Raw genomic sequence first — 113240 nt, 5'->3', positions numbered from 1 at the left:
GGTTCCCATGCCCCGAAGACCACGGTGCGCACCCGGGCACCGACCATCGCCCCGGCGCACATGGCGCAGGGTTCGAGGGTCACCACGAGGGCGCAGTCCGTCAGGCGCCAGGCGTCCCCGTGGGCCGCCGCCGCGGCGCGCAGTGCCAGGACCTCGGCATGGGCGGTGGGGTCGGCGTCCGCCTCCCGGCGGTTTGTCGCCGCGGCGAGTTCGGTGCCGTCGGGGGCGTAGACGACCGCGCCGACCGGCACATCACCGTCCGGGGTGGATGCCGCGACCTCCAGTGCCCGGGCCATCCGTGCGCGGTCACGCACCGCGGCCGCGGGTTCCGGCAGTCCGTCGCCGATCAGGGGGCTATTCGTCGCCGACAAGGTCAGCGAGCTCCTCGTCGAAGAGGTCCGCGAGCTCGTCGCCGAAGCCCAGGTCCCCGGCGATGGAGAGCAGTTGGTCGGAGGCGTAGATCTCGGCGTCGTCGAAGAGGACGGAGAGGGACTGTTCGCCGACACCGAGGTCGGTGAGGATGCCGAAATCGCCTTCGGGCCAGGGGGCGTCGGGGTCGTCGGCGTCCTCGATCTCCTCGTCGGTGGGCGCATCGAGGCCGAGTTCGTCGAGAATGTCCGCGGCGAGCCGCACCCCGTCGACCTCGGGATCGTCCTCGTCCTCCAGGGCGACGGTCGAGTCACCGAGCAGCAGACGGGCACCGCCCGGTGCGGGGCGCACCAGGGCCGCCCAGTCGTCGTCGACGGAGACCAGTCCCAGCAGGACGCCCTCCGCCCGCATATCCCGCAGCCGACGGACCAGCGGGGCCAGGCCGTCGGGGACGGACCGTTGCACCACGCGCAGATTCCAGACCCCGTCGGTGAGGTGTGCTGCGACGACGAAACCACTCATGGGCGCTACGGTAGTCGGCTTTGTGCCACACTTGGTAGGTGACTTCTCCGAATGCCGACCTGACCACCGCACATGCCGACGGACAGCCCGCTGTCCACCCCCGTTCCCCCGGCAGGTCCGGTCCGGTGTGCGTGCTCGGACTGGGTCTGATCGGCGGCAGCCTGCTGCGTGATCTGACGGCCGCGGGAACCCCGGCCTTCGGATGGAACCGGTCGACCGCGACGGTGGAGGCGGCGTCCTCCGACGGGTTCGACGTCTCCGGCGACCTCGTCGCCACGCTGTCCCGCGCCGAGCGGGAGGACGCCCTCATCGTGCTCGGCGTGCCGGTCCCCGCCCTGCCCGCGATGCTCGAGGCGGTGGCCACCCATGCCCCGTCCTGCGGGCTCACCGACGTGACCTCGGTGAAGGGTGAGGTGCTGCAGCTGGTCGAAGCCCACGGCCTGTCCGGTCGTTTCGTCGGCGGCCACCCGATGGCCGGCACCGCGGATTCCGGCTGGGACGCGACGCTGGAGGGCCTGTTCCAGGGGGCGGTGTGGGTCGTGACGACCGACGGCGCACCGGAGGACGGCGCTCCCGAGGATGCCGACTGGCTGCAGATCTGGTGCCGGGTCGTGGACATGGCCGTGCAGGTCGGTGCGGTGGTCGTACCGGCGCGTGCCCGGAAGCATGACGGGGCCGTCGCCCGCATCTCCCACCTCACCCACGTCCTCGCCGAAGCCCTCGCGGTGACCGCGGACCAGGGTGGGGCGCTGGCACTGTCCCTGGCCGCATCGAGTTTCCGGGACGCCACCCGCGTCGCAGGTACCGAACCGGGCCTGGTCCGGGCGATGTGCGAGAACAACCGGGAGGCCCTGGTCACCGCGCTCGACGAGACGATGGACCTGCTGGCTGAAGCGCGGGAGAATCTGGCGGACCCGCACCGGGACATCTCCGGGCTCGTCGACGCCGGTCATGGTGCCCGGCTGCGGTACGAGGCGAGGGCCGGGCGGGTCAAGGGTGGGCCGACGAACCGTCCGTACATCCAGCTGCGGCCCGGCACGACCGGTTGGCTGGACCAGCTGCACTACGCCGAGAGCATCGGTGCACAGATCGGACTGCTGGAGGTCTAGAACTGCCGGAGGCCTGACGCTACACCGACGGCGGAACGGAGGCGGGGACCTGGCACTCCGCCACGCCCCCCTCGGCGCCGAGGTCGGTGATCACCGGGGCGAGGGCCTCTGCCAGGGCGGCGGAGGCCTCCCGGGCGGTGCCGTCGGTGGCGTCACCGGGCACGATCGTGAAGGCGACGGGGACCTGGTGGTCGGCCTCACCGACGAGTCCGAACTCGCGGAACAGGTAGGTGCCGTCGTTCTCGTCACCCCACCCGCCCTTGAACCGGGCGCCGGGCAGCTGGCCGAGACCGTCGCGGTGCTCGTCGACGACATGGCCCATCTGGTCGAGGACCTGCTCGGCACCGGGCAGGCAGGCCATGCGGTTGGCGAAGATGACCTGGTTGTCGAGGGTCCAGTGGATGTCACCGAAACCCTCGTAGTCCTCGCGGTTGCGGTCCCCTTCGGCGTCGGTGGGGTCACCGGCCTGCCGGAAGACACCGTCGACTGCGGCCGAGGACTGCTCGTCGGTACCGAGGGATTCCCAGAGCCGCAGGGCGGCGTCATTGTCCGACTTCGTCAGCGCGAAGGTGAGGTCATCGGCGAGAACGGCAGGGTCCTCCCCTGCGTCCAGCATGTTCTGGACGGCGGCATAGGCGATGGGGACCTTGGCCGTGGACCAGGCGTGCAGATCGCCGGACTCGCCGGCGTGGACCACACCGCCTCCGGCCCGCAGACTGATGCCCACCCGGGCATCGAAACGCCCGCTGATGTCGTTGACGACGGCCTCGATACGACGGGTCGCGTCCTCGGCCTGTTCCTGTGCGGTCGGACGGGACGCCTCGGCGGCAGCGCTCTCCAGCGCGGACTGTTCACGGTCCGCCGAGCTCTCGGAGGAGGAACCCGAGTTCAGGGCCGTGACGAAGACAGTGACACTGAGGATCAGCAGCAGAATGGCACCGAGGGTCCACAGACCCCCGGTGCCGCCCCGGCCCTGCCCGTCAGTTCCGTCTGTTCCGTCTTCGTTCCAACTTGCCACCCCACGACCATAGAGCATCAACCTGTGGACGCTCACAGGAGACGGAAAACACTGGTCAGCAGGTGGTTTTCACACCGTGGACGCCACTGAGGGTGCCGCTGAGCTGGTCGACGATCTCACTGAGGGCGGCGGATCCGGACTCGTAACTGCCGTCGGGGGAAGTCACGGCGACAGCGACCGGGACCAGGGTGCCGTCGGCGCCGGGCACCAGTCCGAACTGGCGGACCTGGTAGCTGCCGGAGGTGTCGGGACCCCAGCCACCCTTGTAGCGCGCCTCCGGAATCCGGCCGAGACCGTAGTCCTGCCCGGCGGAGATCTGCCCCATGGCGGTGAGCACGGGCTGTGCCCCGGCGAGGCAGGAGAGTCCGCCGGCGAACCGCACCTGGTCGGCGGTGGACCACAGGGTCTGGCCGAAGGACGTGAATCCGTCACGGACGACCTGGGTCTGCACGGTGGTCGATGCGTCCCCGCCCTCGCGCAGTACGTCCTCGACCTTCGCCCCGGCGGTCGCGGGATCCCCGAGGGAGTCCCACAGGGCCTGGGCCGCACCGTTGTCGGAGGCGGTGATCGCGGAGGTGACGTTGCCCTGGACGGTCGCCGCGTCCGACAGGGAGGTGCCGTCGTCGACGGCGCGCAGGGCGGCGACAGCGACCGGGACCTTGCTTGTCGACCAGGCGACGGTGGTTTCCAGGTCACCGGCGGTGACGACGCTGCCGTTGTCGAGGTAGGCCAGCGCATAGAGGACGTCGACGTTCACCTCCGCACCCTCGGCGGGACCGGCGGCCGGTGCAGCGGAGGTGGATGTGGCAGGACCGGTGGGATCCGGCGCTCCGTCGTCGGTGACGGTGACGACGGCCTGTCCTGCGTCACCGTCGGCGTCGTCATCGTCGACGGTGCCGATGACGCAGCCGCTGAGCGTGACGGCCGTGAGAAGTGCGGTGGCGACCGTGGGGACGAGCCGCGCGAGACGCCGGTCAGGCGATGTAGACATGGGCGTCGTTGCCTCCGGTGCAGTGGATGTAGCTCCCCTGGTCCGAGCAGCTCATCGTGTAGGCCTGGCCGGTGGTCGGGCTCGAGGCGATGACGGTCTGGTCGGTGTTCCGGTCGACGCGGTAGGCCTCGACGTAGGCATTGCGCACGTTCTCGGCGAAGCCCGGCGTGGTCGGGCCGGACAACCATATGGAGTTGAAGTTTCCGGTGGGCTCACCGTTGGACGCCGCGGCGTTCACCGGGGTGACGCCACCGGGCAGGTCGGCGGTGGTGGGCCGCGCCTGGGAGGCGGTGGTGGACGGGGTGGAGTCTTCCGTGTCTCCGCTGCCCCCGGCATCTGGCGGCACGACGACGGTGGTGGTGGCCGGGGAGGACGCGCCGTTGTCGGAGTCATCGGAGCCGAAGAGGTTGTTCCACTGGGTGGCGAGCAGGACGCCGAGGGCGATGACCAGCAGGATCACCACGATGATCAGGGCGATCTTCGTGCCGTTGCCACCGCCGTCACCCTGCTGACGCTGCTGACCCGGCTGCCCCTGCGGGTACCCCTGAGGCTGGTACTGGCCCTGCTGGCCCCACTGCCCGGACTGGAAGGGATTGTGCTGGAAACCGCCGGCACCGGCTGTGCCCGCAGCGCCCGCAGCTCCGGCCTGGCCCGGGGTCACCGGAGGGAAGACGCGGGTGGCGTCATCCTCGCCGGCACCCGAACCGCCCGGCCTGCCGCTCCCGGAACCTTCCGGGGGAGTGTAGCCCCAGCTCTGGGTCATTGTGTTTCCTTCCGCACATTTTCCTGAGTCAGGCTTCAGTGTAAGTCACTGCGCCATGAACTCCTCGACAGACATCGGCTCCTCGTCTGAGGCGTCCGGCACACCCGCCGGAACCTGACATTCAGCGGTGCCACCGTTGTCCGCCGCCGCGTCGAGCACCGGCTCCAGTGCCTCAGCCAGGGCCTGGGCAGCCTCCCGGGCGGCGGAGTCCAGGCCGTCATCGGGGACCACGGCGATCGCCACGGGGACCTGACGGTCCTTCTCCCCCACCAACCCGAATTCACGCAGCACATAGGTTCCGTCATTCTCCGGACCCCACCCGCCCTTGAAACGGGCACCGGGCAGCACGCCGAGCCCCATCCGGTGGACGGGGATGACCTGTCCCATCTCGTCGAGGACGGGCTCCGACCCGTCGAGGCAGGCCATCCGGTCGGCGAAGGTCACCTGGTTGTCGAGGCTCCAGTGGATGTCACCGAAGCCGGTGTAGTCCGGCTCGCTCTCCGCGGCGAGAGCATCCGTGGGGTCACCGCTCTCCTTGAGCACCGCTGTCAGCGCGGCCGACCCCCGCTGCCAGCTGCCGAGGCTGGCGAAAAGGCGCATCGCGGCGTCATTGTCGGACATGGTCATCGCGGCGGCGATGTCGTCGGCGATGTACCGGGTAGTGCCGTTCTTCTCGGCGTGCTGCTGTGCCGCAATCGCCACCGGGACCTTCGTCGTCGACCAGGCGTGGAGCTCCTGCAGGTCACCGGCGTGCAGCACCTCACCGTCGGACTTCAGGCTGACGCCCAGGGATGCGTCGTAGTCCCGGGAGACCTTCCCGACGATCCGGTCGATCTCGGCAGGGATCCGGTCAGGGTCGGGTCCGTCTGCACTGCCCGCCCGGGAGTCCCCGTCCCCCGCTGCCGCGTCACCGTCCCCGCCGGTGACGATGAGAACGGCGACAACCACGGCGAGGATCACGAGCAGCACCGTGCCGACGATCCACCGGCCGAGGCGTCGACGCGTCGGAGCGGGTCGGGTATCGGTCATGGATGTGACTGTAGATCACGGACCGGACGGCCCCGGAGTCAGGGAGTCAGGACCACGGCCAGGTTTCCTTCACCGGCGCACCGTCGTTCTGCCGCCAGCTGTTGGCGGTCACCGCGGCATCGGCGACACCGGCCATCGCCCGGCATCCCACCCCACGCAGCCCGGCCTCCGTGCAGGACCCGGCCATCCGGGACGCCAGCTGCCGGTCCAACGCGGGGCGCACCCCGGTCGGAATGGCCTCACCGGTGGCGTCGGCGACACGCAGCAGGTCATAGCCCAGATCATGGGTGAGGCACGCCGGGGTGAAGGACGCCGGCAGCGGGACCGGGGAGGAGCAGTCTCCCGCCGGATCCGAGGGGACGCCGTCGACGACCACCGGCTGATACCCCAGAGCCCCGGTGATCTCCCCGGGCAGGGACGTGATCCATGCCTCCGCGTCAGACTCCGCGTCCTCATCACCGTCGACGCCCACAGCGGCGAGGTCCCGCGCGGCGGCGACGGCGGCCCCGGGCAGTGCCGGAGCCGCGTCCACAACGTCGGCGGTGTTCTCACCCGGTGCCGCGTCCACCGGCGAGGCCGCCGCGGTCGACCCGCCGAGGGCGAACACCAGCGCGACAGCGACGCGGGAGGTGAGGAGGTAGCGGGGACGGGTCAACAGGGTACGTGCAGAGAGGCGTGTCATGACCGTGAACGCTATGGAGCGCCGACCACCGCCCGGATCCCTCACGGCAGTGATCTTCCCCGTCCTCCGAATCACCCTGGAGAGGGATGTCCTGCCCTGCGGCGCGCTCTAGTGTCGGAGAGCATGAGCCCCACCCTGCGACGTCCCCGCCCCACCCGACAGCGCCCCATCCGACGGCTGTGGGCCCTCCGGACGAACCCGCAGGTGCGGCAGTACGGCGCCCCGGCGCTGGTGGTCCTGTTCGCAGGCATCCTCTTCGCCGTCGCCTGGCCCACCTTCCACCTCACCCATTCCCTGCACGCCGCGATCGTCCCGCTGCTCGCCGCCGCCGGAACTCTGCCCGTGATCACCGCCGTGCGCTGGCCGGTGGTGTCCTGGCTGGTCGTCGCGGCGTCCTGTCTGGTCAGCCTGCCGTTCCACGGCAACCCCGACTACGCCCTCGGCTGGCCGGTGGCCTTCCACCTCGCACTCGCCTTCACCCTCGCGGTGGTCGTGCTTCGCGGCCCGGTCCGTGAGGTCAGCTTCGCCGTCACATCGACCGCCCTGCTCATGGCGCTCAACCCGCCCGAGGTCGTCGTCGGCTGGATCGTCGGTGCCCTCGTCTGGTCGGCGTTCTTCCTGCTGCTGCGCTGGCTGCTGGCCTCGCGCCGCCAGGTGAAGACCGAGACCACGCGTGCGACCGAGCAGTCCCAGCTGCGGGTGATGGCCGAGGAGCGCAACCGGCTGGTCCGTGACCTGCATGACGTGGTCGCCCACCAGATGTCGATGATCGTGGTGCAGTCCCAGTCCGCCCCCTACCGGCTCCAGGGCGTCACCCCCGCCGTCCACGCCGAGTTCGACTCCATCGCCGGCACCGCCCGCGAGGCCCTCAACCAGGTCCGTGAACTGCTCGGTGTGCTGCGCTCGGACGCCGAGTCCGGAGCCACCACCCCGGTCGGCGCCGACCAGATCGAACCGGTGCTCACCACCGCCCGGCGCGCGGGAATGGACCTCACCTGGACCCTGGACAGCTCCGTCAACTCCCTCGACGACACGGTCGGGGTGGTGCTGCAGCGCGTCCTCCAGGAGTCCCTGTCGAACGCCTCGCGCCACGCGCCGGGCGGGAGGGTCCTGGTCAACCTCACGGTCACGGAGAAGGACGGCCGCCGCGACGCCGAGCTGAGCGTCGACAACGGTCCGGCCGCGCCCGGGGAAATCGTTCCCCCGGAGCACAGTGGCGGGGCGGGGATCCCGGGGATGGCCGCCCGGGTGCAGGCCGTCGGCGGGTCCTTCACCGCCCTGCCCGCCGCCGACGGCGGGTTCAGCGTCCGTGCCGTTGTGCCGGTCGCCCGGTAAGTTCACGGGCCATGGGAGATATCACCGTCACCGTCGTCGACGACCAGGCCATGGTCCGGCAGGGCTTCGCCGCCCTGCTCGGCGCACAGCCGGACATCACCGTCGTGGGGGACGCCGCCGACGGCGCCCAGGCGGTCGAACAGGTCACCCGGCTGCACCCGGACGTGGTGTTCATGGATGTCCGGATGCCGGTGATGGACGGCCTGGAGGCCGCCCGCCGCATCCTGTCCGCCGGGCTGGATCCGGCGCCGAAGATCGTCATGCTCACCACCTTCGACCTGGACGACTATGTCTTCGAGGCCCTGCAGATGGGCTGCTCCGGGTTCCTGCTGAAGGACGCCCCGGCCGGGGAACTAGTCCGCGCGGTCCGTCTGGCGGTGACCGGGGAGGCGCTGCTCGCCCCGTCGGTGACGAAGCGCCTCATCGAGGACGCCGTGGCGAAGCGTCCCGCCGGACGAATCCGGGGTGGTGAGAGCGCCGGTGAGCAGGCGGCGCTGAAGGCGCTGAGGTCACTGACGCCCCGCGAGCACGAGATCCTGGAACAGATCGCCACCGGCCGCTCGAACCAGGAGATCGCCGGGACCCTGTTCATCTCCGAGGAGACGGTGAAGACGCACGTGCGCAAGGTGCTGCAGAAGCTGTCCCTGCGTGACCGGGTGCAGGCCGTGGTCTTCGCCTACGAGAACGGTGTGGCCTGAGACCCCTCCGGCGCCTCCCTCTGAAGAGTGAGCCGGGAATCCCCCGTCACGGGGATCCGGGCGGTGACCTGCGCTCCGTACGTTGCGGGTCATGGCCACACCGACAGTCCCCCGCACTACGACAAACACTGCGACAACCCCCGCGACCGGCACCGCATCCGGCACCGCGACGCCCATCTCCCACCCGCCGCGCCTGTCCCGGGCCCACCGCACCGTCGCCGGACTGTCGTTGCTGCTCCTCGTCCTGTTCGCCGGATTACCCCACGGGCTCGCCGGCTCGGCGGTCTGGTGGTCGCTGGACTCCGGCCCGTTCGCCCTGTCCCCGCGCGACGTGCTCTCCGAGGCGTCCCCGGTCGGCGCGGTCCGTGTCTTCGGCGACTACCCCGGAACCGACGCCACCACCGCCGCCCGCGACACCGTCGACGCCCTGGAAGACGCCGGTGGTCTCGACCGGAGTTACGTCAGCATCGACCTGCCGACCGGCTACGGGTGGATCGACCCGGACCAGGTCGAGGCGATGGAGGACTGGGCCGACGGCGACATCGCCTCGGTGTCCGTGCGTTACTCCTCCGCCCCCTCCGCCGCGGTCCTGCTGCTGCAGCGTGACCTCGCCGAGGACTCCGCCGAAGCGCTGATCCGGGAGGTCGCGGACCGGGTCGCCACCTACCCCGACGACGACCGCCCGGAGATCATCGTCCACGGTCAGAGCCTGGGCGCCGCCGTCGGATCCGACATCCTGGACGCCGACCCAGCCCTGGCGGACGCCGTCTCCGTCGCCCTGTGGCAGGGCCTGCCCGGTGGCGACGACGACCCCGCACCGGCCGACCGGTGCACCGTCTCCGAGCTCAACGACGACGACCCGGTGGGGAAGCTGTCCCTGTCACTGCTCGCCGACCCGGTCGAGGCGGTGAAGGTCCTGGCCGACCTCCCCGGCTCTGACCAGTCCCCGGTCGGTTCGGAGCACAGTTACGGTGGCGTCCTCCCACCGGCCGGATGTGTCAGCTGACCATGTCGACGGGCTCCGCGTCCTGCACCCCGGCGATCTCCCGCAGCCCCTCGGTCACCAGCTGCGACCAGGTGCCGACGGTCTGGCAGGCCTCCGGGGTCTGCGGGTAGCGCACCCGCAGCCGCATCCCGTCGTTGTTGAGCACGAACCAGGCCATCACCCCGTCGGTGCGGATCCACGCGGACACGTGCTGGGGCTGTGCCTCCGCCGGAAGCTGCACCGGGAGCCGGCGGTTGTCCAGCCATGACAGGGCGAACATGCCCGGGGTCTGCGGCATACCGCCCCAGGGACGCAGCAGCGGTTCCAGGGGGTACGCGCCCAGACCGATGGCGTCGGAGACCGCGGCGTCACACTCCAGCGGATCGGCCGAATCGCACTCGAGGACCGAGTTGGTGATGAACCAGCCGACCGAATCCGCCCACCTCCGCCGGTCACCGTCCGGACCACGCCGGGAGTGCACCGGGAACACCGCGCGCAGTGCCCCGGCGTCCATCCGGTGGTTCACCCCCACCAGCACACTGACGGCCAGGGGCAGCAGCCGGACGCCGGCGTCCTGTGCTGCCCGCTCGAGGGCTGCGACACCGTCGGTGTCCAGCACGTCGACGACCTCCACCACCTCGTCACGGGGGCTGGAGACGTCACCGAGCGACAGCGGGAAGCGGAGCATCACCCCGTCCCCGTCCGCCATGATCCGGGCCCAGCGGTTGCGGACCTCCGTCGGGGCGGTCGGACGCCGTTCCAGGTCACGGGTGTGGTCGGCGAAGGACGGCACCGACGCCGGCATCTCCGGGACGCCACCGTCGACGAGGTCCACCCCCTCATGCTCCCCGACCCCGAGAACGGCGAGCATGTCACGGGCCAGGACCAGCAGGGACCAGGCGTCCCCGTGGCTGTGGTCGAGACCGATGACCGCGGTGCGGGTGCCGTCCTCGTGCGTGGTGACGGTCAGCCGGTACGACGGGGTACCGAAGGGGTCACAGGCGACGTCGAAGAGCTCCCGCAGGACGCCACGCGGGTCGGCGCTGCCGTCACCGACCCGGCGCCACTGGCCCCCGGTGACGACGATGTCATGTGTCCTGATCAACCGTGGTGACCCGGGTGGGGTTGTCCGGGTGGCGGCGTCCTCCCGGAGGACCGTGCGTAGTGTCCCGTGCCGGTCGATGACCTTGCGCCAGGCGTCCCCGATCCTCCCGAGCCCGACCGGTGGGACGGCGAAGGCCACCGCCAGCCACGAGCCGGGCCGTGAACCGGCGCCGGCGTGCCTCGCCTGGTCGAAGGATGCCGCGTGCCCGTCCGGGTGCGCGCCGGGTGCGGGGGCCACTGTGGTCTCGAACACGTGAACCTGTCCTGCAGAAATGTCCATACGGGCTACAGTTGTGAGTCTCATACCCCGGAATCTAGGCACGGGGGATTACAGCGGTATTTCCGGAAAGGGACAAACCATGAGCGGCACCACGGGCGGTCCGACAGGCTCGACAGGCACAGTCGAGGCGGCCCCCACCGATGCGACAGCGGGATACATCGACGGCCTCGCCTACGACGCCTGGGGGCCCGCCTCCGGCATCCCGGTGGTGCAGCTGCACGGGCTGACCTCCAGCCGCGCCCGCGACGTGGTCCTCCACCTCGACCTCACCGCCGGTCAGGACGACCTGCGGGTACTGCGCTACGACGCCAGGGGCCACGGCCACTCACTCGGCGCCCGGATCCCCGCGCTCTACCACTGGACCTCCCTGGCCCGTGACCTGGGGCGGATGGTGCACTTCTTCGACGAGACCGAGGACGGTGCCACGGTCACCCCGCCGGTCGCGGCTGTGGGGCAGTCGATGGGCGCGGCGACGATCCTCACTGCCGCGGCCTCGGATCCGGCGACCGCCCGTGAGCGGTTCTCGTGCCTGGTGCTCGGTATCCCGCCGACGGCCTGGGAGCTGCGCGGCAACCGGGCGGGGATCTACGAGGCGAATGCGCACTTCGTCGAGGAGCACGGACTGGCCGCCTTCGCCGAGACGACCCGGGCTGAACCGGTGCCGCCGACCCGTGGTGCCGATGTGCCCTTCACCTGGCCGGACATCGACCAGTCACTGCTGCCGTCGGTGTACCGGGGTGCGGCCGGTAATGACCTGCCGCCCCGGGAGAAGATCGCCGAGCTGGGGAAGACCGGGATCCCGGTGTTCATCCTCGGCTGGGTGGAGGACAAGGGGCATCCGTTGGAAGTGCTCCATGAGCTGGCGGAGCTGCTGCCGACCGCGCAGACGACCATCGCGCACACGCCGGAGGACGTGGCGGCGTGGCCGGACCGGATCGGGGAGTTCATCCGCACGCACGTGTGAGGTGCGGATGGCGGTGAGGAGTAACCCGGATAGGAGCTCGTCAGCGACCCGGATCCGACCCGGCCGGGTGGTTCCGATGCTCCTGACCACCCTGTCGGGTCGTTCCCGGAATCTGTGCCTACCCGGGTGGCATCTGACTCAGCTCAGCGGCATCCCTTCCTGTCGCCTCGGCCGTTCATGACGACATAGACAGATGCCGCCACGAAGGAAGAGATGCCACCCTCCCCTTGCCCCCGCCCTGTCCGGAAGTGGTGCCGAGGAATCGGAAAATTTCGAGCCGGACGACCTTCCGACACTGTGTCCGGACATGGAAGGGTCAGGGGTCCGTCGGTCCGATCACCCATGTCACATGGACATACGAAAGAGGCCCCGCGACCGGACTCTGTCCGGCGGCGGGGCCACTGTGGTGCGCCCGGAGGGATTCGAACCCCCAACCTTCTGATCCGTAGTCAGATGCTCTATCCGTTGAGCTACGGGCGCTTACCTTCGCTGCCGATCTCCCGGCAACGAAGAGATAGCCTACACAGCTGCGGAAGATTCCACAAAAGACCAGGCCACAACACATAAACCCAGGATCATACCGACCGTCAGTTGATCTTCCCGACCAGTGTCAACGGAGCGACCCGCAACAGTGCCCCGATGACCCGCCAGGGCCACCCCGGGACGTACGCCTTCCGCTTCCGCTCCTCGATCGCCGTGAGCATGGACTGCACGCCCTTCTCCGTGGAGGTCATCAGCGGGGGACGCTTCGCCTTCCCGTCGTCACCCTCCTTACGCGCGGTCATCTCGGACTCGATGTAGCCGGGCAAAATCACGGTGACGTCGATCGGCGTCTTCGACTGCAGGAGTTCACTCTGCAACCCCTCCCCCAGGTTCGCCACGAAAGCCTTCGTCGCCCCGTAGGTCGCCATCGCCTTCCGGTTGCCGCGGATCGCCGACACCGAGGAGACGAGTACCAGGTGACCGGCGTTGCGCTCACGGAAGATCTCCATCGCCGCCTCGGCCTGTGCCAGCGCGCCGAGGACATTGGTCTGCGCGGTCTCCCGGTTGGCGTCCGGCTGCCCGGAACCGATCTTGCGGCCCTTACCCAGCCCGGCGTTGGCGACGATCCGGTCGAGTCCGCCGGCGTCGGCGTCCGCGGTACGGAACACCTCGCGCACGGTGTCCCCGTCGGTGACGTCCAGGGCGTAGGTGCGCACGGTGACGGAGGGGTTGGACGCGGTGATCTCGGTCGCCAGCTCATCCAGTCGGTCGGTACGTCTGGCACAGAGTGCCAGGTCGTGGCCGAGGGCGGCGGACTGTCGGGCGAGTTCGGCGCCGAGGCCGGAGCTCGCGCCGGTGATCAGGGTGGTGAAGGTAGCAGTGTTAGTCACAGCAGCGAACCTAACAAAAGAATCCCGTCCCGGTGGTCGTTTGCGCGACCCCGGAACGGGATTCAAGAAAAGCGTGCGCCCGGAGGGATTCGAACCCCCAACCTTCTGATCCGTAGTCAGATGCTCTATCCGTTGAGCTACGGGCGCCCGCTGTTTCCAGCGACTTCAGTTTCCCCGACACACCACCAGACGGAGTACGTCACACGGTCCCAGGGTACACCACACACCCCGTATAACGGGACCGAGTCCATGTTGCCCGGAACTCACCACAAGATCCGGACGGCTTCTGACGCATCCTCACGAAAGCCGTGGGAAGCTGAAGTGGCGGAGACGAGAGGATTTGAACCTCCGGTCCTCTGTTAGGAAGACAACTCATTAGCAGTGAGTCCCATTCGGCCGCTCTGGCACGTCTCCACACCGTTGCTCGCGCAACGGCTCCCGTCACAGTACATCAGCCCCCGCGGCACGACAAACCTGCACCGAGACTAGGCTGTTCCCCATGATCAGGCCTGCACTTTCCGCCCTCCCGTCCTATGCTCAGGGTTCCGATGACCCCCAGGGCCTGAAGCTCTCGAGCAATGAGATCACCCAGGGCCCGCTGCCCGGTGTCGTCGAGGCCGCGGCCCACGCCCTCGCGAAGGCCAACCGCTACCCGGACATGGCGGCCACCGGCCTGCGCACCGCCATCGCCCAGTGGCACGGTATCGACTCCTCCCTCCCCATCACCGCCGAGAACGTGGCCGTCGGCGCCGGCTCCTCCGCCCTGATCCAGCAGGCCGTCCTCGCGTGCTGCCGCGGGGGCGACGGGATCGACGGCAGCGCACCCGAAGAGGTCATCTACCCCTGGCGCAGCTTCGAGGCCTACCCGATCTTCGCCCAGGTCGCCGGAGCGACCGCCGTGGAGGTCCCGCTGACCCCCGAGCTGCGCAACGATCTGCCCGCCATCGCCGCGGCGATCACCGAACGCACCCGGCTCATCATCGTCTGCAACCCGAACAACCCGACCGCCACGACCGTGACCCGCAACGAACTCGAGACCTTCCTCGACTCGGTGCCGCAGGACGTCCAGGTGCTGCTCGACGAGGCGTACTTCGAGTACGTCCGCAACGAGAAGTCCCCGGACGGCCTGTCACTGCTGGCCGCGTACCCGAACCTGGCCGTGGCCCGGACGTTCTCCAAGGCCTACGGGCTGGCGGGGCTGCGCGTCGGCTACGTCATCGGACGCCCGGAGTTCATCGACGCCCTGAACAAGGTCTGCATCCCGTTCAGCAACAACGCCGTCGCCCAGGCCGCCGCGATCGCCAGCATCGACGCCCGCCGTGAACTGCTGGCCCGTACCGACGAGACCGTGGTCCAGCGGGGTCGCGTCCTCGACCGGCTGCCGGAGTCGCTGCAGGGCCAGGCGGAGGCGAACTTCGTGTGGCTGCCGCTGGGCGACCGTGCCCGCGAGTTCGCCGACGCGATGGCCGAACGCCACATCGTCGTGCGCTGCTTCGACGGTGACGGGGTACGCATCACGATCACCGACGAGGCGGAGACAGATTCCCTGCTCACCGCCCTCGATGTCGTGGGTATCGACGACTTCGCACAGTAGAAACACCCGCGTAATCCGCGGGGCGAAGACTGCGGACATGAACACGCTGAACTCCTCACCCTTCTCCCCCCTGTTCGCGACCCGCCCCGCCGCCACCCCGGCAGTCCACGATCTCGACGGTTTCAACACCGCCCCCGCCGACCAGCTGACCACGCTGCTGACGTTCATGACCGCCTGTCAGGAACTCGCCCGCACCATCGTGGTGGGACGCCCCTACCTCCGCACCGGTGACGTCTTCACGGCGGCGTCCCGCTCCCTGCGCACGCTGCCGACGCCCCTGATCAAGGGGATCGTCGACGTCCACCGCCCGGTCGACCGCGTCCCGCTGATCGAGGACGCCGCCTCGGCCGGCACGCTCACCGAGGAACAGGTCAGTGACCTGCGTGAGGCCGCGCTGGGTTATGCGGCGGTGCAGGGACACCTCTACATCGCCGACCCGGCGGTGTGGGGCTCGGCGGAGGCTGTGGCGATGATCCCGGAGACCGCTCCGGACGCCGCGCGGCCGGTCACGGAGGTCTACGGGCAGATGCTCGCCGACGTGGAGGCCAGGACGGTGCTGCCACCGGCGAAGGCCTGGGAGATCACCGTGGACCACCTGGAGGAGTCCAACCGACTGAAGCTGGTGACCCTGCTCGGCACGGGGGACTGACCGGAGCCTGTACCCGGTCACCCCGGATCAGTACCCGGCGCCCTCGAGGGTGCCGGGGATGTAGCCTGCCGACGGGTCGGTGACCACGCAGGTCACCGTGCGGTCGCCGGCCGCCCAGCTCTCCTTGGAGGGGGCGTAGGTGATGACGTCGAAGATCGAGAGGTCGAAGGGGTACCCGATGTAATCCTCGAAGGTTTCACCGGTGCACACCGCGGCGGTGAACTGCGACATCCGGGCGCCGGGGAAGAGCACCTGGTTGTCCAGGTCCTGCTGCGCGTAGACCTCGCCGACATGGGGGTCGTCGCAGTCCGCCTTGACCACACCGGCGGTGGACGTCGGTACCGTCCCGTCGATGCCCTCGGGCACGTCGGTGGCCGTCTCGTCAGCGGCCTCAGTGTCTTCGGTGGTCGCCTCTTCGGCGCCCCCGGCGTCCCCGGCGTCCGCGGCGTCCTCAGCGTCCGCGTCGGAGTCCTCAGGAGCCACCTCCCCGGCGGCCGCGCCGAGATCGGCGACGCAGTCGCCCACCGCCAGGCCCAGGGTCGCCGGGTCGACGTCCGTCTCCGGGGCAGGAGCGGAGGTGTCTCCGCCCTCCGGGGTGGAACTGTCGTCGGAGGTGCAGGCAGTCAGCGCCAGGCCGGCCGTCGCCACCACAGCTGTGGCGGACAGCAGCGCCCGGGCGCCTGAGGTGGTCTTTCGCATGAAGGTGATAGTACCGACCCTCAGGGCTTCCACCACTGACGGGTGGGGACGCCGATGTAGCCGCCGTCGTCCGGCTTCACGCCGAGCACCTGGTGCAGCTGGATCTTGTTGTGCTCGAAGTGCCACTCGGAACCGGCCATGTACAGACCGAACAGCCGCGCGGTCTGTTCGCCGACGAGCTCGACGGCGTCCTCCCAGTTCGCGGCGAGCAGCTCGCACCAGTCGTGGAGGGTGCGCTGGTAGTTCGGGCGCAGGTCCTCCTCGTGGACCACGTCGAAGCCGGTGTCCTGCATGATCGTGATGATCTTGCCGGAGCCGGTGAGCTCACCGTCGGGGAAGATGTACCGGTCGATGAATTGGCCGGTCTTCGTCTTCACGTTGTTGGGACGGGTGATGCAGTGGTTGAGCATGCGTCCGCCGGGACGCAGCTTCGAGAAGAGGAACTCGAAGTATGCCTCGTAGTTCGACACGCCGATGTGCTCGAGGATGCCGATGGCGCTGACCGCGTCGAAGTGGGTCTCCTTGACGTCCCGGTAGTCGATGCAGCGCACCTCCGCGAGATCCTGGAGACCCTCCTCCTCGATCTTCGCCTTACCCCACTCGTACTGCTCCTGGGACAGGGTCACGCCGACGGCCTTCACCCCGTGGCGGGCGGCGTAGCGGACCATGCCTCCCCAACCGCAGCCGACGTCGAGCAGCCGCTCGCCGGGCCTGAGGCCCAGCTTGTCGAAGACCAGGCGGTGCTTGTTGTCCTGGGCGGCGGTGAGTGGGGCGTTGGCATCCACTCCCTTGGCCCAGTTCTCCGGGTTCCAGTCACCGGCCGGGCCGGGGATATTGTCCAGTCCCTCGTCCTCGGGGTAGTAGGCGCAGGTGTAGGCCATCGAATCGCCGAGGAAGAGCTCGTAGAAATCGTTGCCGACATCGTAGTGACGGCTGACGACCTCCTTGTCCCGCTCCTTGGAGTGCCGGGACAGGCCCTCGAGCAGGGCGCGCTTCCAGCCCGGCAGCGTCTCCTGGACCGGGGCCGGCTGGAACCGGAAGACCTTGAGATGCTTCAGGGTGCGCAGGATCTCGACCATCTCGGACGCCGAGGGCCTGTGGAACTGGTCGTAGAGATGCTGCAGGTGGTCGAAGACCGCGACCGGGTGACCGGGGTGCTCGCCGGAGATCTTCAGGCCACCGGTGATGTAGGCGCGGGCCAGGCCGAGGTCACCGGGGGCGGTGACGACATAGGCCAGGGCGTCCGGGGAGGTGATCTCCAGGCGCAGCTCGGCGTCCTCCGGCCCGGCGGTGGAACCGTCGAAGGCGGTGACATGGAAAGGCATCGGCGGGGCGATGACCTTCTCGACGATCTGACCCACGGTCAGTGGGGTGAAAGCGGCGCGGCTGCTGCTCATCTACGGCTCCTTGTCTTCCGGTGTTTTCTGGTGTGTCTTCTGTTTTTTCTAGATGCTGGTGACGGTCTTCTCGTACAGCCCGGGGAAGCGTCCGTCCGGGTCGTACACGGCCTTGAGCTTCTGCGGCAGATCCCCGCCGTACAGGGCGGCGAACTCCTCCTGGGAGTAGTACGCCTCGGAGTACAGCGACTTGTGCCCGCCGAGACCGGCGACGACGCGCTCGATCTCCCGGTTGAAGGCACCGGGGGCGGCGTCCGCACCCATGAGGTCGGCGGGGACCGAGGACCAGAAGCCGACGTTGACCCAGGTGTCGCCCGGAGTCAGCGGGTACAGCGGCCAGGGGCTCGTCGCCGCACCGTCGGTGTCGAGCACCTCGGTGCGTCCTGCCAGAGATTCGACGCCGTCGGCCAGCCGGATGGGGCACAGCCACACCGGCTCGATCTCGCAGTGGGTGAAGAACCAGGTGAGGTACTCCGGCAGGTTCGCCGGGGTGACCTCGATGTCCTGGACGACGCGCTCACGCGGCGGGCGGCCGTTGTGTGCCTCGATCCGGTCGGCGAGGTCGTACCTGCGGTCCCAGCCGATGATCTTCCAGTAGAAACTCGAGCGCAGCAGGTCACGGGGCCACAGGGTGCGGATCGTGGGGTTCTGGGTGCCGAAGGCGCGGTTGCACCAGAACCAGTCGATGTCCCAGCGCCAGAGGTAGTCGCGGATCGTCAGGCGGTCGTAGGAGACGCCCGTCGGGTGCTGCAGTGAGCGGTAGTAGATGCCACCGCGGGTGTAGTCGCTCACCGGGCCGGGCTCGTCGGTCTGCCGGCCGAGGGTCAGGTAGGCCTCGTCGAGGGAGAAGACCACGCCGTCGAGGTAGTCGACCTGCTGGCCGTCATACTCCTTGGACTCGCTGATCTCGGCGAGCGCGGCGGAGACGGACTCCACGTCGTCGAAGCGGACGTGGCGCAGTTCGACGTAGGCGGGCACCTTCTCGCAGGTGATCTTCAGCCGGACCGAGTAGCCCAGCGAGCCGTAGGAGTTCGGGAAACCGCGGTAGAGGTCGGCGTTCTGCGTCGGCGAGCAGGTGACGATCTCGCCGGTGCCGGTGAGCACGTCCATCTCCAGGACGGCCTCGTGCGGCAGGCCGTTGCGGAAACTGGTGGACTCCACGCCCATGCCGGTGACCGCCCCGCCGAGGGTGATGGTCTTCAGCTGCGGGACGACGGTGGGCACCAGGCCGAACGGCAGGAGCGTGTCCACCAGATCCTCGTAGGTGCACATGCCCTGGACGTCGGCGGTGTTGTCCACCGGGTCGACGGCGATGACGGAATGCAGGCCGGAGACGTCGAGGCCGGCCATGTCGCCGGAGCGGCCGCGGAAGAGGTTGGAGGTCTTCTTCGCCAGGCGGACGCGCTTATCGGCGGGCACGGCGGCGAAGCTGTCGGTGAGACGCTGGACGGCCTGTCCGTGCTCGAACCATCCGACCGGGGAAAGTTCCCGCTGGTCAAGACCATTTCCGATGTGGATGCGATCGGTCAATCTACCGGCGATGCTGACTGCGGCGTCTTTCAGGCTCATGGAGAACCACTGTAGCCCTCCGGCGGGTGAGCCGTCGGTGAACCCCGCCCTCCGTCGTCTGCCCGGGGAGGACGGAGACAGCAGAGAGATACACGGGAAACAGATTAGAAGTGTTACCTGGACTGACCCTGGCAGATAAGCAGCAGCTATTATTATCTGCGTATACGGGTTATCTGCGCCGACAGTGTCCCCGATCGGACAACCCGTCGACCATCCCCCGGATGCACAAATGACCTCATGTGCACCCTGGGGAGACTCCTCCGGGCGAAAAGGATTACGTGCGCGGACAGCAGCGGACAGCAGTTATCGGAGCGGGCCCCAGTGGTATGGCGGCCCTGCAGGCATTCGACGCGGCGAAGCGTCAGGGGAACGAGGGGGAGATCGTCCCGGAGATCGTCTGTTACGAGAAGCAGGACGACTGGGGCGGTCAGTGGAACTACTCCTGGCGTACCGGCACCGACCACTACGGCGAACCGGTCCCCTCCTCGATGTAGCGGAACCTCTGGTCCAACGGCCCCAAGGAGGCCCTGGAGTTCGCCGAGTACACCTTCGACGGGCACTTCGGCCGACCGATCTCCTCCTACCCGCCCCGTGAGGTGCTGTGGGACTACATCGACGGACGCGCGTCCCAGTCGGGTGTCAAGGATCAGGTGAAGTTCGCCCATGCCGTGCTCTGGGTCGAGTGGAACGAGGAGGACGCCACCTTCACCCTCACCGTCGAGGACATCGGGGTGCAGGCCCACAAGATGGGCGCGACGTCCGTCACCATGAGCTACCGGTCGAAGCCCCAGGGCTTCGGCTGGCCCGAGGGTATGGAGGAGCTCCCCGTCATCGACCGGTTCGAGGGTTCCGTGGTGCACTTCTCCGACGGTTCGGTCCGCGAGTTCGACGCGGTCATCCTCTGCACCGGTTACCTGCACCACTACCCGTTCCTGCCGGACGAGCTGAGCATCGACTCGGGCAACAACCTCTACCCGGCCGGTCTCTACCGCGGCACGGTGTGGCAGAAGAACCCGCAGCTGTTCTACCTCGGCGCCCGGGACCAGTGGTTCACCTTCACCATGTTCGACGCCCAGGACTGGTACGTCCGTGACCTCATCCTCGGCCGTGCCGCACTGCCGGACGCCGCCGCCCGCCAGGAGAGCATCGACACCCGGCTCGGGCGCTTCAACGCCGTCGACGGTGACCCCGCCGCGGTGCAGTTCCAGGCCGACTACATCCGCGACCTCATCGAGGCCACGGACTACGCGATGTTCGACCTGGACGAGGTCGTGCGGATCTTCCTCGCCTGGAAGAAGGACAAGAAGACCGACATCCTCACCTACCGTGACCAGCCGCACCGTTCGGTGATGACCGGCACGATGGCGACCGTCCACCACACCCCCTGGCTGGCGGAGCTCGATGACTCCCGCGAGCGTTACCTCTCCAGCCCGGACGACGCCGCCGGAAAGTCCCGGGCCGAAGACGAGGCACCCGTCAGCGTCCGCGACTGATCCACCTACCCTGGTGGGCATGGTTGACCTCCCCTTCGCCGCCGGACGCCGCGACCTCACCGACGCCCTGGCGTCCCGCGGCTGTGCGGTGGTCCAGGCCCCACCCGGTACCGGTAAGACGACGCTGGCCCCGCAGTATGTGCTGGACCATGTGCGCGGTGCCGGGCTGGACGGGAAGGTCATCGTCACCCAGCCCCGGCGCGTCGCCGCCCGGTCCTCGGCCTCACGCATCGCCGAGCTGCGGGGAACCCGGCTCGGCGACGAGATCGGTTACACCGTCCGCGGCGACCGGAAGGTCTCCGCACATACCGCCATCGAGATGGTGACGCCGGGTGTACTGCTGCGGCGCCTGCTCAATGACCCGGATCTGGACGGGGTCGCCGCCGTGGTCATCGATGAGATCCATGAGCGGCATCTCGAATCCGACCTGGTCTTCGGCATGCTCGCCCAGCTGCGGGAGCTGCATGACGATCTCATTCTCGTGGCCATGTCCGCCACCCTCGACGCCGCCCGCTTCGCCACGCTGCTCGGCGGGGAAGAAGGCCCGGCACCATTGGTGGATGTCCCCTCGCCCATCCATCCACTGGATATCCGGTACGCCTCCTCGTCGGAGTCCATGGTCAACCGCGACCGCCGGAACCGTTCAGCCGTGGAGGACCTGGTCACCGCCACCGTGCGCCGCGCACTGGCGGAGACGGGCTCCGGTGACGTGCTCGCCTTCGTACCGACCATCCGCGGCACCGAGATGGTCGCCGCAGTGCTGTCCAGGGACGGGGTACCTGCCCAGGCCCTGCACGGTCGGCTGAGCACCGCTGAACAGGCGGGGATTGTCACCGGACACAGTGACGCAACCCGCCGCGTCATCGTCGCCACCGACGTCGCCGAGTCCTCTTTGACCGTGCCCGGGGTGCGCGTGGTGGTGGACGCCTGCCTGTCCCGGGTCTCCCGGCGCGACACCACCCGCGGCATGTCCGTGCTGGTCACCGAGACCGCGTCCCAGGCCTCGATGACCCAGCGTGCCGGTCGCGCCGGGCGCGAAGGCCCGGGTACCGTGTACCGCTGCCTCACCGCCGAGCAGTACGCCAAGGCTCCGGCCGCATCCCCGCCGGCGGTGCTGACCAGTGACCTCACCGCCGCGCTGCTCGATGTGGCGTGCTGGGGTTCACCCCGTGGCACCGACCTGCCGCTGCCCGACCCCTTCCCCACCCCTGCCGCCGATGCCGCCGAAGACGCCCTGCGCGGCATCGGTGCGGTGGACGCCTCCGGCGAGGCCACCGGGGAAGGACGCCGCCTCGCACGTATCCCCACCGACCCCCGGCTGGCGCGCGGCGGGCTGGAGGCGACACAACGGGTGGACGCCGCCACGGTCGCCAAAGTCCTCGCCGTCCTCGACGGCGGTGTCGGCTCACCCGACGACCTGCCCCGTAACCTGCCGTCGGCGAAGGATCCGGTGGTGTCCCGCTTCCGGCGGATCCTTCAGGACGCGACCTCATCCACCTCAGGAAAAAGCCACCCCGATCTCCGCGGCTCCGACGCGGTGGCCTACACCCTGGCCTGCGCCTTCCCCGGGCTGATCGCCCACCGGGTCGCGTCCTCCGGCAACCGGTATCTCACGGTCTCCGGGACAGGTGCAGTGTGGCGGGACAGTGCCGCGAGCTCGGAATGGATCGCCGTGGCGGACATCGCCGGGGCATCCACCCGGTCCACCGACGGCACCGGCGCGGTGATCCGTGCTGCGGTGCCCCTGTCCGGGGACCTGGCCTTCGACGCCGCCGCCCCACTGCTACGCGACGGCGTGACCTGCACCTGGACACCAGGTGGCCCGGCCGGGAAGCTCAGTGCGCGCCGGGTGCGGGGTCTCGGCGCGGTGGAGCTGGCGTCCTCCCCGGTATCGGTGAAGGACGTCAGCGCGCCAGATCGTGAGGACGCGGTGCGCGCCGGACTGACGTCCCACGGACTGGGCGTCCTCGAATGGTCGAAGAACGCCGACGAGCTGCGACGACGCATCCAGTACCTGCACGAGCAGGGTGAGGAGGGTTACCCGGATGTCGCTGACGCGGGGCACGCCGACCGGCTGCTGGAGTTCGTCGTGCCTGACCTGGTGGCCGGGAAGCGTCCTGATCTGGCGGGGCTGCTGCGCGGACTTATCCCGTGGAACCACCCGATCGACGATGCCGCGCCGACGTCCCTCGAGCTTCCGGCGGGACGCACCGTGCACCTGCGGTATCCGGAGGTCGGCACCGGCGGTCCGGTGGTGGTGGCGACGAAGCTGCAGGACTGTTTCGGACTGCAGGCGTCCCCCGAGGTCGCCGGGCGACGGATCCAGTTCCAGCTGCTCTCCCCGGCGCAGCGTCCCCTCGCCGTCACCGATGACCTGGCGAGTTTCTGGGCCGGGCCCTACCTGCAGGTCCGCTCGGAGATGCGCGGGCGGTATCCGAAGCACCCCTGGCCGGAGAATCCGTGACCGACCGCCGGTACCGTCACAGCACAGAGAAGCCGGGCGGGAGCTGCCCCCGGCCGATGAGGGCACGGAGCCCCGCGAACCGGTCCGCGGGAGCGGCGATCCGCGTGCACAGGTCGACCGCCGGGCCGAGACAGTCGACGAAGGCTGCCCCGGCACTGTCCCCGGCGGGATCGTCCGGGAGACCGAGGGCCCGGACCAGGCCGTGGACGGTCAGTTCGAAGGCGCGGGTGGGCAGGTAGGCCCGCAGCGTCATACGGCCGACCGGGGTGGAGACCGGGGCATCGGCCGGGGTGACGGTGACCAGCCGCGTCACCCGGTCCGCGATCTCTGCGGCGGTCTGCTGCGGGTGCTGGCCGAGGGCCTGCCCCGCATCCCTGCCGCGCAGCATGACGGCGGTCGGATCGGCGAGTCGGGCACGTGTCGCCCGGAAGTAGTCCTCCGGGGTGGGGAGTTCTCCGGTCGGCGTCGCCGCTGTGGCGGCCGCGAGGTAGTTCTCCACGGTGAGGAATGCCCGGCAGGTGTGCCCCAGCAGGGCCCGGATGTCCCAGTCCCCCCAGGCCGGGTCGGTTGAGGTCAGCGTCCCCGATCAACGGAAGAACCCCGCGGAAGGCTGTCGATGCGGCGACGAACCATTCGCGGGGTTCCATGACCCTCTCCTGACCTGGGTCCGGTCTATTTCCTGCTGCCGGTGAGCTTGCCGACGATCCAGAGGAAGATCACCGCACCGAGCAGGCAGGTGAGGAAGCTGAAGATCCAGCCAGCACCGGCGACGTCCACGCCGAAGAGGGTGAGCAGCCAGCCACCGAGGAAACCGCCGATGACGCCGACGATGATGTTGAGCACCAGGCCCATCTCGCTGTCGCGGCCCATGATCTTGGAACCGATCCAGCCTGCGAGGCCGCCGATGATGACCCAGCCGACGAAGCTGAGGGCGGGGGTGGAGCCGGCGGCGAGGATGATCGTTGAAGTGTCCATGCCCCATTCTTACATCGGTTCTGACCTGTGCGGAAGCCCCTCCCGGAAATGAAAGGGCTGCAGTTGTCGGGCAGGCTACGACCGGACCTGACCGGCACCCTTCCGGTTCTTCCCCACCAGAGTCGACCCTCCCGAGAGGACCGCTGCCCCGATGATGGCGGTGAGCATGCTGAGGTACATCCCGCCACCCACGGCGTCCACCCCGAACAGCGTGGTGATCCAGCCCCCGATGACCGCCCCGACCAGCCCGGCGATCGCCGCGGTCACGTAGGCCCTCCGCGTCTGGTCCTCCGGCGTCTCCCTGCGGGAGCCCGCGACGAGCATCACCACGAGCACTCCGACGGTGAGACCGATGAGAACCCAGGCGACGAAACTGAGGGGTGGGGCAGAACCTAGTGCGAGCACTGTTGTTTCCATGACCTCATTAGTAGTCGAGATCGGCCGTGTCCGCCGTGGGTTTCGTGAGGAACCGGAAGGAACAGTCGGGCACGGATATGAACATGTGCCGAAACCTGCGTGAAACGCGGCGGTGCAATACTCTGACCGGTCAGAGGTGGCCAGTCGGACGCTATACGGCCCGGACGGGACAGACATCCCGCCCGGGCGCCCGGACCCAGGCGTCCGGGCCACCACGAGTCACCAGGAGATCCACCCGTGACTACCGCACACACAACTGCACAGATTTCACCCACAGCACCCACCGCACAGCTGACCGTCAACGGAGTGACTCTCCGGACAGACGTCTCCGGCACAGGCACCACCGGCAGCACCGTCCACACCAGTGCGCTGGACGCCCTGCGCGACCACGGACTCACCGGCTGCAAGGAGGGCTGCGCCGAAGGCGAGTGCGGTGCCTGCGCCATCATGGTCGCCCGGCCCGACGGTCGCCCCGGCTCCCTCACCGGCGAGCGCACGCGCTGGGTACCGGTCAATGCCTGCCTGATCCCCGCCGCCGCCCTCGACGGCCAGGAGATCATCACCGCCGAAGGACTGGGAACCACCACCGACCTGCACCCCGTGCAGGAGGAGATGGCCCGCACCGGCGGTTCCCAGTGCGGCTACTGCACACCCGGTTTCATCTGTTCGATGGCCGCCGAATACTACCGCCCGGAGTCTGACCGGCCATTCGACCTGCATTCCCTGTCCGGCAACCTGTGCCGTTGCACCGGCTACCGCCCGATCCGGGACGCCGCCCTCGCGCTCGGTACCCCGGACGCCGCACCGGACACCACACCGGACATGGACGCCGCGCGCCGCGCCACCGCGGTCCTCGACGGCACGGCTCAGACTGAGGATGCCGCGACCACCGACCCCCTCGCCGCCCGGCGCGACCGACCGGCCCCGGCACCGGTCCACACCGACCTGACCTCGGTCACCCCGACCGGCACCACCGCCCGCTTCCGGCGTCCGACCTCCCTGGACGAGGCGGTCCGGATCCTCCGGGATGAACCGGGTGCGACGGTTGTCGCCGGATCGACCGACCACGGCGTCCTCGTGAACATCCGTGGTGACCGCCCGGAGAACGTGCTGGCCGTGGACCGCATCCCGGAGCTGCGCGGCATCACCTGGGCCGATGACCACGTCGAGATCGGCGCGGCGCAGACCCTCACCGAGATCGAGCGGTCGCTGAGCCGTACTGTTCCACTGCTCGGGCAGCTGCTGCCGCAGTTCGCGTCCCGCCTGATCCGCAACAGCGCCACACTCGGCGGCAATCTCGGCACCGGCTCCCCCATCGGCGACACTCCCCCGGCGTTGCTCGCCCTGGAGGCGTCGCTGGTGCTCGTCTCCGCCGACGGCGAGCGCGAAGTGCCGCTCGAGGACTACTTCACCGGGTACCGGCAGTCGGTGCGCCGTGCCGACGAACTCATCGCCGCAATCCGGATCCCGACGCCCACCTCGGGGCCGGCCCCGCTGACCGCGTTCCACAAGATCGCGAAGCGTCGTTTCGACGACATCTCCTCGGTCGCCGTGGGCTACGCCGTCACCGTCACCGACGGTGTGGTGGTCAAGGCCCGGATCGGGTTGGGCGGTGTCGCCGCGACGCCGCTGCGCGCCTACGCCACCGAGGAGCTGCTGGAAGGCAACCCGTGGACCGCGGAGACCGTCGCCGAAGCCGCCGCCGTGCTGCGCGCCGAGGGCACCCCGATGTCCGATCACCGCGCCAGTTCCGCCTACCGGACGGCGATGCTCGGCACATCGCTGGAACGCTTCTTCGTAGAGACGCAGGAGTCGCAGGAGGCAGTCCGATGAGCCGGCTCTCGCAGCGTCCCGCCGACCCGGTGGTCGGCGAGTCCCACGCCCACGAGTCCGCCGCCGGGCACGTCACCGGTACCGCCCTGTACACCGATGACCTGGTCAACCGCCATCCCGGCATCCTCCACGCCTACCCGGTGCAGTCGCCGCACGCCCATGCCCGCATCCTCGACCTGCAGGTGGACGCCGCCTACGACATCCTCGGTGTGGTCCGCGTCCTCACCTCGGCCGATGTGCCCGGGGTGAATGACGCCGGGACGAAGCACGATGAACCGCTGTTCCCTGACGCGGACGGCGGAGAGGTCATGTTCGTCGGCCATGCCGTGTGCTGGGTCCTCGGCGAGACCCTCGAGGTCGCCCGGCTGGGTGCCGCCGCGGTCGAGGTCGACTACGAGGAACTGCCCGCCGTACTGACCCTCACCGACGCGATCCTGCAGGAGAGTTTCCACGGCGCACAGCCGACCATGCTGCGCGGGGACGCCGCCTCCGCCCTGGCGACCGCGGCGACCGACCCCGGGCAGTACACCATGTCCGGCACCTTCGAGTTCTCCGGCCAGGAGCACTTCTACCTGGAGACCCAGGCGTCGATCGCGCAGATCGACGAGGCCGGGCAGGTGTTCATCCAGTGCTCCACCCAGCACCCGAGTGAGACCCAGGACATCGTCAGCCACGTCCTCGGCGTCCCCGCCCACGAGGTCACCGTGCAGTCGCTGCGGATGGGCGGCGGCTTCGGCGGCAAGGAGATGCAGCCGCACGGGTACGCGGCCGTCGCCGCGATCGGTGCCACGCTCACCGGACGCCCGGTGCGGGTGCGGCTGACCCGCACCCAGGACATGACGATGACCGGTAAGCGTCACGGCTTCCACTCCACCTGGACCGTCGGGTTCACCGACGAAGGCGTCCTCACGGCCCTGGATGTCACGCTCACCGCCGACGGCGGCTGGTCACTGGACCTGTCCGAACCCGTCCTGGCGCGGGCGATGTGCCATGTCGACAACGCCTACCGGATCCCGGACATCGCGGTGCACGGGCGGATCGCCCGGTGCCACCGCACCTCGCAGACCGCCTTCCGGGGCTTCGGCGGACCGCAGGGCATGATCGTCATCGAGGACATCCTCGGACGCATCGCCCAGACTCTGGACATCCCCGCCCGGGAGATCCGGCGACGCAACTTCTATTGTCCCGGCGACCACACCCCCTACGACATGCCGGTGCGTCACCCGGAGCGGTTGGACGCCGCCTGGTCCCAGGTGATCGACCATGCCGCGGTGGAGCGTCGCGAGGCGGAGATCGCCCGGTTCAACGCCACGCACCCGGACCGGCGACGCGCCCTGGCGATGACGCCGGTGAAGTTCGGCATCTCCTTCAACCTCACCGCCTTCAACCAGGGTGGCGCGCTGGTGCTGGTCTACAAGGACGGATCGGTGCTCATCAACCACGGCGGCACCGAGATGGGCCAGGGCCTGCACACCAAGATGCTGCAGGTCGCGGCCACGACCCTCGGCGTACCGCTGTCGACGGTGCGTCTGGCCCCGACCCGGACCGACAAGGTGCCGAACACCTCGGCGACCGCGGCGAGTTCCGGCTCCGACCTCAACGGCGGGGCGGTGAAGGACGCCTGCGAGCAGATCATCGACCGGTTGCGGGTCGTCGCCGCGTCCCGCCTGGGTGTGCCACCTGCGGATGTGCGGTTCTCCCGCGGTCTGGTCACCGCACTCGGCACGGACGGATCGTTGACCTGGGAGGACCTGGTCGGTACGGCGTACATGCAGCGGGTGCAGCTCTCGGCGTCCGGCTTCTACCGCACCGAGGGCCTGCACTGGGACGCGTCGGTGATGCAGGGCGAGCCGTTCAAGTACTTCGCCTACGGTGTCGCCGCCGCAGAGGTCGAGGTCAGCCGGTTCGACGGCTCCTATGAACTGCGCCGGGTGGACATCGTCCACGACGTCGGCGACTCCCTGTCTCCGCTGATCGACCTCGGCCAGATCGAGGGCGGGTTCGTCCAGGGTGCCGGCTGGCTGACCTTGGAAGACCTGCGCTGGGACGACGGCAACCATGACGGCGACCGCGGGTCCGGACGCCTGACCACGGCCGGGGCGTCCACCTACAAGATCCCCTCATTGTCCGAGCTGCCCCCGGAGTTCCACGTGGAGCTGCTGGACAAGGCACACGAGGAGGGTGCGGTGTACGGCTCGAAGGCCGTCGGCGAGCCGCCGTTCATGCTGGCGTTCTCGGTGCGCGAGGCACTGCGGCAGGCCGTGGCGGCGTTCGCGTCCGGTGACGGTCACGCCGTTGTCGATCTGCCGTCGCCTGCCACTCCCGAGGCGGTGTACTGGGCGGTGGAGCGGGTGCGGAGCACCGCACCTGTGGGCTCATGAGCTGGGTCGCGGACGCCGCGGACCTGCGCGCCCGCCGCGTCCCCTCGATCCTGGTGACGCTGGTCGCCCGGCGCGGTCACGCACCCCGGGAGGCCGGGGCGAAGATGCTGGTCACCGCATCTGAGGTCCTCGGGTCCGTCGGCGGCGGCAACCTGGAGGCCGGGGCGGTCGACCGTGCCCGCGAGATCCTCGCCGACGCATCGGCCGGTGAGACGGTGGCGCCGGAGTTCCTCGACTTCGCGCTCAATGACCGCGTGCCCTACGACCACGGCCGCCAGTGCTGCGGCGGACAGGTGACCGTGCTGCTTGAGCATCTGCCGGTGGTGCCGGCCGTCGCCGTGTTCGGTTCCGGCCATGTCGGTCTGGAGCTGGCCCGCATCCTCTCAAGGCAGGACGCCGAGCTCTGGTTCTGTGATTCCCGGCCCGACCAGGTCGCCGCGGTCGCCGCCGAGGTCGCCGACTGCCCGGCGATGGTGCATACGGTGCACTCGATGCTCCCCGAATCCGTGGTCGCGGACCTGCCGGCGGGGACGCATGTGCTGGTGATGACCCACGATCACGGCGAGGATCTGCACCTGTGCGAGGCGCTGCTGACGCGCCTGCGTGAGACCGACGACCTCGGGTCGGTGGGGCTCATCGGGTCCTCGGCGAAATGGGCGCGGTTCCGGACAAAGCTGGCGGACGCCGGGTTCAGCGCGGAGGAGATCGCCCGGATCACCTGCCCGATCGGTCTTCCTGACCTGGGCGGACGCCATCCCGCGACGATCGCGGTGAGTGTCTCGGCCCAGCTGCTCCAGCGGTGGTAGCCGCAGCTGTCAGTGCACTGCGCGTTCTACGCCGTTGTTCCGTGGGACGCCGCCGTACCTCGTGTACACAATCATCACGGATCCGGGGAACCGGTACAACGCCGGGCCCGAAAACGTGATGATCGTGTACGCGCGACCGGGGCTGAAGCCGGCCTGCAGCCGGCTTACAGCTGCTGCTCAAGCCAGCCCTCCAGCACTCTCGCGTGGGTGTGGTCGGTGTCTTTGCCAGCGAAGAGCAGGAGGACGTCGCCCTCAGCCAGAGCATCCTTGAGCTGGGCGACAACGTCGTCCAGTTCCCCGTCCCTGTACCGCTCATCGAGTTCGGCCCGGTAGGCGTCCCCGAACTGTTCCCAGGTCAGGGCGTCGGCATGGAACTCCTTGCGCAGCTCTGCCGAGGGGGTGAGTTCCTTCGGCCAGCCGGTCAACGGCAGGTCGGTCTTCTTCACTCCCCGCGGCCACAGACGGTCGACGAGGAAGGTCGCGGCGTCTCCGGCGCCGTCGTCCCTCACGTCGTAGGCGCGGGCGATACCGAGTTTTCCCTGCTTTTCCTGCGTTCCCATACCTTCTGAGGCTACGCCCTGTTCGGCTCAGTACCCGTCGACCACGGCCAGCGCGTGCAGTTCACCGGAGACCCGGTCGGCCAGGTCACGGTCGGTCCACATCGCGCGGACGACGGTCTCGGCGTCCCCCTCGGGCAGGGAGGGCACCACGCACCGGGAGCGCAGGTGGGTCAGCACCGCGTGCTGACGGCGGGCGAACGGGAGTTCCGGGATGAGACCCCAGGCGCTGCGGTAGACGTCGTAACCGTGGAGGACTTCGCCGGTGAACAGGGTCAACGGGTCCGGGACGTGCTCGCGGGTGTAGTTCGGCACTTCGGTCTCGTCGATGACGGCGAGCTGGTCGTCGTCGAGGAAGCTCACCCACATCGAGGCCTCGGCGCCGGCCCGGCGGACCGGGGCGGCGGCGATGTAGCCGCGCGGGCTGACATGGGCGGTGAACGCCGTCCCGACATCGGGGACGCAGGCCCGGACGAACGGGACCGTCTCGGAGACGCCGTGTTGGCGCAGCTTGATCTGCATCACCCCGGGGGAGGCGTTCGATCCGACGGCGACGACAGGGCGCCGTCCGCCATCGAGGCCGACTTCGGCGAGAGCGAGGTCCCCGGGGAACCAGCCTTCCGAGGTCAGGGTGCCGGACCGGGTGGGCCAGCGTCCCGGATAGAGCCATGGGGTGACCGTGAGGTCGACACCCATGCAGGACTCGCGTGGTGAAGACATGATGTCCCCGACGTTACGCCTCCACCCGGGGGTGAGCCACGGTCACTCTGTGTTCACCCGGAGTTACGCGGACCGGAATCGCCCGAGCAGCCGTGCGGTCTCCTCGGCGATGACACGCACCACGTCACCTGCCGGGGCCTGCTGACGGACCAGGCCGACGGACTGTCCGGCATGCAGTTTCAGCTCCTCGGCGTACTCCCCGCCGGACGCGCGTGCGGCGACCAGTTCCTCGTCGGTGACGCAGGGGTCACTGTTGTACCGGTCGACGAAGGCGTTGCGCACGGTGCGGGTGGGCCACCGGGCGATGTCCCAGTTCTGCTGCTCGGCACGGTCGTAGATCCCGGTGAGCACGGTCGTACCGCTGCCCGCCTTCACGGCGGCGGCCTTGAGTTCCTCGGATCCCTGGGATTCGGGGGACGCCAGCAGCGCGGTGCCGATCCATGCCCCGTCCGCCCCGGCGGCGAGGACGGCGGCGACGCCGCGTCCGGTGGCGATACCGCCGGCGACGACCACGGGGACGCCGGGGGCCTGGACGGCGACGTAGTCGAGAACTTCCTGCATCAGTGGCATGGTGCCGAGGCGTCCGGTGTGCCCGCCCCCGTCGGTGCCCTGGACGCAGAGGACATCGACCTCGGCGGCCAGCGCCTGACGGACCTGCAGCATGTCGTTGACCGGGGCGACGACGCTGATCCCGGCGGCGTGGGCGGCCGGGACCCAGGGGGCGGGGTCACCGAAGGCGAGGGAGAGCACGGTCGGGTTGGTCGCCAGGGCCGTCTCGAACTGGGCGGAGACACCGGGGGTCGTCGTGTTCGCCGCCGCCTCCGCCTCGATGGCCCAGACCATCAGGCCGATGCCGAAGTTCCCGGCCGCCCCGGCGGTCTCCGCTTCAGCGGTGATCCACTCCGGGGTGGCGCGTGCGCCGACGCCGATCATGCCGAGCCCGCCGGCGGCACTGACCGCGGCGGCGAGGCGTCCTCCCGCCCTGCCTGCCATGGGTGCGCCGACCAGGGGGAGGTCGATTCCCCAGATTCTGGTCAGGCGTCCGCCGAGTGCGGCGGTCGTGCTCGCGTTCGTGTGCTGGTCGGGCTGCTGGTAGCCGTCGCGGTAGACCACAGGTGGTCTCCCCTTCCGGAGTTCTCGTTCGGAAACTGTCGTCAGTTTTCGGTCGTGTGTCCCGCAGTCTACAGAGGCCGGTTCACCGCGTACTGTATGTTCCCATGGACATGACCGTGAAGAACGCGAAAGACGTCAGCACCGCTCCCCTCGTGGCTCTGGGCCTCGTCGGCGGCTGGGTGACCGCCCGGGAGACCGGCATCCGCCCGCTGGGCACCGTCCCCATGATCGCCGCGCTGGGTTGGGCGAACCGCACCTGGACCGCCAAGGGTGGCGCCCCGCTGGCCGTCGGCCTGACCGGCATGTTCCTCGGCGCGTTCGGTGTGTCCCACCCGCTGGCCAAGAAGATGGGTGCCTGGCCGTCGGTCATCACCGTCACCGCCGTCGCCGCCGGTGCGGCGCACTTCCTGTCGGACGCCAAGAAGAAGTAGTCCGGCCGATATCAGGCCACCGCGGCGTACCAGGCGCCGACGGTGTTCTCCGCCAGCTCCCGCAGCTCCGTGGTGTGCGGTTCCGGGTCCCCCGTGAAGCACACCGGGTCGACCGCCGTATTCCACCCGTAGCCGGTGGTGATGGCGGTCATCGCCTTTTCTGCGCCGGTGGTGTCATAGCCGCCACGGATCCAGTACCCGGCGAGGACGCTGTGCGCGGTGTAGGTGTCCTCGTTCGTGACCTCCATGAAGGTCGAGTCGAAGTAGTGCTTCAGTGCGCCCGAGATGTACCCGAAATTGGCGGTGGTCCCGAAGAGCAGGGCGGACGCGCCGAGCAGTTCGGCGGTGTCCGGTTCCAGGGCGTTGCGCTCCCGGATCTCCAGGTGGAGCTCCCCGGGCAGGGTGCTGTTGACCTCGGCGGCAGCTCCCTCGGCGGCGTGGAGAATGGTGTCGGTGATGCCGCGGAGCTTGTCGGTGGGGCTGTGGTGGACGACGAGTAGATAGGGCATACCCCCATCATGCCCGTCATCCCGCACGTCGGGCCCGGAATGTCGTTAGCCTGGGAATATGAGTAGATTCCCGTCGCCCCGCACCAACGGTCCCCTGATCCTCCCGTTCAACGGGAAGGCCCCACGCATCCATTCCTCCGCCTATGTCGCACCGAACGCGGTGATCGTCGGCGATGTGGAGATCGCCGAGGACGCCTCCGTCTTCTACGGAGTGGTGATCCGCGCCGATGTCGGGTCGATCCGGATCGGCGCGCGGTCGAATATCCAGGACAACTCCGTCATCCACACCGAGGAGGACAGTCCGACCGTCATCGGTGAGGACGTCACCGTCGGTCACCAGGCCCTCGTCCACGCCTGTACCGTCGGCGACGGCACCCTGGTCGGCATGCAGTCCTCGCTGCTGAGTCGCTCCGTCATCGGCGCCGGCTGCATCATCGGCGGCGGTGCCGTCGTCCTGGAGGGCCAGGAGATCCCGGCGGGTTCTCTGGCCGCCGGGCTGCCGGCCAAGGTGCGCCGGGAGCTGTCCGCCGAGGAGCGGGAGCACCTCATCACCCACGCCGCCGGGTATGTCGATCTGGCGAAGGGCCAGTCCGCACCGGAAGACGCACTGAGCCTGGACGAGGTCCGGTTCGGCTGAGACCTACCGCTTGTCGTCCGGCGGGTCGGCCGGGAGCACGTGCTGACCTGTGGCGTCCAGCGTGAGCGCCAGTGATGACACGTACTGCGTCCCCCCGTTGTCATCGGGGATCGCCGAGGCGACCATGTCCGGTCGCTCGCAGGATTCGCCGGTGATCGCGCAGGTCAGCCGGTCATCGACCGGGTTGCCGTCGGCGTCGAACATCGGCAGGTCGATGCCGTCGTGCGCGCGGCGCAGGTAGTAGCGTCCCTTGGTCACCACCGCGGCCAGCGGGGTGACGACGACCGCGATGACCGCGGCGAACAGCGGCGAGAAGGCGGAGATGCCGTCACCGAAGGCGCCGAAGAACATGGCCACGGAGATGCCGCCGGACAGGATGACCGAGGTGATGCCGACCGGGTTCCAGTCGTAGAGCATGCCACGGCGGAACTCCGGGACCTTCGGCGACAGGCCCAGGATGTACTTGTTGATGACGATGTCCGCGGCGACAGTGAAGATCCAGGCGATAGCGAGGTTGGAGTAGAAGCTCAGCACGAAGCTCAGGACGCTGAACATGTTGAACTCCATCAGCGCCAGCGAGATGCCGACGTTGAAGACCACGAACCAGACCCGACCCGGGTACTTCTTGAACGAACGGGAGTAGATGTTCGTCCAGGCCAGGGAACCGCAGTAGGCGTTGGTGGTGTTGATCTTGATCTGGGAGATGACCACGAGGATCACCGCGAGCGTGACGGCGAGCCAGGAGGGCATCATCTCCTTGTACTCACTCATGAACTGGTTGACCGGCTCGACGGCGATGTCCGTGCCCTGGCCGAGGACCGAGATCATGTAGACGGCGAGAAAGATGCCGATGATCTGCTTGACCGCGCCGAGGACGACCCAGCCCGGGCCACCGCAGATCACCGCGGCCCACCAGGACTTCCGGTTGGCGGCGGTCTTCGGGGGCATGAAGCGCAGGTAGTCGATGTTCTCGGCGATCTGGGCGGTCAGCGAGAGGCAGACGCCGGCGGCGAGCATCATCGCGGCGAAGGAGACGGACTTGTCGTCCTCGCCGGTGTAGTCGAGGAAGGTACCGACCGAGTCCGGCTCCTGGATGATGAGCACGACCAGGGGAACGAACATCATGACCAGCCACAACGGGTTGGTCCAGGAGTGCAGCTTCGACAGCAGCTTCATACCGAAGATGACCAGCGGGATGATCATCAGCGAGCTCACCGCGTAGCCGATCCACAGCGGTATGTTCAGGCCGACCTTCAGGCCCTGGGCCATGATCGCGCCTTCGGTGGCGAAGAGGATGAAGGTGAAAGACACGAAGATGAGGTTCGTGATGATCGAGCCCTTGTAGCCGAAGCCGGAGCCGCGGGTGATGAGGTCGAGATCGACGTTGTAGCGGGCGGCGTAGTACGCCAACGGGAAGCTGGAGACGAAGATGAGGAGTGCGGCGATGAGGACGCCACCGATAGCGTTGACGGTGCCGTGCTCGACACCGATGGTCGCGCCGATGGAGAAGTCGGCGAGGTAGGCGATACCGCCGAGGGCGCTCGCGGCGACAGCGGCGGGCGTCCACTTCCGGTAGTGCCGTGGGGCGAAGCGCAGGGAGAAGTCTTCGGTGCCGACGGGGGCGACGTTGTCGACGGCGGAGGCAGGTGAGGTACCGGACCCCGATGTACCGGCCTGGACGGCCGGTGCCGGGGTGGCGGTCTGCTGGAGCGTGTCCACTGGAGGTGTCATGTCGGGCAACGCTATGGACGCCGTATTACATGCACATGACCGTAGATGTTTCCGTCGTGGGTGTAAGCGACGTTCACCTGACGTCCCAGGTTACGGGCGCGTGAGATGGCGTGGGACGCCGCTGGTCAGGGACCGTCAGAGTCCGTCAGAGCCCGGAGCGTCAAAATATCCGAGTATGAACGAAGGTTCATCTCCGCTTCGGCGGATTCCTGCTCGGATATTTTGATTCAGGCCAGCGCAGCGTCCACCAGTTCCGGTAGGCCGGACGCCGCGGTGGTCCGCAGTGACCAGGTGGACAGCTGCGTGAGGTCGGTCGCCGCCGGACTGATCTCGACCACGGGGACGCCCCGGCGGACCGCCAGTTCCGGCAGGCCAGCGGCCGGGAAGACGACGCCGCTGGTGCCGACGATGACGACGAGGTCGCAGCTGAGCATCGAGGCCTCGGCGTCAGCGAAGTCCTTCTCCGGCAGTGCCTCGCCGAACCACACCACGCCGGGACGCACCGGCCCGCCGCACTCTGCACAGGCCTGCGGAGTCAGCCGTTCCACCGCCTCGGTCAGCAGGTCGGGCTCCGGTGCGGAACGGCCACACTCGGAGCAGCGGAAGGCCAGCAGGCTGCCGTGGAGGTGGGAGACATCCGTCGCGCCGCCGCGTTCATGCAGGTCGTCGATGTTCTGGGTGGTGACGTGGAGGTGTCCGTCGCTGTCGCTGCCACCGGTCAGGGCGTCCTGCCAGCGGGCGATGGCGAGGTGACCGGGGTTGGGGGCTGCGTCCCTGGCGCGGGCGGCGCGCCACAGGTACCAGGCCCACATGGGGTCGGGGTCGCGACGCCAGGAGTCGAGGGTGGCCATGGCCTGGGCGTCGACGTTGCTCCACAGACCGGTGGTGGCGTCCCGGAAAGTGTCGAGGCCGGAGTCCGCGCTCATGCCGGCGCCGGTGAAGACTTCGACGCGGCGGGCGGAGCGCGCGGCGTCCTGCAGGTCGGTGGGGATCGCGACAGAAGTCATGGCCCCGAGGGTAGTGAGATGCGCTCAGTCAGCGGCACCCCGAACGTGTCGGCGTCTTGCCCCTCAGTCCTCCAGCTCGGCGTCCAGGCGCTGTTCATCCGCACCCCGCGCACGCTTCAACCACCAGGCCGCGACCGGAAAACCGATGATCGCACCGACAATCCCACCAGTCACCACACCCCAGGCCATACTGCTGTCACCACCCTGCACACTCAGGAAGACACCGACAATCCAGGCCAGCATCAGGACTCCCACGACGACGCCTTCCACTCGCGTCATGTTCAATGCCCGGGGGCGCGGACTGTACCGCTTCATCCACCGGTCACCGGCCACACCGGAAACAGCCAACGGCAGCAGCACCATAGCGCTCCACAGCGAGAGCTTGCCGGGAAGTGCCCAAGCGAGGACCACCGCCGCGATCAATGTCGCGAAGTAGCTGTACCGCCAGGTGACCGTGTACGCCTGATGGACGATGCGCTCCTGGTATTCGTCGTCGACCGTTTTCCCGACCCGCTCGACGAACGTATCTGCGTAGCTCATGTCACTGTTCCTGTTCCTGCTCGTCACCGAAGATCTGTTCCACGGTGCGGCCCAGCTCGCGGCAGATAGCCAGTGCGAGATGGACCGAGGGCGAGTAGTTGCCTTTCTCGATGTTCGCGATCGTCTGCCGGGACACACCGACCCGTTCCGCCAGCTCCGCCTGCGAGAGTTCCTCCCAGCGTCGCCAGCGACGGACCATGTTGGTCGTCTCGGCCGCATCCTTCGATGTATCGTTCACACGTCACAATGTACAGTATTCTTTACATCATAGCCAGAAAGAGTGACGGGGAGGTCTTCTCAGAAAGAGGGCATGTCGGCATCTTGGGATCGCAGGATGGTTTCGCGGCGGTTTTCCATCCTGCGGTCCCAAGATGCCGACAGCCCCGAATCCCGGGGCAGCTCACATGCGGCGCAGGTCCACGGCGGGCCGGCCCAGCAGGGCTCGACGGGCGTGATCGTGCACGGCATCCACGATCGCGCGCACGGTGACCGGGTCCTCCCCCGCCACCCGCACGGTGATCCCCGCATCGTTGACCATGGTGGACGCTGCGGCGGTCAGGTCTTCGGCGGCGACACCTGCACACCGCTCCACCAGCAGATCACGGACAGACGCCAGCAGTTCCTTCACTGGTGAACCGGCCGGCGGCACGATGAGCACGGTGCCCCACACCGGCCAGCGCGACAGCAGCATCTCGGAGCGCCCCTGGCCGGCACCGACCACGCACATCATGTCCGAGAGCAACGGCCGTCCACCCCGCTCGACCCGCCAGCACTGGCCCAGGGCGTCGAAGAGGTCGCGTTCACCACGGGCCAGACGTCCGGTGAGGATGACGTCCGCAGCGAGCAGCGTCGCCGAGTCGGCCAGATCAACATCCGTGACCTGCAGTAACCGCGAGCCAGCGAAGAGGGTGTTCTGTCCGGGCAGGTACTCGCACACCGCGTCCTCCCCCACCGTCAGACTGATCCACTGCGTGGCGAGCCCGGCATTCATCCGGTGCACCGGCGTGCCCGCCGGGGTGGTGACCGTCGCCCGCGCCCCGTCGCCGAGAGTCACCCGCTGCCGGATCCGGTCGTTCTGTGCCAGCCCGCCACCGGTCGACCGGACATAGACGAAGGCCTCCCCGGGATCGGCCGGATCAATGTACAGCGGCCGGGTGAACTGCATTGGCGCCTTGACGTACCGGGAGGTCACGCCGGTCTTCTGCACTGATGACGCGGCGTCCACACCCAGGGACAGATCGAGGACGCCGACCTTGCCGGGGCGTCCTACCGGCTGCACGCCGTCGGAGGCGGCGTCCTCAGCATCCTCAAGGAAGGACGCGAACTCCCACGGCACCGGCGGCGTCAGCGCCACCGGGTCGAGTCGCGGGGCAGGAGGCCGCCCGACCGGCACGGCTGACGTCACGCCCGGTACTCCTCCAGGGCCGCCGCGAGCTCCGCAATGCCCTTGTTCGCCAGGCAGTCGGTGAGGATCACCGGCTTGCCGTCGCGCACCGCGATGGCATCCGTGTTCATGATGTCAAGGTCACAGCGCACGTACTGGGCGATGTCGGTCTTGTTGATGACGAGGATGTCGGACTCGGTGATGCCCGGCCCGCGCTTCTTCGGCATCTTCTGCCCCTCGGCGGTGTCCAGGACGAAGACGAAGACGTCGACCAGCGCCGGGGAGAACGTGAGGGTGAGGTTGTCGCCGCCGGACTCGAAGAAGACGGTGTCGATCTCGGGGTGCTCGTCGATGAGGTCGGCGGCGGCCATGAGGTTCATCGTCGGGTCATCGCGCACGGCGGTGTGCGGGCAGGACCCGGTCTCCACGCCGACGATGCGCTCCGGGTCGATGATGCCGTCGAGTTCACGGCGGACGTGGAGGGCGTCCTCCTGGGTGTAGATGTCGTTGGTGATGACGCCGACCTGGCGTCCTGCGTCGACGAACAGCGGCACGAGCGCCTCGATAAGGGCGGTCTTGCCGGAGCCGACGGGGCCGCCGATGCCGATGCGCAGCGGGGATCCGGAACCGGTCACGGGATCGGAGGAGGCCAGAGGGGAGGTCTCGGGGGAGGTTGTCATGGTGTCCTTTCTACGACATGAACAGGCGGGCGGGGGCGGTCTCGTGGGAGGCGGAGCCGAGGTCACTGCCGGGGCTGGCGCGGCCGAGCAGCCGCCACTGCCCGGACTGCAGCAGGTCGGACGCTACGGCGACGCACTCCTCGGCGAGTTCGGCGATGACCGGGTGGGCGGCGGTGATGATGACCTGGGCGTCGATGTGGTCGCACTGGCGCAGGCGCAGCGCGGCACCGGCCCAACCGACAGCCAACCCGGTGAGTTCCGTGGCGACCGCCTCGGCCGGGGTGAGGCCGTGGGAGGCGTGGATCAGCCCGGCGACGACAGCCTGGTTGCCGGGGGTCTGCTTCGCTGCCACCGCCGCCGCATACGACGGCAACGGCTCCAGTTGTTCCTGTCCCAACCGGGCCTCGACATCTGTCGTGACCTGCAGCATCTGGCGTCCGACACGGGTGGACGCCCGCCGCAGCTCATGGGTGACCTTCGTCGCCGAGAGCTCGTGGTCGATGGTGACCAGTGTGTCCGGATCCACTGCATCAGCGGTCGCTGCCGCCGCAGTCGCCACCCCGTCGCCGGGTGCCGCGGTGTGCCGCAGATGGTCGAGGAGGACGCGCTGCACCGCGTCCGCCCCGGTCACACGGTGCGCCTGCACCAGGCCCTCGAGCCCGTGGGACAGGGTGTAGCGGCCCGACGGATACGCCGAATCAGCGTAGGTCATGGCCTGCAGGAACGGGAGCATCGGCGACGTCACAGCACTCAGAACAGGAAGAACTTCTGCGCCAGCGGCAGGGACTCCGCCGGGGCGATGGTCGCGTGGACGCCGTCGACGGAGACCTCGTAGGTGTCCGGGTCGACGCGGATGTCGGCGGTACGGTTGTTGCGCACCATGTCCTTCTTGCCGATGGTGCGGGTGTTCTTCACCGGCAGAACGGTCGAGGTCAGGCCCAGCTGCTCCGGGACGCCGGCCTCGATCGCGGCCTGGCTCATGAAGGTCACACGGGTGGCCTGCAGTGCGGTGCCGTAGTTGGCGAACATGTCGCGGTAGTAGACCGGCTGCGGGGTGGCCAGCGAGGCGTTCGGGTCACCCATCTGGGCGTAGGCGATGCGTCCCTGGCGCAGCACCAGCCGGGGCTTCGCGCCGAAGGTCTCCACCGGCCAGAGCACCAGGTCGGCGAGCTTTCCGGGCTCGATACTGCCGACGTGCTCACCGATTCCCTGGGCGATCGCCGGATTGACCGTGATCTTCGCGACGTAGCGTAGGACGCGCTCGTTGTCGTCACCGTGGCCCTTGTCCTCCTCCAGCTCACCGAGCTCCACCTTGCAGTGGTGGGCGGTCTGGAAGGCGCGCTGCCAGGACTCGCCGACGCGTCCCATCGCCTGTGAGTCGGAACTGAAGATGCTGATCAGGCCCAGATCGTGGAAGACCGTCTCCGCCGCGATGGTCTCGGCGCGCACGCGTGAGTCGGCGAAGGCGACGTCCTCGGGGATGTCGTGGGACAGGTGGTGGCAGACCATCACCATGTCCAGCAGTTCCTCCACCGAGTTCACGGTGTACGGCAGCGTCGGGTTGGTGGAGGCGGGCAGCACATTCGGCATGCCGGAGACCCGGAGGATGTCCGGGGCGTGACCACCGCCGGCGCCCTCGGAGTGGAAGGTGTGGACGGTGCGTCCGCCGAAGGCCCGGGCCGTGGACTCGAAGAAGCCGCCCTCGTTGAGGGTGTCGGTGTGGATGGCGAGCTGCACGTCGTACTCGTCGCAGACGTCCATGGCGTTGCGGATGTTCGCCGGGGTCGCACCCCAGTCCTCGTGGATCTTCAGGCCCGCGGCACCGCCGACGATCTGCTCGGCCAGCGCCTCGGGCAGGGCTCCGGAGCCCTTGCCGAGGAAGCCGGTGTTCACCGGCATGCCCTCGGCGGCGCGCAGCATGAACTGCACGCCGTTCGGGCCCGGGGTGCAGGTCGTGCCGAGCGTCCCCTCGGCCGGTCCGGTCCCGCCGCCGAAGAAGGTGGTGATGCCGCCGGCGAGGCCGTGTTCTGCCTGCTGCGGGGTGATGTAGTGGATGTGGGAGTCCACCCCACCCGCGGTGAGGACGCGGTGTTCACCGGCGATGACCTCGGTACCTGGCCCCATGACCAGCTCCGGGTCCACGCCGTCCTGGGTGTTCGGGTTGCCGGCCTTGCCGATCTTCACGATGCGGCCGTCGCGAATGCCGACATCACCCTTGACCACGCCCGCGACGGCGTCGAGCACGATGACGCCGGTGATGACGGTGTCGAGCGCGCCGGTCGCCGCGGTGGCGGTGGGGTCCTGGGCCATGCCGTCGCGCACAGCCTTGCCGCCGCCGTAGACGGACTCGTCGCCGTAGGCGTCCGCCAGGAAGTCACGGGTGATGCGTACGGTGAGGTCGGTGTCCGCCAGCCGGACGGTGTCCCCGGTGGTGGGGCCGTAGATCTCCTGGTAGCGGTGTCGGTCGATCGAGCTCATCAGTTCAGTTCCTCCGGGAGTGTGTCATTGCTGGCCAGGAAGACAGGAAGGTTCTCCAGCGCGGCGGCCTTCACGGCCGGGTCATCGAGGGCTCCTTCGGTCAGCCCCGCGAAACCGAACAGGACGCGGCGTCCACCGAAGTCCACGAGCTCCACCTCACGGGTGTCTCCGGGTTCGAAGCGCACGGCCAGCCCGGAGGGGATGGACAGGTGCATGCCCCAGGCGGCCTCCCGGTCGAAGGAGAGCGCGGGGTTGACCTCGAAGAAGTGGTAGTGCGAACCGACCTGGACGGCGCGGTCACCGGTGTTGGCGACCCGCAGCGTGGTGGTACGACGCCCCGGGTTGAGCTCGATGGTCGGCGCGGCACCCGGTGCGGTGCCGTAGCCGGCGGCGGATCCGGACATGGTGGTTCTCCTGCCTAGTGGTGGTGGCTGTGCGAATGGCCGTGGGAACGGGGGTGCGAAGGCGAATGGTCTTCGTCGCCGTGGGAGTGGGCGAACCCGGCGGCGTGGTCGGCGAGCAGGCCGACGGCGATGCCGTCGTCATGGTGGTCACGGGCCAGGTGGACTGCCGTGTGCGCCGCCCGCTCCACCGCCGTGGCCAGGGCGGACGCCCGGAACAGTGGTTCAGCCGTGCCTGCATCCTCCCTGTCCTCCCCCAGCGCTAGGTCCGCGCGGAACTCGACGACGTCGTGGGCACCCAGCAGACGCAGCCGCTCGCGGGCCTTCTCCAGGGTCGGCCAGGATCCCTCGAAAGCGACCTCGACCTCGAGGTCCTCGGAGAACTGCCGGGCCAGGCGCACCCTGCGCAGCAGCTCGGCGTCCGCGAAAGGATCCACCGTCTTCGCGAGAATCAGGACGGCGTCCTTCCCTTTCGCGGCGCGCAGATGACGACGCATCTCGGCGATGGCGCGGGTGGCGTCCACCAGCGACGGGCCGAGAATGACCTCGGTACCGGAACGCTGTGCCCACTGCAGGGCCTGCGCGGCCTGGGTGACCGAGGTGAGGTCACGGTCGGTCCCGGCGGGGATGACGACCAGCGGTTCCTCCTGCTGACGTGCCTGCTCCAGGTAGGGGGCGAGCGCGCGGGGGCCGGTGACGACGGGGACGCCGGTGGCGTTGGCGAGCGCATCCGGGGTGGACGCCTCGGCGCCGGCGTAGAGGACGGTGATGCTCATGCCGCTCCTCCTACTGCCCGATCGGGTCGTGGACGCTGACCAGCTTCGTCCCGTCGGGGAAGGTCGCCTCGACCTGGATGAGGCTGAGCAGGTCACGCACGCCCTCCTGCACCTGGTCGGGGCCGAGGACCTGTGTGCCGATCTCCATCGCCTCGGCGACGGTGCGCCCGTCCCGGGCGGCCTCGACGACGGCCTCGCTGATCAGCGCGGTCGCCTCCGGGACGTTGAGTGCCAGGCCGCGGGCGAGGCGGCGGCGGGAGACTTCAGCGGCGGTGAACAGGAGGAGTTTCTCCTGCTCCCGGGGAGTGAGATCCATGGCGTCCTTCCGGTCGGTTCTGCCCCTACGGTACTGCCGGGGCGGGACGCCGTGTGCCGCCGATTGTGGGGTTTAACTCCGCGGAAACACTCGGCGGGCGGCGTCCTCCACCGGTTCCCGGGTGTCCCTTTCCCCACATTCGGGCCTGAAAATCACCTCCGTAAAGTTCTACAGTGGAAACAGAGTCGACAACAGAGGAAGAAGACATGTCTGATCAGTCCGGAAACTCCTGGGGCGAACCGAAGAATCCACAGAACCCGTACGGGCAGAACCCTCAGCAGCAGCAGCCGCCACAGGATCCGCAGCAGCTGTGGCAGGCTCAGTCAGACCATCCCGGCCAGGCGTGGCAGCAGGGACAGGGCCTCGACCCCTCCCACTGGGGCCAGCAGCCGCCCGCCGGGCAGTCGCCGACGAAGAAGACGGGCCTGATCATCGGTGGTGTCATCGCCGTGATCGTCGTCATCTCCGCAGCTGTCGCCGCCTATTTCCTCATCGGCGGTGACGATGACAGCGATGAGGACCGCATGCACGACATCGCGGAGTCCTTCACCGAGGTCGAGACCGTCGACGACTACCTCGACTGGGGCAGCGACAACCTGGTGGACGCCGTCTACCAGCAGGAGAAGGACGACCTCGGGTCCTTCAGCGAAGACGGGATCGCCGAGGTCGAGGAGTACTTCGCCCGCGGCGTCGATGTCGGCCGGACCGAGAAGCCCGCCGAGTCCGAGTTCGAGGATCTCGCCGACGAAGACATCGACGGCATGAACGAGATGCTGGAGCGCACCGACATCGACGAGGACACCCTGCGTGCCTCCCGCCTCGTCTACATCACCGACGAGAACGGCGACGACGTCATGAGCCTGCTCTTCTTCAAGCTCGACGGCGAGGTGCAGGTCGCCGGCGTCACCCAGGAAGGCGATCCCCAGGCGTGACCTCGCCTCCACGTCGCCGGATCAGGCGACGGGAGATGTCCCACGCCAGGCTCAGTGCCAGGAACACCAGGCAGGTCGCCCCGAAGACCGGGGCGATGACACCGTAGACCACCAGGGCCGCGCCGAGGACGAGCGTCCCGACGGTGGGGCGTCCCCACCCGGCGTGCCGCGGCGGGGCCGCGAGCACGCTGCGTCCCCTGCGCATCCACCACATGGCGTACCCCCGCACCACCATGGCGATGATCGCCGCGGCGAGCAGGGCGAGCACGATCTGGTTCGGCAGGCCGAACAGGGTGCCCATGTGCAGCTGGATCAGCCACGCGGTGGCCTGTGCCGCCAACGGCCAGTCGGCGGAGTCGAGCCGGTCGGTGACCTTGCCGGTGGCCCAGTCGACGGCGACGGCATCCGTTGTCAGCCGCCAGGAGTCGCGGTTCTCGGCGACGGACCAGGCCGCGCCGTCGGCGGTGGGCGGGGTGAGCGTCATCGGGGTGCGCAGTTCCCGCTGCGCACCGTCGACCACCCGGTCGATGGAGCCGGCGTTGAGTCCGCTGACGGTCGTCGGTGACATCGACGCCATGTCATGACCGGCGTGGCCTGCGTGGCCGGCATGCTCTGCGGATACCGTCGGAGCGGAGCCCTGCATCCCGGGCAGGTCGGTGGAGACCGAGGGGGTGCCCCAGTTCAGGTTCTCCCGGACCTGCGTGATGTTTGTCCCGGCGACAGATGACCAGGTCAGACCGGTGACAGTGAGGAAGACCAGGCCGACCGCGATGATCGTCCCGGTGGCACCGTGACGCCGCATCACGCGGGTGCGGCCCTTCCCGTCGCGGCGCAGCATCCCCCGGGCCCGGGATCCGGTACCGCTGCCCTTCCGCTGACGTCGCCACAGGACGATGACTCCGCCGACGGCGAGGACGCCGAGCCAGCTCGCCGCGAGTTCGGAGTACAGGCGTCCGTTCTCCCCGAGCCAGAGATTCCTGTGCCCGTCCGAGATCCACTGCCGCAGCGGCAGCGACGCGGAACTGCCGTACTGGGTGCTGTCGCCCTTGACATCACCGCTGTAGGGGTCGATGAAGACCGCACGCAGGGTGGATTCCGGCAGTTCCGGGTCAGTGAACAGGACGCGGGTTGTCTCGCCGGCGTCGCCGAGGCGGATACCGGCCAGGGCGAGGTCCGGGTGCTTCTCCCGGGCGGTCTCCACCTGCGCGCTCACCGCTTCGGCGGTGGGGTGTTCGTCCGTCGCTGTGTCGGTGAGCATGTCGTGGTAGACGACCTGCTCGACCGTCGGGGCCACCGCGTACAGCAGTCCGCTGACCGCGGCGACCAGGATGAACGGGCGCAGAGGATTCCTGCGAAGAAGTGCAGGCGGGTCAACAACCGCGAGGTCTGGCGGGAAGGGCGGGGTGGTCCGGAGGCGGTTGACCTGGCGGGGCCGGAGGAACCGGCACCGGATGAGGGGTGCTGTGTTGTCGTCGTCACAGACGAAGTAGTCGGCGATTCTGCGGCGAAAGTTCCGGGGAACTTTCCGGGGTTCCCGCGCGACTACCTGAGTTGGACTGTCGGACTGTCCCGGCAGCGCGTGTACTGATATCCCGTTACTGTGAGGACACCGATGACCCCCTCTTCTTTCCGTCTCCCCCGCCTGCTGACCACCGGAGCATTGGCCACCACCCTGGCCCTGGGTCTCGCCGCCTGCAGCGACGAGGATTCCGAGGACGCGGCACAGAGCACCGCATCGTCGGCCTCGACCGACAGCTCCACCGGTTCCGCGGAAGGCACAGGAGCCGCAGGTGCCTCAGGTGAGGAGGCGGAGCAGGGTGCTGTCACCCTCGAAGACGGCTATGTCGGCGCGAAGGACTCTGACACGGCCATGACCGCGGTCTTCGGAAGCCTCACGAACCACACCGACACGGACATCCACCTCACGAAGGTCGCCGGGTCGATGCCGGGCATCTACCAGTACCACGAGGTCGTCGACGGCGTCATGCGTGAAATGGAGGACGGCATGACGATCCCGGCGAACGGAACGGTGGAGATGGCCCCGGGTGGACACCACATCATGGTGATGGACAACCATGAGGACATCGCCGCAGGTGACGTGCTCACCCTCACCCTCACTGCCGAGGACGGGAGCACCTACGAGCTGACGGACATCCCGGTCCGCGTCCAGCAGTCCGGGCACGAGGACTACGACGGTACGGACATGGGAGACATGGACGGCATGGACGGCATGGACGGCATGGACCACGCCGATCACTGACGCCGGTCAGGCTGACCGGTCAGTGCGCGTGCGTGCCGCCGAGGTGATGGAGCAGCCGGTGGACGCGTTCATCCGTCAGCGCGTAGCGCATCATCCGGCCGTCCCGGGTCGCCGTGACGATACCCGCCGTGGTCAGGAGCCTGAGCGCGGCGGACGCGGTGGCGGTCTTCACTCCTGCACGGTCAGCGAGCTCGGACATGCTCAGCGTCCCCGGGCCCTCGTAGTGCAGCAGGGTGAGCAGTCGCAGGCGGGTGGGGTCGCCGAGCAGTCGGAACGTGTCCGCCCAGTCGTCGGACAGTATGCACAGGTGGGTGAGTTCGTCGCTCTGTGCGTCCTGCGCGTGATTGTGTCCGTCGCCGCCGGTCATGGGTCTGTAGTGTAGCCCGACCTGTGGTCGGGGACAGCGCTGTACACAATCGTGACGGATCCGTGTCCTCCGTACAACGCAACGGCCCGATCCGTCATGATCGTGTACGCGGGCGGTCGGTCACAGCCCCGCCAGTGCTTCGGCGATGAGCGCTCGCGAGCGACTGCGCAGCTCCGGGTCGTTCAGGGCGTCCTGCACCATGATTTCGGTGACGCCAAACTTCTCGGCGAACGGACGCAGCTGGCCACGCAGCGAGTCAGGCGTCCCGGCGAGGCACTGCGGCAGCATCAGGCCCTCGACGTGGGCCGGGATGTCCTTCTGTTCCTGGCTGAGGGAGGACGCCGCATCCGCCAGCAGCGGCACCGGACCCGGCTTCCCGGCGCGCAGGTCCGCCCACATCGCCCGGTTCGGCCAGGTCAGGGTGAGTGCCTCCTCCTCGGTCGGCGCGGCGACGATGTTGAGGGCGAGGATGATCTGCGGCGTCCCCGGACCGAAGGGCGTGGCGGTGAAGCTCTCCCGGTAGGAGCGCAGCGCCGCCTTCGCCGCGCGCGGGTTGATGAAGCCGGCGAAGGCGTAGCCGATGCCGAGCTGACCCGCGAAGCCCGCACTGTTCCCGGAGGACCCGAGGGTGAACACCTCGGGGACGGAGTCGATGCCGTGGGTCAGGTCGAGCGTTGCGAAGGGGTGCTTCTCGCCGAAGGCGCGGTGGTAGTAGGCGAGGATTTCCTGGACCTGGTCGCCGTAGTCGTCGCGCCGCTGCGCACTCCGGTCGCGCTGGAGCGCGGCGTCCACCACCGGCCCACCGGTCGCGCGGCCCAGGCCGAGGTCGACGCGCCCGGGGAAGAGCGCCTCGAGCTGGAGGAACCGCTCGGCGACGGAGTACGGGCTGTAGTGGTTGAGCAGCACCGCGCCGGAGCCGACGCGGATGTGGTCGGTACGTTCGGCGGCTAGGGCGATGAGCTGCTCGGGGACCTGGGACGCGTAACCGGTGGCGTTGTGGTGTTCGGCGAACCAGATACGGTGGTAGCCGAGCTGCTCGGCCTCGACGGCGGCGTCCAGTGCGCGGGTCAGGGCCTCGTGCTTGGTGTGTCCGGGTGTGACGGGTGCGAGTTCGACGAGGGAGTACTTCATGGTCTCCATTGTGGACCGACGGCTGTTCGCTGGTCCAAGCTCCAGCTGGGTGCCGCCTCCGCTCTCACCGAGTTCGGGCATCTGCTGGGATCTTTCGTGGTCCAGGAGATCATCCGGGAGTCAACGTGGATGGATGATGTGGTGACTGCCGGGCACTGGTGCACCCGTGACAACGATGGAGTCGACTTCGTCCTGGAACGGCAGGACGGTGCCGTGGTGTCCTTCGAGATGAAAGGCCAGCGACCATGTCGATCCGAAGCAGTTGTCCGGACTACGGAAGCTCCGTGACCGTCTCGGGGACGCGTTCATCGCGGGCATCGCCTTCCGCCTCGGACGCCGAGGTTATCCGGTCGAGGACAGGTTGCACACGCTTCCCGTCGAACGGCTCCGGGTATGAGCCGAAACCGTATCGCGTCCCCTACGAATTACTCGGACTCGCCACGGGCTGTATCCCCCTCGGGGTCGTAGCCGGGGTCAGCGAAGCCGGGACCAGGATCAGGAGCAGGTGCCGGCGGGTTAACCGGAGAAGGAACTGGGGACGGTACAGGTGCTGCCGGAGTCGTGTCCAGGGGCATCGGCATGGAGCTGCCACCGCAGAGTGCCGCGTACTCGGCCTGCGTGGCCCCGGCCGGCGGGTAGGGTCCGCCGCACACTGCCTCTGCACGGACCGCACGGCGGTGTTGTTCGGTGTCGCACTCAGGCGTATCCCGCCAGGATCCGTCGCTGTAGCGGCCCTTTGCCGTCAGCATGCCGTCATCGCAGGCAACAAAAGTCGGCTCCGCAGCGGGCCCGGCTGCAGGCGCCGCGACCGAGGACTGCCGGTACTCGGTGACGTCGTAGGCGACATCACCGAGGTTGCTGGTGTCCGTCGAGCTGACGAACACGAACTGCGGTAGCTCGCAGTTGGTCCCGAGCATCCAGCCGTCGTGCAGTTCCGCATGCGCCCGAACGCTCTTCGCGGCATCCAGCAGTTGCGCGTCCAGCAGGACGTTCTCGTTGACCGAGCGGAAAGTCACGAGGTACATGACTTCCCCGCAATGGTTCATGGTGTTCCGGAACTGCGAACCGCCCTCCTCCGTCACCGGGGAGGCCTCGGCAAGTTCGAAGACACGCAGCATCCCGGTCCAGGAGCGGTTCTTCACGTAGTCGCCCCAAGCCTCGACCGACTCCGGCACCGGCGCCGGATTCACACTGTCAACCTGGGCGTTCTCCAGCAACGCGACGGAGTCGATCTCCGGCTGCGCCTCGCTCTCCGTTTCCGGCACCGCAGACGAAGACGCAGCTACAGGACCGGTGACCGAATCGTCGTCCCCGCCACGTCCCCAGATCAACCAGGCACCGGCCGTCGCCACGACCACGATGAGTACTACGAGCAGGGCGATGATCAGCCGGGCCTGCCCGGTTGTCGCGCGGCGCCTGGTGCGTCCTCCGGTGAACGGATTACCGGGGCTGATGTTCTGTTCCTGAAACGTCACGAAGGCACAATAGTCAGACGCCTCCACTTCGTTACAGCCAGGTAAAACCTTCATTCAAACGGTCGATTGAATGTGAAACTGAGCGGACGCGGAGGCTAGCGTCAGTGCGGTGACCATCCTCGGCAACCGACGCGACGACAACACAGGAACCGCTGTCACCGGCGCCACGAGCACCGGCACCACCGCCCGCGCGGACGTTCTCGGCGTCCACGCCGCACGCCGGCGCACCGGACTCTGGCTCCTCTCCCTCACTGCAGCACTGCTGGTCACCCTGGTGTTCAGCGTCGGCTTCGGTCCGGTGGGGGTCTCCCCCGCCGACTCCGCCCGCATCCTCGCCCACCACCTTTTCGGCACCGCCCTGGATCTCGGCGACACCGGCGGAACCCCCACAGACCTCGCCCGGCACGACGCCGTCATCTGGACGATCCGCGCACCCCGGGCCGTCCTCGGCGCACTCGTCGGCGCCGGGCTCGCCGTCGCCGGCGTCATCCTCCAGGCCACGGTCCGCAATGTGCTCGCCGACCCCTACGTCCTCGGTGTGAACTCCGGCGCCTCGGTCGGGGCCGCCGCCGCGATCCTCACCGGTGTCGGCGCCGGGTTCGGCGACTACGCCCTGCAGACCAGCGCCTTCCTCGGCGCCACCGTGGCGTCCTTCGTGGTCTTCGGTGTGGCCCGCTCCGGAGGACGCCTCACCCCGAACCGACTGATCATGGCCGGTGTCGCCGTCGGCTACGCCCTGTCCGCGCTGACCAGCTTCATGATCTTCGCCTCGGACTCCGCCGAATCCAGCCGGTCGGTGATGTTCTGGCTGCTCGGGTCCCTGGGCCTGGCGTCCTGGTCCGGGCCGCTCGTCGCGGTCGCCGTCGTGGTCCTGGTGGTCACCGCCGTCCTCCTCATTCTCGGCCCGCGTCTCGACGCGCTCACCGCCGGTGACGAGACCGCACTGACCCTGGGCGTCCACCCGGAGCGCATGCGCATCCTGCTGCTCATCCTGTCCTGCCTGCTCGTCGGCACGGTCGTGGCGATGGCCGGGTCGATCGGCTTCGTCGGCCTGGTCGTCCCACATCTCGCCCGTCGGATGGTCGGCGGGGCACACCGGGCGGTCCTCCCGGTCGCCGCCCTCCTCGGCGCGATCCTGCTGTGCTGGGCGGACATCGGTTCCCGCACCCTGCTCGCCCCGCAGGAGATTCCCATCGGCATCATCACCGCCCTGGTGGGCGCCCCGTTCCTCCTCATCCTCGTCCGTCGTATGCACCAGGGAGCAGACCAGTGAAAATGACCCTCGCACTCACTCTCGCCGCCGGCCTCACCGTGAGCCTCGCCTCCTGCGGCTCCGAGGGCAGCACCTCCGCCATTGAGGTCGACAACTGCGGTGACACCGTCCACCTCGACGGTCCGCCGGAGAATGTGACACTGCTGAAGTCCGCGTCGGTGCCGACGCTGCAGCACCTGGGCGTCCTCGACCGGGTGAAGAACCGGGCCGGGAAGTATCCCACCGCCTACTACGATGACGCCACCAACGACGCCCTGGCGGCGATCCCTTCCCTGACCGACAAGACGGACGCCTCAGGCCATCTCCAGATCTCCCGTGAGGAGGTCGTCGCCACCGGTCCGGACCTCGTCCTCGGCGAGACGGACACCGTCAACCGGCAGACCCTGGCCAGCTCGGACGTGCCGTTGATCGAGGAGCCTGCCCTCTGCGGTTCCCTGGAAAGACCTGTGACCTGGCACGATGCCTGGGACCAGATCCGGTTGTACGGCACCGTCTTCGACCGGGGCGCGGAGGCGGAGGAGTATGTCACGGCCCTGCAGGACCGCCTGGCGTCCATCGAGGACGCCGCCACCCCCACGAAGCCTGACGGCTCCCCCTACCGCATCGCCGTGCTCTACCCGACCGTCGGAGGCGGGGTGACCTACGCCTACGGCACCGGCTCGATGGCCGCCCCTGTGGTGGAGGCCGCGGGTGCGGAGAACGTCTACGCCGACCAGTCGGACCGGGTCTTCGAGGTCACGGCCGAGGACATCGTGGACCGCAACCCGGACGTGGTCCTCGCCCTGTACTCCGACGGTTCCGCCGACGAGATCGTGGGCGCCGTGAAGGGACTGCCGGGCATGGACCGCACCACCGCCGGGCAGCGTGGCCAGGTCCTGCCGTTGCTGCTGAACTACGCCGAACCACCGACCCCGCTGGCCGTCGACGGCCTGGAGCAGGTCGACGCCTATCTGCGCGACCTGCCGGACGCCTCCGGCGCGGCGGCTCCGGACCCGGCATCCGGTGGAACCCGCCGATGATCACCGCGGAGAACGTCCAGATCAACTACGATTCCGCCCGTGCCGTGGCCGGTGTGGACCTGACCGTGCCGGATTCCGGGACGCTCGGTCTCGTCGGCCCGAACGGCTCCGGGAAGACCACTCTGCTGCGTGCCCTGTACGGGTCCGCGTCCCTCACAGCGGGTCGCGTCCTGCTCGACGGGGAGGACCTGACGCAGGTGCGGCGGCGGGAGATTGCGCGCACCGTGGCGGTCGTCGCCCAGGAACGGGACGCGGCGTCCTCCGGCATGCCGATGACAGTCGCCGAACTGGCGATGCTCGGCCGGCTGCCGCACCAGAGCTTCGGATCCCGGTCGGGTGAGCGGGACCGGGAGATCGTCGAAGATTCATTGGACGCGGTTGGGATGACTTCCCTGGCCCGCAGGGACCTGTCGGCACTGTCCGGCGGGGAACGGCAGCGGGCGCTCATCGCCAGGGCACTGGTCCAGCAGGCCCGCCATGTGCTGCTCGACGAGCCGACGAACCACCTGGACATCCGTTACCAGCACGATGTCCTGGAACTCGTCGCCGGCCTGCCCGGCTCGGTGGTGGTGCTCCACGACCTGAACCTCGCCGCCCGGTACTGTGACCGGCTCGTGGTCCTGGACCACGGCATGGTGGTCGCGACCGGGACGCCGGACGAGGTGCTCACCCCGGAGGTGCTGGAACCGGTGTACGGCCTGCCGGTGACACGGCTCGACGTGGACGGAGAGATCACCCTGGTATTCCCGCGACCCGCCCGGACCACGCCGGTTCGCCCGGAGGTCCTGACGAAGGAAGAGGTGTCCTCATGACCACAGCCGCAACCACCGAGACCAGCGCAATTACCGAGACCGCCGCGCTGCAGGACAGGTTGGACTTCTACTGGTCCGGCCGCGCCGCCGAGTACCACGCACACCAGGTCTCCGGGGCGCGTGCCGCGGTCGACCGTGAACTGTGGGCGTCGGTGTTCGCCACCGCGCTGGACGGCTGCGGCAGGGAGGGATCCGGAGCTCTCGACATTCTCGACGTCGGCACCGGGTCCGGCTATCTGGCGTCGCTGCTGGCGGATGCAGGTCACCGCGTCACCGGTGTTGACCACTCCCCCGGTATGGTCTCCGCCGCCCAGGCCGCACACCCTGACCTGCGCGTCCTCATCGGTGACGCCCATGCTCCCGGCATCCTGGCGTCCTCTCTCGATGCCGTCGTCAATCGTTACGTGCTGTGGACGCTCCCCGACCCGGTCGCCGCAGCCCGGGCCTGGCGGACGCTGCTGCGTCCGGGTGGAACGGTCGTCGCGGTGGACGCGACCTGGTTCCCGCACGGTGTGGCCCCCGCGATGAAGGTCCCGTCCGCAGACGGGGAGGACGCCTTCGTCCGTACCTATGACCCGGCGACGCTCGGGGCACTGCCGCTGGGCACCGCAGCGTCCATGGAGGACTTCGCCGAGGTGTTCCTGGTCGCGGGATTCACCGATGTCATTGTGAAGCCATTGCCGCAGGTCGCGGAACTGGACCTGCGTTTCGGGGTGGCGCCGGGGCATGAGTCCAGGCCTCACTTCGTGGTGACGGCGCGATGCCCGTAGAGAGCTACATGTAAATGGTCATGCAGACGACAAGGCCGATGATCATGATCGCGCCGAGGACCAGCGTGACCACGTCGGCGTTGGAGGAGTGCGGGATCTCCGGCTGCTGTGCCTCGCGGTCCTGCTGCTCCTGCAGGGCGGCCTCGTACTCGGTGGCTTCGTCGTTCTTCATCAGGACACGACCTTCACAATCTCGTGGACGATGGTCACGATGCTGATCACGTAGATCAGCGCCATGAACCAGGTGTAGCCCCATTTACCGCGGTGGTCGGTGACCCAGAACCGGCGGACGCCGAGCCAGCCGTTGACCAGTGCGACCACGCACAGGGCGATGGTGATCGGAGCGGCCAGGGACCCCATGACGCTGAGCACCGGGATCAGGATCGGGATGATCACGTAGCTGATCGTGCAGCGTACGGCGGAGACCACGATCGCCCAGCGGAAGGCCCGGTGGGCGCCGGCGATGGCCTCCATGTCGATCTTGTCGATCTGCTCGGGACGGATCCGCAGCATGCGGTACATGAACCGGTCGGCGCGGCTCAGCGACTTCGCCGGCGTGGCCGACGGAGCCTGTGCGGTCGACGCAGCGGTGTCGGGCGACGGGGCAGTGGCTCCCGAAACACCCTGATTCGCGGCGACCTGGCTGGTGGTGGACATGGCATCCAAGTTAGCAGCGTCGGCGGCGCCTGTCCTAACTGTGTGACCAGTGGGAACGGGTGAGGACATCCTTCTGTGCGGTGGGCCGCAGTCCGTACCTTTCCTCCAGGTGCCCGGGGCGCAGGACTGCCGGGGCGTCCCACAGATAGCGTTGCCGTCGCAGCTCCCGCATCATCGGTGAAAACACTCCCGCGACCCGGAGGATCCACCAGGGGATGTGACTGACCCGGGCGCGCCCGTCCGGGGCGACGGCCTCGGCCATCTGCCGCTGGGTCATGGTCAGGGTGGTGGGCGCGAGGAGCACGGCGGTGCCCCGGGGAGCGAGCTCTCCGGCATGCTCCGCCGCCGAGACCATCGCCGCGGTGAGGTCGGGGATCCAGGTGACCGACCGTGGCACGTCCGGGTCACCGAGCACCCACGCCCTCTTCCCCGCCGCGGCGGGTCCGAACACGAGCAGCTGGAAGACCGCGGACGCCGGGTCGGCGGTCGGTCCGATGAGGTCGGCGGCGACGACGGAGAGGGTGCGTGCGGGATGTGCCGCACGGGCCGCGAGCAGTCGTGCCCGGATCTCCCCGAGCGGGGACGCCGGCTCCACCTCTCCTGTGACGGCGCGCTCCGCTGTGCCGCCATCAGGGCCGCCATCAGGGCCGTCATCAAGATCCTGCGCCGCCGTGCCGAAGGCGTAGACGGATTCGGGGAAGACGACGGGGACTCCGTACTCTGCGGCGACGTCCATCACCGCCTGCTCCCGGTCGGGCAGGTCGGCGGCCCAGGCCCGGGCGTCGTAACTGGTGTGGATGCAGTGGAAGACCGCGGCGGCGGGTTCGGCGACCGGCTCACCGCCCGGACCACCGGCGACGACCCGACGGAGCAGGTCACGGTCTCCGGCGTTCCCGCGGACGAGGTCGGCGACGGTGGCGCCGCGGGAGGACGCGGACAGATGAGGGGTACGGGACATGGTGGTCTCCAGAAGTCTTCCGGAGCCGGGCAGCACGAAACCGCCGCCCGGCTCCACGATGGTGATGTGGGCCGGAAGACGGCGGAGAAGAAGTTCGTCTGTTGAAGTGCTCTGGAACGCTCCTCGCCGTCAGCGGCGGGTGCGGAGCTTCAGGGAGGCGGTCCCCGTGTAAGTGCCTGCGTACATGGGCGCCGCCTTAGCAGTCCCACGGAGCAGCACGCCAGAGTCTCCTGCGGCATCCCCTACTGCAGGACGGCATCTGCTCCTGTCGCCTTTCCCTTCCGGGCCGCCAGGACCAGCTGCCACTGTGCAGGTGCAGATGCCAGCTACCCCGGCATCTACCAGCGGCCGGGGGCCGGCGGAATCTGGCCGGGGTTCTGACCGGGGTTCTGACCGGGGTTCTGACCGGGGTTCTGCGGCGGGTACTGCTGACCCTGCTGCGGCTGCTGCGGAGCCTGGCCGTACTGGTTCCACTGCGGCTGGCCCGGCTGGCCCTGCGGCGCCTGGCCGAACTGCTGGCCGAACTGCTGCTGCGGCTTGGTGCCGCCGAGGATGCCGAAGTCGACCAGCAGGTACAGCACCGCCACGACGAGCAGCACCAGGCTGAAGAAGAGGACGAGGAAGACGCCGACGGAGACAGAGGTCGACGGAGTGTAGCCGTCGTAGCCCTCACCGGCCGTGTCACGGAACAGGCCGAAGTCAGAGACCAATCCGACGAACGCGGTGAGCAGGGCAAGTGCGGCGCCCACGGCGATAAGCAGACCGCCGATCTTCTTCCACACCGTCGCGCTGAGGACCAGCGCACCGAAGAGGATGAGAGCGAAGGTGAAAGCCGCTGCGAACAGCGGGAACAGGCTGATGTCGCTGATCGTTCCGGTTTCGCCGTAGATATTGTACTCCGTGCTGCGGTGGCCGAGTCCGTTGACGGACACGTCACCGGTGTCGTCACCGGCAGAACGCCACTCGAGGATGTAACTCAGCACAAGAAGCAGGAACAGGACGACGCCCGCACCGGCGACATAGACCGGTCGAAGCACCGCCGCCAGACCGTTGGCCGGTGCCGTCGGGGCTGCAGTAGAGAGCAGCGGGCCCTGCGCGGACAGGAAGTAGAGGATGCCGAGGGCGAGAGTCACCAGACTGATGACCAGTGCGAAGAAGATGCCGAAGGTCAGTCCCCAGTCAATGGCGTCGTCGTCCGGCCCTGCGGATGAGCCGAAGAAGCTCTTGTCCATGCCGAAGTCAGAGAACAGGCCGATAAACGCGTACAGGAGTCCGATTCCACCGGCGACGGTCAGACACAGTGCGGCGATCTTCTGGTACGCCGTCGTCACCGCCAGCAGCGCTGCAGCGACAAGGAGCAGGACCACCAACAGGCCGAGGAAGAAGGAGCCCGTCACCAGGTTCCGTATCGTCTCCCCGTCTCCGGAGATCTTCTGGATCCCGAAGCCGTTGAAGGTTGCCTTGTTGCCGTCCTCGCTGAAACGCTCCCAGCTCAGCCAGTAGCTCAGCACGGTCAGCAGGAACAACACGCCCGCCCCGATACCCGCGTTCAGCGGAGTGACCAGCGGACGCAGCGCCGCGAGCCCGGCCCCCTTCTGCTGCGGGGCGGCATGCTGGGGTGAGTATCCGCCCTGCGGCTGCCCGTACTGGTTCTGCGCCTGCTGTCCGGGATCCGGCGCCCCGCCCCACGGTTGTTGATCTGCCATCGTGACCTTCTCCTTGAGTGTCTGTGGTGAGCATGGTTAAAACGTCATTCGGTTCGCGACTCTACCTATCTCACCCCGTACTTCTGAGGGCACCCTCCAGACAGGGCGGCCGCACAGTCACCCCTGCCGTGCCGTGGCAGACTGGGCAGGTCCGTTCCGCCTGCCCGGGACGCCGCCCGCCGACAGAAAGGCACCACCACAGTGGGACGCCACGCCGCTCCGGAAGAACACCCCGAGCACGACCACGCGCATGACCACGCGCATGACCACGCGCATCCGCCGAAGGAGCTCCACTCCCACGGCCACAGTCACTCCCATGACATGGGCCCGTGGTTCTCCGACCCGCGGAAGATCACCTGGACTCCGTCGCGCGCCATCCTGTCGTCCTTCCTGTTCCTGGGGGCTATCGCCACGGTCATCGCCGTGGCGCTGCAGTGGCCGCACGGCAAGGCCGTCACCTCCGACGGTTTCCACGAGACCTCGAATCTGGCCCAGGAGGTCGCCGAGGGCACCGTCGCCATGGAGACCACCGGTTCGTGCGCCTCAGCCCAGATCGGCAAGGTCTTCGACTCCGCCCCCACCTCCGAGGCAGTCGGCCCCGACCCCTGTGACCAGCTCATCGTCGACATCACCGACGGCCCCGATGAAGGACGCCGCACGCTGCTGGCGTCCCCGAACAACGACGAGGACGCCGACGTGAATGTCGGCGATCACGTGCTGCTGGCCACCACCACCGACGCGGACGGCAACCGTTCCTACGCTTTCCAGGACTTCCAGCGCGGGACGCCGCTGTGGATCTGGCTGGCCGTCACCGTCCTCGCCATCTGCCTGGTCGGTGCGTGGCGCGGGGTGCGGGCGATCCTCGGCCTGGCGATCACCCTCGGCGTCATCGGGGTGTTCCTGCTGCCGGCGCTGGCCCGCGGCGGCAATCCGGTGATGCTGGCGATCACGGCGTGCGCGGCGGTGCTCTACCTGGTGCTGTTCCTGGTGCACGGGATGAACTGGAAGACGGCGTCCTCGTTGGGCGGCACGCTGGTCGCCATGCTCTTCGGCACAGGTCTGGCAGCACTGGCGATCGACACCTCCGAGCTGCGTGGACTCGCCGACGAGAACAATTTCCAGATCCTGCTGTATCTGCCCGGGGTGCAGGTCACGGGCCTGCTGTTGGCCGGGTTCATCCTCGGCACACTCGGTGTGCTCAACGATGTGACGGTGGCGCAGGCGTCCACGATCAGTGAGCTGCAGACGGCGAACCCGGATGCATCGCGATGGAAGCTGTTCACCACCGCCATGCGCGTGGGACGCGACCACCTGGCCTCGACGGTGTACACCCTGGTGCTGTCCTATGCCGGTGCCGCGCTGCCGCTGCTGGTCCTGCTCAGTGTCTCCGGACGGAGCCTGACCCACATACTCACCTCGGACATCATGGCCACCGAGATCCTGCGTTCGGCGACCGGTTCCCTGGCCCTCGTCGCCGCCGTACCGCTGACCACCGCGATCGCCGCGGTGACGACGAGCGTCCGTCAGAAGGACGCCACGCACGCCTGACCGGTGGTACCAACGGAGGCATGACCAAACTCGGCATCATCGGCGGCACCGGCCCGGAATCGACCCTGCTCTACTACCGGGCGATCTGCGAGGGCGTGCAGGCCAGACTCGGCGACGACGTCCTGCCTCAGCTCACGGTGGAGTCACTGAGCGTCTTCGAGGTCTTCCGGCACTGCGCCGCGCAGGACTTCGACGGGTTGACCGCCTACCTCTCCGCCGGCATCGGCTCCCTGGCCGCCGCCGGGGCACAGGTCGCCAGCCTCACCGCGATCACCCCGCACATCGTCTTCGACCGGCTGGTGGAGGCCTCCCCGGTCCCGCTGGTCTCCGCGGTGGACGCCGTGCGCGACGAGGCTGTCGCCCGCGGGACCGGCAAGGTGCTGCTGCTCGGCACCGGGTTCACCATGTCCCCGGAGACCAACGGTTTCTTCACCCGCCCCTTTACCGATGCCGGGGTCGAGGTGGTCCTGCCGGACGCTGCGGAGATCGAGGAGGTCCAGCACCGGATCGCCACTGAACTGGAACTCGGCGTCGTCACCGACGAGACCCGCGACCGGTTCGTGGGGATCATCGACCGGGTCCACCGCGCTGAGGGCGTCGACCAGGTCGTGCTCGGCTGCACGGAACTGCCGATGGTGCTCAACGATTCCGTCTCGCCGGTCCCCTGCCTCGACACGGTCGCGATCCACACCCGCGCCCTGGTGGACGCCGCCGTCGGCGACACTGAGCCCCGGCCTGGAATCTAGGGAATCAACCCGAGCAGCGTCGCCGTCAGCGCCTCGCGCTGGGCCTTCGTCAGTGTCCGGTGCACGTGGTCGTGGACCCACAGCCCGTCCGCGGCGATCTGCACCAGGTACGCCATCCGGGCGAGTTCCCCGTCCTCCCCGTCCGCGGTGAGCTCCGCGGTCGACGGCATCCAGCGCTTGTCGACCTCGTCCCAGATCTCGGCGAATTCGGGGTCAGACACCACGTCGAGCTGCACCATCAGCTCCGCCCGGGTCGCCGAATGGGACATCGTGGTCACGACCGCCCGCAGACGCGTCGCGGCGTCCACCTCCTCTGCCGGGGCCCCGGCCGCGGCGACCAGGTCCTTCTCCCACTCTGCGGCGAGGTACCGGTGGATCCCGACGAGCAGGTCCCGGCGCGACGGGAAGTGGTAGACGATGCCCGACTTGGAGAAGCCCGCGGCGTCCGCCAGTGATTCGTAGGTCACCGCGTCGAGGCCGGCGTCCCCGATGAGACCGACGGCGGTGTCCAGGATGAGGTCCCTCTTACTGGTGCGCAACGGTGCCCTTCGGGTTCCCGGTGAAACACCGGGCGGTCAGGACCGCGGCGAGCAGGGCCACGCCGCAGATGATGGCCAGGATGTACAGGTAGGCGGAGTCGTAGGCGGCGGCTGCGTCCGCCCCGAACACCGGGTCGTTCACGCCCAGCTCGGCGTCGTGCGAGACCGACTCCGGCGCCATGAGCGTGTAGAACATGGGCATCAGACTACCGAGGATCGAGACGGAGACCAGCGTCCCGAACTCGTAGGAGACCTCCTCGATGGAGGACGCCATGCCCGCCTTCGACGATGGCGCCGACCCGATGATCGCCGTCGAGGAGACGGACATGACCATGCCGGCGCCCGTGCCGATCGCGACGAAACAGAGCACGAAGACCCACAGCGGGGCCTGCTCGAAAGCCCACATGCCGACGCCCAGACCGGCGGCGATGACGAGGAAGCCACCGCTGATCAGTGTCCGGAACCCGACCTTGTGCAGGTACGCCCCACCGAGGACGGACGCCGGGATCGCCGGCAGAGCCGCCGAGGCGACGAGCAGTCCGGCCTCGAGCGGGCTGAATCCGCCGGAGGTCTGGTAGCGCTGGGTGGTCACCATCTCCGCACCGGCCATGACGAACATCGCCAGCACGGCGGCGAGGGTGCCGCCGGTGAACATCCGGTTGCGGAAGATACTGAACTCCAGCAGCGGTTCCCGCCCGTCGGCGACCAGGACGCGCTGGCGGTGACGGAACGCCGCCACACCGATGCAGCCGACCACGATCGCCAGGGCGAAGAGGATCATGTTGCGGTCCGGGTTCGCCAGCTCCTTGATACCCATGACCATGCCGACCATGGCGAACATCGCGTACAGGGAGGACGCGAAGTCCCACTTCCGGTTGCGGTTCGGCATATTCGGCGGGGCGAAGAGGAGGGTGCCGATCAGTGCGATCGCGGCGACCGGGACGTTGATGAGGAAGACGGAGTGCCAGGAGTAGTGCTCCAGCAACAGGCCGCCGAGCACCGGGCCTGAGGCGGAGCCGACGACGGCGACGGACACCCAGATGCCGATGGCGGTGCTGCGTTCACGTTCATCCGGGAAGATCTGGCTGATCAGTGCCAGGGTGGCGGGCATCATCGTCGCGGCGGCGACACCGAGGACGGCGCGGGCACCGATGAGGTACTCGGCGTTCGGGGCGAGGGCGGCGAGCAGGGAGCCGATGCCGAAGGTGGTGACGCCGATGGTGAACATCAGGCGGTGCCCGATCCGGTCACCGAGCGTGCCGGTGCCGAGGAGCAGGCCGCAGAGGACCAGCGGGTAGGCGTTGATGATCCACAGACCCTCGAGGTCGGTGGTGTGCAGCTGGGCGCGCAGCTCCGGCAGTGCGGTGTAGAGGATCGAGTTGTCGGCGCCGACAAGGAAGAGGCCGAGGCTGAGCAGCACGAGGAATCCCCATCGCCTGGCGGGCGACAGGGATGCGGTCGTGGTCACGTGGTCCGGAGTGTGCAGGGTCGTACTCATAACAGTCCGTAACTGTACCGCACGTTCGGTGCAGTTATCAAGGTCAGAGCAGATACCGGAGAAGTAGTCCGCGCCACATCTCCGCACCGCACCACGGCGAAGGCATGAGTTCTTCCGGGCGGTTTACTGAATCGAAACAGAGATGCTTCCCCGGGAAACATTCGCCGGCGTAGAGTCACTCCGGTCAAACAGGCACCGCATCCCCGTCACCCACCACTGGAGCCCTGAATCTTGAGCACTTCCTCACGCACCGGCATCACCCTCGGCATCGTCAACGTCAACACCAGCGCCACCATGACGCAGACCATCGTGGACGCCGCGACCGCCGTCGCGGCACCGGACACGACCATCGTCGGCGTCACCCCGACCATCGGCCCCGAGTCCGTGGAGACCCACGTCGAGGCCGCACTGTCACAGGTCGGCGTCATCACCGCCGTCCACCGCCGCCACACCGCCCCGATCACCCTGGACACCCCGGCGATCGACGCCTGGATCATCGCCGGCTACGGCGACCAAGGCCGCGAAGCACTCCAGGAACTCGTCGACGTGCCGGTCGTGGACATCACCGAGGCCGCGGCCATCGCCGCGATGGCCGTCGGTGACCGGTACGCGGTCGTCACCACCCTCGACCGCACCGTCCCGATGATCCGGGGGCGCCTCGAGCTCGCCGGTGTCCACGACCGTTGTGTCTCTGTCAGGGGCACCGGGCTCGGCGTCCTCGAACTCGAGGAGGACGCCGAACGCACCGATGAACTCATCCTCGACCTCGCCGGCGAGGCCCTGGCGGCAGGTGCCGAGGTTGTCTGCCTCGGCTGCGGCGGCATGGCCGGCCGCGCCCGTGAACTCAGCGTCGAGCTCGGTGCACCGGTCGTGGACGGCGTCACCGCGGCGGTCGGTATCGCCGAGTCACTGGTCCGGCAGGGCCTCACCACCTCCCGGGTCGGCACCTACGCCGCCCGATCCCCCAAGAGGCTGTCCGGCTTCGAGGAACTCGAGATCCCAGAAACGGAGCTTCCATGAGCGGCATGAAAGACGAGGTCGTGTACCCGGAGGGTGCCGATCCTCAGCTGATCAACGACGACATCGCCCCGCTGAAGGAACAGAAGTGGGGCGCCTACAACATCTTCGCCTTCTGGATGTCAGACGTGCACTCCGTCGGCGGGTACACCACCGCCGGCGCCCTGTTCGCCATGGGACTGACCTCCTGGCAGGTCCTCCTCGCCCTCCTGGTCGGCATTTTCATCGTCTACTTCGCCTGTAACCTCGTCTCCCTGCCCTCGCAGCGCTCCGGCACCCCCTTTGCCGTGGTCTGCCGTGCCGCTTTCGGTATCCAGGGCGCGAAGATCCCCGCTCTGATCCGTGGCTGTATCGCGGTGGCCTGGTACGGCATCCAGACCTACCTGGCGTCCCACGCGCTGGTGATCCTCATGGTGAAGCTGCAGCCGGACTGGGCGGAGTGGGCGGACAAGGATCTCCACGGCTTCCTCGGGCTGTCCGTCCTCGGCTACATCGCCTTCGCGATTCTCTGGGTCGTCCAGGCGCTGGTCTTCTGGCGCGGCATGGAGTCCATCCGAAAGTTCATCGACTTCTGTGGTCCCGCCGTCTACATCGTCATGGCGGTCCTGGCGATCTACCTGGTCAGCGAGGCCGGTTGGGACAACGTCAACCTCAACCTCTCCGACCACCGGCTCACCGGCTTCGCCGTCTTCTCCACCTTCTGCGCCGCCGTCGCCACCACAGTGAGCTACTTCTCCGGTCCGATGCTGAACTTCGGCGACATCTCCCGGTACGGGAAGTCGCAGAAGGCGGTGAAGATCGGCAACTTCCTCGGTCTTCCGCTGAACTTCCTGGTCTTTTCGATCATGGTGGTGCTCACCGCCTCCGCGACTGTCCCGGTCTACGGCCGGATGATCACCGACCCGGTGGACACCATCGCCGAGCTGGACAACACCTACGCCATCGCTTTCGGTGCACTGACCCTGCTCATCGCCACCGTCGGTATCAATATCGTGGCGAACTTCATTGCCCCGGCCTTCGACTTCTCGACCGTCGCCCCGAAAATGATCTCCTGGCGCATGGGCGGCATGATCGCCGCGGCCGGCTCGATCTTCCTCACGCCGTGGAACCTCTACAACTCTCCGGACACCATCCACTACACACTGGACACGCTCGCCGCGTTCATCGGACCGGTGTTCGGCGTCCTCATCGCGTATTTCTACGTCATCAACCGTGGCGACCTGAACATCCCCGCCCTGTTCGACTCCTCCCCCTCCGGCGCCTACTGGTACTCGAAGGGCTTCAACGTGAACTCGGTCATCGCCATCTGCGTGGCCGCGGTCGTGGGCATCGTCATCGTGGTCGTCCCTGCCTTCGAGGACGCCGCCACCTACACCTGGTTCATCGGGGCGATCCTCGCCGGTGTGCTCGTCATCCTGCTGGAGAACATCCGACCGTCGGTGATCATGCGTGACGCCACGACCGCCGCGAAGGCCCAGGCAGACACGGCACGCATCCTGGACTGACCATCACCTCCGGTGGCGTTGTCAGGTGTTCACCTCAGCGCCACCGCACCGCCACCGGGAGGCCATCGCAGCGCCAGTCCGCCTCCGTACAGTCCGCCGGTGATCCCGACTGATCACCGACGAATCACCAACTGACTGTGACGGAGAAGAGAACCGTGCCACTCCTGGGCCGAGACCTGCTCGCCAAACTCAATTTCACTTCCAGCCGTTCCCACCGCACCTGCGTCTACAAGTGCGGTGACGCCTGCGCCAAAGCGGTGCCGAACACCTCCGACAACCCCTACTTCCGGGACATCCTGCGCCGCGAGGTCGGCCGTCGGAGCGTCCTGCGTGGTGCAGGTACGGCCGCCGTGGTCCTCGGCGGAGGCAGCCTGCTCGCCGCCTGTGGTGGTGACGACGCCCCCGCATCAGCCAGCGGCACCCCGACCGGTGGTGGAGCCCCGGAGGCACCGGCAGGTCTCCGGTTCGACCCCGTCGCACCGAACACGAAGGACGCCGTGACGGTCCCCCACGGCTACAGCAGCGATGTCGTCATCCGCTGGGGAGACCCGGTCGTCCCCGGCGCCGCCGACTGGTCGGTGGACAACCAGACCCGGACGAATGCCGAGAAGCAGTACGGCTACAACTGCGACTTCGCGGCTCTCCTGCCCGTCCCCGGCCAGGACCGCCGGTTCCTCCTGGTCTCCAACCACGAGTACACCACCCCGCAGCAGATGTTCCCCGGCTACGACGCCGACAACCCCACCGAGGAGCAGGTCCGCATCGAGATCGCCAACCACGGCCTCTCGATCATCGAACTGCAGTCCAATGACACAGACGGTCGGCTGGTCCCGGTCATGGGCCGCTACAACCGCCGGATCCACGGCGAGACGGTGTTCCAGGTCACCGGCCCGGCCGCCGGCCATGACCTGCTAAAGACCTCCGCCGACCGGTCGGGGACCGAGGTCCACGGCACCTTCAACAACTGCGCCGGCAGTGTAACCCCCTGGGGCACGATCCTGTCCGGCGAGGAGAATGTCGACCAGTACTTCGCCGGTGGCGCGGAGGCGAAGGGGAAGGACGCACAGGAGCGCTTCGCCCGCTACGGCATGGAGGACGCCGAGACCGCCCGGAAGTGGGAACGTTTCGACCGTCGCTTCGACATCCGCAAGGAGCCCCACGAGGCCCACCGGTTCAACTGGGTCGTCGAGATCGACCCGTGGGACCCCACCTCGACTCCGGTGAAGCACACCGCCCTGGGCCGGTTCAAGCACGAGGCCGCCGCCGTCCACGTCACCGACGACGGCACGATCGTCTCCTACTCCGGCGACGACTCCCGCTTCGAGTACATCTACAAGTTCGTCTCCTCGAAAAAGCTCGTCGAAGGCGGGGAGGGCACCGCCGCCGACGCCCGGGCGGAGAACATGAAGGCTCTCGACGAGGGCGTCCTGTACGTGGCCGTCTTCGAGGGGAACTCCGACGATTTCACCGCCGACACCCTGCCCGACGACGGAGCCTTCGACGGCTCCGGCCACTGGGTGAAGCTCGCCACCTGTGGCTCCGACGGCGCGGTGGAGTCCCATGTCGACGGGATGAGCGGCGAAGAGGTCCTGATCTTCACCCGCCTCGCCGCGGACAAGGTCGGGGCGACGAAGATGGACCGACCCGAGGACGTCCAGCCCCACCCCACCACGGGCAAGGTCTACGCCGCGCTGACGAACAACGAGTACCGGGGTGCGGCCCGGCCAGGGAAGAACGACGAGGAACCGAGGGAGTACGCCCCGGTCACCGAGAACAAGAACGGATACGTCCTGGAGCTGGACGACCAGCACGCCGGCGAAAAGTTCACCTGGAACCTCCTGCTGGTCTGCGGCGACCCGGCGGCGGCGGAGACCTACTTCGGCGGCTTCGACAAAGACAGCGTCTCTCCGATCTCGTGCCCGGACAATCTCGCCTTCGACTCCTACGGCAACCTGTGGGTCTCCACCGACGGCAACGCCCTGGAATCCAACGACGGTCTGTTCGCCGTCTCCCTCGAGGGTGCGACCCGTGGGCTCACGAAGCAGTTCCTCACCGTGCCCGCGGGGGCGGAGACCTGTGGCCCGGTGGTCACCGAGGACCGGGTGATTGTCAACGTGCAGCACCCGGGTGAAGACGAGGAGGCCACCACCGAGAACACCACCTCGCACTGGCCCGACGGCGGGCACTCCCTCGCCCGGCCGTCCACCGTCGTCGTCTGGCGCGACACGTACGGTGCCGCGCCCATCGGCGGATAGCCTGCCCCGGTGACCGGTCACCACCGCCGCCGAGGTCTCCGTAAACTCGGTCCGCATCCTGGACTAAACTGTCTGCGTGACCTCTGCAAACTCTGCTCCTGATCCCGGCGCCCTGTGCGCCGCACTGGGACGCCACGCCGACGCGCGCCTGACTACCACCGATGACCTGGTGCGCGGCCCGTGGGCGAACCCGGTGACCTGGCGCCAGCCCGTGCACACCGTGTACGTCCCCGCCCACCTCATGACCGGCGCCACCCGCGATCCGCAGATCGCCCGGACCTGGGGCGACGCCGCCCTCGCGGCCCTGGAATCCTACGGTTCCGCCACCGGTCTCGCCCTGGCACTCGGCGTTCCGGAGCAGGACGCCGCCACCGTCGGTGCACTCACCGTCGCCAAGCTGCAGCGCGAACCGGTCGAGGATCTCCGGATCGACTTCGAGGACGGCTTCACCCAGCGTGGCGTCCCGCTCGAGGACAGGGACGCCGACGAGGACGCCCGGGCAGCCGAGGCCGCGGACATCCTCGCCGACTGGCTCGACGCCGATGGCAGTGGCACAACCGGCGAGCGCCCCGGATACGCCCCCGCCTTCGCCGGGATCCGCTTCAAGTCCTTCGACCCGGCCGTCCGCGACCGTGGCCTGCGGACCCTGGTGATCGTCCTGTCAGGGCTGGCCGGACGCGGCGTCCTGACGAAGGTGCTGGCGAACGACCCCCGCGCCCTGCGCCTGACCCTGCCGAAGGTCCAGCACCACAGCCAGGTCGAGACCTTCGTCGAGATCCTGGAGCAGCTGGAGGAATCCTTCGGCGTCCCCGAGTCGACCCGGATCCCCTTCGAGGTGCAGGTGGAGACCCCACAGGCCATCGTCGGCATCAAGGGTGAGGCCGAACCGGCCCGCATCCTCGCCGCCGGTCAGGGCCGCATCCTGTCGCTGCACTACGGCACCTACGACTACTCCGCCTCCCTCGGGGTGGACGCCGCCGAGCAGTCCATGGAGCACCCGGTCGCCGACCACGCCAAGGACGTCCTCCAGGTCGCGACCACCGCGGTGGGCGTGGAACTGTCCGACGGCTCCACCAACCGCATCCCGGTCGGTTCCCCGGAGCAGATCCTCGACGGCTGGCGGATCCATCACCGCCTGGTCACCCGTCACCTACGCCGTGCGGTCCGCCAGGGCTGGGACCTGCACGCCCACCAACTCGTCACCCGCCACCTGGCGACGATCGCCTACTTCCGGGCATCCTGGGAGGTCAGTGCCGAGCGACTGCGCGACTACGTCGCCGGCGACGAGACCCGCTGGATGGACGAACCCGCCACCGCCAAAGCGATGTCCGGTTACCTGCTGCGCGCCCACGCGTGCGGCGCGGTCACCGACGAGGAACTGGCCACCACCGGCGTCTCTTCCGGGGACCTGCGCACCCTGCTGGTCACCGGACGGCTGTAGGCGACCGTAAACACAGTAGAAAGGCATCATGAGCACCCGAATCTTCCGCGCTGAACAGGCCGTCTACCTCCCGGAGGACGCCGAAACCGGCACCCGACCCGTCCTCGGCCCCGTCACGGTCGTCATCGACGGCGAGACCATCGTCTCCGTCACCCCGGGACTGACCTCCGACATCCACGCCGGGCACGACGCCGAGATCATCGACGTCCCCGTCGACCAGGTCCTCATCCCCGGCCTGGTGGACACCCACGTCCACGTCAACGAGCCGGGACGCACCGATTGGGAGGGCTTCACCTCTGTCACCCGCGCCGCGGCGTCCGGCGGTGTCACCACCCTGCTCGACATGCCCCTGAACTCCATCCCCTCCACCGTCACCGTCGCCGCCCTCGACGAGAAGCAGGCTGTGGCGAAGGAGAAGGTGAAGGTCAACGTCGGTTTCTGGGGCGGGGCCGTGCCGGAGAACCTCGGTACCGGTGACCTGAAGGCCCTGTGGGACCGTGGCGTCTTCGGCTTCAAGTGCTTCCTGCTGCACTCCGGTGTCGACGAGTTCGCGCCGCTGTCCACAGAGCAGCTGCACCAGGCCATGACCGAGATCGCCGAGTTCGACGGCCTGCTCATCGTCCACGCCGAGGACGGCGACATCATCGACGAAGCCACCTCACATGTGGATGCGGCCGGTGGGGTCGACGAGACCTTCGACAGCTTCCTGGCGTCCCGCCCCTCGGCCTCGGAGGCGAAGGCCATCGCCACCGTCATCGCCGCCGCCGAGGAGACCGGCTGCCGGACCCACATCCTTCACCTGTCGGACTCCGGCTCGATCGACCAGATCGCCGCCGCCCAGGAACGCGGCGTGCGCATCACCGCGGAGACCTGCCCGCACTACCTCTCCCTGTTCAGCGAGGAGATCCAGAACGGTGCGACGCAGTACAAGTGCTGCCCGCCGATCCGGACGGCCGGCAACCGTGAGCGACTGTGGAAGGGCCTCGTCGACGGCGTCATCGGCACCGTCGTCTCCGACCACTCCCCCTGCACCGCCGAGCTGAAGCGCTTCGCCGAGGTTGCCGAGGCACAGGCGTCCGCCCACGAGAACAACGAGCTCACCGCCTTTGCCGCGCTGGCCGCCAAGGGCAATGACCTCGGTGCCGGTGGCGCCGACCACCGCGGCTCCGGCGGCTCCTTCGGGACCGCCTGGGGCGGCATCGGCGCCGTCGAGCTCGGCCTGCCCGTCGTCTGGTCGCAGGCCCGGCTGCGCGGCCTCGGGATCACCGACGTGGTCCGCTGGATGTGCCAGAACCCCGCCGAGTGGGCCGGCCTGACCGACCGTGGCGCGATCCAGGTCGGACGCCGCGCAGACCTGGCACAGGTCAGCGCGGACGACGCCTTCGTCGTCCTGCCCGAGAACCTCAACCAGCGCAACAAGGTCACCGCCTACGCCCAGCGCGCGCTGGCCGGCGTGGTGACCCGCAGCTACATTGGCGGCGAGACGGTGTACGTCCGCCCTGCCACCCCCCAGACCCCTGCCGCCGCCGGTGAACCCGGCGATCTGGCGGTATTCCCCGCCGACGTCCGGCCCTTCACCCTGCGCCCCTCGTCGGACGCCCAGTAGAACTGAGGAAGACATCATGAGTGCCACCCCCACCGAACAGCCCGGGTTCACCATCTGGCCGGACCTCGCCAGCCGCGCCCTCGCCGGCTCCGTGATCTGGGCCTCCGACGAGGCCTTCGCCGAGCGCGAGAACCTCATCGCCGCCCACGAGCCCGGTTTCGACCCCGACGAGTTCGGCAACAAGGGCAAGGTCTACGACGGCTGGGAGACCCGCCGTCGCCGCCACGACGAGATCGGCGGGTACGACTCCGCCATCGTGCGCCTCGGCGTCCCCGGGCAGATCAAGGGCATTGTCGTGGACACCGCCTGGTTCAAGGGCAACTACCCCACCCAGATCGCCGTCCACGGTCTGACCTGCGACGAATACCTTCCGGCCGAGAAGATCGCCGCCCTGCCGGAGAGCGCCTGGACCACCCTGGTGCCCGCGAGTGACGCGAAGGGCGACCACAAGCACTACTTCGAGGTCTTCCCCGCCGCCGCCGAGCAGCGCTTCACCCACATCCGCCTCGACATGATCCCCGACGGCGGCATCGCCCGCCTTCGCGTCCACGGCCAGCCGGTGCCGGACCCCCGCTTCCTGGGCTGCACCATCGACCTCGCCGCGGTGGAGAACGGTGGCCGCGTCACCGACTGCACGAACATGTTCTACTCCAGCCCGAACAACGTCATCTCCCTCGGTCGGACCCGCAACATGGGTGAGGGCTGGGAGAATGCGCGTCGTCGCACCGAGGGCAACGATTCCGTCACCGTGCAGCTCGCCGGTGAGGGGCGGGTGCGCTGGGTCGAGATCGACACCTCCTACTTCGTCTTCAACTCCCCCGGCGATGTGAGCCTCACCGGTATCACCGACTCCGGAGAGGAGATCGAGCTGGTCACGAAGACTCGCGCGCTGCCGGACACCCGTCACCGCTTCCTCGTCTCCGACCCGGCCGAGGGCGAGACCGGCCCGACCCCGGTCGTCGCGGTGCGCGCCGATGTCTACCCCGACGGTGGCATCGCCCGCCTGCGTGTGTGGGGGGACCTCACCGAGGAGGGACGCGCCACTGTCGAGGCGCGCTGGTAGTCACCCTCACCGAGGGACACATGCCTGTAACCCCTCCGTATCAGGGCGGCCTGACCCTCAGAATATGATGGCCCCCATGACCGTCATCTATGACCCGACCAAGCCGGAGCGCAACCGCCCCGCTCCCCTGCCGGATGCCGAGGCGTCCGCCCGCCTCGCGGCGCTGGCGGACCAGGCCCGCGCCGACATGGCGCTCATCGGCCACAACCACGACTGGGTCCCCGCCCCGGCCGAGGGGGCGTACAACGTCCTCGTCCTCGGTGCCGGCCAGGCCGGTCTGGGCTCCGCCTTCGCCCTGTCGCGCCACCGCATCGGTGCGGTGAAGGTCATCGAGGGTGGCCCGGCCCACGAGGTCGGCTGCTGGACCCGCTACGCCCGCATGCACACGCTGCGCAGCCCGAAGAACATGAAGGGTATCGAGCTCGACATCCCGTCGCTGCACACCGAGCGCTGGTTCGAGGCGAAGTACGGCAAGGAGGCGTGGGATGCCACCGACCTGGTCCCCCGTGAGGACTGGAACGAGTACCTCACCTGGTACCGCGACGTCACCGGTGCGGACGTGGACTTCAACACCACCGTCACCGCCGTCCACAAGCCGGACGCGTCAGGCTACTTCACCGTCGTCGCCACCCGCGACGGTGAGCGGGTCGAGTACCGGGCCCGGCGCGTCATCTTCTCCCTCGGGCTCAAGGGTGGTGGCGGAACCTTCCTGCCGCCGCTGGTCGAGAACCTGCCGGAGCATCTGCGCTTCCACACCGAGGACGACATCGACTTCAATGCCCTGGCCGGTAAGCGCGTCCTCGTGCTCGGCGGCGGTGCCTCCGGCTTCGACAACGCCTCCACGGCGCTGGAGGCCGGTGCCGCGTCGGTGGAGATGCACGTGCGCCGTTCCGACATCCCGCGCCAGAACTCGCTGCGCTGGATGGAATTCCCCGGCATGCAGGAGCACTTCTACGATCTGACCGACGAGCAGAAGTGGGAATTCTCCCTGTTCAACGGTGGTCTGCCGCAGCCGCCGACGCAGGCGTCCGTGTGGCGTGCCTTCTGCCACGGCAACTTCTCCATGCTCACCGACACCCGCTGGGCGGACGCGACCGTGCGCACCACCGACGGTGTCGAGGAGGTCGTCGTCACCGACGACAAGGGTGTCGAGCACGTCGGCGACGTGGTCATCTCCGCCACCGGGTACGCCGTGGACCTGGGTCTGCGTCCGGAGCTGGAGGAGTTCCTCGACGACATCGCCCTGTGGTCCGACGAATTCGGCCCGGCCGAGGGGCACCCGATGGGCGGCTGCCCCTACCTGGGCGACGGTTTCCAGTTCCAGGCGAAGGACGCAGCATCCGCCGAGGCGAAGGAGTACATCCCCCGCCTGGTGCACCTGTCCACCGGTGCCCGTGCCTCCCACGGTGTGGCCGGTAACCAGCTCTCCGGCATCTTCGCCGGTCTGACCCGTGTCGCTCAGCGGATCGCCACCGACATCACCAAGGAGAACTGGCCGACGTTCTTCCGTGAGTTCCGGGCCTTCGAGCACATCGAGATCACAGAGGCCGGCCCGCACCGCGAGGGCGAGGCCTGGTACCCGGACGGCCCGCGTTACTGAACCTCGGTGCCCCCTTTCCCCTCTGTCCGCAGCACGCAGCCTGAGGTCGTTCGCGAGAGGTCTGGAACGACCTCAGCCTGCGTAATGCCGACACTCCCGGACGGCCCGCGGTACTGATCGGGCCTGTCGCACTACCCCTCTGCGCCGACGCGGGCCTCCGCCTCGGCCGGGGCGTCATCTTCGTCGCCGGTGAGAAAGGCGTAACTGATGCCGGCGATCGCCGCACCGACCAGCGGGGCGAGGATGAACACCCACACCTGCGACAGTGCGTCCCCACCGGCGTACCAGGCCACGCCGAGTGAGCGGGCGGGGTTCACCGAGGTGTTGGAGACCGGGATCGAGATGAGGTGGATCAGGGTCAGCGTCAGGCCGATGGCCAGCGGCGCGAACCCGGCGGGGGCCTTCTTCGAGGTCACCCCGAGGATCACCCAGAGGAAGACCGCGGTGAGCACGACCTCGGCGACGATCACCTCAGCCAGGGAGTAGCTGTCCGGGGAGTGCTCGCCGTAGCCGTTGGTGGCGAAACCGGACTCGCTCGCACTGAAGCCGTCCTTGCCGTTGGCGATGACGAAGAGGACGCCACCAGCGACTGCACCGCCGACGACCTGGGCGATCCAGTAGGGGACGACCGCTGCCCACTCGACGCGCTTCGCGACAGCACAGCCGAGTTTGACGGCGGGGTTGAAGTGTCCGCCGGAGATGTGGCCGACCGCGTAGGCGCCGGTGACGACGGTGAGGCCGAAGGCCAGCGCGACACCGACGAAGCCGATGCCCATGTTGATGGTGCCGTCGGAGACGACCTTGGCGGCGAGGACTGCGGAACCGCAGCCGCCGAAGACGAGCCAGAAGGTGCCGAGGAACTCGGCCCAGAGGCGGTGGGTCATGGGAACGGGGGACATGGCGTCACTCCTGTGGTGGAAGTGAGTGATGTTACCTATGACACTCCGACCATCGCTGCCTTCGGCGCGGAACATAACCCCTCCAGCGCGAACACGACCCCTCTACCGGCAGGAAACACGGGTAACGACGCTTTCACTTTCACGGCACAGACCCGCAAAGACCGCTCCGTAGATTCAGTGGTGTCAGATACAAGACAGCGGCTCAGCCGGATCTGCATGGCGTCGGGATGACGGAGCGAAAGATCGTAGGGGAAACCGCGTGATATGGAAGGACCACCATGGTTCAGACCACCACGCCCACCGACATCGCCACCACCATCGCCACCGACAACTTCACCAACGCAGAGCTCGGACTCGAGACCCGCATGGGCGGCATCGGCACCGAGACCACCGACCGTTCCGTCCCGGTTATCGACCTCGACAACTGGGACCTCACGCCTGAGCAGTGGGACGCCAAGGCCGAGGAGTTCTGGCACGCCGCGACCACCATCGGCTTCTTCCAGCTGAAGAACTTCGGCATCACCAGGACCGAGATCGAGGACGCCTTCGCGACCTCCGCGCGCTTCTTCGCCCTGCCGAAGGATACCCTGGAGACCGTCGCCAAGCCGAAGGGCAGGAACGTCGGCTTCGAGTACAAGTCCCAGATCCGCCCCTCGACCGGCACCCCGGACGAGAAGGAGAGCTACCAGATCACCCGCCCGCTCATGGACGGCCTGTGGATCGACGAGGACGCCAACCCCTCCATCGCCGGTTTCCAGGAAGACTCCCTCGCCTTCGAGGCGAAGTGTCACGAGGTCGCCATGCGCGTCCTGGAGTTCTTCGCCGTGAAGCTCGGCTTCGAGAAGGACTACTTCCGCAAGGTCCACAACCCTGCCTCCGACCTGCACCAGTGCACCCTGCGGATGATCCACTACATGGCGATGGACGCCAAGGACAACGTCGCCGACCCGAACGGAAACCCGGTCTGGCGGGCCGGAGCGCACACCGACTTCAACCTGCTCACCCTGCTGTTCCAGACCGACGGCCAGTCCGGCCTCCAGGTCATGCCGGGTGCGGACGCCGGTCAGGACGTCCAGGCCTGGACCCCGGTCCCCGCCTTCACCGACGTGCTGACCTGCAACATCGGCGACATGCTCATGCGCTGGTCCGATGACCGGCTGAAGTCGAACTTCCACCGGGTGAAGGCCGCCGACATCGGCGTCGACATCCCCGAGCGCTACTCCATGCCCTACTTCGCCCAGGCCGACCGCGACGCCGTCATCGCCGGTCCCGAAGGCAAGTACGAGCCCATGACCGCCGGCGAGTACCTCGACATGCGCATCCAGGCGAACTTCGGCAAGGCCGAGTCCACGACGTAGGGCATCCGCCCGTTCCCCACCCCACGTCCGCATCACGCACTGTGAGGTCGGTTCACCCCACCCTGAACCGACCTCACAGTGCGTGATGCCGACATGCCTTCCCACCCGCTCAAGCGTTGACCCGCTCAGGAGCATCGCCCTGGCGGTGGCACTGGGCCTGCTGTCGAAGCTCTCCACCGGGATCTGGTCGAACTTCCCCTCCTGGACGCAGACGCTGCTGTCCGACGGAGTGGTCCTCGCCGCCCTCGCCGCCTTCTTCCTCAACCTGCTGTTCAACCACACAGGTATCGCGGAGAAGGCCCGGACCGCCCGCAACGAGACCCGGCCCACCCCTGGATCCCTGTTCCTCTGACCGCGCCGTCCCTGTACTCTGACCAGTACATATCACTCCCAGGCAAGGTACATGGTGGACGTCATGAAGTTCCTCACCCGGTTCGCGGTCTCTCTGGCGTCCTCCGCCGTGGCGATCCTGCTCTGCGCGCTGTTCATCGACAGGTTCACGCTGTCGTTCGGTGGCATCGTTGTCGCGGTGATCGTCTTCACGGTCGCCCAACTGGTGCTCGCACCTGTGGTCACGAAGCTGGTCGGCCGCTACGCCGAAGGATTCGTCGGCGGCGCCGGCCTGGTCTCCACCCTTCTGGCCCTGTGGATCGCCACACTGCCGTCCGGTGGTCTCGTGATCCACGGTGCCGGCACCTGGGTAGTCGCCACCGTCCTCATGTGGGCCCTCACCGCCGCCACGACCCTCATCATCGCCGCGGTGCTCAGGAAGCGGTCACAGACTCCCGCTGCGTGACAGCAGCGGGATGATCTGCTCCAGCTTCTCCTCGCCCTCGTCACCGGTCCAGCCGACAGGTTCGAGGATCTTCGCCCAGGCCCGGGGAATCTCCGAGATATAGGTGTGCCCGTGCCCGTCCGGCACATCCGTCGACACGGCCATATCCGCACTGACCTGCAGGAACGTGATCAGCGGAATCCACTGCGTCGAATCGAGCACATCGGGTCCCCGTGATTCGCTGAGCCAGTCCGGCCGGTTGAAGATCAGGTCCGGCGACCACCAGGTGATCGGGTCGGACGCGTGCTGCAGGTACACCACCCGGGGTTCGTTCCACTCCGAGTCCAGCTCTTCCAGGTCGGAGGCCTCGGCCGCGAACCGCAGATGCTCACCGTTGTCGTACACCGGGAGCCGCTCGGGGGAACCGGCGTCCCGCTGGTCGGTGGCTTCCCGCCACAGGTCGTTGTTGAACGTCGGCCCGACGAACAGTGCCCCGTCGGTCCGGGCGGTGAGCGTCGGGATCGTCCCGAACGCCGCCTCCGCACCGAAGGACCCCAGGGACTCCCCGAAGACCACGATCTTCGGACGCCGGTTCTCCGGCAGCTCCCGGATCTTCGCGTCCACCGCCTCGAAGAGGTACACCCCGGCCTGCCGGGCACGCTCACTGTCCACCAGGAAGGACAGCCAGCTGGGCAGGTAGGAGTACTGCATCGACACGGTGGCGATATTGCCGTTGTACATGTACTCCAGCGAATCGACCGTGGCCTGGTTGATCCAGCCGGAGCCGGTGGCCGAACCGACGGCGATGATCTCACGTCCCAGTCCACCGGCGCGGACCAGTTCCTCGGCGGCGAGTGCGGCATTGGCCCGCAGGTCGTCCCCGGAACCGAGTCCGACGAAGGAGCGGATCGGTTCGACAGCACGGGAGCCGTTGACCTCCTCCAGCTGCTCGGTGGACGGCCCGTGGGAGACGAATGTGCGTCCTTCCCGACCCAGGGACTCCCAGCTCACCAGGGATTCCGGACCGCCGGAGCGCCATTCGGAGGTGGGTTGCACGGACGTCTCGCTGGTCTGGTCGTTGGCCGCGGCGAAGGACGCGTTGAGGAACTGCATCGAGTATTTCGCGACCACACCGTTGGCGAGGAACACCGTGAGCGCGATCACCACGGCGATCGAGGCGACCCGGGCGATCCGCGGCGGGACCAGCAGGCCCAGCCATGTGTAGAGGGTCCGGACCAACGTGCCCCAGCCCTGGCCGAGCAGCACCAGCACCAGGAAGACCAGTGCGGCCACGACCACGGTCACCGGGAAGACGGTCCAGGCCAGAGGGGATTCACCGACGAGATCACGGACCTCGTTCTGCCACTCGCGGAACTTCCACAACCCGGCGACGAACCCGACCAGGGCGACCACGCCCAGCGGTGCCCACCACCGCCAGGAGAGGGTACGGCCCCGCCATTCGGAGAAGTCGCGGGAGAACATGTAGCGGACCGCCCAGGACAGGAAGACGCCGATCATGTAGCCGCACGCCGCCGACGCACCGCTCACCGCCCCCTGGAACAGCGGCCCGCGGGGCAGCAGGGAGGGGGTCATCGACAGCATGAGCAGCACCACGGCGACAACTGCCCCCGTGTAGCTCAGTCGCAGGCGGTAGGTCGTCATCCGACCGAGCCTGGTTTCCGGGGTTTCCGGGGTCTCGGTGCGAGTGTCCGCGCCAGTCTCCGCGCCGGTCTCGGCAGGTTCCGCTGCCGGTGTCCCGGCGGGTACCTCAGAGGGCCCTGTACCGTTCGTCGAGGCCAAAGGTCTGCTCCCATCGGGTCAGTGGGTCTTCCCCGTCTCCAGTCCGGAGATGGTCGCGGGAAACTAACAGGTCACGGTACATCATCGTCTGCCGCAACCCCGACACCAGCATCGGTGATTCGCGCAGCCCGTCCCAGCCCGCGGACCATGTCAGCGCGGAGGCCAGCCGCCACACGCTGATCTCCGGGTTCCAGTCGAGGATGCGCCGCACCTCCCACGCGCGTCTGAGGACATGCTCGGCGGTCTCCCGACGTCGCGCCGCCAGCCCGGAGAAGACGTATCCGTGACCGGGGATGACCAGCAGATCATCGAACTCGGAGATCCGGTCGAGGGACTCCAGGTACTGCACCACCGGGTTGCCGCCGAGCTGGCCGACGCCCAGTCCGATCCCCGGGTGGATCTCCGGGAGGATCATGTCAGCGGCGAGGAAGATCCCGGCGTCCGCGTTGACCAGGCACATGTGACCTGGGGTATGACCGGGGGTGATGACCGCCCGGGCCCCGAGGTCGTCGTCGAGGCCGTGGTCGGCGAGGAGGTCGCCGTCGGCGAGCCGGATGTCCGGGTGGCGTCGGGGGATGAAGCCCGGGACGCGGGGATTGTTCATGTGCTCCACGGCGGCGTCGAGGACGCCGGCCGGTGCCCCGAATGCGTCGGGCCAGGGGGCGTAGGGGTCGTCGGCGTCGCCGGTGCGGGACTTCTCCACACTGCGCCACTCCTGCTCGCCGACGATGAACCTGGCACGGGTGGCGTCCAGCAGGCAGGACGCCGCGGCGACGTGGTCCGGGTGAGCGTGGGTGACGATCACCTGGGAGATCTGTTCGAGGCGGCGTCCCCGGTCACGGAGAAAACTGTCGAGGTCGCGGAGGAACTCGCCCTCCTGTTTCCTGCCGGTCCAGCCCGGGTCGATGACGGTGACGCCGCCCTCCCCCAGGTGAATGGTGGAGAAGACGGCCGCCATGACGCCGGAACCCGGCATCGCCACCGGACGCACCCAGGTCTCGGTGCCGTGGCCACCGTTGCCCGGGCCTCCGGCGACGCGCACCGGAGCGGGGGGACGGCTGTTCTTCGCGGCGGTGTACTGCGGCTTCGCGAAGGGGGTCACCTGGGACGCGACCGGGGAACTGGACATGGGTTCAACGTACCGGGTGGCGTGACCCCGCGCTGACGGTGACCCTCATCACGGTCGCCGCAGTTCCCTGCCCCGTCCTGCACCGGTCACTAGTATTGCCCCATGAGCGATTCTCCGTCCGGATCTCGGGCACCGCGGCGTGGCCGACCCCCGACTGGCACCTTCCCGGTCCTGCTCGCGGATGTCGGGTGATCCGGTGAAGATCCACCACCTCAACTGCGGCAGCATGCGTCCCTGGGGCGTGTCGGACGGCCTGGTCTGCCATGTCCTGCTCATCGAGGCCCCCGCCGGACTCGTTCTCGTCGACACCGGACTCGGACTGCGCTACGGCACAGAACCCGGCCGGATGTTCGGGCCGTCACGCTTCTACGTGCGACCGGTCTTCACCGAATCCGAGGCCGCGATCCGGCAGGTCCGCGCCCTGGGTTTCGACCCCCGGGATGTCCATGACATCGTGCTCACACATGTCGATGCCGACCACGTCGGCGGAATCTCGGATTTTCCGTGGGCACGGATCCATCTGACCGGGGACGAGGCACATGCCGCTCTCGCACCACGGACGCTGGTCGAGCGGGCGCGCTACCTCCCCGCCCCACGCGACCGGCAACCTGACCTGGTGCGCCACGACCCGCGCTCGGGAGACAGGTGGCGCGGATTCACCTCCGCCACCGAGCTGAGCGACATCGCCGACGGGATCGTCCTGGTCGCACTGCCCGGACACAGCCGCGGTCACGCGGCCGTGGCGGTCGACGCCGGCGACCGATGGGTCCTGCACAGCGGCGATTCCTTCTACCACCGCGGTCAGATCGACGGTGGTGGTGGCGCCCCGCTGAGCCTGACCGCGATGGAACGGCTGATGGCCTACGACTGGCCACAAGTCCGGGACAACCACGCCCGGCTCCGGGAGCTGTGGGCGCAACAGGATCCGGACCTTCTCATCGTCAACGCCCATGACCCCGCCCTGCTGGCAGCTGCCAGGGCGGGGGCCTGACTACCCGACGGCCACCATCGCCCCCGACGCGTCCAACCCGGCCCCGGTCAGTACCGCGTCAGTACCGCGTCAGCACCGCGTCAGTACCGCTCGGGCTCTTCGCCGAGGTTGAACTTCCGGCCGGAGAGGCCGTCCTCGTTCGGGGTGATCACCACGTAGTTGTACTTCAGCGTCGGCAGCCAGGGCTTCAGCGGCGCTTCATCGGCCGCGTGGATCTCGGTCGTGTCCTTGAGGATGCGTGCGGTGCCCTTGACGATGACGGACCAGGCTTCGCCGGTGTCCTCGGAGGTCTGCTCGACATTGTCGACCTCGAACAGGACATCATCGTTGAGGTTGAGGCTGAACAGTTTGGTGCCCTCGGCGGTGCGGAAGAGGATCTTTCCGTCATGCACGATGTAGTTCAGCGGGAAGAGATCGATGTCGTTCTTCCGGTGGACGACGAGACGGCCGAAGGTCTTGGTCGCCAGGAGGTCCAGGGACTGCTCGTCGGTGAGGTGGGTGACGGGAGAGTGGTTGTCGGTCATGCCCCCATTGTCCCACCCCGCCACCCTCCCCTCCCCCGGATGTGGGGACCAGCGGGGGCAGTAGGACGCCGGTACCGGGGGTGACATGTCTGGAATTTCACGACGAGGGCAGCCGCAGAAGCCACATCGGATCCACTTCGACAGTCACCGACCTGTTCGCCTGACATTTCAGACTCAAACCCTTAGTATCACCGGTAGCAAGAAGTGAACAGTGACTCACAGCACCTCCTACCCACAGACGGGAACACATCACAATGCTCGGACAGATGATGGACCAGCCGCTGCTCATCAGCAGCATCGCGCGCCACGCGGACCGGCGGTTCGCCGACCAGGAGATCGTCTCCTTCACGGTCGACAACCCGCGCCACCGCTACACCTACCGGGACGCCTTCTCACGCGCCCGGAAGCTGGCTAACGCCCTGGCACGTCACGGTGTGGAGCAGGGTGACCGTATCGGCACCATGGCCTGGAACGACTACCGCCACTTCGAGCTCTACTACGGTGTCTCCGGCTCGGGTCTGGTGTGCCACACCATCAACCCGCGCCTGTTCGAGGACCAGCTCGTCTTCATTATCAACGATGCCTCAGACAAGTTCCTCTTCCTCGACCCGATGTTCGTCGGCACCGTCGAGGCACTGCTCCCCCGCCTGGACAATGCACCGCAGCTCGTCATCCTCACCGATGACGGGCACATGCCGGAGACTTCCTTCGATGCCGTGAGCTACGAAGCCTTCATCGCCGACGAGTCCGACGACTACGACTGGCCGCTGTTCGACGAGAACACGGCATCCGCCCTGTGCTACACCTCCGGTACCACCGGCAACCCCAAGGGCGTCCTCTACAGCCACCGTTCCACGGTGCTGCACAGCTTCGGTGTCTCCCTCCCGGACGTCTTCGACCTCTCCGCCAAGGAGGTCGCCATGCCGATCGTCCCGATGTTCCACGTCAACGCCTGGGGCATCCCCTACGCCACCGCGCTGACCGGCACGAAGCTGGTCTTCCCCGGACCGAAGATGGGCGATCCTGCCGTCCTGCAGGAGCTCATCGAGGAGGAGGGCGTCACCAGCTCCGCCGGCGTGCCGACCGTCTGGCAGGGCCTCATCGCCTACCTGGACGCCACCGGAAAGCGCATCGACTCCGTGAAGACCCTCGTCGGCGGCGGTTCGGCGGTGCCCTACTCCCTCATGGTGGCCTATGAGGAGCGCTACGGTGTCGACCTCGTCCACGCCTGGGGCATGAGCGAGACCAGCCCGCTGGGCTCGATGTTCCACACCTCGCCCGCCCTGGAGAAGCTGCCCGAGGAGGAGCGGCAGAAGGCACGCGCCAGCCAGGGTGCCCCGCCCTTCGGTGTGGAGCTGCGCATCGTCGACGACGAGGGCGGCGTCCTCCCCCAGGACGGCGAGGCGGTCGGCGCCCTGCAGATCCGTGGTCCCTGGATCGCGTCGTCCTACTTCAGCGCCGACGGCCCGGGCACGGTCGGTGCGGACGCCTTCACCGCCGACGGCTGGTTCGACACCGGTGACGTGGCGTCCATCTCCCCGCTGGGCTACATGCACATCGAGGACCGGGCGAAGGACCTCATCAAATCCGGTGGTGAGTGGATCAGCTCCATCGAACTGGAGAACACCGCCGTGGGCCATCCCACGGTCAAGCAGGCTGCGGTCATCGCCATGCCGGACGAGAAGTGGCAGGAGCGGCCGCTGCTGGTCGTGGTGCCCGAAGAGGGAGCGACGATCGACGCCGCGGAGCTGCTCGGCTTCTTCAACGGCCAGGTCGCCAAGTGGTGGATCCCGGACGCGGTCGCCGTCACCGACGCGATCCCCCTGACCGCCACCGGCAAGATCAGCAAGCTGGACCTGCGCAAGCAGCTGGACGCCGGGAAGCTCACGGTCCAGTCGCCGGCGACGGCGTAACCGGCGATCCTGCTACGCTCGCTCCCTGACACGGGGTGCCGTCCGATCCGGGCGGCTGAGATCACACCCGTTGAACCTGAACCAGTTCGTACTGGCGGAGGGATTGTCAGGGTTTACGCGCGTCTGTGCACGTTCAGGCACGCATGCCCGAAGGTCCTTACCGCTTGTGACCGAAAGGCATGAGCATGAACCTCACCGATCAGACCGTCCTCGTCACCGGGGGCGCCCGCGGCCTCGGCCGGGCACTCACCGACGCCTTCCTCCGCGAAGGCGCGACAGTGATCGTCAACTACCACTCCAGCGGGGATACCGCGGCGTCCCTCATGACGGAGAACCCCGGACGCCTCCTCGCCGTGCAGGCGGACGTCCGCGACCGGGAGCAGGTCGACGCCCTGTTCGCCGCGGTCGGGGACGCCGGCCTCGGACCCGTCACCACGGTCGTCAACAATGCGCTGGTCGACTTCTCCTTCAATGGGGACGCCCGTCCCAAGGCTTCCGACATCGCCTGGAGCAGCTTCCAGCAGCAGTTCGAGGGGGCGGTGGGCGGTGCGGTGAACGTCATCCAGGCCGCGCTGCCCAACTTCCGGGAGATCGGCAGCGGACGCGTGGTGAACATCGGCACGAACCTCTTCCAGAACCCCGTCGTCCCCTACCACGACTACACCGCCGCCAAGGCCGCGCTTCTGTCGCTGACCAGGACCTTCGCCGATGATCTCGGACCGGAGAACATCACCGTGAACATGATCTCCGGTGGCCTGCTGCGCACCACGGACGCCTCCGCCGCCACGCCGGAGGTCGTCTTCGACGGCATCGCCGCCGGAACCCCGTTGCGTGAGGTCACCACTCCGGAGCAGTTCGCGGACACGGCCCTGTTCTTCGCGTCCCCGTGGGCCCGCGCGGTCACCGGCCAGAACCTCGTCGTCGACGGTGGCCTGGTGAAGAACTGATGCACCTCAATCTCTTCGCCCACGGCTGCGGGCACCATTCCGCCGCCTGGCGGGCACCGGGCTCCGCCGTCGACCGGCTCGGCGACGTGACCTGGTGGGAGGACCTGGCCCGGACCGCGGAACGGGGGCGCTTCGACGCCGTCTTCCTCGCCGACGGCCAGTCGTTGAGCCCGACCCCGGGACCGTCCTGGTTCCTCGAACCCGTCACCGCGCTGACCGCCCTGGCCCGGGCGACCACGAGAATCGGCCTGGTCAGCACCATCTCCTCGACATTCTGGGATCCCTTCCACACCGCCCGGCTCAGCGCGAGCCTGGACCATATCTCCGGTGGCCGCGCCGGAATCAACGTGGTGACCTCCATGACGGACGCCGAGGCCCGCAACCACGGGATGGACCGGCTGCCCGACCACGAGGAACGCTATGCCCGCGCCGCCGAGTTCATCGGTGCCGTGACCGCCCTGTGGGAGTCCTGGCCGGCCGGGTCACCGCCGACCGCGGCTGTCCCGGTGGACCATCACGGACATTTCTTCGACGTCGACGGGCCGCTGAACATCCCCGCCACCCCCCAGGGCCACCCGGTGCTCTTTCAGGCCGGGGCGTCCGAGCCGGGTCGTGACCTTGCCGCCCGGTACGCCGAAGGTGTCTACGCCGTGGCGTGGGACCTCGGATCCGCCCGCGACTACCGCATGGACCTGCGACGGCGCGCCGCCGAGTACGGTCGCGACCCGGATAACCTGGTGATCATGCCGGGTCTGGTGACCTTCGTCGGGGCCACCGAGGAGGAGGCCAGGGCGAAGCAGCGGGAGCTCAACGAACTGCTGCCGGTGGCGGACTCCCTCCGTCAGCTGTCCTTCTTCGTCGGCCGGGACACCTCCGGATGGGCACTCGATGAACCGGTGCCTGACCTTCCGCCGTTGGCGGAGTTCACCGGTCCGGCGGGACGCTACGCCACGATCCTGCGGATTCTCGCGTCCTCCCCGGACGGTCGTCCGACCGTCCGTGACCTGCTGGGTTACCTCGCCGCCGGTGGCGGCCACGCGACCTTCGTCGGCACTCCGGAGCAGATCGCCGACGAGATGGAGCGGTGGGTCGTCAATGGTGCGGCCGACGGATTCAACCTCATGCCGCCCACCCTGCCCGGCGGGCTCGATGATGTGGTGGACCTGGTCGTCCCGGTCCTGCAGGAGCGCGGCCTGTTCCGCCGGGAGTACACGGCGGACACGCTGCGAGGGCATCTGACGTCCCGATGTCGGCATCACGCAGCCTGAAGCTGGTCAGCCCCCTGCTCCAACGACCTCAGACTGCGTGATGCGGACATGCGTGCAAGGAAGACCCGCCTACCGCCGCGAGGACAGCACCCGCTCCGACTCACGCGCCGTGTCCGAGGCGTTGAGCTCCAGGGACCGCGACCCGGCGAGCTTGCGGGCCACATGCTCGCCCACGGTCAACGGCTCGTAGCGGGCGGGGTGCGAGTCGTCGACCATGCCCGGCAGCGGACCGACGACGGCGTCCACGTTCCCGTCGTGGAAGAACGCCGCCGACCGACGGCGCAGGATCGTGCCGTCCACCACCGGCGGCTTCACCCTGTGCAGCGTCGACTTCCACTGGTCATTGGTCAGCCGGGCGGTGACATCACCCAGGTTGACCAGCAGCGCACCCGGCTCGGGCAGCACATCGTTCCACGACCCGTCCGAGCCCAGCACCTGCAGCCCGGCGACCCGGTCGGCCCAGAGCACGGTGACGATGCCGTAGTCGGTGTGCTCGCCCATCCCGTTGAGCTCACCGTCGAGCTCCACGGTCACCCCTGGCTCCAGGGCGTAGTTGATGGTGCGCAGCACGTCGATGGAGTGGTCGGACAGGGATCCGATGGTGCCGCGGGGCTGGCCCAGGGCGTCCTCGAAGATGTCGACGAGAGTCTCGGCCACTCCCTGGGCAGCGCCGAACCACGCCTCCAGTTGCGACCGGAAGCCGGCCATCCCCTCGGCACCGGCACCGGTCTCGGCGGGCCACACGTTCTCCGGGTAGTCCGCGGCCGGCAGGTCGAGTTCCGGGAAGTCGGACGCCTGCACACCGATGTTGAAGGCCTCGAAGAAGTCGTTCATCCCGGTCGCGGACTCCACGCCCAGCGACAACGACAGCCGCTCGGACTTCGGGGCCGAGTACCCGCGGTTCACGCTCGGCGGCGTGGTGACCTCCTTCTTCACCTCGAGGTCTCGCAGGAAGAAGGCGTCCAGCGCCGAGGCCAGGCCGTCCCACACCTGCGGGTCGATGCCGTGCCCGGTGAGCTGGATGAAGCCGACCTCGCGGGCGGCGGCGTCCACCGCGGCGGCGACCTCGGCCTTCTCGGCGTCGGTGCCGCCGGTGGCGTAGGCGGTGATGTCGATGACGGGGACGTGGAAGTCAGTCATGTCAGGTCCTTTCAGGATCGTTGAGCGAGAAGAGAGTTCAGCTCGGCGGCGAGTCCGTGGGCATCCGCGGTGAGCAGTTCACCGTCGCGCACCACCCATTCCCCGGCGACCATCACGTCGCGCGGTCTGCGTCCCGGGCTGGCCCACAGCAGGCCCGCGGGCCAGTCGTGGACGCCGGCGTCGGCGACCCCGGAGCAGTCCCAGACGCACAGGTCGGCAGGGGTTCCGGCATCGAGGACGCCCAGTTCCGGACGCCCCAGACCCGCGGCGGACCCGGCGGTCGCCATGCCCAGCGCCTCCTCGGCGGTGAGGACGCGCCCGGTCAGTCCGGAGACCTGCACCGCCAGCCGGGCGTCGGCGAGCAGGTGCCCGCCGTCGTTCGAGCCGCCGCCGGAGGTGCCCAGACCGACGGTCACCCCGCGGTCCAGCAGGTCACCGACCGGGGAGATGCCCCAGCCCATCGGCACATCGCAGCCCGGCGCGTGGGTCACGGTCACCCCGGAGGACGCCACGACCTCGAGCTCGGCCTCCGAGATCCCGCACAGGTGGGCCAGGGTCACGCCGGGCTCCAGCCAGCCCCAGTCTGCCAGCAGGTCCAGCGGCCGGCACCCGTACTTCTCTGCGGCACGTTCGACGTCGACCTGTTCATTGGACTGCGTGCGGCGCAGCAGCCCCAGTTCCCTGGCCACGTCGCGCAGGGCGGCGAAGGTCTCGGGCCCGTCGGTGTGGGCGCCGGAGGGGCCGACGGCGAGCTGCAGCATGCCGCGTCCCACCGGGTCCCCGTCCATCCCGGCGAAGGCGGAGTGGATGGCACGGACCGAGTCGACGACGGCGTCGGCGTCCTCCCCGGTGGTGCCGCGCACGAAGCAGAGCCTGGCACCGAGAGCGTCGGCTGCACCTGCCGTAGCCACGGCGAGATCCACCGGTGGAACCCCGTCCGGCCAGGTCAGATGGTGGTCGGCGACGGTCGTCACCCCGCACAGCAGAGACTCCGCCACGCCGACGGAGGCCGCCGCGGCACCGAGTTCCGGGGCGACGGCGTAGTCGCGGTAGGCCTGCCCCATCACCGACAGCCACCCGGCCATCCGCACACCGCGGGTGCCGGGCAGCGTCCGGAACGCGGACTGCAGCAGGTGGTGGTGGGCGTTGACCAGGCCCGGGGTGACGATGCAGCCGGAGACGTCGACGATCTCGGCGTCCGTGGGCAGGACGGTGGTGATCGTCCCGTCGACGACGGCGACATCGGATGACGTCCCCACCGAGGTCAGGGCGCCGCGCAGGACGGTGCTCACAGGTCCAGCACCAGCCGTCCGGAGAAGCACCGGGAGACGCACACCATCATCGACTCGTTCTCGGCGCGCTCCTCGGGGGTCAGCACCGCGTCGCGGTGGTCGACCTCCCCGGAGACGACCTCGACCTCGCAGGTCCCGCACATCCCCTCCCGGCAGGAGGACGCCACGAGCCGGCCGTGGTCCTCGAGAACGGACAGCACCGAGGCGTCCGAGGGCACGGTGAAGGTCTCCCCGGAGGACGCCAGGGAGACGTCGAACGAGGTGGTCTCCCCCGAGGTGTCCGGGGCGGTGAACTGTTCGGTGAAGACGTCCACCGCCGGTTGGTCGGCGACCACGGCGGCGACGTCGTCGGCCAGGGTGCCGGGCCCGCAGACGTAGACGGCGGTGCCGCGGGGCAGGTCAGCCAGCTCGGCGGCGAGGTCGACGCGTCCTCCGGAGGAGCCGTGGAAGCTCACCGCGCCCCCGAAGGTGGAGCGCAGTTCCGGCAGGTAGGGCATGGCGTCGGTGGTGCGGGCGAGGCAGAGCATGCGCCAGGGGCGGTCGGAGCGGGCGACCTGCGCGGCCAGCGCGATCATCGGAGTGACGCCGATGCCGCCGGCGACGAAGACGTAGTTCAGTGCGCGGGTCAGCGGGAAGTGGTTGCGCGGCTCCCCGACCTGCAGTGGTGTACCGACGGTGGCGAGCTCGTGGAGTGCTGTCGAACCGCCGCGTGAGTCCGCGGCGCGGTCCACGGCGATGGTGTAGCCGGAGCGGTCGGCGGGGTCGGAGCACAGCGAGTACTGGCGCACCAGCGCTTCCCCTGCTCCACCGCCGGGGACGGTGACGTCCAGGTGGGCGCCGGGCGTCCATCCGGGGAGGACGCCGGGGGCGGCTGGTTCGAGACGGAACTCGTCGACGCGGGCTGTGAGCGGGCGTCGGGCGGTCACGGTGACTGTGACGGTTGACGGAGCGGACACAGCGGACACAGGAGCGGACATGGATTCACCTTCGCAGAGATCGGTGCCACCCCAGCCCGGCGCGTACACGTCACACCGTAGCACTGTCCCGCCGACATGGCACCACATCACTGCAGGTCAGAGGATATGCAACACGGGAGAAACACGACCGCACCCTTATACTCCGACACACCCGAAGTGTCACCGCAGTGAACAGAACCCGAAACAGACGGGAAACACGGTCTCCGTAGATTCACCTCCTGCATGACGAACCACGCGGTGCACGACCGTTGTCCGGTTCCTGAACGTCTCCGCCCCAGCCCGGCGCAGACGACGGACACAAGAGAGCACTCCTGCACACCGCCGACTGTCATGGTCGATCTTCTCCCGGTCGCCGTCCGGCGTCCGGTACCAGCGACCAGTGCAACCGGCGATGTGACGCTTCCGTTGACCACGGGACGCGCACCGCCGACGGCTGCACCGGTCACCCCCAAGACCCGGTAGAGGAGGGTCCGATGAGTGTCATTCCCGGAGCACAGCTCCACGGCATCGCCGGCGTGCACCTGTACGGTGCCCCGGCCGGACGACTGGTGGACATCACCGTCGACGGCACGACCGTCGCCGGGGTCCTCCCCCACGATCCCGCCCGTGTACCCGCGGCAACGTCCGACGAGAACTGGCTGGACCTGCACGGGTACACCGTGTTCCCGGCCGCCGCCGACCCGCACGCCCACCTGGACAAGGCACTGAGCCATGACCTCGTGAACCCGCCCGCCGGCGACCTCGACGGTGCCATCGCCTCCTGGGTGAAGGCCGCCGACGGATTCACCGAGGAGGACATCCTCGACCGGGCCCGGCGCGCCGCCTGGCTGATGCTCGCCCAGGGCACCACCGCGGTGCGCACCCACGTGGATGTCTACCCGTCCGATGACTCCTCCCTCTCCTCCGCCGCCTTCCGCGGCATCCGGGCCCTGACCCGGCTCCAGGAGGAACTGGCGGGCCTGATGACCCTCCAGATCGTCGCCCTGGTGCCCGCCCACACCCCGGACGACCAGGTCACCGCCCTGACCGGTGGTGCACTGGACGCCGGAGCGGACCTCGTCGGCGGTGCCCCGCACCTTGCCGGGGACCCGCTGGCCCAGACCGATGCCCTGCTGGATGTCGCCGAGGCCCGTGGCGTGGGCTGTGACCTGCACACCGACGAGTTCCTCGCCGGTTCTTCCGGTGACCGCGCACTGACCGTCCACCGCTATGCCGGGCGTGTCATCGGCTGGCCCGCCGACCGGATCCGCGGCGCCGGCCACTGCTGCCGACTGTCCCAGATGGACGCGTCGGAACTGGCGGACACTGCGTCCTCCCTGAAGGACGCCGGGATCCACGTCATCGCCCTGCCGGCGACGAACCTGTACCTCCAGGGCGGCGACGGAACGCAGGGGCTGCATGAGCGTGGCATCGCCCCGCTCACCGCGCTGCGCGACCACGGAGTCGCCGTCGCCGCCGGTGGTGACAACATCCGTGACCCCTTCAACCCGACCGGTCGCGGTGATCCACTCGAGACCGCGTCCCTGCTGGTCACCGCCGCACACCAGACCCCGGAGCAGGCCATCGACCTGGTCACGGTCGACGCGCGCACCGCCCTGGGGCTGCCACCGGCAGGCCCCGTGCCCGGACAGACCGCCGACCTGCTGTGCATCCGCGCCCCGGACACCCCGGGGCACCCCACCGCAGCCACGTTCCTCGCCGCGGCACCGGCCGACCGCACCGTCATCTCGGGCGGACGCCTCGCCGCACAGACCACCCTGACCACCCATCTCCCCGACCTCCGGCCGGTCGGCTGAGCTTCCCGTTCCTCAGAGCAGCCCGGCCTCCGACCCCGCATCCACCGCGAAAAAAGGAGAACACCCGTGAGTACCCCGAGTACCCCACTCGTCAGCTTCGCCGACACCGGCATGACCTTCGACGGCGGCACGACCGCCCTGACCGGCGTGTCCGTCGACGTGCGCCCCGGTGAGTTCATCAGCGTCGTCGGCCCGTCGGGCTGCGGCAAGTCCACCCTGTTGCGCCTGGCCTCCGGCCTGGAGACCGCCACCGACGGCGTGATGACCACCTCCACCGACCGGATCGCCTACGTCTTCCAGGATGCCACCCTCCTGCCCTGGCGCTCGGTGAAGGACAATGTCCTGCTCCTCGGCGAACTCGACCACCTGCCCAAGGCCGAGCAGGAGAAGCGCTGCACCGAGGCACTGGAGACCGTCGGGCTCACCGGTTTCGAGGACCACCTGCCCCACCAGCTCTCCGGCGGCATGAAGATGCGCGTCTCCCTGGCGCGCGCCCTGACCATCGAGCCGGAACTGTTCCTCTTCGACGAGCCCTTCGCCGCGCTCGACGAGATCACCCGTGAACGCCTCGGTGTGGAACTCACCCAGCTCTTCGCGGAGAAGGGCTTCGGCGGGCTGTTCATCACCCACTCGGTGAGCGAGGCGGTATTCATCTCCACGCAGGTCGCGGTGATGTCCGGCCGCCCCGGCACCATCGTCGACGTCGTCGACGTACCCTTCGACTTCCCCCGCAGCCCCGAGCTGCGCTTCACCCCGGAGTTCACCGCGATCGCCGAACGGGTCTCCACCTCCCTGATGGCGGCCCACTCATGACGACCACCGCACCCACCTCCACCGCACAGACCACGTCCAAGGAGGACGCCGTGTCCGTCCCCACCGCCGCCGCCGCGACCGCCGCACCGGTCGGCTCCACACCCGCTACCGGCCGGCCGACGCGGAAGGTCAACATCCCCTACGCCTCGGTCCTGCTGCCGCTGGCCGTCCTCGCCGTCGTCGTCGCCGTCTGGTACCTGGTCAGCTACGTCTTCCTCGACGAATCCCGCCGCTTCCTCATGCCGCCGCCCGACCAGGTCGTCACCGAGGGACTGTTCGGTCCGAACGCCGGCGAGATGTGGCAGGCCCTGTGGCAGACCACGAAGATCGCGATGACCGGCCTGCTCATCGCCGCGGTCATCGGCATCGTCTGGGCGATCGTCATGGCCCAGTCGAAACGCGCCGAGACCGCCCTGTTCCCCTACGCCGTCTTCCTCCAGTGCATCCCGGTGCTGGCCCTCGTCCCGCTCATCGGTTTCTGGTTCGGCTTCGGCTTCTCCGCCCGCGTCTTCGTCTGCGTCCTCATCGCCCTGTTCCCCATGGTCTCGAACACGCTCTTCGGCCTGCAGTCCGTCGACCCGGGCATGCGCGACCTCTTCGCACTGCACAAGCCCTCCCGGCTGACCGTCCTGCGCAAGCTCGAGATGCCCGCGGCGATGCCCTCGATCTTCGTCGGCCTGCGTACCTCCGGTGGCCTCGCGGTCGTCGGCGCGATCGTCGGTGACTTCTTCTTCAAGCAGGGGACGCCGGGCATCGGCGTCCTGCTGGACAACTACCGCTCCCGGCTGCAGTCCCCGGACCTGTTCGCCGCGATCATCCTGGCGTCCCTCCTCGGCGTCGTCGTCTTCCTCGTCTTCGGCCTGATCGGCAACCGCGTCGTCGGCCGCTGGTACGGCAAGTAGACCCTGTCCCACCCCCTCTGACCTCTCAGGAGCTCCCCATGAAGTACACCGTCCGTACCCTCGCCGCGGCCACCCTCGCCGCCGGCACCGCCGTCTCCCTCGCCGCCTGTGGTGGCGACGACAGCACCTCCGCCGCGTCCTCCTACGACGGCGAGATCGGATCGACCGACCTGTCGGCCGTCTGCCCGTCCACCGTCACCGTCCAGACCGACTGGTTCCCCGAAGCCGAGCACGGCCACCTCTACCAGCAGCTCAACTACGGCGGCGAGGGCAAGGACGCCGTCACCATCGACGCGGACAAGAAGACCGTGTCCGGCCCGCTGTTCGACGGCGACAACGGCTACACCGGTGTCGACCTGGAGATCCGTTCCGGCGGCCCGGCGATCGGCAACCAGTCCGTCACCTCGCAGATGTACCAGGACCAGGACATCCTCCTCGGTTACGTCGACACCGACCAGTCCATCCAGCAGTCGGACGCCATGCCCACCGTCGGCGTCATGACCACGCTGGAGAAGTCGCCGCAGATGATCATGTGGGACCCGGAGACCTACCCGGACGTGCACTCCATCGCCGACCTCAAGGACACCGGCGCGACCGTGCTGACCTTCGCCGACATGTCCTACATCAAGTACCTCACCGGCGCCGGGATCCTCGACGAGTCGCAGATCGACGAATCCTACGACGGCGCCCCGGCCACCTTCGTCGCCGCCGGTGGCGGGAAGGCCCAGCAGGGCTACTCCTCCTCGGAGCCGTACAACTACGAGAACACCATCGACGGCTGGAAGAAGCCGGTCGACTACCAGCTCATCCACGATGCCGGCTTCCCGACCTACAAGTCCTCGCTGGCCGTGCGCTCGGATGCCAAGGACGACAACGCCGACTGCCTCAAGGAGCTCATCCCGGTCCTGCAGCGCGGCACGAAGTCCTACATGGAGGATCCGACGGCGGCCAACGACCTCATCGTCAAGTCCGTCGCCGACTTCAACTCCGGCTGGGTCTACGACCAGGCGAACGCCGACTACGGCGTGTCCAAGATGCGTGACGAGGGCCTGGTCGCCGACGGCGCCGACGGCACCCTCGGTTCCTTCGAGGACGGTCGCCTGGACAAGCTCGTCGACATCCTGAGCCCCATCTTCGCCAAGCAGAACACCCCGGTGAAGGACGGCATCGCCATGGACGAGATCGCCACCAACGAGTTCCTCGACCCGTCGATCTCCCTGGGGTGACACCGTGAAAAACAGAACCCGCACCGTCGCCGCCGGCGTCCTGACCACCGCCGTCGTCAGCGTCCTCGCCGCCTGTGGTGGCGGCGACAGCACCTCCGCCGCGTCCTCCTATGACGGCGACATCGGCGCCACCGACCTGTCGGCCGTGTGCCCTTCGACCGTCACCGTCCAGACCGACTGGTTCCCCGAGGCCGAGCACGGCCCGTTGTACGACCTGCTCGACCCTGCCGGGGACGGGAAGGACGCCCTGGACATCAACGCGGACAACAAGGTCGTCTCCGGCCCACTGTTCGACGGCGACAACGGGTTCACCGGCGTGGACCTGGAGATCCGCTCCGGTGGTCCGGCAATCGGCAACCAGACGGTGACCTCGCAGATGTACCAGGACCAGGACATCATGCTGGGCTACGTCGACACCGACGAGTCGCTCCAGCAGTCGGACTCGATGCCGACCGTGGGTGTCATGGCGACGATGGAGAAATCCCCTCAGATGATCATGTGGGACCCGGAGACCTACCCGGATGTCAAGGAGATCAAGGACCTCAAGGAGAAGGACGCCACCGTCCTCGTCTTCCCTGACCGCCCCTACGTCCGCTACCTCACGGGTGCGGGCATCCTCGACGAGTCCCAGATCGACGAGAGCTTCGACGGCGCCCCGGCGAACTTCGTCGCCGCCGGCGGGGCGAAGGCCCAGCAGGGCTTCTCCTCCGCGGAGCCGTACAACTACGAGAACACCATCGACGGCTGGAAGAAGCCCGTCGACTACCAGCTGGTGCATGACGCCGGATTCCCGACGTACAAGTCCACCCTCGCGGTCCGCTCGGACGCGAAGGACGACAACGCCGGCTGCCTCAAGGAACTGATCCCGGTCCTGCAGCGCGGCACGAAGTCCTACATGGAGAACCCGGACGCCGCCAACGACCTCATTGTCCAGGCGGTCTCCGACTTCAACGCCGGCTGGATCTATGACGCCGACAACGCCGTCTACGGTCACGAGACCATGCGCGACGAGGGGCTCGTCGCCAACGGCTCCGACGGCACCCTCGGGTCCTTCGACGCCGACCGGTTGCAGGAGGTCACCGACATCGTCACCCCGATCTTCGCCGAGCAGAACACCCCGGTGAAGGACGGCATCGCCCTGGACGAGATCGCCACCAACGAGTTCCTCGACCCGGAAGTGTCGCTGTGAGCCAGGCAATACGCGAGGGCGTGAAGGTCAGCACCGACGTCGGCCATCTCTTCGCCGTCGCCGGCGATGACGGACGCCCCGACTTCTCGCCCGCGGACGTCGACGCCCTGGTCGACGACCTCATCGCGGTCCTCGGGCCCCGTGGGGTCTCCCAACTGCCGCGGTCGGTCGACCGGGCGTCCCGCGACGGATCGGGCATGTCCCCGGTGATCACCGCGCAGCTGGACGCCGGGGAACTCAGCGTCCCCGACGTGGTCTGCTATCCGCGCTCCGTCGACGAGGTCCCGGAGATCATGCGTGCCGCGGTGCGTCACGGCGTCCCGGTGACCACCCGCGGCAAGGGCACCGGCAACTACGGGCAGGTGCTGCCCCGGTTCGGTGGTCTCGTGCTGGACATGACCTCGCTGACCACCATCCACGGTGTGGATCCGGACGCCGGCACGATCACCGCGGACGCCGGGGCGAAGATGCTCTCGCTGGAAAGCTACGCCCAGGAGCACGGCCAGCAGCTGTGGATGTACCCCTCGACGGTGCAGTCCACGCTCGGCGGTTTCCTCGGTGGCGGCTCCGCCGGCACCGGCACCATCGTCCACGGCCGCAACCACGAGGGTTTCGTCACCGCCGTCGACATCGTCCCCGCGACCGCCGATGCCCGCATCATCCACCTCGAGGGTGAGGACGCCCAACCCTACGTGCACACCTACGGGGTGGCGGGCGTCATCGTCCGGGCGACGGTGAAGGTCGAACCGCTGGGTGACTGGCGGAACGTCTACGCGTCCTTCCCCGACCGGTCCTCGGCGTTCGCCGCGGCGACCGCGGTGATGCGGGCCCGGCTGCAGCCCCGGCTGATGTCCGCCGACGGTCCCGACATCGTCGCCGCGCTACCGGACGACGAGGCACTGGTGCCGGGACGCGGCAGTGTCCGCGGCATCCTCGACGCCTCGCGTCTGACGGAGTTCGAGACGATCGTCGCCGACCACGGTGGACGCATGGAGGCGTCCCGTACCGGGATCAACGCCTCGGTGAAGCTCTCGACCCTGTCCTACAACCACCCGACGTGGTGGCTGCAGAAGAAGGAGCCGGGCCGCTGGTTCCACATGGAGTGCCAGGGTACAGCCGTCGTCGACCGGTTCGAGGAGGTGCTGGACGTGTACTCGGTGCCTGACGGTGGCGGGAATGAGTTGCGCGCGAACTTCCACCTGGAGGTCGGCAACGACATGATGTTCGGCATGCTCAACGGGCCGGTCCTGCCCGGTGAGTCCATCGACACGGTGCGTGACCGGATCGCCGCCGGGGTACCGCAGCTGGAGGCGCTCGGTGTCTCCGTGCACTCCCCGCACCAGTGGTACATCGACCTGGAGCCTGACCGGGTGCGGCGACTGGCCGCGGACTTCGACCCGCACGGACTGCTCAACCCCGGGAGGTGGATGTGAGTACCGCGTCCCGCCGCTGGGCGGATCTGACGACGGCTGAGGTCGGCCGGGTGATTACCGCCGGGTCGTTGGCCGTGGTGCCGGTCGGCGCCGTGGAGCCCCACGGTCCGCACCTGCCGATGTCCACTGACCTGGTGATGGCCGAGGCCGTGGCGTCCGCGGTGGTGTCCCGTGCCGTGGACGCCGGGCATGACCTGTGGCTGCTGCCGGCACTGTCGGTGACCAAGTCCGATGAGCATGCTGCACTGCCCGGGACGCTGTGGCTGAAGGCCTCGACGTTGTTCGCGACGCTGGTGGACCTCGGTCGGTCATTGGCCGCTGCCGGGGTGCGCCGGGTGCTTTTCGTCAACGGGCACGGCGGCAACTCCGCACTGCTGGAGGTCGCCCTGCGGGAGCTGCGTCGACGCTTCGACCTGCGGACCTTCCTGGTCTCTTCGCCACCGACCCCGGGCGAGACGGAATGCGGCATGGGCATCCACGCCGGCTGGTCGGAGACCTCGATGATGCTGCATGTCGCACCGGAGCTGGTGGATATGGACGCCGCTGCTGAGCTGGGGCCTAAGGTGGCTTCCTCGGTCGCAGCCTGCGACCATGTCGGTTTCGGCAAGACGGTGAAGTTCGGCTGGCTGTCCACGGACTTCGATGCGTCCGGTGTGGTCGGTGATCCGACGGGTGCTTCGGCGTCGGCCGGTGAGCGGTTGTTCGAGGACTACGTCACCTCCGTGCTGGATGCGCTGCCCGAGGTCCTGACGTTCAATCCGGGGAATCTGTCATGAGAAGTAGCGTGGACATCATGGACCAGACCGCTGACCCCGCCGCCCTGTTCGACGCCTGGATGGTGGACTTCCGCGTCCTTATCGCCGAGGACGCCGGGCTGACCTGGCCGCCGACATCCGCGGACCTCTCCGAGGTGCCGCCGGTGCTCATGACGCTCGCCACGGTCGGCCCCGACGGTTATCCGCGGACCAGGAATGTCATGGTGAGCCGCACGGAGGAGGGACGCATCTTCTTCCACACCGACTCTCGCTCGGAGAAGGTGCGGCACATCGGGCCGAACTCGAAGGTCTCGCTCACCGTTCTCGCCGCGGACCGGTCGAAGCAGGTCACCGTGGTGGGTGATGCTGTCCGCTCGACACCGGACGAGGAGGCGGACGCCTTCGCCGACCGGTCCCGCTACCTGCAGCTGCTCGCCTGGCTCAGCGACAAGGATCTGGCGGAGAAGCCGGCGGAGGAACGCCACCGGGTGTGGGCGCAGTTCAATGCGGAGAACCCCGGACTGACCCCGCCGGAGACCTGGGCGGGCTTCGCCGTCGTTCCGCGGGAGTACCTGTTCTGGACCGCCGACAGTGACGGTCCCTCGCAGCGGGTGCACTATGTGCGCGCTGAGGGTTCCGCGGATGCCTGGACGACCGAGGTTCTCCCCGGCTGAACTGCCCCTGGAGCGCCCGTTGACTGCCAGGAAACCGGACAGAAACACCGGCACCGTAGATTCAGAACGGTAACGCGGTGCACGACCGCTGCCCTGCCTCACGCAGGGCACAAGAGAGCATTCCTGCACACCGCCGTCTGACCGTCATCTGACATGTCACTGACCCCAGCCGGACCCAGGAGGTTCCATCTGCCATGAGCACGCTCTTCATCGACGCCGTCATCATCCCCGTCGACCCCGCCCAGCCCCGCTGGTTCCGCGGCTGGCTCTCCGTCGACGACGACGGACGCATCACAGGTCTCGGCGAAGGGACACCGGACCCTGCGACCACCGCGGCGTTCTCCGAGGTCGTCGACCTCAACGGCGCCTTCCTCGCGCCCGGATTCATCTCCGCGCACAGCCACATCTACACCGGCGGCATGCGCGGCATCGCCCACACCGAACCGCTGTACACCTGGGTCACGCAGAACTCCGCGATGCTCGCCGAGGCAGACCCGGAGATCATGTACTGGCTCTCCCGCGCCGGTGGACTCGACCACCTCGCCGCGGGTGTGACCAGCGTCTACAACTTCACCCAGTCGCGCGTGGTGTGCCGGTTCGACTACGCGTCCTCCACGCTGAAGGCGGTGAAGGTCCACGACCCGGACTTCGTCACCCGCCAGATCGACGGCGTGGCGGACGCCGGTATCCGGTTCGTCACCTCGGTACGCGTCGACGACGAGCAGCTTCCCGAGGCGGACGCCGTCGCCGGATTCGACGCCGCGATGTCCCACCTGACCACCATCGACGCCAAGACCCCGGCACTGAACCTCGGCGGCTCGGTCTACGGCGCGGTGCAGTGGGCGTCCGGCCGGCGGACCGCCGAGCTGGAGAAAGAGCTGATGGAGAAGTGGTCGATCACCAACCAGGCGCACTTCGTGGAGACCGCCGAACAGATCGAGATCCAGCAGGCGAAGTTCGACTGGTACGACGACGCCGGTGTCCTCGGCACCGACTTCGCCTTCGGGCACTTCGTCCACCCGACCGAGCGGATGGTCGAACGGGTGGTGGAGTCCGGTACGTCGGTGGTGTGGCAGGCGATGTCCAACGGCCGCCTCGGCTCCGGCATCGCCGACATCACCGGGTTGCTCACCAAGGACGTGACCGTGGGCATGGGTGTCGACGACCAGTCCTGCACGGACACCTCCGACCCCTTCGAAAACATGCGCACCGGACTGTTCACCCAGCGTGCGGTCCATTCGGACGCCTCGATCATGTCGGTGGACCGGGTGCTTCACCTGCACACCCTCGGCTCGGCGTCCTCCATCGGGGTGTCGGACAAGGTGGGTTCGCTGACGGTCGGCAAGTACGCCGACCTGGTCGTCGTCGATCCTCGGCATCCGGCGACCGGGCCGGTGTGGGATCCGGTGGCGACCTATGTGCTGGCCTGCGGACTGCGCCACATGCGCAAGGTCTACGTCGGCGGGAAGGTCGCCTTCGACGCGGACCTGCCCGGTGGCGTGACCGGTGCCGACGGCGTGACCTACAACGAGGTCAACCGGGCCGCCGACGAGGGCATGGTCCGCTCCGCGGTCGCCGGCGGGTTCACCCCGGCGTACTGAGGGGCAGGGACGTCGGGCCCGGTCGGGTGTCGTAACGGGGGATGTCCGCATCGCGCAGTCTGAGGCTGTCTGGGACCCCTCGTGAGCGACCTCACGCTGCGCGTTGCCGACATGCCCTGCCAGCCGTCCCGGATGGAACGCCTACGCTGTGAACCATGCGCATCACCGTCATCGGGGCCGGCGTCACCGGCCTGTCCTGTGCCCTCGAACTCGCCGGAGCCGGTCATGAGGTGACCGTCGTCGCCGACCACGGCCCCGGGGACACCGTCTCCGCCCGCGCCGGCGCCCTCTGGTTCCCCTACGACGTCACCGTCGAGAATGCTCCTGACCTGGAGAAGCGCTCGCTGATCAGGTTCGTCGAGCTGGCGGGGCAGGCCGAGGCCGCACAGTCCGAGGGCGCCGACGATGTCACCGACGACATCGCACCGGTCGAGATGCGCCGCGGCTTCCTCCGCGAGCGCCTCGACCCGCCGGACCGCTCCTGGGTCCCGACTGTCACCGAGGTTCTCGGGGAGGACGCCGTGACCGAGGTCGAGCGCGAGGGCGCCCAGGGAGCCGAGCGCGGTGTCGAGACGACACTGCCGCTGATCATGACCCCGACCTACCTCGCCTGGCTCATGGACTCCTGCCGGATCGCCGGGGTGGCGTTCCGGTGGAAGACGGTGGAGTCCCTCGACCTGCTGGTCAAGGGCGCCTACAACACCGCTCCCCCGGAAGCGGTCATCATCTGCGGGGGACTCCGCGGCGGCGAACTGCTCGGCGGAGACGACGAGGTCACCCCGGTTCGCGGCCAGGTCATCGTCTTCGCCAACGGCTCCGACGACGAGGACGGGGACGGCGGAGAGGACGGTGGCCCCGTCCTCACCGACTGGTACGTCGATGACGACGATCCGGAGAACATGACCTACGTCTTCCCCCGGGTGGACGACATTGTCGTCGGTGGAATCGCCGAGGTCGGCAACGGGAATGAGGATCCGGACGCGGAGACCGCCGAAGCGATCCTCGCCCGGGCCGAGGCCCTGGTCCCGGCGCTGAAGGAGCTGCCGATCCTCGGTCACGGCGCGGGGCTGCGTCCTTCCCGGTCATCACTGCGCATCGAGCAGGTGGACACGGACGAGGTCAGCATCCCGGTCATCGCCGCCTACGGGCACGGCGGGGCGGGCGTGACCCTGAGCTGGGGCACGGCCGAGCGCGTCGCCGAGATGGTGGAGCAGCTCTAGGACGGCTCGCCGAGCAGCAGCACGAGGAACTCGCACAGGCAACCGGGTTTCACGGTGCCGTCCCCACCATCGATCTCGAGGGTGAGGTCGAGGGTGACCAGCGTGCCGGAACCTTTGGGGACCACGTCGGCGAGAACGGCGTGGGCGCGGATCCGGTCGCCGACGTGCACCGGGACGGGGAAGCGTGCCTTGTTCAGGCCGTAGTTGATCAGTGCGGGCCAGGCGGAGAAGTCGAAGGTCTGGCCGGCGAGGGTGGGCAGGTACGAGAGACTGAGGAAGCCGTGGGCGATGGGGCCGCCGAAGGGGCCGGCGTCCGCCCGCTCCTTGTCGACGTGGATCCACTGGTGGTCGTCGATGGCGTCCGCCATGGTGTTGACCCGCTCCTGGGTCATGGTGGTCCAGTCGGTGACGCCGAGGTCCTCGCCCTTGGCGTCGGTCAGTTCCTCGGTGGTGGTGAAGGTGCGCATGGAATCTCCTGGGTAGGTGGAAAAGGATCGGAACAGAGGTCGGATCCGGGGTCAGATGAGGGCATCGTCGAGGTCGTGGAGCCGCCGGTCCTTGCTGGCAACGAGGTCGAGCTGGGCGTCCACCCGCGGCAGCAGGTGGTCGATGAAGAAGGACGCGGTGAGCAGCTTCGACTTGGCGAAGTCCTCGGAGCCGGTCTTCTCCCCCAGGGCGCGGACCTGGTCGGCGAGCAGCCAGGCGATGACGATGTCGCCCGCGGCCTCGAGGTACATGGTCGCGTTGGACAGTGCGGTACCGGCGTCCTTGTCCTCCCAGGCGATGGCCGTGACCTCGGCGAGGCGCGTGGTGCGGGAGCGCAGCGGGTCAGCGAGCTCCGGGTGGCTGTCCGCCAGCCCGTCGCAGGTCGTGGTGATCCGGCCGAGCAGGTCGCGGAAACCGGAGCCGCCGTCGAGCAGGACCTTGCGTCCGAGCAGGTCAAGGCCCTGGATGCCGTGGGTTCCCTCGTGGATCGGGTTGAGCCGGTTGTCGCGGTAGAACTGCTCGACCGGGTAGTCGCGGGTGTAGCCGGATCCGCCGAGCACCTGGATCGCCAGGCTGTTGCCCTCCAGGCACCACTGCGACGGCCAGGACTTCGCGACCGGCGTGAGCACCTCCAGCAGCTGGTGGGCCGCAGTGCGCTCCTCCGGGGAGGACGCCGCCACCGACTCATCGAGCACCTTCGCGGCATAGAGGATCACCGCGACCGCGCCCTCGGCGTAGGCCTTCTGCTCCAGCAGCATCCGGCGCACGTCGGCGTGGCGGATGATCGGGACGGCCGGGGTCTTCGGGTCCTTGGCGTCCAGCGGACGGCCCTGGATGCGACCGCGGGCGTAGTCCCGGGAGTGCAGGAACCCGGTGACGCCGAGGGCGGTCGCGCCGGCACCGACGCCGATCCGTGCCTCGTTCATCATGTGGAACATGTAGAACAGGCCGCGGCCTTCCTCCCCGATGAGGTATCCGGTGGCGTCGTCGTAGTTCAGCGCGGTGTTCACCGTGCCGCGGTAGCCCATCTTGTGGTTGACGCCGACGAGGGTGACGCCGTTGCGTTCCGTGAGGTTGCCGGGCTCGCCCAGCCACTTGGGGACGATGAACAGCGACAGTCCCTTCACCCCGGGGCCGCCGGTGCGGGCGAGGACGAGGTGGACGATGTTCTCGGAGATCTCCTGGTCGCCGCCGGAGATCCACATCTTGTCACCGCGGAGGCGGTACGTGCCGTCCTCCTGCTTCGTCGCGGCGGTGGTGAGGTCTCCGAGGGCGGAGCCGGTGCCGGGCTCGGACAGGTTCATCGTGCCGAACCAACGACCGTCGAGCATCGGGGGGAGGAACTTCTTCTGCAGTTCCTCGGTGGCGTGGGTGCGGATGAGGTTTGCCGCACCGGTGGTGAGCAGGGCGTAGGAGACGGTGCCGACGTTCGCGGCCTGGAACCAGAGGAACGCCGCCCGGTAGATCGTGGCCGGGAGGCTGAAGCCGCCGAACTCCTCGTCCATCGTCGCGGTGAGGAAGCCGGCGTCCGCGAAAGCCTTGAGGGCGGGCTTCACCTCGTCGATGGTCTGCACCTTGCCGTCGACGAGCGTCGGTTCATTGAGGTCGCCGGTGCGGTTGTGCGGCGCGAAGAGGTCTTCGCTGAGCTGCCGGGAGACGTCCAGCAGTCCGTCGAAGGTCTCCCGGCTGTGCTCGGCGTAGCGCTCGAGGTCGGTGAGGGATTCGACGTCGAGCCAGTCGTAGAGACAGAAGTTGAGGTCGGCAGCGTCGAGGATCAGCGATTCTCTGGTGTCCATGGGGCTCCTCGGTACGGGCGGATCGGTTGCTCTGAATTGTGATTCATTACATTACCCGACCCAACATACCCGACTCCCCGGCCGTTCACCGCCGGATCATCGATGCCGCCGGAAAAACGACCGGAACAACGACCGGGGCACCAGCACGGCCAGCACCCGGGCGGCGCGACCGCCGCGCCCGGCAAGGTCCTCGACCGCACCGTCCAGCAGCCCACGCAGCTCCTCACGCGAGTCCGAGTAGTCCCGGCCGCCGAAGCGCTCCGCCGAGGCGGCGGACGCCAGCGCCTGCACCTGCTCACCGCCGAGCTGTTCGGCCCAGGCCTCGGGGGTGCGGGCGCGGAGGTCCTCCACCGCCGGGCTCAGCCCCAGGTCCGTGGCCTTCGCGGTGGTCTCGGACCAGGCGTCCTGCGCGGGGTGGTCACCGGAGGTGATCCCCCGGCGGCGCCACCGGCCCACCAGCCACCGCACCAGCGCCGGGACCAGGAGCAGCAGGATCACACCCGCCGCGACCAGCACCGGGAGCGGAACTGTGAACCTTGAATCCGCGGCGTCGTCCTCATCAACCTCAGAGGACTCCGGATCCTCCGGCATTTCCTCCGACTGCGGGATCTCCGAGGATTCCGACGGCTCCGTGGGTTCCGGAGTTTCCGTCGGCGTTTCGGATTCAGCCGGCGGCTGCTCCGAGGGCTCCGGCGGTTCCGGGGTCTCCTGGGCAGGGGACTCCCCGGCAGGCTGCCCCTCCGCGGGGACGTCCATGCCACCGGGACCACCGGGTGTCGGCTCGAAGGCGACCCAGCCGACGCCGTCGACGAGGATCTCCGGCCAGGCGTGCAGCTCGCGGGCCTTCACGTTCGTCGGCCCGTCAGCATTGGACCGGGCCGCGTAGCCCACCGCCATGCGGGTGGGGATCCCCAGCTCACGGGCCATGACGGTGAAGGTCGAGGCGTAGTGCACGCAGAACCCGGCCCGCTGGGTCAGCAGGGACTCCATGACCGAGTACGGCGAGTCCGGATCCGCCCCGGGGTCGTAGGGGACCGAGTCGTCGTAGCGGAAACCGCCGGTGCGGAACCAGTTCTCCAGCGCGTACCCGGCCTGGATCCGGTCCGTCGCTCCCCCGGCCGCCTCGGTCGCCGCATCGCGCAGTGACGCCGGCACCTCTCCCGGAAGTTCCAGGTAGGACGCCTGGTCGATCGCCCCGGTGTCCACACCCGACGCCGCCAGGGCACTCAGGTCCACGTCGCCGAGCCGGCTGGAGACCAGCGGCACCGACTCGACGGTGTACAGGTCACCGTCGCGGGTCACGGCCGTCGACGCCTTTGCGGTCGCGGAGTCTGTCATCCAGGTCCACTTTCCCGGGTCGAAGTCATTGCGGTGCTCGTCCAGCGGCACCACCCGGTACGCCGACTGCGGCAGCGGCAGCCACTCACTGCGCAACCCGTCCATCGTCACCGTCGTCGACTCCAGGCCCGGCGGCACCTGTGCCGACCGGGGTTCATCGAGGCTGATATCCGCAGCGTCCTCCCTCGGGGTCCAGCGTCCGCCGTCGAAGTCGGCGAGAGTGGCCAGCGTGAAGTAGTGGGCGCCCGGAGTCTCCGTCTCGAAGCTGAAGACCCTGGATCCGCTGCGCTTCTGCAGGTCCTCGGCCAGGGAGACGGTGACGTCCGGCACGGTGCTGTTCACCGGGGACTTCACCACCGCCGGGTTCCAGACGCGGTCGGTCGCGTCCGGCATCGCGGCGACGACGCCCACCGCGATGACGCCGGCCAGCGCCGCCATCGTCAGTCCCGGCACCGAGATCCGGGGCGCGGCGGTCCAGGCCAGCAGCACCAGCAGGACGCCGGCCGCGATGATCAGCGGCCGGTCGACGACCACACCCGTCGCCGCGACCGGGGCGAGCAGCAGCAGTGACAGGAACCCGCCGGTGGCGAAGGGCGCACCCACCCCGACCAGCAGGGACGCCGCCGCGATGCCCAGCATCAGGCCCATGAGCAGCAGCAGGTCGCTGACCGGGCCGGTGGGGTCGAAGGGGGTCGCCGCGGTGTTGACGATCTGCGCCGCCCGGTCGAACATGTCGACCGGGCGGCGTAACCACTCCCCTGCACGGCCGGTGCCGAGGAACAGGGCGAGCCATGTCCCCGCACCGGCCAGGGCACCACTGACCAGGGCGAGTGTCTCCCGACGTGGCGGGAGGACCGCGGCCACGGCCGTCGCGGGCAGGACGGTCACGCCGAAGATGAGGAGGATCTGCCTCTGCCACGCGCCGACGTGGAAGATGAGGTCCATCGACTGCAGGACCACGGCGCACAGCAGGGTGATGAGGACGCCCGCCATCAGCAGTCGGGGTCGGAAGCTACGGGTGGAGGCGGAAGTCGGGGCGCTCACCGGGACGCCACCTCCGGAGTATCCGCGGGGAGTTCCACGGCAAGCTTCTCCACGGCGACGAGTTCACCGGTGGCTCCATTGTCTCCGGCGTCCCGCATCCGGTCACTGAGACCGCGGGTGACGGTGCCGGTGACGATCACGTCGGCGGGGAGCACCGGGGCGTCCCCGGGTGTGTCCCCGGCAGTGTCCCCGGCTGTGTTCGTGGTGCTGACGAGCGCCAGGACGCGGCGCACCTCGTCGCCGTGACCGCAGGCCTCGACCGGCCGGTCACCGCAGGTGAGAAGGACGCGGTAGCCCTCCTCCAGCAGCCGGTCGGCGAGCGTGACCGTCGTCGAGACCGCCGTCTCGAAGGACGCCTCAGAGCTGTAGCAGGTGGCATCGGCGACGAGGTGCACCGTCGCGTCCTTCAGATCGGGGGCGTCGTACTGGTTGACCAGCAGCTTGCCCAGGCGGGCGCTCTGTTTCCAGTGGACCTGGCGCACGGCGTCCCCGGTACGGAACTCGCGCAGCACACCGGCCGGGACGCCGGACACCGCCGAGTAGTCCACGGCGGCGCCGTCACCGTCGTCGGAGCGGGCCGGCAGCGGGCCTGGGATCTCCTCGGGCAATCCGTCGAGCGGGCGGGGCAGGACCAGGAGGTCACGGCCGGCGTCCACCCGGATCCGGCGGACGACCAGGCCCAACGGGTCCGGCAGGACGAGCCCGGTGATACCGGTCCACTGCACACCACGCTGCCGGGCGCGGAAGGCCACCCGGGACTCGACCGGGGCGCGTGCGACAGTGGCGTCCTGCCGGACGGCGCGGTCACCGAAGAGCCACAGCACCCGGGTGTGCAGCGTGAGCGGGAGGCGTTGGACGACCGTCGCGGAGCAGGCGATGCCGCCACCGACCGTCGGGGTGGCGTCCGGCACGTCGACCTCGGTGCGCATCCGCGCCAGAGGCGGTACCACCAGCACGAACAGCAGGGAGAGCAGCAGCATCACCGCGGGAAGCACCATGAGGTAGCGCAGGTCCTGGAGTTCGAGGACGCGCCACAGGACCACGAGAATCACGGCGCAGATGAGGAACCCCCAGCCACGCCCGGTGAGTGCGACCGGCAGGGTCTTTCGCTTCGCCCTCATCGCAGCCCCGTCAGCGCAGCCCGGTCGAGGCGACGATCCGGGAGACGACAGTCACCGCCGTGGAGTGGGCGTCGCCGACCGTGGCGAAGCGTCCCCGCATCGACAGGCGGTGCGGCAGCACCATGGCCGCCAGGTGGGCGACATCGTCGGGGATGACGAAGCCACGGCCCTGCATCGCCGCACGTGCCCGGGCCGCGCGGATCAGGTGCAGGGTGGCACGTGGGCTGGCGCCGAGGGCGATGTCGGGGTGACGCCGCGTCGCCGAGACAATGTCCACCAGGTAGCGGGCGACCGGCTCACCGACGGCGATGTCCCGGACCGCATGCTGGGCGGCGAGGACGTCGTCGACACTGACGACGCTGCGCACCAGCTCCTCAGGACGCCGCGCACCCTGGGAGAGCACCATGTCGATCTCCGCCTGCGGCTCCGGGTAGCCCAGCGAAATCCGGGTCATGAAACGGTCACGCTGCGCCTCGGGCAGCGGGAAGGTCCCGGCCATGTCCTGCGGGTTCTGGGTCGCGATGACCATGAACAGGTCCGGCAGGTCATGGGTGGTGCCGTCGACGGTGACGCGACGTTCGGCCATCGCCTCCAGCAGGGCGGACTGCGTCCTCGGCGAGGCCCGGTTGACCTCGTCACCCACGGCGAAATTGGTGAAGACGGGGCCGGGGTGGAACTGGAAGCGCCGGGCCTCGTCGTCGTAGACGGTCACGCCGGTGACGTCGGTGGGCAGCATGTCCGAGGTGAACTGGATGCGCCGGACCTCGGCGTTCACCGATCCGGCGAGGGCTGTGGCCAGGGTCGTCTTACCGACGCCGGGGACGTCCTCCAGCAGGACGTGCCCGCCGGCCAGCACGGTGGTGATGACGGCGTCGATCGCCGCGGTCTTGCCCTTGAGGACCTGCGCCAGGGAGGTGTGCAGGGTGTGGGCCAGATCGCGGACCGCTGTGACGGCGGCGTCAGTGGTGGTGTCGTTCATCGACGCGTCCTCCCCCTCAGGATCCGCGGTAGGTGGAGTAGCCGAAGGGGTTGAGCAGCAGCGGAATATGCAGGTGGGAAGGGGTCGCCGGGTCCACCTCGGGGTCCTCGACAGTGAACGTGATGTCCACCCACGGGTAAAGGGTGGCGGTGTCGGCGGCGGCGAGGAAGTCACCGGTGTGGAAGCGCAGGCGGTAGGTGCCCGGGGCCGGGTCGACGGTGAAACGGTACCGGCCGTCGGCGTCGGTCGTGGCGGACTCCAGGACAGTCGGATCGGCGGTGACGTCCGGGCCGTGGTCGGTGACCTCGAGCTTGACGAGTTCGACCTGCAGGCCCTGGGCGGGCAGACCGGTGGTGGTGTTGAGGCAGTGCGTGGACAGACTCATGATGGTGCTCCTTAGTCGTTGACGGTGCCGCGCAGGCGCAGTCCGTTGATGGCGTCGAGCTGGCTGATGCTGAACAGCCACTCCTCGGCCGGGTCGACTGTGAGCCGTCGCTCCAGCTCGGCCCGGATCTCCGCACTCGACCGACCGGCGGCCTTGATGAGAAAATTCCAGCCGAAGTGCTCCCGGTAGGTCGGCTGGAGCTCACGCACGGCGTCCAGGTCGGCGGACTCCGTCGCACCCGCCTGCTCGGAGGCGGACCGGGAGCCGGTGGAGACGCTGCCGCCGATCGGGGGGTGGGCGTTGACCGCCGCCAGGACCTCAGACTCCGGCTGGGCCGCAAGCAGGGAGGACGCCGCGTCGACGAGTGCGTCGACCGAGGTGAACGGGCGGGCGTCGGCCACCGAGACGGCCAGAGGAGCGGAACCGAAGACGGCCTCCAGTTCCGGGGTGACGTCGGCGGCCGGGGCGTCGTTGAAGTCGGCGAGGGTGAACGTGGTCATGGCGCCATCGTAGCCATCCCCGCACCCGGCGTCCCCACCAGCGTGCCGTTGACCACCACCCCCGCGACCGTCCGGTCGTCGCCGAGCATGAGGCAGGCGAAGAGGAGCTCCTCGGTGGTGGTGCACTGTGCGGCACGGTGGGCGAGGACGGGATCGGCGGGTGTCCCGGACGCGGCAGTGCCGGCTGCCGGGTCGAGGATGACGAGGTCGGCGTCCTTCCCCGGTGTGAGGCTGCCGACGTGTGCGTCCACCCCGAGGGCACGGGCACCGTCGAGGGTGGCGTGGTGCAGCAGGTCGGCGGCGGTCAGCGGGGCGGAGCCGGTGGAACTGGCGAGGAGACGGGAGACCTTGTACGCCTCCCCCGCCGTGGCCAGCGGGGACAGCGAGGTGCCGGCGCCGACATCCGAGCCGAAACCGATGCGCAGGTCCGGGACCTTGCTGCGGATGTCCTTGAGCGGGAAGAGTCCGGAGCCGAGGAAATTGTTCGAGGTCGGGCAGTGTGCCAGCGAGGCCCGGGCCTCGTCGAGACGGGTGAGTTCGCGGTCACTGAGGTGGACCGCATGGCCGAAGACGCCGCGTTCCCGGACCAGACCGGCGCGGTCGTAGACATCGGTGTAGTCGGTTGCCTGCGGGAACAGTTCTGCCACCCAGTCACACTCGGCGGTGTTCTCCGCGAGGTGGGTCTGGATGACGACGTCCGGGTAGTCGGCGGCGAGCTCACCGAGGGCCCGGAGCTGGGCGTCCGAGGAGGTCGGTGCGAAACGCGGGGTGATGGCGTACTCCAGGCGTCCGGTCCCGTGCCAGCGATCGATGAGTGCCTTACTGTCCGCGACGGCGGACTCGGGGGTGTCGAGCAGGTCGGCCGGGGCGTTGCGGTCCATGCATATCTTGCCCGTGATGATCCGCAGGTCCTTACGCTGCGCGGCCGTGAACAGGGCGTCCACGCTGTGCGCGTGGACCGTGGAGAACACCAGGGCGGTGGTGACACCGTTGCGGAGCAGCTGGTCGGTGAAGAACTCCGCGGTGGCCTCGGCATGGGCCTTCTCGGCGAAGCGGGCTTCGGCGGGGAAGGTGTAGCGGTCGAGCCAGTCGAGCAGCTGCTCGCCGGGCGAGGCGATCATCCCGATCTGCGGATAGTGGACGTGGCAGTCCACGAGGCCGGGGATGATCAGTGCGTCGCCGTGGTCGAGGAAGGCAGTGTCAGGGTAGGCGTCCAGGATGTCGGACGCCTCCCCCACCGCCACGATGGTGGAGCCGTCGACGACGACGGCGCCGTTCGGGATGTCGAGCAGTTCGGGGGTGCTGGGCGAGGTGTTGGTGGAGGTCGCGTCCTGCGGGGTGACGACGTGACCGAGGTGGATGTCCACGGGGGATTCTCCTGGGGAATGGGGTCGCAGAGGGGCTGGGCGGTGTGATGCCCGCTCACGCCCCGTGGGCGATCTGTCCCCTGGTCCACGCCCGGAGGTGTCCTGTCCCGTGTCTCATGGGCACGAGTATGCCGGAGCCGTGTTTCGGCCGTGTCACATCGGCGCATCGCGCAGCAGCCGGGCTACTCCTGCTTCCGCTCCTCGGCGGCACGGATCTCCTCCGCCTTCGCCGCCGCAGCGCGGGCCTCGGCGACGGCGGTGCGGGCGTCCTCCGCCTTCCGTACCGCCCAGGCGGCCGCACGCTCGGAGTTGTTGAGCACAACCGAGGTGGATTCGGAGTCTCCGGTCGGGCCACCGGCGGTCTCCTGCTTCCCCGCCAGCGCCGGGGCGAGGTGCCCGCCGTTTTCCCGGTTGAGCAGCAGGTTCAGCAGGATGACGACGATCGCGCCGGCGGAGATACCGGAGTCGACGATCATGCCGAGCTCGTCCGGCAGCTTCTCGTACATGCCCGGCTGCACGCTCGGCAGCATCGCCACGGCGATGGACACGCCGACGATCAGGGCGCGGGTCTCCGTCCAGGCGACGGTGGACAGCGTCCTGATGCCGGATGCGGTGACCATGCCGAACAGGGCGACACCGGCACCGCCGAGCACCTCGGACGGAATACCGGTGACGACCGCACCCATCTTGGGCAGCAGGCCCAGCAGGACGAGGATGACGCCGGCGGCGGTGACGACGAAGCGGGACGCGATGCGCGACAGGGAGACCAGGCCGACGTTCTGGGCGAAGGCCGTGTAGGGGAAGGTGTTGAAGACACCACCGAGGACGGTGGACAGGCCGTCGGCGCGCAGACCGTCGGACAGGGTGCGGCCGTCGACCGGCTTCTTCACCACGTCACCGATGGCGATGATGTCGCCGGTGGTCTCGGTCATGATGACAAGGCCGACGATGACCATGGTGAAGATGGACGCCGCATCGAAGGTGGGGGCGCCGAACTGGAACGGTGTCGGCACGCCTACCCAGTCGGCGGGCCCGACCTCGGACCAGTCGGTCTTGCCCATGAACTGGCCGATGACGGTGCCGACGATGATGCCGCCGAGCACGGCCAGTGACTTCATCGACGCGGGGGCGAACCGGTGGATGGCGATGACGATGACCAGCGTGACGAGCGCCAGGACGAAGCCCGCTGCGGTCCCCTGGTCGGCCTCGTCGGCGGCGGAACCGTTGAAGACCCAGCCGGCGGCGACGGACAGCAGGGACAGTCCGACCACGGTGATGATCGTGCCGGTGACCAGTGGCGGGAAGTAGCGGACGATCTTCGCGAACAGCGGGGCGACGAGGATCATCACCACACCGGTGACGATCACCGACCCGTAGATCGCGGTGACGCCGTGCTCGGAGCCGATGGAGATCATCGGGGCGACGGCGACGAAGGAGACACCCTGCATCAGCGGCAGTTTCGCGCCGAACCGCCACAGTCCGATCGACTGGATCACCGAGGCGATACCGGCGACGAACAGGTCCGCGACGACCAGGTGGTGCAGGTCGGCGGCGTCGAACTGGCCGGCGTTGATCAGTGCGCCACCGACGATGAGCGGCACGGCGACGGCACCGGCGTACATCGCCAGGACGTGCTGCAGCCCGAGGATGATCAGCCTGGGCAGGGGCGGACGCTGGTCGACCGGGTGGACGGGGGTTGCCTCGTCAGTCCCGGCGGTCTCAGGAACGGAAACATTCATGCCCGTCAGTGTCCGCGGGCCGTGTTACCGCCAGGTGACGCCGGTGTTGCAGGAGAACGTGGAACGTGCCCGGTCGGGGACGCTGTCAGGAACCGACCCGATTCTGTCGATTGAGCCCGGCCGAAAGTACCGATTCGGGTCAGTTGGCGACGCTCGCGTGCGTCGCCGCCCACTCCCGCGTGCGGGCCACATCGGAGTCCATGCACTCGATCAGCGCGTCGACGGAGTCGAAGGCCAGCTGGCCGCGCAGCCGCTCGCACAGGTGCACCGCCAGGGTCCGCCCGTAGAGGTTCTTCGAGTGGCCCGCCGGGAAGTCCAGGACGAAGGCTTCCAGTAGGAACATGCCTTCCGGGCCGTAGAACGTGGGACGCCGCCCGATGGACACGGTTACCGTGAGGGTCTCACCGCCGACAGGGTCGGTACCAGCCCCGTCAGGACCATCTCCGAGGTCCTCGGCGACACCGGCCCACACGCCGGTGAGGTCCGCCTCCTGCTCCGGGCTCAGCCCGGTGACCGCGATGTTCGCGGTCGGGAACCCGAGTTCGCGTCCCCGCTTATCACCGTGCTCGACGGTGCCTGTGACGATGTGCATGGTGACCTCCTGAGGTTGGTCAGGGTGGATACGGATGAGTCGGGCGTCCTACCGGAAGTTGGGGACGACCTGGTCGATGAAGAGCTGCAGCGAGGCCTTCTTCTCCTCATGGGCCATCGAGTTGTCGATCCAGTAGGAGTACTCGTCGTAACCCATGTCCTCGTAGTTCTTCAGACGGGCGGTGACCTCCTCCGGAGTACCGATCATCGCGGACTTGTGGAGGGAATCGACGTCGAACTCGGGACGCTCGGCAACGGTCTCCAGCGGCTGCGGGTCAAGGAAGCCGTTTTCCGGGGTCTTCTTGCCGAAGGCCCAGGAGCTGAAGGTGCGGTAGTAGCGGCTCACGGCCTCGGCGGCAGGACGCCATGCTTCAGGCTCGTCCGGGGAGTGGACGAAGGTGTGGCGCAGGACCATGATCTCGGGCTTCCGCTCGATCTCCGGGTGATTGGCGACGGCACCGTCGAACTTGTCCTTGAGGTCCTTGACCTCGGCGTCGTCCTTCATCAGCGGGGTGACCTGGACATTGCAGCCCTCGGCGACGGCGAAGTCGTGGGTCTCGGCGGTGCGGGCCGCGACCCACACCGTCGGGCCGTCACCCTGGACCGGCTTCGGCACCGAGGTGGAGGTCGGGAAGGACCAGTGCTCACCGTCGTGGGCGTAGTCGCCCTCCCACAGCTTCTTCATCGCCGGGATGAGTTCACGCAGGTAGGTGCCGCCGTCCTTGGCGGACAGGCCACCGGCCAGGCGGTCGAACTCGAACTGGTAGGCACCGCGGGCCACGCCGATCTCGGCGCGTCCTCCCGAGATGACGTCGAGCAGCGCGGTCTCACCGGCGGCGCGCACCGGGTTCCAGAACGGGGCGATGATGGTGCCCGCACCGAGCCGGATGGTGCTGGTCTTGCCGGCCAGGGCCGCCAGGGAGACCATCGGGTTCGGGGCGACGGTGTACTCCATCGAGTGGTGCTCGCCGGTCCAGACGGTGCCGAATCCACCGGTCTCGGCCAGCTGCACGAGCTCGACGAGGTTGTTCCAGTGCTCTTCGTGGGAGATGGAGTTATCCCAGCGCTCCATGTGGATGAACAGTGAGAAACGCATTATGAGTTCCTTTCGGCGATAGTGACGTTTGTGCGGGCCCACAGGTCGTGCGGTACCTCGCGGACGATGACGGTGATGTTCTCGGGGGCGGCGTCCACGGTCTGTTCCGCGACCTTGTGGACGCCGTCGATCAGCGCCCGGAGCTGCTCGGGGCTGCGTCCTGCGGCGATGGAGATGTCGATGAATGGCATGTGGGTCCTCCTCAACTAGCCGCGCATGACGAAGGGGTCGGCGACCGGGCCCTCGTCGGTGTTGATCCAGACGGACTTCAGGCGGGTGTACTCGTTCATGGACTCGATGCCGTGCTCGATGCCGACACCGGACTTCTTGAATCCCTGCCGCGGCGACATCGGCGACATCGCCCGGTAGGTGTTGATCCACACCGTGCCTGCCTCCAGGCCACGCGACATGCGCATCGCCCGCTGCAGGTTCGAGGTCCACACACCGGCGGCGAGGCCGTACTCGGTGTCGTTCGCCTGGCGGAGCACCTCCTCCTCCGTCTCGAAGGGGATGACAGCGGTGACCGGGCCGAAGATCTCCTCACGGCAGACGCGCATGTCGTTGGTGGCGTCGGTGAGGACGGTCGGCTGCAGGAAGTAGCCGGGCAGGTCGACGTCCGGACGCTCACCGCCGTAGTGCACGGTCGCGCCCTCGGACTTCCCCAGCTCGATATAGGACTTCACCTTGTTGAGCTGATCCTCGAAGGCCAGCGGCCCGAGCTCGGTGTCATCGTCGAGCGGGTTGCCGATCTTGATGGTGGACGCCCGCCGGCTGACCTTCTCCAGCAGCTCGTCGTAGACGGAGCGGTGGGCGAAGACGCGGGACCCGGCGATGCAGGTCTGGCCGGCGGCGGCGAAGACACCGGCGACGACTCCCATGGCGGCGTTGTCGACATCCGCGTCCCCGAAGACGATGTTCGGGGACTTGCCGCCGAGCTCGAGGGTGCAGCCGATGAAGCGTCCGGCGGCGGACTTCGCGATGCCGGAGCCGGTGGCGGTGGAGCCGGTGAAGGAGATCTTCGCCAGGCGCAGGTCATCGACCAGGGCGGCACCGGCTTCTGAACCGTAGCCGGTGACGACATTGACGACGCCGTCGGGGAAGCCTGCCTCGGAGGCGATCTCGGCGAGCCGGATGATAGTGCGCGAGGTGTACTCCGAGGGCTTGATGACCAGGGTGTTTCCTGCGGCCAGGGCCGGGGCGAGCTTCGAGATGGTCAGCGTGATCGGCGAGTTCCACGGGGTGATCGCACCGACCACGCCCAGCGGTTCACGCATGGTGAAGTTGATGATGTCCAGGCTCGTCGCCGGGATCTGCGAGCCCTGGATCTTGTCGGCCAGGCCACCGTAGTAGTAGAGGTACTCCGGCACGCTCTTGAGCTGGCCGCGCATCTCGCGCAGCAGCTTGCCGTTGTCGAGGCTCTCGTAGAGGGCGAGTTCGTCGCCGTACTCCCCGATGAGGTCGCCGAACCGGCGGAGCAGGTGACCACGCTTCGTGGCGGTCAGGCCGGCCCACGCGGGGCTGCGGAAGGCCGTGGCTGCGGCGTCGACGGCGGCGGCGACATCCTCGTCGGTGCCGCGTGCGACCTGGTAGAGGGTCTCGCAGGTGGCCGGGTTGGTGGAGGCGAAGTATTCGCCGGACGCAGGGGCGCGTCGCTCTCCGTTGATGAAATGGTCGAGACGGTCAGTGGTGGTGGAAGACACAGTTCCCACTCCTTCCGGTGGTTTTAACGGGTGGTGCTCACGAGTTCAGCGATCAGTGCGCTGAGCAGCTCTGGGTGGGTGTCCGGCACCATGTGCCGGGCGCCCTGGATGATGTGGACGTGAGTGCCGGGGATGCGCTCGGCGATCCGGTACGACATCTCCGGGGTCGACCCCGGGTCCTCCGATCCGGTGACGGCGAGCACCGGCACGGTGATGCGGTGCAGTTCGGGGGCGAGTTCGGCGTCCCCGGTGGCGAAGACCCGGTAGACGTGCAGGTAGGAGGGCACGTCATTGGCCAGCAGGATGCGCCGGGTGCGGTCCCGCAGGGCCGGTGCGCCGGGGATGCCGGCGCCGTCCGGGAACCAGCGGTCCACGGCGCGTTCGGCCCCGAGGGCGAAGTCGACCCCGGCGGTCTCCAGGCGTCCGGCGACGGCAGCGGCCTCCTGCCCATTCCGGTCGCAGACCGAGTTCACGCAGGTCAGGGTGAGAACGCGGTCCGGGTGGTGCACGGCGATGTGCTGCGCGATGAGGGCGCCGACCGAGAATCCGACAAGGTGCACCGGCCCGGCCGGCATCCGGTCGAGCACGTCGGCCGCCAGGTCACCGAGGCTGACCTCGTGGGTCAGCGGCGGCTGTGCGCCGTGGCCGGGCAGGTCGAGCGCGATGACCTCAGAGTCCGGGAGGACGCGGCCGAGTTCGGCGGACACGGCGTCCCAGATCGTGCGGTCGAGTCCCACCCCGTGCAGCAGGACGATCGGTGCGCCGGTCATGACATGGCCTCTACTTCTCCGCCGCGTTGAAGGACGCGAGGCGTTCCTGCGGGCGACCGGACGCCGTGCCGCCGAGGGCGATGACGATCTCGTCGGCGTGCGGGGCGTCCGACACCCGGCACTCGACGGTCTGGTGGTGGGAGCGGACGGTGGCGTCCGTGAAGTGCTTCAGCGGCATGTCGAAGGGGGCGCCGGAGACGCCGCGCTTCTCGACGGCGGGCAGCAGGGTCGAGGCGTTCGCGGCGTCCCGGAAGTGGTTGCCGAACTTCAGGGTGTGGATGAGCGCGGAACCGTGCTCGATCTCGCCGTCGGTGCCGACGATGGCGGCCTTGCCGAAGGCCTCCAGCGGGCCGCCGAGGGCCTCCATGACGCGCGGGGCGAGCAGGGCGCCCAGGTCAGAGGCGGTGGCGTCGATGCCGGGGGCGAGGTCCTCGACGAAGCCCTGCCCGGCCCACGGGTTCCTGATGACCGCGGCGACGACGACCACGCGCTTGGCGGGGCTGACCTCGCGTCCGCCCTCGGTGAAGATCTCGTCGACGGTGGTGGTGAGCTTGCGGAGTTCAAGGTGTCCGAGAGTCATTCTAGATTCTGCCTTTCAGGATGTCGGTGGTGACGGGGATGTCGGTCGTGCGGTCCCCGATGCGGGGGAAGGGACGCGGTCCAGTGGATGCCGCGGCGATGACGCAGATCTCGTCGGCGTGCGGGGCGTCCGCCAGGGAGACGTCGATGGTCTGGTAGTGGTCCCGGTT

The 113240-nt window shown here is 68.6% G+C and carries 108 protein-coding genes, 3 tRNA genes, 2 pseudogenes and 1 riboswitch (2 of these 114 cut by a window edge); of the genes and pseudogenes, 47 read left to right on the top strand and 66 right to left on the bottom strand.

Annotated features, from left to right (window positions below; genetic code table 11):
• Together CVA01_RS02790 and CVA01_RS02785 are read right to left on the bottom strand one after the other, a co-directional pair.
• Window positions 1-296, bottom strand: partial view of a nucleoside deaminase gene (locus CVA01_RS02790; RefSeq protein ID WP_174775596.1) — the 5' portion only. It extends 133 nt beyond the left edge of the window; only the first 296 of its 429 coding nucleotides appear in the window; the start codon lies at window positions 294-296; its stop codon lies off the left edge, out of view.
• 58 nt (window positions 297-354) lie between these two features.
• Entirely contained in the window at window positions 355-891 is a 537-nt protein-coding gene (locus tag CVA01_RS02785) for a tRNA adenosine deaminase-associated protein (protein WP_014011050.1), read from the bottom strand.
• A 125-nt stretch (window positions 892-1016) separates the two neighbouring features.
• Between CVA01_RS02785 and CVA01_RS02780 the strand changes: the two genes are divergently transcribed.
• On the top strand, window positions 1017-2000 hold the full coding sequence (locus CVA01_RS02780) for a prephenate dehydrogenase (protein ID WP_174775595.1): 984 nt from the start codon (window positions 1017-1019) through the stop codon (window positions 1998-2000).
• 19 nt (window positions 2001-2019) lie between these two features.
• Here CVA01_RS02780 and CVA01_RS02775 read toward each other — a convergent pair whose 3' ends face one another.
• The 5 genes from CVA01_RS02775 to CVA01_RS02755 are packed head-to-tail and all read right to left on the bottom strand — an operon-like array spanning window position 2020 to window position 6483.
• The gene (locus CVA01_RS02775; RefSeq protein WP_244938103.1) at window positions 2020-3018 is read right to left on the bottom strand and encodes a serine hydrolase; all 999 of its coding nucleotides are present in this window, start codon (window positions 3016-3018) and stop codon (window positions 2020-2022) included.
• 55 nt (window positions 3019-3073) lie between these two features.
• The gene (locus CVA01_RS02770; protein ID WP_244938102.1) at window positions 3074-4009 is read right to left on the bottom strand and encodes a serine hydrolase family protein; all 936 of its coding nucleotides are present in this window, start codon (window positions 4007-4009) and stop codon (window positions 3074-3076) included.
• Window positions 3993-4772, bottom strand: coding sequence for a hypothetical protein (locus CVA01_RS02765; RefSeq protein ID WP_141328434.1), 780 nt, complete (start codon window positions 4770-4772; stop codon window positions 3993-3995). Before CVA01_RS02765 ends, CVA01_RS02770 begins: the two co-directional genes overlap by 17 nt.
• Window positions 4773-4817: 45 nt before the next feature.
• A complete protein-coding gene (locus tag CVA01_RS02760; protein ID WP_141328432.1) occupies window positions 4818-5801 on the bottom strand; it encodes a serine hydrolase in 984 nt (327 codons plus the stop codon).
• Between the two features lie 46 nt (window positions 5802-5847).
• The gene (locus CVA01_RS02755; RefSeq protein WP_141328430.1) at window positions 5848-6483 is read right to left on the bottom strand and encodes a hypothetical protein; all 636 of its coding nucleotides are present in this window, start codon (window positions 6481-6483) and stop codon (window positions 5848-5850) included.
• Window positions 6484-6606: 123 nt separating this feature from the next.
• Here CVA01_RS02755 and CVA01_RS02750 point away from each other — a divergent pair, with 123 nt between their 5' ends.
• The 3 genes from CVA01_RS02750 to CVA01_RS02740 all read left to right on the top strand — a co-directional run bounded on the left by CVA01_RS02750 (window position 6607) and on the right by CVA01_RS02740 (window position 9522).
• The gene (locus tag CVA01_RS02750) at window positions 6607-7818 is read left to right on the top strand and encodes a sensor histidine kinase (protein ID WP_141328428.1); all 1212 of its coding nucleotides are present in this window, start codon (window positions 6607-6609) and stop codon (window positions 7816-7818) included.
• Window positions 7819-7829: 11 nt separating this feature from the next.
• Window positions 7830-8516 (top strand): response regulator, encoded by a 687-nt coding sequence (locus CVA01_RS02745; RefSeq protein ID WP_014011057.1) that lies wholly within the window; start codon window positions 7830-7832, stop codon window positions 8514-8516.
• Between the two features lie 91 nt (window positions 8517-8607).
• On the top strand, window positions 8608-9522 hold the full coding sequence (locus CVA01_RS02740; RefSeq protein WP_141328426.1) for an alpha/beta-hydrolase family protein: 915 nt from the start codon (window positions 8608-8610) through the stop codon (window positions 9520-9522).
• On the opposite strand, the gene CVA01_RS02735 is transcribed toward CVA01_RS02740, so the two are convergent.
• Entirely contained in the window at window positions 9515-10858 is a 1344-nt protein-coding gene (locus CVA01_RS02735) for a condensation domain-containing protein (protein ID WP_244938101.1), read from the bottom strand. The two genes, CVA01_RS02740 and CVA01_RS02735, sit on opposite strands and share 8 nt — an antisense overlap.
• A gap of 106 nt (window positions 10859-10964) precedes the next feature.
• Here CVA01_RS02735 and CVA01_RS02730 point away from each other — a divergent pair, with 106 nt between their 5' ends.
• Window positions 10965-11849 (top strand): alpha/beta fold hydrolase, encoded by an 885-nt coding sequence (locus CVA01_RS02730; RefSeq protein WP_082796370.1) that lies wholly within the window; start codon window positions 10965-10967, stop codon window positions 11847-11849.
• Between the two features lie 404 nt (window positions 11850-12253).
• On the opposite strand, the gene CVA01_RS02725 is transcribed toward CVA01_RS02730, so the two are convergent.
• The 4 genes from CVA01_RS02725 to CVA01_RS02710 form a co-directional block, all read right to left on the bottom strand.
• A tRNA-Arg gene (locus CVA01_RS02725) sits at window positions 12254-12329 on the bottom strand.
• 107 nt (window positions 12330-12436) lie between these two features.
• Window positions 12437-13222 (bottom strand): SDR family oxidoreductase, encoded by a 786-nt coding sequence (locus CVA01_RS02720; RefSeq protein ID WP_170209669.1) that lies wholly within the window; start codon window positions 13220-13222, stop codon window positions 12437-12439.
• Window positions 13223-13296: 74 nt separating this feature from the next.
• Window positions 13297-13369, bottom strand: a tRNA-Arg gene (locus CVA01_RS02715).
• Between the two features lie 175 nt (window positions 13370-13544).
• Window positions 13545-13636 (bottom strand) — tRNA-Ser (locus CVA01_RS02710).
• 85 nt (window positions 13637-13721) lie between these two features.
• Between CVA01_RS02710 and CVA01_RS02705 the strand changes: the two genes are divergently transcribed.
• Window positions 13722-14816, top strand: coding sequence for a histidinol-phosphate transaminase (locus tag CVA01_RS02705; RefSeq protein ID WP_141328420.1), 1095 nt, complete (start codon window positions 13722-13724; stop codon window positions 14814-14816).
• Between the two features lie 37 nt (window positions 14817-14853).
• A complete protein-coding gene (locus CVA01_RS02700) occupies window positions 14854-15465 on the top strand; it encodes a hypothetical protein (protein ID WP_014011063.1) in 612 nt (203 codons plus the stop codon).
• 27 nt (window positions 15466-15492) lie between these two features.
• On the opposite strand, the gene CVA01_RS02695 is transcribed toward CVA01_RS02700, so the two are convergent.
• The 3 genes from CVA01_RS02695 to CVA01_RS02685 are packed head-to-tail and all read right to left on the bottom strand — an operon-like array spanning window position 15493 to window position 19130.
• A complete protein-coding gene (locus CVA01_RS02695; protein WP_244938100.1) occupies window positions 15493-16164 on the bottom strand; it encodes a septum formation family protein in 672 nt (223 codons plus the stop codon).
• Between the two features lie 20 nt (window positions 16165-16184).
• The gene (locus CVA01_RS02690; protein ID WP_014011065.1) at window positions 16185-17561 is read right to left on the bottom strand and encodes a class I SAM-dependent methyltransferase; all 1377 of its coding nucleotides are present in this window, start codon (window positions 17559-17561) and stop codon (window positions 16185-16187) included.
• A gap of 48 nt (window positions 17562-17609) precedes the next feature.
• A complete protein-coding gene (locus tag CVA01_RS02685) occupies window positions 17610-19130 on the bottom strand; it encodes an FAD-binding oxidoreductase (RefSeq protein ID WP_141328418.1) in 1521 nt (506 codons plus the stop codon).
• A 326-nt stretch (window positions 19131-19456) separates the two neighbouring features.
• Here CVA01_RS02685 and CVA01_RS02680 point away from each other — a divergent pair.
• Both CVA01_RS02680 and CVA01_RS02675 read left to right on the top strand, forming a co-directional pair.
• Window positions 19457-20623 (top strand): annotated as a pseudogene (locus tag CVA01_RS02680) (NAD(P)/FAD-dependent oxidoreductase).
• Between the two features lie 19 nt (window positions 20624-20642).
• A complete protein-coding gene (locus CVA01_RS02675) occupies window positions 20643-23087 on the top strand; it encodes an ATP-dependent RNA helicase (RefSeq protein ID WP_170209668.1) in 2445 nt (814 codons plus the stop codon).
• 16 nt (window positions 23088-23103) lie between these two features.
• Here CVA01_RS02675 and CVA01_RS02670 read toward each other — a convergent pair whose 3' ends face one another.
• The 3 genes from CVA01_RS02670 to CVA01_RS02660 all read right to left on the bottom strand — a co-directional run bounded on the left by CVA01_RS02670 (window position 23104) and on the right by CVA01_RS02660 (window position 24479).
• Window positions 23104-23628, bottom strand: a complete 525-nt coding sequence (locus CVA01_RS02670) for a maleylpyruvate isomerase N-terminal domain-containing protein (protein WP_268741911.1) — start codon at window positions 23626-23628, stop codon at window positions 23104-23106.
• A 131-nt stretch (window positions 23629-23759) separates the two neighbouring features.
• Entirely contained in the window at window positions 23760-24062 is a 303-nt protein-coding gene (locus tag CVA01_RS02665; RefSeq protein WP_141328414.1) for a GlsB/YeaQ/YmgE family stress response membrane protein, read from the bottom strand.
• Window positions 24063-24137: 75 nt separating this feature from the next.
• Window positions 24138-24479, bottom strand: a complete 342-nt coding sequence (locus CVA01_RS02660; RefSeq protein ID WP_170209667.1) for a GlsB/YeaQ/YmgE family stress response membrane protein — start codon at window positions 24477-24479, stop codon at window positions 24138-24140.
• 306 nt (window positions 24480-24785) lie between these two features.
• Here CVA01_RS02660 and CVA01_RS02655 point away from each other — a divergent pair, with 306 nt between their 5' ends.
• Genes CVA01_RS02655 through xdhC form a run of 3 tightly spaced genes read left to right on the top strand, consistent with a single transcriptional unit; the run spans window position 24786 to window position 29499 of the window.
• Complete coding sequence (locus CVA01_RS02655) at window positions 24786-26312, top strand: xanthine dehydrogenase small subunit (protein WP_170209666.1); 1527 nt, start codon at window positions 24786-24788, stop codon at window positions 26310-26312.
• The gene (gene xdhB / locus CVA01_RS02650; protein ID WP_141328408.1) at window positions 26309-28693 is read left to right on the top strand and encodes a xanthine dehydrogenase molybdopterin binding subunit; all 2385 of its coding nucleotides are present in this window, start codon (window positions 26309-26311) and stop codon (window positions 28691-28693) included. Before CVA01_RS02655 ends, xdhB begins: the two co-directional genes overlap by 4 nt.
• Complete coding sequence (gene xdhC / locus CVA01_RS02645; protein ID WP_141328406.1) at window positions 28690-29499, top strand: xanthine dehydrogenase accessory protein XdhC; 810 nt, start codon at window positions 28690-28692, stop codon at window positions 29497-29499. The genes xdhB and xdhC overlap by 4 nt, the downstream gene beginning before the upstream one ends.
• 164 nt (window positions 29500-29663) lie before the next feature.
• Here xdhC and CVA01_RS02640 read toward each other — a convergent pair whose 3' ends face one another.
• The 3 genes from CVA01_RS02640 to CVA01_RS02630 form a co-directional block, all read right to left on the bottom strand.
• The gene (locus CVA01_RS02640; RefSeq protein WP_014011074.1) at window positions 29664-30059 is read right to left on the bottom strand and encodes a DUF488 domain-containing protein; all 396 of its coding nucleotides are present in this window, start codon (window positions 30057-30059) and stop codon (window positions 29664-29666) included.
• A 27-nt stretch (window positions 30060-30086) separates the two neighbouring features.
• Window positions 30087-30776 carry a hypothetical protein gene (locus tag CVA01_RS02635; RefSeq protein WP_073883430.1) on the bottom strand — a complete coding sequence of 230 codons (690 nt, stop codon included), beginning with the start codon at window positions 30774-30776 and terminating at the stop codon, window positions 30087-30089.
• Window positions 30777-30839: 63 nt separating this feature from the next.
• On the bottom strand, window positions 30840-31889 hold the full coding sequence (locus CVA01_RS02630) for an NAD(P)H-dependent flavin oxidoreductase (RefSeq protein ID WP_141328404.1): 1050 nt from the start codon (window positions 31887-31889) through the stop codon (window positions 30840-30842).
• A 104-nt stretch (window positions 31890-31993) separates the two neighbouring features.
• Between CVA01_RS02630 and CVA01_RS02625 the strand changes: the two genes are divergently transcribed.
• Complete coding sequence (locus tag CVA01_RS02625; RefSeq protein ID WP_141328402.1) at window positions 31994-32320, top strand: hypothetical protein; 327 nt, start codon at window positions 31994-31996, stop codon at window positions 32318-32320.
• An 11-nt stretch (window positions 32321-32331) separates the two neighbouring features.
• Here CVA01_RS02625 and CVA01_RS02620 read toward each other — a convergent pair whose 3' ends face one another.
• Window positions 32332-32829, bottom strand: a complete 498-nt coding sequence (locus CVA01_RS02620; protein WP_014011078.1) for a flavodoxin family protein — start codon at window positions 32827-32829, stop codon at window positions 32332-32334.
• 58 nt (window positions 32830-32887) lie between these two features.
• Between CVA01_RS02620 and CVA01_RS02615 the strand changes: the two genes are divergently transcribed.
• Window positions 32888-33466, top strand: a complete 579-nt coding sequence (locus tag CVA01_RS02615; RefSeq protein WP_141328400.1) for a gamma carbonic anhydrase family protein — start codon at window positions 32888-32890, stop codon at window positions 33464-33466.
• A gap of 3 nt (window positions 33467-33469) precedes the next feature.
• On the opposite strand, the gene CVA01_RS02610 is transcribed toward CVA01_RS02615, so the two are convergent.
• From CVA01_RS02610 to CVA01_RS02560, 11 genes are all read right to left on the bottom strand, one after another.
• Entirely contained in the window at window positions 33470-35197 is a 1728-nt protein-coding gene (locus CVA01_RS02610; protein ID WP_141328398.1) for a purine-cytosine permease family protein, read from the bottom strand.
• 227 nt (window positions 35198-35424) lie between these two features.
• Window positions 35425-36204 carry an NAD-dependent deacylase gene (locus CVA01_RS02605; protein WP_141328396.1) on the bottom strand — a complete coding sequence of 260 codons (780 nt, stop codon included), beginning with the start codon at window positions 36202-36204 and terminating at the stop codon, window positions 35425-35427.
• A 63-nt stretch (window positions 36205-36267) separates the two neighbouring features.
• Entirely contained in the window at window positions 36268-36744 is a 477-nt protein-coding gene (locus CVA01_RS02600; RefSeq protein WP_141328394.1) for a sodium/proton-translocating pyrophosphatase, read from the bottom strand.
• 1 nt (window position 36745) lies between these two features.
• Window positions 36746-36943 (bottom strand): helix-turn-helix transcriptional regulator, encoded by a 198-nt coding sequence (locus tag CVA01_RS02595; protein ID WP_041630777.1) that lies wholly within the window; start codon window positions 36941-36943, stop codon window positions 36746-36748.
• 201 nt (window positions 36944-37144) lie between these two features.
• Window positions 37145-38149: an urease accessory protein UreD gene (locus CVA01_RS02590; protein ID WP_141328392.1), complete on the bottom strand. Its 1005-nt coding sequence runs from the start codon at window positions 38147-38149 to the stop codon at window positions 37145-37147.
• Complete coding sequence (gene ureG, locus CVA01_RS02585) at window positions 38146-38808, bottom strand: urease accessory protein UreG (protein WP_014011085.1); 663 nt, start codon at window positions 38806-38808, stop codon at window positions 38146-38148. The genes CVA01_RS02590 and ureG overlap by 4 nt, the downstream gene beginning before the upstream one ends.
• Window positions 38809-38818: 10 nt before the next feature.
• Window positions 38819-39553, bottom strand: coding sequence for an urease accessory protein UreF (locus CVA01_RS02580; protein WP_244938099.1), 735 nt, complete (start codon window positions 39551-39553; stop codon window positions 38819-38821).
• Window positions 39554-39558: 5 nt separating this feature from the next.
• Entirely contained in the window at window positions 39559-41286 is a 1728-nt protein-coding gene (ureC, locus tag CVA01_RS02575) for an urease subunit alpha (protein ID WP_014011087.1), read from the bottom strand.
• On the bottom strand, window positions 41286-41690 hold the full coding sequence (locus CVA01_RS02570; protein WP_141328390.1) for an urease subunit beta: 405 nt from the start codon (window positions 41688-41690) through the stop codon (window positions 41286-41288). The genes ureC and CVA01_RS02570 overlap by 1 nt, the downstream gene beginning before the upstream one ends.
• Before the next feature lie 14 nt (window positions 41691-41704).
• Window positions 41705-42463, bottom strand: a complete 759-nt coding sequence (locus CVA01_RS02565; RefSeq protein WP_141328388.1) for a hypothetical protein — start codon at window positions 42461-42463, stop codon at window positions 41705-41707.
• Between the two features lie 10 nt (window positions 42464-42473).
• Window positions 42474-42779: an urease subunit gamma gene (locus tag CVA01_RS02560; RefSeq protein ID WP_014011090.1), complete on the bottom strand. Its 306-nt coding sequence runs from the start codon at window positions 42777-42779 to the stop codon at window positions 42474-42476.
• A gap of 206 nt (window positions 42780-42985) precedes the next feature.
• On the opposite strand from CVA01_RS02560, the gene CVA01_RS02555 reads away from it, so the two are divergent.
• Window positions 42986-43711 carry a flagellar basal body-associated FliL family protein gene (locus CVA01_RS02555; protein ID WP_141328386.1) on the top strand — a complete coding sequence of 242 codons (726 nt, stop codon included), beginning with the start codon at window positions 42986-42988 and terminating at the stop codon, window positions 43709-43711.
• On the opposite strand, the pseudogene CVA01_RS02550 reads toward CVA01_RS02555, so the two are convergent.
• Window positions 43683-45190 (bottom strand): annotated as a pseudogene (locus CVA01_RS02550) (PepSY-associated TM helix domain-containing protein). The gene CVA01_RS02555 and the pseudogene CVA01_RS02550 sit on opposite strands and share 29 nt — an antisense overlap.
• Window positions 45191-45323: 133 nt before the next feature.
• On the opposite strand from CVA01_RS02550, the gene CVA01_RS02545 reads away from it, so the two are divergent.
• Window positions 45324-45971, top strand: a complete 648-nt coding sequence (locus CVA01_RS02545) for a copper chaperone PCu(A)C (RefSeq protein ID WP_141328384.1) — start codon at window positions 45324-45326, stop codon at window positions 45969-45971.
• A gap of 19 nt (window positions 45972-45990) precedes the next feature.
• Here the strand turns inward: CVA01_RS02545 and CVA01_RS02540 are convergent, their stop codons facing one another.
• Both CVA01_RS02540 and CVA01_RS02535 read right to left on the bottom strand, forming a co-directional pair.
• Window positions 45991-46338: an ArsR/SmtB family transcription factor gene (locus tag CVA01_RS02540; RefSeq protein ID WP_141328382.1), complete on the bottom strand. Its 348-nt coding sequence runs from the start codon at window positions 46336-46338 to the stop codon at window positions 45991-45993.
• A 120-nt stretch (window positions 46339-46458) separates the two neighbouring features.
• Window positions 46459-47469, bottom strand: a complete 1011-nt coding sequence (locus tag CVA01_RS02535; protein ID WP_141328380.1) for an MsnO8 family LLM class oxidoreductase — start codon at window positions 47467-47469, stop codon at window positions 46459-46461.
• Here CVA01_RS02535 and CVA01_RS15565 point away from each other — a divergent pair.
• Complete coding sequence (locus CVA01_RS15565) at window positions 47359-47757, top strand: DUF4143 domain-containing protein (RefSeq protein WP_373862654.1); 399 nt, start codon at window positions 47359-47361, stop codon at window positions 47755-47757. The two genes, CVA01_RS02535 and CVA01_RS15565, sit on opposite strands and share 111 nt — an antisense overlap.
• A gap of 137 nt (window positions 47758-47894) precedes the next feature.
• On the opposite strand, the gene CVA01_RS02530 is transcribed toward CVA01_RS15565, so the two are convergent.
• The gene (locus CVA01_RS02530; RefSeq protein ID WP_174775592.1) at window positions 47895-48944 is read right to left on the bottom strand and encodes a hypothetical protein; all 1050 of its coding nucleotides are present in this window, start codon (window positions 48942-48944) and stop codon (window positions 47895-47897) included.
• 109 nt (window positions 48945-49053) lie between these two features.
• Between CVA01_RS02530 and CVA01_RS02525 the strand changes: the two genes are divergently transcribed.
• Genes CVA01_RS02525 through CVA01_RS02510 form a run of 4 tightly spaced genes read left to right on the top strand, consistent with a single transcriptional unit; the run spans window position 49054 to window position 52818 of the window.
• Window positions 49054-50217 carry a FecCD family ABC transporter permease gene (locus CVA01_RS02525; protein ID WP_141328378.1) on the top strand — a complete coding sequence of 388 codons (1164 nt, stop codon included), beginning with the start codon at window positions 49054-49056 and terminating at the stop codon, window positions 50215-50217.
• A gap of 2 nt (window positions 50218-50219) precedes the next feature.
• The gene (locus tag CVA01_RS02520) at window positions 50220-51236 is read left to right on the top strand and encodes an ABC transporter substrate-binding protein (protein ID WP_170209665.1); all 1017 of its coding nucleotides are present in this window, start codon (window positions 50220-50222) and stop codon (window positions 51234-51236) included.
• Entirely contained in the window at window positions 51233-52048 is an 816-nt protein-coding gene (locus CVA01_RS02515; RefSeq protein WP_141328374.1) for an ABC transporter ATP-binding protein, read from the top strand. The genes CVA01_RS02520 and CVA01_RS02515 overlap by 4 nt, the downstream gene beginning before the upstream one ends.
• A complete protein-coding gene (locus CVA01_RS02510; protein ID WP_141328372.1) occupies window positions 52045-52818 on the top strand; it encodes a class I SAM-dependent methyltransferase in 774 nt (257 codons plus the stop codon). The genes CVA01_RS02515 and CVA01_RS02510 overlap by 4 nt, the downstream gene beginning before the upstream one ends.
• Window positions 52819-52822: 4 nt before the next feature.
• Here CVA01_RS02510 and CVA01_RS14825 read toward each other — a convergent pair whose 3' ends face one another.
• The 4 genes from CVA01_RS14825 to CVA01_RS02495 all read right to left on the bottom strand — a co-directional run bounded on the left by CVA01_RS14825 (window position 52823) and on the right by CVA01_RS02495 (window position 56139).
• Window positions 52823-52990: a hypothetical protein gene (locus tag CVA01_RS14825; protein ID WP_014011102.1), complete on the bottom strand. Its 168-nt coding sequence runs from the start codon at window positions 52988-52990 to the stop codon at window positions 52823-52825.
• Window positions 52990-53475 carry a hypothetical protein gene (locus CVA01_RS02505; protein WP_014011103.1) on the bottom strand — a complete coding sequence of 162 codons (486 nt, stop codon included), beginning with the start codon at window positions 53473-53475 and terminating at the stop codon, window positions 52990-52992. The genes CVA01_RS14825 and CVA01_RS02505 overlap by 1 nt, the downstream gene beginning before the upstream one ends.
• Before the next feature lie 34 nt (window positions 53476-53509).
• Window positions 53510-54433, bottom strand: a complete 924-nt coding sequence (locus CVA01_RS02500) for a Rossmann-fold NAD(P)-binding domain-containing protein (RefSeq protein WP_141328370.1) — start codon at window positions 54431-54433, stop codon at window positions 53510-53512.
• A 338-nt stretch (window positions 54434-54771) separates the two neighbouring features.
• A complete protein-coding gene (locus CVA01_RS02495; protein WP_141328368.1) occupies window positions 54772-56139 on the bottom strand; it encodes a hypothetical protein in 1368 nt (455 codons plus the stop codon).
• Between the two features lie 201 nt (window positions 56140-56340).
• Here CVA01_RS02495 and CVA01_RS02490 point away from each other — a divergent pair, with 201 nt between their 5' ends.
• Window positions 56341-57687: a YibE/F family protein gene (locus CVA01_RS02490; protein ID WP_141328366.1), complete on the top strand. Its 1347-nt coding sequence runs from the start codon at window positions 56341-56343 to the stop codon at window positions 57685-57687.
• Between the two features lie 20 nt (window positions 57688-57707).
• Complete coding sequence (locus CVA01_RS02485) at window positions 57708-58433, top strand: aspartate/glutamate racemase family protein (RefSeq protein WP_041630205.1); 726 nt, start codon at window positions 57708-57710, stop codon at window positions 58431-58433.
• Here the strand turns inward: CVA01_RS02485 and CVA01_RS02480 are convergent.
• Complete coding sequence (locus CVA01_RS02480; RefSeq protein ID WP_141328364.1) at window positions 58430-58972, bottom strand: TetR/AcrR family transcriptional regulator; 543 nt, start codon at window positions 58970-58972, stop codon at window positions 58430-58432. The genes CVA01_RS02485 and CVA01_RS02480 overlap by 4 nt on opposite strands.
• Entirely contained in the window at window positions 58959-60470 is a 1512-nt protein-coding gene (locus CVA01_RS02475; protein ID WP_141328362.1) for an MFS transporter, read from the bottom strand. Before CVA01_RS02475 ends, CVA01_RS02480 begins: the two co-directional genes overlap by 14 nt.
• A gap of 255 nt (window positions 60471-60725) precedes the next feature.
• Between CVA01_RS02475 and CVA01_RS02470 the strand changes: the two genes are divergently transcribed.
• The 7 genes from CVA01_RS02470 (at window position 60726) to CVA01_RS02440 (ending at window position 70957) form a co-directional block, all read left to right on the top strand.
• On the top strand, window positions 60726-61490 hold the full coding sequence (locus CVA01_RS02470; RefSeq protein WP_141328579.1) for an aspartate/glutamate racemase family protein: 765 nt from the start codon (window positions 60726-60728) through the stop codon (window positions 61488-61490).
• A complete protein-coding gene (locus tag CVA01_RS02465; RefSeq protein ID WP_073883415.1) occupies window positions 61487-62992 on the top strand; it encodes an NCS1 family nucleobase:cation symporter-1 in 1506 nt (501 codons plus the stop codon). Before CVA01_RS02470 ends, CVA01_RS02465 begins: the two co-directional genes overlap by 4 nt.
• A 155-nt stretch (window positions 62993-63147) precedes the next feature.
• The gene (locus CVA01_RS02460; RefSeq protein ID WP_141328360.1) at window positions 63148-65247 is read left to right on the top strand and encodes a PhoX family protein; all 2100 of its coding nucleotides are present in this window, start codon (window positions 63148-63150) and stop codon (window positions 65245-65247) included.
• A 76-nt stretch (window positions 65248-65323) separates the two neighbouring features.
• Window positions 65324-66688, top strand: a complete 1365-nt coding sequence (locus CVA01_RS02455) for a DUF6986 family protein (RefSeq protein WP_141328358.1) — start codon at window positions 65324-65326, stop codon at window positions 66686-66688.
• Window positions 66689-66716: 28 nt separating this feature from the next.
• Entirely contained in the window at window positions 66717-68294 is a 1578-nt protein-coding gene (gene allB / locus CVA01_RS02450; protein ID WP_141328356.1) for an allantoinase AllB, read from the top strand.
• Window positions 68295-68310: 16 nt separating this feature from the next.
• Complete coding sequence (alc, locus tag CVA01_RS02445; protein WP_014011122.1) at window positions 68311-69357, top strand: allantoicase; 1047 nt, start codon at window positions 68311-68313, stop codon at window positions 69355-69357.
• Between the two features lie 76 nt (window positions 69358-69433).
• Window positions 69434-70957: an NAD(P)-binding domain-containing protein gene (locus CVA01_RS02440; protein WP_244938098.1), complete on the top strand. Its 1524-nt coding sequence runs from the start codon at window positions 69434-69436 to the stop codon at window positions 70955-70957.
• Between the two features lie 131 nt (window positions 70958-71088).
• Here CVA01_RS02440 and aqpZ read toward each other — a convergent pair whose 3' ends face one another.
• Entirely contained in the window at window positions 71089-71856 is a 768-nt protein-coding gene (gene aqpZ, locus CVA01_RS02435; RefSeq protein WP_141328352.1) for an aquaporin Z, read from the bottom strand.
• Between the two features lie 278 nt (window positions 71857-72134).
• Between aqpZ and CVA01_RS02430 the strand changes: the two genes are divergently transcribed.
• The 3 genes from CVA01_RS02430 (at window position 72135) to CVA01_RS02420 (ending at window position 74010) form a co-directional block, all read left to right on the top strand.
• Window positions 72135-73214 carry an isopenicillin N synthase family dioxygenase gene (locus tag CVA01_RS02430; RefSeq protein ID WP_141328350.1) on the top strand — a complete coding sequence of 360 codons (1080 nt, stop codon included), beginning with the start codon at window positions 72135-72137 and terminating at the stop codon, window positions 73212-73214.
• 85 nt (window positions 73215-73299) lie between these two features.
• Window positions 73300-73566, top strand: coding sequence for a hypothetical protein (locus tag CVA01_RS02425; protein ID WP_174775591.1), 267 nt, complete (start codon window positions 73300-73302; stop codon window positions 73564-73566).
• 63 nt (window positions 73567-73629) lie between these two features.
• The gene (locus CVA01_RS02420) at window positions 73630-74010 is read left to right on the top strand and encodes a phage holin family protein (RefSeq protein ID WP_141328348.1); all 381 of its coding nucleotides are present in this window, start codon (window positions 73630-73632) and stop codon (window positions 74008-74010) included.
• On the opposite strand, the gene CVA01_RS02415 is transcribed toward CVA01_RS02420, so the two are convergent.
• The gene (locus tag CVA01_RS02415) at window positions 73990-75789 is read right to left on the bottom strand and encodes an alpha/beta hydrolase (RefSeq protein WP_244938097.1); all 1800 of its coding nucleotides are present in this window, start codon (window positions 75787-75789) and stop codon (window positions 73990-73992) included. The genes CVA01_RS02420 and CVA01_RS02415 overlap by 21 nt on opposite strands.
• A complete protein-coding gene (locus CVA01_RS02410) occupies window positions 75758-76918 on the bottom strand; it encodes an MBL fold metallo-hydrolase (protein WP_141328344.1) in 1161 nt (386 codons plus the stop codon). The genes CVA01_RS02415 and CVA01_RS02410 overlap by 32 nt, the downstream gene beginning before the upstream one ends.
• A 196-nt stretch (window positions 76919-77114) precedes the next feature.
• Between CVA01_RS02410 and CVA01_RS02405 the strand changes: the two genes are divergently transcribed.
• Complete coding sequence (locus CVA01_RS02405) at window positions 77115-77909, top strand: MBL fold metallo-hydrolase (protein WP_141328577.1); 795 nt, start codon at window positions 77115-77117, stop codon at window positions 77907-77909.
• A gap of 80 nt (window positions 77910-77989) precedes the next feature.
• Here the strand turns inward: CVA01_RS02405 and CVA01_RS02400 are convergent, their stop codons facing one another.
• Window positions 77990-78433 carry a pyridoxamine 5'-phosphate oxidase family protein gene (locus CVA01_RS02400; RefSeq protein WP_014011133.1) on the bottom strand — a complete coding sequence of 148 codons (444 nt, stop codon included), beginning with the start codon at window positions 78431-78433 and terminating at the stop codon, window positions 77990-77992.
• A gap of 254 nt (window positions 78434-78687) precedes the next feature.
• Here CVA01_RS02400 and CVA01_RS02395 point away from each other — a divergent pair, with 254 nt between their 5' ends.
• From CVA01_RS02395 to CVA01_RS02385, 3 genes are all read left to right on the top strand, one after another.
• A complete protein-coding gene (locus CVA01_RS02395; RefSeq protein ID WP_141328342.1) occupies window positions 78688-80346 on the top strand; it encodes a long-chain fatty acid--CoA ligase in 1659 nt (552 codons plus the stop codon).
• A gap of 21 nt (window positions 80347-80367) precedes the next feature.
• A riboswitch (TPP riboswitch) is annotated at window positions 80368-80467 on the top strand.
• Window positions 80468-80525: 58 nt separating this feature from the next.
• Window positions 80526-81293 (top strand): 3-oxoacyl-ACP reductase, encoded by a 768-nt coding sequence (locus CVA01_RS02390; RefSeq protein ID WP_141328340.1) that lies wholly within the window; start codon window positions 80526-80528, stop codon window positions 81291-81293.
• The gene (locus CVA01_RS02385) at window positions 81293-82561 is read left to right on the top strand and encodes an LLM class flavin-dependent oxidoreductase (RefSeq protein ID WP_141328337.1); all 1269 of its coding nucleotides are present in this window, start codon (window positions 81293-81295) and stop codon (window positions 82559-82561) included. The genes CVA01_RS02390 and CVA01_RS02385 overlap by 1 nt, the downstream gene beginning before the upstream one ends.
• A 69-nt stretch (window positions 82562-82630) precedes the next feature.
• Here CVA01_RS02385 and CVA01_RS02380 read toward each other — a convergent pair whose 3' ends face one another.
• Genes CVA01_RS02380 through CVA01_RS02370 form a run of 3 tightly spaced genes read right to left on the bottom strand, consistent with a single transcriptional unit; the run spans window position 82631 to window position 85970 of the window.
• Entirely contained in the window at window positions 82631-83701 is a 1071-nt protein-coding gene (locus CVA01_RS02380; protein ID WP_014011137.1) for an isopenicillin N synthase family dioxygenase, read from the bottom strand.
• Window positions 83702-83712: 11 nt separating this feature from the next.
• Window positions 83713-84993: an amidohydrolase family protein gene (locus CVA01_RS02375; RefSeq protein WP_244938096.1), complete on the bottom strand. Its 1281-nt coding sequence runs from the start codon at window positions 84991-84993 to the stop codon at window positions 83713-83715.
• The gene (locus CVA01_RS02370) at window positions 84990-85970 is read right to left on the bottom strand and encodes a PDR/VanB family oxidoreductase (RefSeq protein WP_141328335.1); all 981 of its coding nucleotides are present in this window, start codon (window positions 85968-85970) and stop codon (window positions 84990-84992) included. Before CVA01_RS02370 ends, CVA01_RS02375 begins: the two co-directional genes overlap by 4 nt.
• Window positions 85971-86443: 473 nt before the next feature.
• Between CVA01_RS02370 and CVA01_RS02365 the strand changes: the two genes are divergently transcribed.
• The 10 genes from CVA01_RS02365 (at window position 86444) to CVA01_RS02320 (ending at window position 97579) form a co-directional block, all read left to right on the top strand.
• Window positions 86444-87766 (top strand): amidohydrolase family protein, encoded by a 1323-nt coding sequence (locus tag CVA01_RS02365; RefSeq protein ID WP_141328333.1) that lies wholly within the window; start codon window positions 86444-86446, stop codon window positions 87764-87766.
• Between the two features lie 111 nt (window positions 87767-87877).
• On the top strand, window positions 87878-88579 hold the full coding sequence (locus CVA01_RS02360) for an ABC transporter ATP-binding protein (protein ID WP_052302631.1): 702 nt from the start codon (window positions 87878-87880) through the stop codon (window positions 88577-88579).
• The gene (locus CVA01_RS02355; protein ID WP_141328331.1) at window positions 88576-89481 is read left to right on the top strand and encodes an ABC transporter permease; all 906 of its coding nucleotides are present in this window, start codon (window positions 88576-88578) and stop codon (window positions 89479-89481) included. Before CVA01_RS02360 ends, CVA01_RS02355 begins: the two co-directional genes overlap by 4 nt.
• Window positions 89482-89519: 38 nt before the next feature.
• The gene (locus tag CVA01_RS02350) at window positions 89520-90707 is read left to right on the top strand and encodes an ABC transporter substrate-binding protein (protein ID WP_141328329.1); all 1188 of its coding nucleotides are present in this window, start codon (window positions 89520-89522) and stop codon (window positions 90705-90707) included.
• Window positions 90708-90711: 4 nt separating this feature from the next.
• Window positions 90712-91896 carry an ABC transporter substrate-binding protein gene (locus CVA01_RS02345; RefSeq protein WP_141328326.1) on the top strand — a complete coding sequence of 395 codons (1185 nt, stop codon included), beginning with the start codon at window positions 90712-90714 and terminating at the stop codon, window positions 91894-91896.
• A complete protein-coding gene (locus CVA01_RS02340; protein ID WP_373862653.1) occupies window positions 91893-93329 on the top strand; it encodes an FAD-binding oxidoreductase in 1437 nt (478 codons plus the stop codon). The genes CVA01_RS02345 and CVA01_RS02340 overlap by 4 nt, the downstream gene beginning before the upstream one ends.
• Window positions 93326-94105 (top strand): creatininase family protein, encoded by a 780-nt coding sequence (locus CVA01_RS02335; RefSeq protein ID WP_041630208.1) that lies wholly within the window; start codon window positions 93326-93328, stop codon window positions 94103-94105. The genes CVA01_RS02340 and CVA01_RS02335 overlap by 4 nt, the downstream gene beginning before the upstream one ends.
• A 17-nt stretch (window positions 94106-94122) precedes the next feature.
• On the top strand, window positions 94123-94758 hold the full coding sequence (locus CVA01_RS02330; protein WP_158307508.1) for a pyridoxamine 5'-phosphate oxidase family protein: 636 nt from the start codon (window positions 94123-94125) through the stop codon (window positions 94756-94758).
• A 194-nt stretch (window positions 94759-94952) separates the two neighbouring features.
• Window positions 94953-96359 (top strand): amidohydrolase family protein, encoded by a 1407-nt coding sequence (locus tag CVA01_RS02325; protein ID WP_141328324.1) that lies wholly within the window; start codon window positions 94953-94955, stop codon window positions 96357-96359.
• Window positions 96360-96514: 155 nt separating this feature from the next.
• The gene (locus CVA01_RS02320; protein ID WP_141328322.1) at window positions 96515-97579 is read left to right on the top strand and encodes an FAD-dependent oxidoreductase; all 1065 of its coding nucleotides are present in this window, start codon (window positions 96515-96517) and stop codon (window positions 97577-97579) included.
• On the opposite strand, the gene CVA01_RS02315 is transcribed toward CVA01_RS02320, so the two are convergent.
• From CVA01_RS02315 to CVA01_RS02240, 16 genes are all read right to left on the bottom strand, one after another.
• A complete protein-coding gene (locus tag CVA01_RS02315; protein ID WP_141328320.1) occupies window positions 97576-98046 on the bottom strand; it encodes a MaoC family dehydratase in 471 nt (156 codons plus the stop codon). The genes CVA01_RS02320 and CVA01_RS02315 overlap by 4 nt on opposite strands.
• A gap of 51 nt (window positions 98047-98097) precedes the next feature.
• Window positions 98098-99861 (bottom strand): acyl-CoA dehydrogenase, encoded by a 1764-nt coding sequence (locus tag CVA01_RS02310; RefSeq protein ID WP_141328318.1) that lies wholly within the window; start codon window positions 99859-99861, stop codon window positions 98098-98100.
• 96 nt (window positions 99862-99957) lie between these two features.
• Window positions 99958-102243 carry a transglutaminase TgpA family protein gene (locus tag CVA01_RS15415; RefSeq protein WP_141328316.1) on the bottom strand — a complete coding sequence of 762 codons (2286 nt, stop codon included), beginning with the start codon at window positions 102241-102243 and terminating at the stop codon, window positions 99958-99960.
• Window positions 102240-103364 carry a DUF58 domain-containing protein gene (locus CVA01_RS02300; RefSeq protein ID WP_141328314.1) on the bottom strand — a complete coding sequence of 375 codons (1125 nt, stop codon included), beginning with the start codon at window positions 103362-103364 and terminating at the stop codon, window positions 102240-102242. The genes CVA01_RS15415 and CVA01_RS02300 overlap by 4 nt, the downstream gene beginning before the upstream one ends.
• Before the next feature lie 10 nt (window positions 103365-103374).
• A complete protein-coding gene (locus tag CVA01_RS02295; protein ID WP_141328312.1) occupies window positions 103375-104343 on the bottom strand; it encodes an AAA family ATPase in 969 nt (322 codons plus the stop codon).
• Window positions 104344-104359: 16 nt separating this feature from the next.
• The gene (uraH, locus tag CVA01_RS02290; protein WP_014011153.1) at window positions 104360-104728 is read right to left on the bottom strand and encodes a hydroxyisourate hydrolase; all 369 of its coding nucleotides are present in this window, start codon (window positions 104726-104728) and stop codon (window positions 104360-104362) included.
• Between the two features lie 11 nt (window positions 104729-104739).
• Window positions 104740-105228, bottom strand: a complete 489-nt coding sequence (locus tag CVA01_RS02285; RefSeq protein ID WP_141328310.1) for a 2-oxo-4-hydroxy-4-carboxy-5-ureidoimidazoline decarboxylase — start codon at window positions 105226-105228, stop codon at window positions 104740-104742.
• Window positions 105225-106595, bottom strand: a complete 1371-nt coding sequence (gene guaD, locus CVA01_RS02280; protein ID WP_141328308.1) for a guanine deaminase — start codon at window positions 106593-106595, stop codon at window positions 105225-105227. The genes CVA01_RS02285 and guaD overlap by 4 nt, the downstream gene beginning before the upstream one ends.
• A 182-nt stretch (window positions 106596-106777) precedes the next feature.
• Entirely contained in the window at window positions 106778-108334 is a 1557-nt protein-coding gene (locus CVA01_RS02275) for a nucleobase:cation symporter-2 family protein (protein ID WP_141328306.1), read from the bottom strand.
• A gap of 139 nt (window positions 108335-108473) precedes the next feature.
• Window positions 108474-108926, bottom strand: coding sequence for a riboflavin kinase (locus CVA01_RS02270; RefSeq protein ID WP_073884563.1), 453 nt, complete (start codon window positions 108924-108926; stop codon window positions 108474-108476).
• A 48-nt stretch (window positions 108927-108974) separates the two neighbouring features.
• Window positions 108975-110021 (bottom strand): LLM class flavin-dependent oxidoreductase, encoded by a 1047-nt coding sequence (locus CVA01_RS02265; RefSeq protein ID WP_141328304.1) that lies wholly within the window; start codon window positions 110019-110021, stop codon window positions 108975-108977.
• The gene (locus tag CVA01_RS02260) at window positions 110021-110212 is read right to left on the bottom strand and encodes a tautomerase family protein (RefSeq protein ID WP_141328302.1); all 192 of its coding nucleotides are present in this window, start codon (window positions 110210-110212) and stop codon (window positions 110021-110023) included. The genes CVA01_RS02265 and CVA01_RS02260 overlap by 1 nt, the downstream gene beginning before the upstream one ends.
• A 15-nt stretch (window positions 110213-110227) precedes the next feature.
• Window positions 110228-111721, bottom strand: coding sequence for an aldehyde dehydrogenase (locus CVA01_RS02255; protein ID WP_141328300.1), 1494 nt, complete (start codon window positions 111719-111721; stop codon window positions 110228-110230).
• A 23-nt stretch (window positions 111722-111744) separates the two neighbouring features.
• The gene (locus CVA01_RS02250; protein ID WP_141328298.1) at window positions 111745-112491 is read right to left on the bottom strand and encodes an alpha/beta fold hydrolase; all 747 of its coding nucleotides are present in this window, start codon (window positions 112489-112491) and stop codon (window positions 111745-111747) included.
• Window positions 112492-112501: 10 nt separating this feature from the next.
• Window positions 112502-113071, bottom strand: coding sequence for an amino acid synthesis family protein (locus CVA01_RS02245; RefSeq protein WP_141328296.1), 570 nt, complete (start codon window positions 113069-113071; stop codon window positions 112502-112504).
• A gap of 1 nt (window position 113072) precedes the next feature.
• Window positions 113073-113240 carry the 3' end of an amino acid synthesis family protein gene (locus CVA01_RS02240; RefSeq protein ID WP_141328294.1) on the bottom strand. The gene runs 474 nt beyond the window's last position, so only the last 168 of its 642 coding nucleotides appear in the window; its start codon lies off the right edge, out of view — the gene reads right to left on this strand; its stop codon occupies window positions 113073-113075.

The organism is Corynebacterium variabile, from assembly GCF_006539825.1.
GTDB lineage: Bacteria > Actinomycetota > Actinomycetes > Mycobacteriales > Mycobacteriaceae > Corynebacterium > Corynebacterium variabile.
Note: the sequence above shows the minus strand (reverse complement) of the source record. Positions and strands in the feature narration are given on the sequence as shown.

Coding starts and splice junctions, on each gene's coding strand:
- CVA01_RS02420 (WP_141328348.1), top strand. CDS start 73,630: ATGAAGTTCCTCACCCGGTTCGCGGTCTCTCTGGCGTCCTCCGCCGTG.
- CVA01_RS02555 (WP_141328386.1), top strand. CDS start 42,986: ATGTCTGATCAGTCCGGAAACTCCTGGGGCGAACCGAAGAATCCACAG.
- CVA01_RS02380 (WP_014011137.1), bottom strand. CDS start 83,701: ATGACTGACTTCCACGTCCCCGTCATCGACATCACCGCCTACGCCACC.
- CVA01_RS02350 (WP_141328329.1), top strand. CDS start 89,520: ATGAAGTACACCGTCCGTACCCTCGCCGCGGCCACCCTCGCCGCCGGC.
- CVA01_RS02355 (WP_141328331.1), top strand. CDS start 88,576: ATGACGACCACCGCACCCACCTCCACCGCACAGACCACGTCCAAGGAG.
- CVA01_RS02275 (WP_141328306.1), bottom strand. CDS start 108,334: ATGAATGTTTCCGTTCCTGAGACCGCCGGGACTGACGAGGCAACCCCC.
- CVA01_RS02330 (WP_158307508.1), top strand. CDS start 94,123: ATGGACCAGACCGCTGACCCCGCCGCCCTGTTCGACGCCTGGATGGTG.
- CVA01_RS02515 (WP_141328374.1), top strand. CDS start 51,233: ATGATCACCGCGGAGAACGTCCAGATCAACTACGATTCCGCCCGTGCC.
- CVA01_RS02260 (WP_141328302.1), bottom strand. CDS start 110,212: ATGCCATTCATCGACATCTCCATCGCCGCAGGACGCAGCCCCGAGCAG.
- CVA01_RS02495 (WP_141328368.1), bottom strand. CDS start 56,139: ATGGCAGATCAACAACCGTGGGGCGGGGCGCCGGATCCCGGACAGCAG.
- CVA01_RS02430 (WP_141328350.1), top strand. CDS start 72,135: ATGGTTCAGACCACCACGCCCACCGACATCGCCACCACCATCGCCACC.
- CVA01_RS02370 (WP_141328335.1), bottom strand. CDS start 85,970: ATGTCCGCTCCTGTGTCCGCTGTGTCCGCTCCGTCAACCGTCACAGTC.
- CVA01_RS02615 (WP_141328400.1), top strand. CDS start 32,888: ATGAGTAGATTCCCGTCGCCCCGCACCAACGGTCCCCTGATCCTCCCG.
- allB (WP_141328356.1), top strand. CDS start 66,717: ATGAGCACCCGAATCTTCCGCGCTGAACAGGCCGTCTACCTCCCGGAG.
- CVA01_RS02675 (WP_170209668.1), top strand. CDS start 20,643: ATGGTTGACCTCCCCTTCGCCGCCGGACGCCGCGACCTCACCGACGCC.
- ureG (WP_014011085.1), bottom strand. CDS start 38,808: ATGACAACCTCCCCCGAGACCTCCCCTCTGGCCTCCTCCGATCCCGTG.
- CVA01_RS02400 (WP_014011133.1), bottom strand. CDS start 78,433: ATGACCGACAACCACTCTCCCGTCACCCACCTCACCGACGAGCAGTCC.
- CVA01_RS02770 (WP_244938102.1), bottom strand. CDS start 4,009: ATGTCTACATCGCCTGACCGGCGTCTCGCGCGGCTCGTCCCCACGGTC.
- uraH (WP_014011153.1), bottom strand. CDS start 104,728: ATGAGTCTGTCCACGCACTGCCTCAACACCACCACCGGTCTGCCCGCC.
- CVA01_RS02665 (WP_141328414.1), bottom strand. CDS start 24,062: ATGGACACTTCAACGATCATCCTCGCCGCCGGCTCCACCCCCGCCCTC.
- CVA01_RS02385 (WP_141328337.1), top strand. CDS start 81,293: ATGCACCTCAATCTCTTCGCCCACGGCTGCGGGCACCATTCCGCCGCC.
- CVA01_RS02700 (WP_014011063.1), top strand. CDS start 14,854: ATGAACACGCTGAACTCCTCACCCTTCTCCCCCCTGTTCGCGACCCGC.
- CVA01_RS02690 (WP_014011065.1), bottom strand. CDS start 17,561: ATGAGCAGCAGCCGCGCCGCTTTCACCCCACTGACCGTGGGTCAGATC.
- CVA01_RS02465 (WP_073883415.1), top strand. CDS start 61,487: ATGAGCGGCATGAAAGACGAGGTCGTGTACCCGGAGGGTGCCGATCCT.
- aqpZ (WP_141328352.1), bottom strand. CDS start 71,856: ATGTCCCCCGTTCCCATGACCCACCGCCTCTGGGCCGAGTTCCTCGGC.
- CVA01_RS02625 (WP_141328402.1), top strand. CDS start 31,994: ATGGACATGACCGTGAAGAACGCGAAAGACGTCAGCACCGCTCCCCTC.
- CVA01_RS02365 (WP_141328333.1), top strand. CDS start 86,444: ATGAGTGTCATTCCCGGAGCACAGCTCCACGGCATCGCCGGCGTGCAC.
- CVA01_RS02505 (WP_014011103.1), bottom strand. CDS start 53,475: ATGTCCACCACCAGCCAGGTCGCCGCGAATCAGGGTGTTTCGGGAGCC.
- CVA01_RS02765 (WP_141328434.1), bottom strand. CDS start 4,772: ATGACCCAGAGCTGGGGCTACACTCCCCCGGAAGGTTCCGGGAGCGGC.
- CVA01_RS02270 (WP_073884563.1), bottom strand. CDS start 108,926: ATGCACATCGTCACAGGCACCGTCGAGCACGGTGATAAGCGGGGACGC.
- CVA01_RS02565 (WP_141328388.1), bottom strand. CDS start 42,463: ATGAGCATCACCGTCCTCTACGCCGGCGCCGAGGCGTCCACCCCGGAT.
- CVA01_RS02410 (WP_141328344.1), bottom strand. CDS start 76,918: ATGTCCAGTTCCCCGGTCGCGTCCCAGGTGACCCCCTTCGCGAAGCCG.
- CVA01_RS02425 (WP_174775591.1), top strand. CDS start 73,300: ATGCCGACATGCCTTCCCACCCGCTCAAGCGTTGACCCGCTCAGGAGC.
- CVA01_RS02605 (WP_141328396.1), bottom strand. CDS start 36,204: ATGACTTCTGTCGCGATCCCCACCGACCTGCAGGACGCCGCGCGCTCC.
- ureC (WP_014011087.1), bottom strand. CDS start 41,286: ATGAGCTCGATCGACCGACACCGCTACCAGGAGATCTACGGCCCCACC.
- CVA01_RS02785 (WP_014011050.1), bottom strand. CDS start 891: ATGAGTGGTTTCGTCGTCGCAGCACACCTCACCGACGGGGTCTGGAAT.
- CVA01_RS02245 (WP_141328296.1), bottom strand. CDS start 113,071: ATGACTCTCGGACACCTTGAACTCCGCAAGCTCACCACCACCGTCGAC.
- CVA01_RS02755 (WP_141328430.1), bottom strand. CDS start 6,483: ATGACACGCCTCTCTGCACGTACCCTGTTGACCCGTCCCCGCTACCTC.
- CVA01_RS02600 (WP_141328394.1), bottom strand. CDS start 36,744: ATGAGCTACGCAGATACGTTCGTCGAGCGGGTCGGGAAAACGGTCGAC.
- CVA01_RS02520 (WP_170209665.1), top strand. CDS start 50,220: ATGACCCTCGCACTCACTCTCGCCGCCGGCCTCACCGTGAGCCTCGCC.
- CVA01_RS02310 (WP_141328318.1), bottom strand. CDS start 99,861: ATGGACACCAGAGAATCGCTGATCCTCGACGCTGCCGACCTCAACTTC.
- CVA01_RS02750 (WP_141328428.1), top strand. CDS start 6,607: ATGAGCCCCACCCTGCGACGTCCCCGCCCCACCCGACAGCGCCCCATC.
- CVA01_RS02395 (WP_141328342.1), top strand. CDS start 78,688: ATGCTCGGACAGATGATGGACCAGCCGCTGCTCATCAGCAGCATCGCG.
- CVA01_RS02740 (WP_141328426.1), top strand. CDS start 8,608: ATGGCCACACCGACAGTCCCCCGCACTACGACAAACACTGCGACAACC.
- CVA01_RS02315 (WP_141328320.1), bottom strand. CDS start 98,046: ATGCGCACCTTCACCACCACCGAGGAACTGACCGACGCCAAGGGCGAG.
- CVA01_RS02695 (WP_244938100.1), bottom strand. CDS start 16,164: ATGCGAAAGACCACCTCAGGCGCCCGGGCGCTGCTGTCCGCCACAGCT.
- CVA01_RS02610 (WP_141328398.1), bottom strand. CDS start 35,197: ATGACACCTCCAGTGGACACGCTCCAGCAGACCGCCACCCCGGCACCG.
- CVA01_RS02640 (WP_014011074.1), bottom strand. CDS start 30,059: ATGGGAACGCAGGAAAAGCAGGGAAAACTCGGTATCGCCCGCGCCTAC.
- CVA01_RS02295 (WP_141328312.1), bottom strand. CDS start 104,343: ATGAACGACACCACCACTGACGCCGCCGTCACAGCGGTCCGCGATCTG.
- CVA01_RS02360 (WP_052302631.1), top strand. CDS start 87,878: ATGACCTTCGACGGCGGCACGACCGCCCTGACCGGCGTGTCCGTCGAC.
- CVA01_RS02475 (WP_141328362.1), bottom strand. CDS start 60,470: ATGAGTACGACCCTGCACACTCCGGACCACGTGACCACGACCGCATCC.
- CVA01_RS02560 (WP_014011090.1), bottom strand. CDS start 42,779: ATGGATCTCACTCCCCGGGAGCAGGAGAAACTCCTCCTGTTCACCGCC.
- CVA01_RS02595 (WP_041630777.1), bottom strand. CDS start 36,943: ATGGTCCGTCGCTGGCGACGCTGGGAGGAACTCTCGCAGGCGGAGCTG.
- CVA01_RS02250 (WP_141328298.1), bottom strand. CDS start 112,491: ATGACCGGCGCACCGATCGTCCTGCTGCACGGGGTGGGACTCGACCGC.
- CVA01_RS02510 (WP_141328372.1), top strand. CDS start 52,045: ATGACCACAGCCGCAACCACCGAGACCAGCGCAATTACCGAGACCGCC.
- CVA01_RS02705 (WP_141328420.1), top strand. CDS start 13,722: ATGATCAGGCCTGCACTTTCCGCCCTCCCGTCCTATGCTCAGGGTTCC.
- CVA01_RS02300 (WP_141328314.1), bottom strand. CDS start 103,364: ATGAGGGCGAAGCGAAAGACCCTGCCGGTCGCACTCACCGGGCGTGGC.
- xdhB (WP_141328408.1), top strand. CDS start 26,309: ATGAGCCGGCTCTCGCAGCGTCCCGCCGACCCGGTGGTCGGCGAGTCC.
- CVA01_RS02685 (WP_141328418.1), bottom strand. CDS start 19,130: ATGAGCCTGAAAGACGCCGCAGTCAGCATCGCCGGTAGATTGACCGAT.
- CVA01_RS02620 (WP_014011078.1), bottom strand. CDS start 32,829: ATGCCCTATCTACTCGTCGTCCACCACAGCCCCACCGACAAGCTCCGC.
- alc (WP_014011122.1), top strand. CDS start 68,311: ATGAGTGCCACCCCCACCGAACAGCCCGGGTTCACCATCTGGCCGGAC.
- CVA01_RS02325 (WP_141328324.1), top strand. CDS start 94,953: ATGAGCACGCTCTTCATCGACGCCGTCATCATCCCCGTCGACCCCGCC.
- CVA01_RS02285 (WP_141328310.1), bottom strand. CDS start 105,228: ATGACCACGTTCACCCTCGCCGACTTCAACGACGCCCCGGCCGCCGAC.
- CVA01_RS02500 (WP_141328370.1), bottom strand. CDS start 54,433: ATGTCCCGTACCCCTCATCTGTCCGCGTCCTCCCGCGGCGCCACCGTC.
- CVA01_RS02570 (WP_141328390.1), bottom strand. CDS start 41,690: ATGTCCGGATCCGCCGCCGGCTACGGCACCGCACCGGGTGCCGCGCCG.
- CVA01_RS02545 (WP_141328384.1), top strand. CDS start 45,324: ATGACCCCCTCTTCTTTCCGTCTCCCCCGCCTGCTGACCACCGGAGCA.
- CVA01_RS02535 (WP_141328380.1), bottom strand. CDS start 47,469: ATGAAGTACTCCCTCGTCGAACTCGCACCCGTCACACCCGGACACACC.
- CVA01_RS02760 (WP_141328432.1), bottom strand. CDS start 5,801: ATGACCGATACCCGACCCGCTCCGACGCGTCGACGCCTCGGCCGGTGG.
- xdhC (WP_141328406.1), top strand. CDS start 28,690: ATGAGCTGGGTCGCGGACGCCGCGGACCTGCGCGCCCGCCGCGTCCCC.
- CVA01_RS02485 (WP_041630205.1), top strand. CDS start 57,708: ATGACCAAACTCGGCATCATCGGCGGCACCGGCCCGGAATCGACCCTG.
- CVA01_RS02320 (WP_141328322.1), top strand. CDS start 96,515: ATGCGCATCACCGTCATCGGGGCCGGCGTCACCGGCCTGTCCTGTGCC.
- CVA01_RS02390 (WP_141328340.1), top strand. CDS start 80,526: ATGAGCATGAACCTCACCGATCAGACCGTCCTCGTCACCGGGGGCGCC.
- CVA01_RS02635 (WP_073883430.1), bottom strand. CDS start 30,776: ATGTCTTCACCACGCGAGTCCTGCATGGGTGTCGACCTCACGGTCACC.
- CVA01_RS02540 (WP_141328382.1), bottom strand. CDS start 46,338: ATGACCGGCGGCGACGGACACAATCACGCGCAGGACGCACAGAGCGAC.
- CVA01_RS02745 (WP_014011057.1), top strand. CDS start 7,830: ATGGGAGATATCACCGTCACCGTCGTCGACGACCAGGCCATGGTCCGG.
- CVA01_RS14825 (WP_014011102.1), bottom strand. CDS start 52,990: ATGAAGAACGACGAAGCCACCGAGTACGAGGCCGCCCTGCAGGAGCAG.
- CVA01_RS02730 (WP_082796370.1), top strand. CDS start 10,965: ATGAGCGGCACCACGGGCGGTCCGACAGGCTCGACAGGCACAGTCGAG.
- CVA01_RS02440 (WP_244938098.1), top strand. CDS start 69,434: ATGACCGTCATCTATGACCCGACCAAGCCGGAGCGCAACCGCCCCGCT.
- CVA01_RS02660 (WP_170209667.1), bottom strand. CDS start 24,479: ATGGAAACAACAGTGCTCGCACTAGGTTCTGCCCCACCCCTCAGTTTC.
- CVA01_RS02265 (WP_141328304.1), bottom strand. CDS start 110,021: ATGCGTTTCTCACTGTTCATCCACATGGAGCGCTGGGATAACTCCATC.